Source organism: Streptomyces afghaniensis (assembly GCF_044327915.1).
Lineage (GTDB): Bacteria > Actinomycetota > Actinomycetes > Streptomycetales > Streptomycetaceae > Streptomyces > Streptomyces afghaniensis.
Genome location: NZ_JBIRGJ010000005.1, coordinates 762,466 through 847,404, shown reverse-complemented (window position 1 = coordinate 847,404; position 84,939 = coordinate 762,466). Strand labels below are relative to the sequence as shown.

At 72.2% G+C, this 84,939-nt stretch carries 72 protein-coding genes and 3 pseudogenes (1 of these 75 only partly in view); 37 read left to right on the top strand and 38 right to left on the bottom strand.

Translation table 11 applies throughout. The features are described from left to right. Positions 1–259: 259 nt before the first annotated feature. The gene (locus tag ACH4G3_RS22390) at positions 260–2,233 is read right to left on the bottom strand and encodes a GTP-binding protein (protein ID WP_397626152.1); all 1,974 of its coding nucleotides are present in this window, start codon (positions 2,231–2,233) and stop codon (positions 260–262) included. Positions 2,234–2,418: 185 nt separating this feature from the next. On the opposite strand from ACH4G3_RS22390, the gene ACH4G3_RS22385 reads away from it, so the two are divergent. Beyond that, entirely contained in the window at positions 2,419–3,519 is a 1,101-nt protein-coding gene (locus ACH4G3_RS22385) for an XdhC family protein (RefSeq protein ID WP_397626151.1), read from the top strand. A gap of 1 nt (position 3,520) precedes the next feature. On the opposite strand, the gene ACH4G3_RS22380 is transcribed toward ACH4G3_RS22385, so the two are convergent. Further along, positions 3,521–4,345: a class I SAM-dependent methyltransferase gene (locus tag ACH4G3_RS22380; RefSeq protein ID WP_397626150.1), complete on the bottom strand. Its 825-nt coding sequence runs from the start codon at positions 4,343–4,345 to the stop codon at positions 3,521–3,523. Positions 4,346–4,393: 48 nt separating this feature from the next. Further along, complete coding sequence (locus ACH4G3_RS22375) at positions 4,394–4,903, bottom strand: metallophosphoesterase family protein (protein ID WP_397626149.1); 510 nt, start codon at positions 4,901–4,903, stop codon at positions 4,394–4,396. 210 nt (positions 4,904–5,113) lie between these two features. Here ACH4G3_RS22375 and ACH4G3_RS22370 point away from each other — a divergent pair, with 210 nt between their 5' ends. Genes ACH4G3_RS22370 through ACH4G3_RS22360 form a run of 3 tightly spaced genes read left to right on the top strand, consistent with a single transcriptional unit; the run spans position 5,114 to position 8,953 of the window. Then, complete coding sequence (locus ACH4G3_RS22370; RefSeq protein WP_397626148.1) at positions 5,114–7,057, top strand: glycosyltransferase family 2 protein; 1,944 nt, start codon at positions 5,114–5,116, stop codon at positions 7,055–7,057. A 4-nt stretch (positions 7,058–7,061) separates the two neighbouring features. Beyond that, the gene (gene rfbC / locus ACH4G3_RS22365; RefSeq protein ID WP_397626147.1) at positions 7,062–7,670 is read left to right on the top strand and encodes a dTDP-4-dehydrorhamnose 3,5-epimerase; all 609 of its coding nucleotides are present in this window, start codon (positions 7,062–7,064) and stop codon (positions 7,668–7,670) included. Between the two features lie 47 nt (positions 7,671–7,717). Next, positions 7,718–8,953, top strand: a complete 1,236-nt coding sequence (locus ACH4G3_RS22360; RefSeq protein WP_397626146.1) for a sensor histidine kinase — start codon at positions 7,718–7,720, stop codon at positions 8,951–8,953. A gap of 65 nt (positions 8,954–9,018) precedes the next feature. On the opposite strand, the gene ACH4G3_RS22355 is transcribed toward ACH4G3_RS22360, so the two are convergent. The 10 genes from ACH4G3_RS22355 to ACH4G3_RS22310 all read right to left on the bottom strand — a co-directional run bounded on the left by ACH4G3_RS22355 (position 9,019) and on the right by ACH4G3_RS22310 (position 21,449). Continuing rightward, on the bottom strand, positions 9,019–9,897 hold the full coding sequence (locus ACH4G3_RS22355; protein ID WP_397626145.1) for a S1 family serine peptidase: 879 nt from the start codon (positions 9,895–9,897) through the stop codon (positions 9,019–9,021). Between the two features lie 181 nt (positions 9,898–10,078). Next, positions 10,079–12,592: an ABC transporter permease gene (locus tag ACH4G3_RS22350; protein ID WP_397626144.1), complete on the bottom strand. Its 2,514-nt coding sequence runs from the start codon at positions 12,590–12,592 to the stop codon at positions 10,079–10,081. 46 nt (positions 12,593–12,638) lie between these two features. Beyond that, entirely contained in the window at positions 12,639–13,418 is a 780-nt protein-coding gene (locus tag ACH4G3_RS22345; protein WP_397626143.1) for an ABC transporter ATP-binding protein, read from the bottom strand. Between the two features lie 876 nt (positions 13,419–14,294). After that, a complete protein-coding gene (locus ACH4G3_RS22340; RefSeq protein ID WP_020272074.1) occupies positions 14,295–15,098 on the bottom strand; it encodes a class I SAM-dependent methyltransferase in 804 nt (267 codons plus the stop codon). Beyond that, positions 15,085–15,972: a dTDP-4-dehydrorhamnose reductase gene (rfbD, locus tag ACH4G3_RS22335; RefSeq protein WP_397626142.1), complete on the bottom strand. Its 888-nt coding sequence runs from the start codon at positions 15,970–15,972 to the stop codon at positions 15,085–15,087. The genes ACH4G3_RS22340 and rfbD overlap by 14 nt, the downstream gene beginning before the upstream one ends. After that, positions 15,969–16,949 carry a dTDP-glucose 4,6-dehydratase gene (gene rfbB, locus ACH4G3_RS22330; protein ID WP_397626141.1) on the bottom strand — a complete coding sequence of 327 codons (981 nt, stop codon included), beginning with the start codon at positions 16,947–16,949 and terminating at the stop codon, positions 15,969–15,971. Before rfbB ends, rfbD begins: the two co-directional genes overlap by 4 nt. Next, positions 16,946–18,013 carry a glucose-1-phosphate thymidylyltransferase gene (locus ACH4G3_RS22325; RefSeq protein ID WP_397626140.1) on the bottom strand — a complete coding sequence of 356 codons (1,068 nt, stop codon included), beginning with the start codon at positions 18,011–18,013 and terminating at the stop codon, positions 16,946–16,948. Before ACH4G3_RS22325 ends, rfbB begins: the two co-directional genes overlap by 4 nt. Positions 18,014–18,117: 104 nt before the next feature. Next, a complete protein-coding gene (locus tag ACH4G3_RS22320) occupies positions 18,118–18,300 on the bottom strand; it encodes a hypothetical protein (protein ID WP_397626194.1) in 183 nt (60 codons plus the stop codon). 182 nt (positions 18,301–18,482) lie between these two features. After that, on the bottom strand, positions 18,483–18,902 hold the full coding sequence (locus ACH4G3_RS22315; protein WP_397626139.1) for a CBS domain-containing protein: 420 nt from the start codon (positions 18,900–18,902) through the stop codon (positions 18,483–18,485). Positions 18,903–18,998: 96 nt separating this feature from the next. Beyond that, positions 18,999–21,449, bottom strand: a complete 2,451-nt coding sequence (locus tag ACH4G3_RS22310; protein WP_397626138.1) for a SpoIIE family protein phosphatase — start codon at positions 21,447–21,449, stop codon at positions 18,999–19,001. A 187-nt stretch (positions 21,450–21,636) separates the two neighbouring features. On the opposite strand from ACH4G3_RS22310, the gene lanKC reads away from it, so the two are divergent. The 4 genes from lanKC (at position 21,637) to ACH4G3_RS22290 (ending at position 28,429) form a co-directional block, all read left to right on the top strand. After that, entirely contained in the window at positions 21,637–24,273 is a 2,637-nt protein-coding gene (lanKC, locus tag ACH4G3_RS22305) for a class III lanthionine synthetase LanKC (protein WP_397626137.1), read from the top strand. Between the two features lie 55 nt (positions 24,274–24,328). Next, the gene (locus tag ACH4G3_RS22300; protein WP_010040504.1) at positions 24,329–24,445 is read left to right on the top strand and encodes a SapB/AmfS family lanthipeptide; all 117 of its coding nucleotides are present in this window, start codon (positions 24,329–24,331) and stop codon (positions 24,443–24,445) included. An 85-nt stretch (positions 24,446–24,530) separates the two neighbouring features. Beyond that, positions 24,531–26,282: an ABC transporter ATP-binding protein gene (locus ACH4G3_RS22295; RefSeq protein ID WP_397626136.1), complete on the top strand. Its 1,752-nt coding sequence runs from the start codon at positions 24,531–24,533 to the stop codon at positions 26,280–26,282. Continuing rightward, positions 26,279–28,429, top strand: a complete 2,151-nt coding sequence (locus ACH4G3_RS22290; protein ID WP_397626135.1) for an ATP-binding cassette domain-containing protein — start codon at positions 26,279–26,281, stop codon at positions 28,427–28,429. Before ACH4G3_RS22295 ends, ACH4G3_RS22290 begins: the two co-directional genes overlap by 4 nt. On the opposite strand, the pseudogene ACH4G3_RS22285 reads toward ACH4G3_RS22290, so the two are convergent. Further along, positions 28,352–29,038: pseudogene (locus tag ACH4G3_RS22285) on the bottom strand (LuxR C-terminal-related transcriptional regulator); the annotation flags it as partial. The gene ACH4G3_RS22290 and the pseudogene ACH4G3_RS22285 sit on opposite strands and share 78 nt — an antisense overlap. Positions 29,039–29,193: 155 nt before the next feature. Here ACH4G3_RS22285 and ACH4G3_RS22280 point away from each other — a divergent pair. Then, positions 29,194–31,350 carry a SpoIIE family protein phosphatase gene (locus ACH4G3_RS22280; RefSeq protein ID WP_397626193.1) on the top strand — a complete coding sequence of 719 codons (2,157 nt, stop codon included), beginning with the start codon at positions 29,194–29,196 and terminating at the stop codon, positions 31,348–31,350. A 205-nt stretch (positions 31,351–31,555) separates the two neighbouring features. Here the strand turns inward: ACH4G3_RS22280 and ACH4G3_RS22275 are convergent, their stop codons facing one another. Beyond that, positions 31,556–32,986 (bottom strand): S1 family peptidase, encoded by a 1,431-nt coding sequence (locus ACH4G3_RS22275; protein ID WP_397626134.1) that lies wholly within the window; start codon positions 32,984–32,986, stop codon positions 31,556–31,558. 743 nt (positions 32,987–33,729) lie between these two features. Here ACH4G3_RS22275 and ACH4G3_RS22270 point away from each other — a divergent pair. The 9 genes from ACH4G3_RS22270 to ACH4G3_RS22230 all read left to right on the top strand — a co-directional run bounded on the left by ACH4G3_RS22270 (position 33,730) and on the right by ACH4G3_RS22230 (position 43,231). Next, positions 33,730–33,945: a hypothetical protein gene (locus tag ACH4G3_RS22270; protein WP_020270762.1), complete on the top strand. Its 216-nt coding sequence runs from the start codon at positions 33,730–33,732 to the stop codon at positions 33,943–33,945. A 116-nt stretch (positions 33,946–34,061) separates the two neighbouring features. Beyond that, positions 34,062–34,868, top strand: coding sequence for a biotin/lipoyl-containing protein (locus ACH4G3_RS22265; protein WP_397626133.1), 807 nt, complete (start codon positions 34,062–34,064; stop codon positions 34,866–34,868). Beyond that, a complete protein-coding gene (locus ACH4G3_RS22260; RefSeq protein WP_397626132.1) occupies positions 34,865–37,090 on the top strand; it encodes an NHLP family bacteriocin export ABC transporter peptidase/permease/ATPase subunit in 2,226 nt (741 codons plus the stop codon). Before ACH4G3_RS22265 ends, ACH4G3_RS22260 begins: the two co-directional genes overlap by 4 nt. Before the next feature lies 1 nt (position 37,091). Beyond that, complete coding sequence (locus ACH4G3_RS22255) at positions 37,092–39,914, top strand: NHLP bacteriocin export ABC transporter permease/ATPase subunit (RefSeq protein WP_397626131.1); 2,823 nt, start codon at positions 37,092–37,094, stop codon at positions 39,912–39,914. Between the two features lie 87 nt (positions 39,915–40,001). After that, entirely contained in the window at positions 40,002–41,009 is a 1,008-nt protein-coding gene (locus ACH4G3_RS22250; RefSeq protein WP_397626130.1) for a Ppx/GppA family phosphatase, read from the top strand. Positions 41,010–41,057: 48 nt separating this feature from the next. Continuing rightward, entirely contained in the window at positions 41,058–41,246 is a 189-nt protein-coding gene (locus ACH4G3_RS22245; RefSeq protein WP_354743093.1) for a hypothetical protein, read from the top strand. A 109-nt stretch (positions 41,247–41,355) separates the two neighbouring features. Then, complete coding sequence (locus ACH4G3_RS22240) at positions 41,356–42,369, top strand: iron-containing redox enzyme family protein (protein WP_397626129.1); 1,014 nt, start codon at positions 41,356–41,358, stop codon at positions 42,367–42,369. After that, positions 42,370–43,044 (top strand): HemK2/MTQ2 family protein methyltransferase, encoded by a 675-nt coding sequence (locus ACH4G3_RS22235; RefSeq protein ID WP_397626128.1) that lies wholly within the window; start codon positions 42,370–42,372, stop codon positions 43,042–43,044. It abuts the gene before it with no gap. After that, positions 43,025–43,231: a CDGSH iron-sulfur domain-containing protein gene (locus tag ACH4G3_RS22230; RefSeq protein WP_003994890.1), complete on the top strand. Its 207-nt coding sequence runs from the start codon at positions 43,025–43,027 to the stop codon at positions 43,229–43,231. The genes ACH4G3_RS22235 and ACH4G3_RS22230 overlap by 20 nt, the downstream gene beginning before the upstream one ends. Positions 43,232–43,385: 154 nt before the next feature. Here the strand turns inward: ACH4G3_RS22230 and ACH4G3_RS22225 are convergent, their stop codons facing one another. Next, positions 43,386–43,820 carry a protease inhibitor gene (locus ACH4G3_RS22225; protein WP_397626127.1) on the bottom strand — a complete coding sequence of 145 codons (435 nt, stop codon included), beginning with the start codon at positions 43,818–43,820 and terminating at the stop codon, positions 43,386–43,388. A gap of 325 nt (positions 43,821–44,145) precedes the next feature. Here ACH4G3_RS22225 and ACH4G3_RS22220 point away from each other — a divergent pair, with 325 nt between their 5' ends. The 4 genes from ACH4G3_RS22220 to ACH4G3_RS22205 all read left to right on the top strand — a co-directional run bounded on the left by ACH4G3_RS22220 (position 44,146) and on the right by ACH4G3_RS22205 (position 48,467). Beyond that, the gene (locus ACH4G3_RS22220) at positions 44,146–44,712 is read left to right on the top strand and encodes a hypothetical protein (protein WP_397626126.1); all 567 of its coding nucleotides are present in this window, start codon (positions 44,146–44,148) and stop codon (positions 44,710–44,712) included. Positions 44,713–44,918: 206 nt separating this feature from the next. Then, positions 44,919–46,529: a purine-cytosine permease family protein gene (locus tag ACH4G3_RS22215; RefSeq protein WP_397626125.1), complete on the top strand. Its 1,611-nt coding sequence runs from the start codon at positions 44,919–44,921 to the stop codon at positions 46,527–46,529. Next, the gene (locus ACH4G3_RS22210; protein WP_397626124.1) at positions 46,526–47,215 is read left to right on the top strand and encodes an alpha/beta fold hydrolase; all 690 of its coding nucleotides are present in this window, start codon (positions 46,526–46,528) and stop codon (positions 47,213–47,215) included. Before ACH4G3_RS22215 ends, ACH4G3_RS22210 begins: the two co-directional genes overlap by 4 nt. 82 nt (positions 47,216–47,297) lie before the next feature. After that, entirely contained in the window at positions 47,298–48,467 is a 1,170-nt protein-coding gene (locus ACH4G3_RS22205; RefSeq protein ID WP_397626123.1) for a lactate 2-monooxygenase, read from the top strand. 60 nt (positions 48,468–48,527) lie between these two features. Here ACH4G3_RS22205 and ACH4G3_RS22200 read toward each other — a convergent pair whose 3' ends face one another. From ACH4G3_RS22200 to ACH4G3_RS22190, 3 genes are all read right to left on the bottom strand, one after another. Beyond that, positions 48,528–50,177 (bottom strand): RICIN domain-containing protein, encoded by a 1,650-nt coding sequence (locus ACH4G3_RS22200; protein WP_397626122.1) that lies wholly within the window; start codon positions 50,175–50,177, stop codon positions 48,528–48,530. Positions 50,178–50,465: 288 nt separating this feature from the next. Beyond that, positions 50,466–50,843: a hypothetical protein gene (locus tag ACH4G3_RS22195; RefSeq protein WP_029181218.1), complete on the bottom strand. Its 378-nt coding sequence runs from the start codon at positions 50,841–50,843 to the stop codon at positions 50,466–50,468. Positions 50,844–50,846: 3 nt separating this feature from the next. Further along, positions 50,847–51,092 carry a hypothetical protein gene (locus ACH4G3_RS22190; protein WP_030845137.1) on the bottom strand — a complete coding sequence of 82 codons (246 nt, stop codon included), beginning with the start codon at positions 51,090–51,092 and terminating at the stop codon, positions 50,847–50,849. A gap of 186 nt (positions 51,093–51,278) precedes the next feature. Between ACH4G3_RS22190 and ACH4G3_RS22185 the strand changes: the two genes are divergently transcribed. Next, positions 51,279–52,211 carry a sigma-70 family RNA polymerase sigma factor gene (locus ACH4G3_RS22185; RefSeq protein WP_397626121.1) on the top strand — a complete coding sequence of 311 codons (933 nt, stop codon included), beginning with the start codon at positions 51,279–51,281 and terminating at the stop codon, positions 52,209–52,211. After that, a complete protein-coding gene (gene qcrB, locus ACH4G3_RS22180; RefSeq protein WP_397626120.1) occupies positions 52,208–53,689 on the top strand; it encodes a cytochrome bc1 complex cytochrome b subunit in 1,482 nt (493 codons plus the stop codon). Before ACH4G3_RS22185 ends, qcrB begins: the two co-directional genes overlap by 4 nt. Here qcrB and ACH4G3_RS22175 read toward each other — a convergent pair. From ACH4G3_RS22175 to ACH4G3_RS22165, 3 genes are all read right to left on the bottom strand, one after another. Then, the gene (locus ACH4G3_RS22175; protein ID WP_397626119.1) at positions 53,649–54,440 is read right to left on the bottom strand and encodes an alpha/beta fold hydrolase; all 792 of its coding nucleotides are present in this window, start codon (positions 54,438–54,440) and stop codon (positions 53,649–53,651) included. The genes qcrB and ACH4G3_RS22175 overlap by 41 nt on opposite strands. 76 nt (positions 54,441–54,516) lie before the next feature. Continuing rightward, positions 54,517–56,760 carry a glycoside hydrolase family 9 protein gene (locus tag ACH4G3_RS22170; RefSeq protein ID WP_397626118.1) on the bottom strand — a complete coding sequence of 748 codons (2,244 nt, stop codon included), beginning with the start codon at positions 56,758–56,760 and terminating at the stop codon, positions 54,517–54,519. 156 nt (positions 56,761–56,916) lie between these two features. Further along, positions 56,917–60,012: a glycoside hydrolase family 2 TIM barrel-domain containing protein gene (locus ACH4G3_RS22165; protein ID WP_397626117.1), complete on the bottom strand. Its 3,096-nt coding sequence runs from the start codon at positions 60,010–60,012 to the stop codon at positions 56,917–56,919. Positions 60,013–60,269: 257 nt separating this feature from the next. Between ACH4G3_RS22165 and ACH4G3_RS22160 the strand changes: the two genes are divergently transcribed. The 3 genes from ACH4G3_RS22160 to ACH4G3_RS22150 all read left to right on the top strand — a co-directional run bounded on the left by ACH4G3_RS22160 (position 60,270) and on the right by ACH4G3_RS22150 (position 64,593). After that, positions 60,270–62,660, top strand: a complete 2,391-nt coding sequence (locus ACH4G3_RS22160) for a SpoIIE family protein phosphatase (protein ID WP_397626116.1) — start codon at positions 60,270–60,272, stop codon at positions 62,658–62,660. Between the two features lie 43 nt (positions 62,661–62,703). Beyond that, complete coding sequence (locus ACH4G3_RS22155) at positions 62,704–63,252, top strand: DUF4232 domain-containing protein (RefSeq protein WP_397626115.1); 549 nt, start codon at positions 62,704–62,706, stop codon at positions 63,250–63,252. Positions 63,253–63,366: 114 nt separating this feature from the next. After that, a complete protein-coding gene (locus ACH4G3_RS22150; protein ID WP_397626114.1) occupies positions 63,367–64,593 on the top strand; it encodes an arsenic transporter in 1,227 nt (408 codons plus the stop codon). A gap of 12 nt (positions 64,594–64,605) precedes the next feature. Here the strand turns inward: ACH4G3_RS22150 and ACH4G3_RS22145 are convergent, their stop codons facing one another. The 3 genes and pseudogenes from ACH4G3_RS22145 to ACH4G3_RS42395 form a co-directional block, all read right to left on the bottom strand. Continuing rightward, on the bottom strand, positions 64,606–66,696 hold the full coding sequence (locus ACH4G3_RS22145; RefSeq protein ID WP_397626113.1) for a ricin-type beta-trefoil lectin domain protein: 2,091 nt from the start codon (positions 66,694–66,696) through the stop codon (positions 64,606–64,608). A gap of 380 nt (positions 66,697–67,076) precedes the next feature. Further along, positions 67,077–67,547, bottom strand: a pseudogene (locus ACH4G3_RS42400) (helix-turn-helix domain-containing protein); the annotation flags it as partial. Positions 67,548–67,919: 372 nt separating this feature from the next. Further along, positions 67,920–68,333: pseudogene (locus ACH4G3_RS42395) on the bottom strand (AraC family ligand binding domain-containing protein); the annotation flags it as partial. A gap of 63 nt (positions 68,334–68,396) precedes the next feature. Here ACH4G3_RS42395 and ACH4G3_RS22135 point away from each other — a divergent pair. Continuing rightward, positions 68,397–69,236: a phytanoyl-CoA dioxygenase family protein gene (locus ACH4G3_RS22135; RefSeq protein ID WP_397626111.1), complete on the top strand. Its 840-nt coding sequence runs from the start codon at positions 68,397–68,399 to the stop codon at positions 69,234–69,236. Positions 69,237–69,343: 107 nt separating this feature from the next. Here ACH4G3_RS22135 and ACH4G3_RS22130 read toward each other — a convergent pair whose 3' ends face one another. From ACH4G3_RS22130 to ACH4G3_RS22120, 3 genes are all read right to left on the bottom strand, one after another. Next, positions 69,344–70,312: an aldo/keto reductase gene (locus ACH4G3_RS22130; RefSeq protein ID WP_397626110.1), complete on the bottom strand. Its 969-nt coding sequence runs from the start codon at positions 70,310–70,312 to the stop codon at positions 69,344–69,346. A gap of 67 nt (positions 70,313–70,379) precedes the next feature. After that, positions 70,380–70,916 carry a flavoprotein gene (locus tag ACH4G3_RS22125; RefSeq protein ID WP_397626109.1) on the bottom strand — a complete coding sequence of 179 codons (537 nt, stop codon included), beginning with the start codon at positions 70,914–70,916 and terminating at the stop codon, positions 70,380–70,382. Positions 70,917–70,944: 28 nt separating this feature from the next. After that, positions 70,945–71,403, bottom strand: a complete 459-nt coding sequence (locus tag ACH4G3_RS22120) for a nuclear transport factor 2 family protein (RefSeq protein ID WP_397626108.1) — start codon at positions 71,401–71,403, stop codon at positions 70,945–70,947. Positions 71,404–71,497: 94 nt separating this feature from the next. Here ACH4G3_RS22120 and ACH4G3_RS22115 point away from each other — a divergent pair, with 94 nt between their 5' ends. Continuing rightward, positions 71,498–72,049, top strand: coding sequence for a TetR/AcrR family transcriptional regulator (locus tag ACH4G3_RS22115; RefSeq protein ID WP_397626107.1), 552 nt, complete (start codon positions 71,498–71,500; stop codon positions 72,047–72,049). A gap of 9 nt (positions 72,050–72,058) precedes the next feature. On the opposite strand, the gene ACH4G3_RS22110 is transcribed toward ACH4G3_RS22115, so the two are convergent. Next, positions 72,059–72,259 (bottom strand): ferredoxin, encoded by a 201-nt coding sequence (locus ACH4G3_RS22110; RefSeq protein WP_397626106.1) that lies wholly within the window; start codon positions 72,257–72,259, stop codon positions 72,059–72,061. Positions 72,260–72,272: 13 nt separating this feature from the next. Beyond that, a complete protein-coding gene (locus ACH4G3_RS22105; RefSeq protein ID WP_397626105.1) occupies positions 72,273–73,469 on the bottom strand; it encodes a cytochrome P450 in 1,197 nt (398 codons plus the stop codon). 349 nt (positions 73,470–73,818) lie between these two features. On the opposite strand from ACH4G3_RS22105, the gene ACH4G3_RS22100 reads away from it, so the two are divergent. Both ACH4G3_RS22100 and ACH4G3_RS22095 read left to right on the top strand, forming a co-directional pair. Next, positions 73,819–74,451, top strand: a complete 633-nt coding sequence (locus tag ACH4G3_RS22100) for a LysE family transporter (protein ID WP_397626104.1) — start codon at positions 73,819–73,821, stop codon at positions 74,449–74,451. Between the two features lie 101 nt (positions 74,452–74,552). Next, positions 74,553–75,002 carry a nitroreductase family deazaflavin-dependent oxidoreductase gene (locus ACH4G3_RS22095; RefSeq protein WP_397626103.1) on the top strand — a complete coding sequence of 150 codons (450 nt, stop codon included), beginning with the start codon at positions 74,553–74,555 and terminating at the stop codon, positions 75,000–75,002. Positions 75,003–75,099: 97 nt separating this feature from the next. On the opposite strand, the gene ACH4G3_RS22090 is transcribed toward ACH4G3_RS22095, so the two are convergent. After that, the gene (locus tag ACH4G3_RS22090) at positions 75,100–76,020 is read right to left on the bottom strand and encodes a cation diffusion facilitator family transporter (protein WP_397626102.1); all 921 of its coding nucleotides are present in this window, start codon (positions 76,018–76,020) and stop codon (positions 75,100–75,102) included. Between the two features lie 160 nt (positions 76,021–76,180). Here ACH4G3_RS22090 and ACH4G3_RS22085 point away from each other — a divergent pair, with 160 nt between their 5' ends. The 5 genes from ACH4G3_RS22085 (at position 76,181) to ACH4G3_RS22065 (ending at position 78,634) form a co-directional block, all read left to right on the top strand. Continuing rightward, positions 76,181–77,206: a glutathione S-transferase family protein gene (locus tag ACH4G3_RS22085; RefSeq protein ID WP_397626101.1), complete on the top strand. Its 1,026-nt coding sequence runs from the start codon at positions 76,181–76,183 to the stop codon at positions 77,204–77,206. Between the two features lie 38 nt (positions 77,207–77,244). Next, entirely contained in the window at positions 77,245–77,541 is a 297-nt protein-coding gene (locus ACH4G3_RS22080) for a DUF4235 domain-containing protein (RefSeq protein ID WP_397626100.1), read from the top strand. Between the two features lie 244 nt (positions 77,542–77,785). Beyond that, positions 77,786–78,112, top strand: coding sequence for an AzlC family ABC transporter permease (locus tag ACH4G3_RS22075; RefSeq protein ID WP_397626192.1), 327 nt, complete (start codon positions 77,786–77,788; stop codon positions 78,110–78,112). Then, complete coding sequence (locus ACH4G3_RS22070) at positions 78,022–78,312, top strand: hypothetical protein (RefSeq protein WP_397626099.1); 291 nt, start codon at positions 78,022–78,024, stop codon at positions 78,310–78,312. The genes ACH4G3_RS22075 and ACH4G3_RS22070 overlap by 91 nt, the downstream gene beginning before the upstream one ends. Then, positions 78,305–78,634 (top strand): branched-chain amino acid transporter permease, encoded by a 330-nt coding sequence (locus tag ACH4G3_RS22065; RefSeq protein ID WP_397626098.1) that lies wholly within the window; start codon positions 78,305–78,307, stop codon positions 78,632–78,634. Before ACH4G3_RS22070 ends, ACH4G3_RS22065 begins: the two co-directional genes overlap by 8 nt. A 54-nt stretch (positions 78,635–78,688) precedes the next feature. Here ACH4G3_RS22065 and ACH4G3_RS22060 read toward each other — a convergent pair whose 3' ends face one another. Further along, positions 78,689–79,081: a VOC family protein gene (locus ACH4G3_RS22060; RefSeq protein ID WP_397626097.1), complete on the bottom strand. Its 393-nt coding sequence runs from the start codon at positions 79,079–79,081 to the stop codon at positions 78,689–78,691. Positions 79,082–79,160: 79 nt separating this feature from the next. Beyond that, positions 79,161–79,625, bottom strand: coding sequence for a pyridoxamine 5'-phosphate oxidase family protein (locus tag ACH4G3_RS22055; RefSeq protein ID WP_397626096.1), 465 nt, complete (start codon positions 79,623–79,625; stop codon positions 79,161–79,163). 505 nt (positions 79,626–80,130) lie between these two features. On the opposite strand from ACH4G3_RS22055, the gene ACH4G3_RS22050 reads away from it, so the two are divergent. Next, the gene (locus tag ACH4G3_RS22050; RefSeq protein WP_397626095.1) at positions 80,131–81,861 is read left to right on the top strand and encodes a hypothetical protein; all 1,731 of its coding nucleotides are present in this window, start codon (positions 80,131–80,133) and stop codon (positions 81,859–81,861) included. Between the two features lie 55 nt (positions 81,862–81,916). Here ACH4G3_RS22050 and ACH4G3_RS22045 read toward each other — a convergent pair whose 3' ends face one another. The 5 genes in view from ACH4G3_RS22045 to ACH4G3_RS22025 are tightly spaced (at most 5 nt apart) and all read right to left on the bottom strand, a layout consistent with a single transcriptional unit that may run on beyond the window. Further along, positions 81,917–83,167: a cytochrome P450 gene (locus tag ACH4G3_RS22045; protein WP_397626094.1), complete on the bottom strand. Its 1,251-nt coding sequence runs from the start codon at positions 83,165–83,167 to the stop codon at positions 81,917–81,919. Next, on the bottom strand, positions 83,164–83,769 hold the full coding sequence (locus ACH4G3_RS22040) for a GTP-binding protein (RefSeq protein ID WP_397626093.1): 606 nt from the start codon (positions 83,767–83,769) through the stop codon (positions 83,164–83,166). The genes ACH4G3_RS22045 and ACH4G3_RS22040 overlap by 4 nt, the downstream gene beginning before the upstream one ends. Beyond that, a complete protein-coding gene (locus ACH4G3_RS22035; RefSeq protein ID WP_033308582.1) occupies positions 83,750–84,121 on the bottom strand; it encodes a DUF742 domain-containing protein in 372 nt (123 codons plus the stop codon). The genes ACH4G3_RS22040 and ACH4G3_RS22035 overlap by 20 nt, the downstream gene beginning before the upstream one ends. Next, positions 84,118–84,528 carry a roadblock/LC7 domain-containing protein gene (locus ACH4G3_RS22030; protein WP_003994857.1) on the bottom strand — a complete coding sequence of 137 codons (411 nt, stop codon included), beginning with the start codon at positions 84,526–84,528 and terminating at the stop codon, positions 84,118–84,120. Before ACH4G3_RS22030 ends, ACH4G3_RS22035 begins: the two co-directional genes overlap by 4 nt. Before the next feature lie 5 nt (positions 84,529–84,533). Next, a protein-coding gene (locus ACH4G3_RS22025) for a sensor histidine kinase (RefSeq protein WP_397626092.1) crosses the window boundary here: on the bottom strand, positions 84,534–84,939 show its 3' portion. The gene runs 1,316 nt beyond the window's last position; 406 of the gene's 1,722 nt are visible here — the last part of the coding sequence; the start codon falls outside the window, past its right edge; the stop codon is at positions 84,534–84,536.

Below are 84,939 nucleotides of genomic sequence, written 5' to 3'. Positions count from 1 at the left end.
CCCCGGGGGGGCGGGGGGGGGGGGGCGGGGGGGGGTGGGGTGGGGGGGGGGGGGGGGGGCGCCCCCGGGGGGGGGGGGGGGGGGGGGGGGGGGGGGGGGGGGGGGCCCGCCCCCCCCCGACAGGGAGCCGAAGAGGACAGCCAGGACAACCAGCAGACGTACTCGGATAGTCGGCATGTCCACTACAGTCCGGTGATTTCAGGACACCGTCAACACCCCTGACTCTGGAGTAAGTTCCCTCTCGGCCAGCGCGCACACCTCAACTGCCCACTCGTCGTGTCACGTTCAACAAGTACTCCTTCCTGTTCAGCGGGTTGTGGTCGGTGCGCGGACGCTCGGGAATCGTGCCGTGCATGACTGGCGCATAGTGGTCGAAGGCGCTCTCCAGTTCTCCCTCACCGCGGGTGAGCCCCGGCAGCATGTGTCCCAGGGCATGCACCCGGGCCGCCGGCACGGTGCCTTCGAGGACGCAGAGGTGGCCACGGTTGCGCGTCGCCTCCGGCACGGCAGCGAGCCCGGCGAGGGCCGGCAGCAGGGCGCCGAGGGTGTCGGCCGGGGCCTCGACGCGGAAGCGGTGCATCGGCTCGTGGACCCGTGTGCCGGCCCGCCGCAGCGCCTCGATCAGCACCAGCGGGGTGACGCCCCGGAAGTCGGCTCCGGTGCTCGACATGCTCTTGTCGAAGCCCTGGTGGGCGTGGCTCTGGCGGGGTGAGTAGCCGCTGTGGGTCATGGTGACCGTGCAGTCCGGGACCTGCCAGCCGTGCAGCCCCTGGCCGAGGGTCTCGCGCACGGTGTCCTCGACGGCCTTGAAGAAGGCGTACGGCATGGAGCCGAGCTCCACCTCCAGCCGGAAGGCGACGCCCGAGCCGGCCGGTGCGGGATCGACGCGCAGGCCGACCGTCGCGAGGAACGGGTTCTGGCCCTTCTTGTTGAACTCCACGGCATGCCCGGTGCCGATGAGCCGTTCGACGCACAGCGGGGTGGTTTCGCGGAAGGTGACGTGGAGACCGTACTCGTCGGCGAGGGTGGCCTGGACGACTTCCTTCTGCACCTCGCCGTAGAGGGAGACGGAGGTCTCCTGCCGGCGTTCGTCGTGACGCAGGCCGATGAGCGGGTCCTGTTCGGCGAGCTGGGTGAGCGCGAGGTGGAGCGCGCCTCGGTTCACGCCGGGCCCCGGGACGACGACCGTCTCCAGGGTGGGCGGGGCGAAGACGTGCTCGTACGCCTTGCGGGGTTCGCCGATCGCGTCGCCGGTCCTGATGTCGGCGAGACCCCACAGCCGGGCGATCTGTCCGGCGTGGACGGTGTCCGCGCGGGTGTCCGTGCCGTGTCCGAAGACGCTGATTCCGGTGACCCGCCCTTCGGCGCCGTCCGCTCCGCAGGGGATCCGGTCGCGGGTGCGCAGGGTGCCGGAGAACATCCGGGCGTAGGCGACCTTCTCCCCCGCCGGGCCCCGCTCGACCTTGAACACGGTTCCGGAGACCGGCCCGTCCGCGTCCCCGTCGGCCGCCGGCAGCAGTTCCTCGATGCCGGACAGGAGCGCGTCCACGCCGGCGCCCGTGGCGGCGGAGCCGAAATAGACCGGGTGGACCAGGGCCTCCCGGGTCTGCGCGACGAGCGACCCACGCAGGAGGGCGTCCGTGACGGTGTCCTCGACGTAGGCGGACAGCAGGGTGTCGTCGTTCTCGGTCAGGACGTCGAGGGCGGCGGCCGGGCCGGGCCCCTGGGTGAAGCGGGCCGTGCGCGTGCCGAGGCCGGTGACCGTTCCCATCGGCACGATCGAGGGTGTCAGGCGGGCCGCGACCGACCGCAGCACCTCCTCGTCCCGCGCCCCGCGCCGGTCGATCTTGTTGACGAAGAGCAGGGTCGGGATGCGCAGCCGCTGGAGGGTCCGCATCAGCACCCGCGTCTGCGCCTGCACCCCTTCGCAGGCGGAGATCACGAGGACGGCGCCGTCCAGCACGCCGAGCACGCGCTCCACCTCGGCGATGAAGTCCGGGTGACCGGGTGTGTCGATGAGGTTGACCGTCACACCGTCGAGCGGGAACGAGACGACGGCGGACTTGATGGTGATGCCACGCTGCCGCTCCAGCGCGAGGGTGTCGGTGCGGGTGTTCCCGTCGTCGACACGGCCGACCTCGTCGATCACCCCGGCCGAATGGAGGAGCCGCTCGGTCAGGCTGGTCTTACCTGCGTCGACGTGGGCGAGGATGCCAAGGTTGAGCAACTGCACGAAGCGTCATGTCCTTCGGAGAGAGAGCCGTTCCTGTCTGGGGGGACATGGACGCAGTGCGCATCTGGGGCTCCTCGGGACTCGGTGACGTCGTCGACCCGTGCAGTGCAGCAGACCGGGCCGGAGGGCCACAACGGAATTAACCGCCGACGGGGTACCCGGTGGCTTTGTGGAAGGAGCTGCTCGTGCGTGACATCCTCCCGGTGCTCGGCCGCTGGTACGCCGCCGGGCTCCCCTTCGGCCTGGCGACGGTCGTCGAGGTCAGCCGCAGTGCGCCGCGCGACCCGGGCGCGGCGATGGCGGTGGGTCCGGACGAGGAGGTCGTGGGCAGTGTGTCCGGGGGCTGTGTCGAGGGTGCCGTGTTCGAGCTGGCCCAGGAGGTCGTGGCGAGCGGTGAGGCCCGGCTGGAGACCTTCGGCTACAGCGACGAGGACGCCTTCGCCGTCGGCCTGACCTGCGGGGGCGAGATCACACTGCTCGTGCGGCCCGTGACGCCCGAGCTGGATCCCGCCTTCGGCTCGGTCGTGGACTGCGTCGCGGCCGGGGAGCCGGTGACCGTGGCGACGGTGACCGACGGTCCGGCCCCGCGCGGGGCGACGCTCGCCGTCCGGCCGGACCGGGTGTCGGGCACGCTGGGCGCGGGCGGCCTGGACGCGGCCGTCACCGCCGACGCGCGCGGCGAGCTCGCTCTCGGTGCCACCGGACCGCGGCACTACGGGCCCCAGGGGCAGCGCCGCGAGGACTCCGTCAGCGTGTTCCTGCAGTCCTTCGCACCGCCGCCGCGGATGCTGGTCTTCGGCGCCATCGACTACGCGGCGGCCGTCGCCCGCATCGGCGACTTCCTCGGCTACCGGGTCACCGTTTGTGACGCCCGTCCCGTCTTCGCCACGCCCCGGCGCTTCCCCGAGGGCGTCGAGGTGGTCGCCGAGTGGCCGCACCGCTATCTGCGGGACACGGACACCGACGAGCGCACGGTCGTCTGCGTCCTCACGCACGACCCCAAGTTCGACGTGCCGCTGCTCCAGGAGGCACTGCGCCGGCCCGCCGCCTACATCGGGGCGATGGGCAGCCGCCGTACCCACGCCGACCGGGCGAAGCGGCTGGCCGAGGCCGGCCTCACCGAGCGGGAGCTGTCCCGGCTGCGCTCACCGGTCGGGCTCGACCTCGGGGCCCGTACGCCCGAGGAGGTGGCGGTGTCCGTCGCCGCGGAGATCGTCGCGCTGCGCTGGGGCGGCAGCGGGGCCCCGCTCACCGCCACGGAGGGAGCGGTGCATCCGCCCAAGTGAGTCAGGACCGCGGGCCGTCGTCGGCGGGCCGCCGGCCCCAGGCCGAGATCATCGGTGAGGTGGCGAGGTCGAGGCGCCCGGCCTCGACGTCGGCGAGGTGCCGTTCGATCTCCTCGTCCGTGGCGAGGCCCTCGGCGACGAGCCGGTCCCGCACCTGCCGGACGGTGGCCGCCTCCAGGACGTCGCAGGCGGGCGAGGTGATCGGGAAGTAGGCGTCGGCCTCGACCTCGTCGAGGCCGGCCTCGCGCAGCAGCCGCGGCAGCCTGCGTCCGTAGGAGAGGTCGGCACCCCGCTGCCGCAGCAGCTCACGGAAGCCGGTGCGGAGCCGGTTGGCCAGCTCCTGCCCGGGTCCGTACTCGTCGGGGCAGATCAGGGGCTGGAGTGCGGGGTCGGCGTCCTCGACCAGCAGCCAACCGCCGGGGCGCAAGGCCTGGACCATCGCGCGCAGCGCGGCGTCGCGCTCGGCCACGTGGACCAGGACGAGGCGGGCGTGGATCAGGTCGAAGGGCCCGGCCGGGGGTTCGTCGCGGCCGACGTCGTGGCGGAGCACCTCGACCCCCTCGGTGGCGGCCGCCTCGGTCCAGGACACGTCGATGTCGGTGGCGAGCACCCGCCCGCGCGGCCCGACGCGCTCGCGGAGCCACGCGGCGACGCTCGGCCCGCCTGCGCCGACCTCCCAGCAGCGCCACCCCTCGGCGACGCCGATCTGCTCGAAGTGCCGGAACGTCGAGGCGTCGAAGAGAGCTGCCAGCGCGTCGAAGCGTGTACCGGCCTCGGACTGCCGGTTGTCCAGGAGGTATCCCTTGTCCCGCTTGTCCCGCACCATGCGCCGATCATGTCACGGGGCTGCCTGCGGCGGCCGGGCCGGTTCGGGTCAGCGGGGTGTGCGGGGCGGCAGCCGGTGCAGTTCCACGTCGGTGAGCCGGCCGTCGGCGACGGTGGCGGTCAGGTACGTGCAGTGCGGCTGGCGGCGGCGGTCGGTCGGGGAACCCGGGTTGAGCAGGCGCAGACCGGTCGGGGCCGTGGTGTCCCAGGGGATGTGGCTGTGGCCGAAGACCAGCACGTCGAGGTCGGGGAAGCGGGCCGCGCAGCGCTTCTCCCGGCCCTGGGCGGGGCCCGTCTCGTGGATCACGCCGAAGCGCAGCCCGCCCAGCTCCGCGTACGCCACCTCCGGCAGCCGGGCGCGCAGGTCCGGCCCGTCGTTGTTGCCGTACACGCCGACGAGCCTGCGGCAGCTGTTCTCCAGCAGGTCGAGGGTGGCCGTGTCGACCCAGTCGCCGGCGTGGAACACGACGTCGGCGTGCGGGAGTTCGGCCAGCAGCGGGGCGGGCAGGACCTTGGCCCGCTTGGGCAGGTGAGTATCGGACATGAAAAGCAGGCGCACATCCTCACCCTAGATGCTTCCCGCCGCCCCGCCCGGGAACCCCGTCGATCTTCAAACGGACAGCCTGCGCAGCTCAGTTGCCCCGTGACCGGAGATGATCACGGGCAGGTCTCGAAAGGTGAGGCGGCGTCGCCGACCGGGTTAGCATCGGGCATCGCGCAAGACAACAGGACGTCTACGGCAAGCGACCCGAAGGGGCCCGGAAACCCGATGCCGGTCAAGGTCAGCGTCATCGTCCCCGTGTACAACCCGGGGATCTACATCGAGGACTGCATCTCCTCGCTGCAGCGGCAGTCGCTGCCTCCCGACGAGTACGAGGTGATCTTCGTCGACGACGGCTCGACCGACCAGACCCCGGCCCGGCTCGACGCGCTCGCCGCCGAGGACCCCCGGATGAAGGTCATCCACCAGGAGAACTCGGGCTGGTCGGGCAAGCCCCGCAACGTCGGCATCGAGGCCTCCCGCGGCGAGTTCGTCATGTTCGTCGACAACGACGACTACCTGGGCGACGAGGCCCTGGAGCGGATGTACGACTACGGCGTGGCCAACGGCGCCGACGTCGTCGTGGGCAAGATGGCCGGCAAGGGCCGCGGCGTGCCGGTGGAACTGTTCCGCCGCAACCACCCGCGCGCCACCGTCGAGAACGCCCCGCTCATCGACAGCCTCACCCCCCACAAGATGTTCCGCCGGGCCTTCCTGGACCGCATCGGCCTGCGCTTCCCCGAGGGCAGGCGGCGCCTGGAGGACCACGTCTTCATCGCCGAGGCGTATCTGCGCGCGGAGAACGTCTCCGTGCTCAGCGACTACGTCTGCTACTACCACCTCCGGCGGGACGACGGCTCCAACGCCGGCTTCGAACGCTTCGATCCGGTCGGCTACTTCAAGAACCTCCGTGAGGCCCTCGACGTCGTCGAGCGGTACACCGAGCCCGGACCGGTGCGCGACAAGCTCTTCCGGCGCTGGCTGCGCGTGGAGATGGTCGAGCGGCTGCGGGCCCGGCGCCTTCTGAAGCTGCCGGACGACTACCGCAGGGAGCTGTTCGCCGAGATCCACGAGGTCGTCGTCGAGCGGTTCGGTCCCGGCGTCGCGGCCGGGCTCCAGCCGACGCAGCAGGTCGTCGCCGCGCTGACCGCGGCCGACCGGTACGACGACGTCGTGTCCTTCGCCCAGTGGGAGGCCGGTGTCGCTCCCAAGGCGGCCCCCGGGCAGGTGGAGTGGCGGGACGGCACCCTCAGCATCGGCTTCACGGCCGAGTACACCTCCGGCGGCGAGCCGATGACCTTCCCCGCCGACGCCGAGGCGACACCGCTGGACGACGCGCCCAAGGACCTCACGGAGGCGGTGGAGTGGGTGGCCTCGCAGACCGCCGCGCGCTTCGGCCAGGCCACCGCCGACCTGCTGCTGCGCGAGCGGTCCAGTGCCGCGCAGTACTTCCAGCCCGTGCGGTTCACCCGCGAGACCGTGCCCGTCGGGGACGGCGAGGAGGTCCGGCTGGTGCTGCGGGCGACCGCCACCGTCGATCCGGCCGACCTGCCGAGGGACGGCGTCTGGGACGCGCTCGTCCGGGTCAAGCTGGGCGGCTGGACCAAGGAATGCCGGCTGGGCCCGGCGCCGACGGCGAGCCGGCCCACGCCGGACGCCGGGGTCGTCGGGGGCCGCGCGGCGCTGCCGTACTGGACGGAGCCGCACGGCAACCTCTCCCTGGAGCTCGGCGTGCGGGGCAAGCGGCTCGGGCTGGGCCGCGTGCAGCAGTCCGCCGTCACCGTCACCGGGGACCAGGTGCGGGCGCGGCTTCCGCTGTACGTCCCCGGCGACACGGAGGTGCGACTGCGGTTCGTCTCCGCCCAGCAGATCGTCGAGGCGCCCGGCACGCTCTCCCCCGCCGCGGACGGGACGGGGGCGGTGCTGGCGGCGGCCCTGCCCGCGGAGAACCTCTCGCGCGGGGTCTGGCGGGTGGCCCTGTGCCCTGCTGCCCCGGACGCCGCGCGGCCGCTGTACACCGGGCTGCCGTTCGCGCTGCGCGCCGCGGGTGGGAGTGTGCAGGTGGCGCCCGTACCGCAGCCGGGTGTCGCACTGCGGTTGGCGCGGCGTGCGCGGCGCGTGCTCGGTGCCGCGCGCCGGAAGGTTTCCCGTCTCAGGATCGGAGGGCAGTGACAGCATGCGACCACTGGGGATAGAGGGCGCCTGGGTTCTGGAGCCCAAGATCTTCCCGGACGACCGGGGCAGCTTCCACGAGTGGTACCGGGGCGCGGAGTTCCGTGAGGCCACGGGCTACGACCTGTCCCTGGCCCAGGCCAACTGCTCGGTCTCCCGGCGGGGCGTGCTGCGGGGTGTGCACTTCGCGGACGTGCCGCCCAGCCAGGCCAAGTACGTCACGTGTGTGCGCGGGGCCGTCCTGGACGTGGTGATCGACATCCGCTTGGGCTCCCCCACCTACCGGCAGTGGGAGGCCGTACGGCTCGACGAGGACACCCGGCACGCGGTGTTCCTCGCGGAGGGGCTGGGCCACGCGTTCATGGCCCTGACCGACGACGCGACGGTCGTGTACCTGTGCTCGGCGGGCTACGCCCCGGAACGCGAACACGGCATCCACCCGCTCGACCCGGCCCTGGGCATCGAGTGGCCCGACGGAATCGAGCCGCTCCTCTCCCCCAAGGACGACCAGGCCCCGACCCTGGCCGAGGCGGAACGCCAGGGCTTGTTGCCGTCGTACGAGACCTGCCTGGCGTATTACGAGGAGCTGCGGGGCGGCCGGGCGAGGGGCTGACGCCTCGGCCGACCGGCCGAGGCGCGGAGCCGACCGGTCCTTCTACAGTGACCGGCGTGAGCCTCCCGCACGCGACAGCCGACCTGACCATGACGCAGACCCGGCGGCAGGGCTGCCTGCGTGCGGTGGGTATCACCACGCTGGTCCTGTCGGCCGCCGCGGACGTGCTCATCGCCGTCACCAACGGCAAGACACTGTGGCCGGTGCTCCTGCTCCTGTCGCTCGGCCTCGCGGCCGTCCTCCGGCCCGTGGCCCGCCGGCCCGCGTGGCTCACCCCCCACGTGCGCGCCGCCGTACCAGCGGGTGCCTCCCTGGCCTTGACCGCCGTCGCCACGATGACCGAGCGCGTACGCATGTTCGGCCCCGGTGAGGTGGCGGTCCTGCTCTGCCTGTTGCTGATCGCCGTCCGCACCTGCCCACCACGGTGGGCGGGCCTGTGCGCGGTACTCACCGGTGGGGCGGCCATCGCGGCGCCGCTGCGCTTCTACGCGACCGGAACGCAGGACGACGTCCTGATCCTGTTGCTCGCGCTGACGGTAGCGCTGCTGGCCGGCGTCACGGCCGGCGTCGGCGGCTACCTGCGCACCCTGGACCACAGGCGACGAGTGGCGGTCGCCGAGACCCGCCGTTCGGAGCGCCTCGCCATGGCAGCCGACCTGCACGACTTCGTCGCCCACCATGTCACCGGCATCCTGGTCCAGACACAGATGGCCCGCATGATGGCCGCCACCGAACCCGGTCGGCTGGACCCGGTACTGGCGGGAATCGAGCACGCCGCGACCCAAGCGCTCGACTCCATGCGCGTGACCGTCGGCATCCTGCGCGGCGGCCCCGAGGGAACGGCCCGGCTCGAGCCGGGCGAGAGCCGCCCGGTGGGCGACCTGACAGCCCTCGCGGAACTGGTCGACGGATTCGGCGGCCCGGCCGGCCCGAAGGCCGAACTGCGCCGCGACGCCTCAGTGCCCCGGGACCTGCCCCACGCAGTGCAGGCCGCCGCCTACCGCGTCGTCCAGGAAGCCCTCACGAACGTACGCCGTCACGCCGCCGACGCCACCGAGGTCACCGTCGCCCTCGCGCACTCCGACGACATCCTGCGCGTGACAGTGCGCGACAACGGCCGTGGAGGGGCCCCGATGCCGTACGCCGCCCGCGGCGGAGGCTTCGGCATCGTCGGCCTCACCGAACGCGTCACCGCCCTCGGCGGCGAACTTCGCACCGGCCCACGCGAGGACCACGGCTGGGAGGTCATGGCCCTCCTCCCCACCGCGCGGCAAGGAAGTTGATGCCTTGCCGGGGGCTACAGCCCCCAGGGCCCGCGCGGAACAGGGTGTCCCGCGCGGGCAGCGGATCAGCGGCCGAGCAGGCGCTTCAGCCGCTTGCCGTCGGCGGACTTCCACAGGGTGTCCCACAGCTTGGCGGAGCCCGTGTAGGTGTACACGCCGGGGGCTCCTTGCGCGGCGCAGCCGTCGCCGTACGCCACGATGCCTATCTGGTACACGCCCTTGCGGCCCTTGAGCGTGCGGAAGAGTGGCCCGCCGCTGTCACCCTGGCAGGAGTCCTTCCCCTCCACTCCCGCGCACACGTTGACCGTCTTGTCGTAGTCCGGGTACGACGCCTTGCACTCGATGTGCGACACGATGGGGACATCCACCGCACGCAGCCGGTCCGGATGGGTCGGCACCTCGGTGTCGGTGTTGCCCCAGCCGGCGACCGTGGCCTTGGCGCCCGGACGGATGAGCGCGTCCGTGCCCTGGGTCGGCAGGTTGACCGGGGCGATGCCGTAGACGGGTTTGTCCAGTTCCAGGAGCGCGAAATCGTAGTCTTCGTGGAGGGTGATCGTGCGGACGTTGCGCAGATGGCCCTGCTTCTTGTCCGACAGCACGGTCCGGCCCACGACGGTCTCCATCTGCTTGGGCTTCTCGTCAACGACGCAGTGCGCGGCCGTCATCACGAGGTACGGACTGAGCAGGCTGCCGCCGCAGAAGTGCCGGTCGCGCGGGTTGCCCTTGCCCTTGCTCAGCAGCGCCGCCATGAACGGGTACGAGCCGTTCGGCTTCTCGACGCCGCCGATGATCTGCACGCCCGGGCGCCCGCGATCCGTCGCCGTCGCGGCGTGGGCCGTGCCGACGGACACGGCGACGAGCCCGAGTACCGTGCCGGCCGCGACTGCGACCGAGGCGCTCCGCCGAGCCGCCGCTCTGTGGGCGGGGGCGTTGAAAGGATGCATGGGATCTCCAGTCGTGTCTTCGAACAGGGGGGTGGGGCTGCCCGCGAACTCGCCCGCGGACAAGGCCCTTCCGGGGCCCACCGCACAGGCGGTGGGACCGGAATCCTCGGTGGGTGACGGTCGTCTCCGGAGCTGACGGTCGTCTCCGGGGCTACGGCGTGACCGTCGTCGGCGATCCGCTCTACTCGGTCTTGATGGCGGTGAGCATGTCCAGCCGGGCCGCGCTGCGTGCGGGCCACTGGGCGGCCAGCAGGCCGACCAGCGCCGCCAGCAGCAGGAAGAGCGCGAACCGGCCCCACGGCAGCTCCAGCGCGTATCCGGGGACGTCCGCCTTCGTGATCTCGCAGAGGGCCCAGCCGAGGAAGGAACCGAGCCCGATACCGATCACGGCGCCGAAGAGGGAGATGACCACGGACTCCAGCTGGATCATCCGCGTCACGCCCGGCCGGTCGAGCCCGACGGCGCGCAGCATGCCGACCTCCCGCCGCCGTTCGAAGACCGACATCGCGAGGGTGTTCACCACCCCCAGCACCGCGATGACCAGGGACATCGCGAGCAGGCCGTACACGACGTTCAGCGTGGTGCCGACCTCGCCGTTGAAGTGGTCGCGGATGTCCTGCCGGTCGCCGACTTTGCTCCCCGGGTGTCCGGCGAGGGCATCGGCCAGTGCTTTCTCGTCGGTGCCGCCATCCGTCTTGACGTAGATCCACAAGATGTTGGTCTCGTCCTGGTGCGCCTCGACCACGTCCGCGGAGACGACGACCGGCGAGACGACCTCGTTGCTCTCGAAAACAGCCCCGACGGTCACCCTGCCGGTCTTCGAGTCGTCGTACTCCACCGGCAGGGTGTCCCCCACCTTCCAGCCGTGGGACCGCGCGACATCATCGGCGACGGCGATCTGCCCCTTCGTGAGCGTGTCCAGCGAGCCGGAGACCACCGCGAGGTGGATCACTTCGGGGAAGTCCGCCGGGGTGACACCGGAAAACTGCTGCCAGCTGCCGTCGATCGTCATCGACCCGGTCTGCTCCCGCGACACCGCCCTGACACCCTCGACCTCGCGCAGGGCGGCGACCGTCGAGGCGTCCATGCCCGTGCCGTCGTCCGTGACCATGTAGTCGGCCTTGACGATGTCGGTGGTGATCTTGTCCGCGGAATGACCGAGGGTGGCGGCGACCACGGTCAGAGCGCTGACCAGCGTGAGTCCGATGGCCAGCGCGGAGGCGGTGGCTCCGGTACGGCGCGGGCTGCGTACGGCGTTCTGGCCCGCGAGTTTCCCGGAGACCCCGAAGCCGCGCCGCAGCAGCGGCTGTACGACCGCGATCACGGGCCGGGACAGCAACGGGATCAGCACGATGGCCCCGATCACCACCAGGAAGGCACCCAACCCGACGATCTTGCCGGCCTTGGAGCCGCCCGTCCCGGCGCCCGCGACGACGACCGCCGCGCCGAGCAGTGTGGCGATCGCGCCGAGAGAGTTGCGCAGCACCAGGGACTTGGTGGTGGCCGGCAGGTGTGCGCTGCCGATCGCCGCGACCGGCGGGATCTTCGCGGCGCGGCGGGCCGGCAGCCAGGCGGCCACCATGGTGACCAGGACCCCGACGACAGCCGCGACCAGGACGGTCGTCGACGTGACGGCCAGCGGCCCGTCCGGAATCTTCGCCCCGGCGAAACCGACCGTGGAACGCGCTACGGCGGCCATGGCGGCGCCCAGCCCGAGTCCGGCGGCCGCGCCGGCCGCGCCGACCACCACCGCCTCGGTCAGCACGGACCGGGTGACCTGCCTGCGCGAGGCGCCGACCGCGCGCAGCAGGGCGAGTTCCCGGGTGCGCTGGGCGGCCAGCATGGTGAAGGTGTTGGCGATCAGGAAGACGCTGACGAAGAGCGCGACGCCGGCGAAGGCGAGCAGCAGGGTATTGAGCGTCGACGCGTCTCCCGCGACCGCCTTGGCCTTCTCGTCGGTGAGTTGCTGCCCCGTCCGGGCCTCCGCGTAGTGAGGAAGCAGCTTCCTGACGGCGGCGGCGAGTTCGGTGCTCGAAGTACCGGGGGCGGCGGTGACGGTGACGGACTGATAGACGCCCTGCCGGAGGAAGAGCCGCTGTGCGACCGGCGTGTCGAACAGCACCAGGCTGCCGCCCTCGGCCACCGAGGTGGCCTCGGTGGTGAAGATGCCGGAGAGCTTGTACGTCTTCGCCGGACCCTCCAGGGCGACGGGCACGGTGTCGCCGACGTCGTAGCCACCCTTGTCGGCGGTGTCCTTGTCGAGCGCGACCTGCCCGGGCCCGGTGGGCCCGCTGCCGTCGGTGAACTCGTAGAGCCCGTCCTTGCGGTCCTTCCCGGGCGCGAAGTTGGCGGCCGAGTTGTACAAGCCGTCGCCGATGAGCCCGCCGTTCTTGTCGGCGACGGAGGCCATCCCTTCGACCCGCCCGGCGGCATCGGCGACCCCGTCGAGTCGGGCGATCTCGTCGAACGTCTTCCGGCTGATGCCGGGGAACTCGCCGGAGTCGTCGGCGTTCGCGCGGACCTCGACGTCCACGTGGGCGTAGCTCTTGGCCGCCTGGCTGCGGTGGGCGTGGTTGAGGGTGTCGGTGAAGATCAGAGTGCCGGAGACGAACGCGACGCCGAGCATGACGGCGAGCACGGTCATCAGCAGTCTGGCCTTGTGCGCGAGGACGTTGCGCAGGGCTGTGCGGAACATGGTGGCGGGTCCTGGTGAGGTGAGAGGAGGGGAGGACGGGGTCGGCTCAGCTCGTACGGAACTTGGTGTCGAAGGACTTCATGAGGTCGAGGACCGCGTCAGCGGTCGGCTCGTACATCTCGTCGACGATCCGCCCGTCGGCGAGGAAGACGACCCGGTCCGCGTAGGAGGCGGCGACCGGATCGTGGGTGACCATGACGACGGTCTGGCCCAACTCCCGTACGGAGTCACGCAGGAAGCCGAGGACCTCCGCACCCGCGCGCGAGTCCAGGTTCCCCGTCGGCTCGTCGCCGAAGACGATGTCCGGCTTTGATGCGAGGGCACGGGCGACGGCCACACGCTGCTGCTGGCCGCCGGAGAGCTGGGCGGGACGGTGGCTGAGCCGGCCGGACAGCCCGACCATCCGGATGACGGTCTCCAGCCACTGCTTGTCCGGGGCGCGGCCCGCGATGTCCATCGGGAGCGTGATGTTCTCGAGCGCGGTGAGGGTCGGCAGCAGGTTGAACGCCTGGAAGATGAAGCCGACCTTGTCCCGGCGGAGCCGGGTGAGCTGCCGGTCGGTCAGGGAGCCCAGCTCTACGTCGCCGACACGGACCGAACCGGAGGAGAAGCTGTCCAGCCCGGCGACGCAGTGCATCAGCGTGGACTTGCCGGATCCGGAAGGCCCCATGATCGCCGTGAACTGGGACTGCCCGAAGCCGACACTGACCCGGTCGAGGGCGACCACCCGGGTGTCGCCCTGTCCGTAGACCTTGGAGAGCTCGGTGGCGCGGGCGGCCACGGTGGGCGTGGCGGTGCCAGGGCCGGTGGGCGAGGCGGTGGTCACGAGTAGTACTCCGTTCGACGGCAGAGGCAGCGGGGGGCGCGGGCCGTCCGGACAGCCACGGACAGCACAGGGACACGGGCGTCCGGGCCCCACCCCGCTCGGTGCTTCTCCATCGTCCGGTTCCTGCGGATCCTGCGGATCAGCCGAAGTGCCGACGCCCCGAGGCTGAGGCGAGAGGCGGTCTCATGAGCCTCAGGTATGCCGTCGTGTCAGCTCCGAGGATGAGGCCCGGTGGAAACCGCCTGGGAGACGGCGACCTTGGTGGGGGGGCATCCCTCCCCACCGGCCTGGACGCGTCTCTGTACCGACAAGACGCGCCCACCGCCGTCTCAGCCGTACGGCCGATGCACCGCCAGGCCGAGCGATGCGACTCTCGTGCACCAGGCGGGCGAAGCGTGACCCGCAACTTCTACGCCATGCGCGTCGCGCAGATCGCGCGCAAGGAGAAGGGGCCGTCTTCCTGCCGCAACGCGTCCTGTCGTTGATGGGCGGGTCGGTTTCGAGGTCGACGTGGAAGGTGTGGAACCCGTGGCCGTGTTCGGTGGTGGCCGTCTCCGGTCCGCCGCGTCGGTAGGCGCGGCGTCCGAGCCGGGTGACCGCTGTGCTGCCGGCGGGCGTGACGCCCGGGGCGTTGGCATTGACGACTGCGCCGCCCGCGCCCGGCGCCCGCGGGCCTCGCGGGGCCGGCTGGCCGTGCTCGGCGGGCGAGGCCGGTAGCCGGTCGGCAGTGGGCTGATGCGGGAGGGAACGCGCCGCCATCCGCAGCGCGCCGCATCCCGGACCACCGCCCGCCGCACCGGCACGCCGAAGGCCCGGGCGCGCAGCGCCCGGGCCCGGATCCGCAAGACGTCGGGAAGGCCGACGACGCCGGAGGAGTCAGCGGCTGACGCCCACCTGTTCCAGGGCCTTGCGCAGGGGCTCCCAGCCGATGGAGCGGGGCAGGCCGCGGTTGCGGGCCTGGACGAGGGGACGCCAGAAGCCCGCTTCCACGAGGGCCTCGGGACGTACCGCGCCGGCCCGTTCCAGGATCGCCTCGGGGACCTTCTGGGGGTCGGGGATCTTGTACTCGGCCATGATCTCGTCGTACTTGTCGTGCAGGACCCGGTTGTTCGGGTCGGCGCCGAAGACGACGAGCTGGCCGGTGGGCGCGGTGTCCACCTGGACCGTGACCAGGTCGGGGCGGTAGCGCGCCAGCACCTCGGTGATCTTGAAGACGTCGCCGGTCCAGGCGTTGGTGTGCCGGTCCCGGGCCGCCTCGTCGACGCTGCGCGGCAGCATGTCGTCGAGGACGATCACGCTGGACCAGTCCGAGTACTTCTCGACGTTCATGAAGTCGCGCAGCGCGAACTCGAACAAGTGCATGCCGTCGATGAACGACAGGTCCAGCGTCGTTTTGCGCCAGTAGCCGATCGGACTGCGGCCGCGGCGCAGGTTGCGCAGCGGGTGACGGCCGCCCTTGAGGTGCTGGAGCGGGTTGTCGCGCGCGAAGAAGTCGTCACTGGTGGCCTTCACCAGGTGGACGTCGCACCTCAGCTCCGAGACCACCTTGAAGGCGGGGTCGATCGCGATGCTGGGGACGCGGGACAACGTCAGGCTGCGGCCGTCGTTGACGCCGATCTCCAGGTAGTTGCGATTGGCGCTGACCTTGTGCAGTTCCCGGAGGAACTCATGGCGTTTCACGAAGGGGACCTTCCTTGCGGATACGGGGCAGTGCTTCGTGCAGGGCGGAGCGCCAGTCGCGCGGCAGGGGCAGGCCGATCTCCTGCCACCGGCGGTGTGCGAGGGCGCTGTACGCCGGGCGCGGCGCGGGCCGGGGGAAGGCCGCGCTGCTGGTGGGGCGCACCCGGTCGGGGTCGGCGCCGATGAGGGAGAACACCTCGCGGGCCAGTTCGTACCAGGTGGCCTCGCCGGAGTTGGTGGCGTGGAAGACGCCGTGCGCGTCGGGGCCGAGCCGTCCGCCGAGGTCGGCGATCCGTTCGGCGACGTCCGCGCTCCAGGTGGGCTGCCCGCGCTGGTCGTCGACGACATCGAGGGTGTCGCGGCGGGCTTCGAGTCCGATCATGGTCCGCACGAAGTTAGCGCCGTGGACCCCGTAGAGCCAAGCCGTGCGCACGATCGCGCTCGCTCCGGGCAGCTCCTCCAGTACGGCCCGCTCCCCGGCCAGCTTGGTGCGACCGTAGGCGGTGCGCGGACCCGTCGGATGATCCTCCGGGTAGGGCGTCGTGCGGGCCTCGCCGGAGAAGACGTAATCCGTGGAGACGTGGATCATGCGGGCGCCGTGCGCGGCACAGGCCCGGGCCAGCAGTCGCGGTCCGTCGCCGTTGATCTCCAGGGCGCGGGCCTCGTCGCTCTCGGCGTCGTCGACGGCCGTGTACGCGGCGCAGTTCACGACCAGGTCGGGACGGTGGTCACGGACAGCCGTGTCGACGGCCGCGGGCCGGGTGATGTCCAGGGCCGCCCGGTCCAGGCCCGCCACCTCCTCGCCGCGCCGGGTGAGTTCCTCGACCACGTCACGGCCGAGCATGCCGCCCGCCCCGGTGATCAGCCACCTCATGCCCGCTCCTGGGCGACGCGCTGCTTGAGGGGTTCCCACCAGGCGCGGTTGTCGCGGTACCAGGCGACGGTCTTGGCGAGGCCGGTGGTGAAGTCGTGGCGGGGGCTGTAACCGAGTTCGTCGCGGGCCTTGGACCAGTCGACGGAGTAGCGCAGGTCGTGGCCCTTGCGGTCCTCGACGTACTCCACCCGGTCCCACCCCGCGCCACAGGCCTCGAGGAGCAGCCCGGTGAGCTCCTTGTTGGTGAGCTCGGTGCCGCCGCCGATGTTGTAGACCTCGCCGGGCCGGCCCTTGGTGCGGACGAGGTCGATGCCCCGGCCGTGGTCGTCCACGTGCAGCCAGTCGCGGACGTTGAGGCCTTCGCCGTACAGCGGCACCTTGTGGCCGTCGAGGAGGTTGGTGACGAACAGCGGGATGACCTTCTCGGGGAACTGGTGCGGGCCGTAGTTGTTGGAGCACCGGGTGACGCGCACGTCCAGGCCGTGGGTGCGGTGGTAGGCCAGGGCGAGCAGGTCGGAGGAGGCCTTGGAGGCCGAGTACGGGGAGTTGGGTTGCAGCGGGTGTTCCTCCGGCCAGGAACCGCTCTCGATGGAGCCGTAGACCTCGTCGGTGGAGACGTGCACGAAGGGGCCCACGCCGTGGCGCAGGGCGGCGTCCAGCAGGGTCTGGGTGCCCAGCACGTTGGTGCGGACGAAGTCGGCCGCGCCGGTGATCGAGCGGTCCACATGGGATTCGGCGGCGAGGTGCACGACCTGGTCCGCGTCGGCCATGAGCTTGTCGACCAGTTCGGCGTCGCAGATGTCGCCCTGCACGAACTCCAGCCGGGGATGGCCGAGTTCGAGGTTGTCGAGGGTGCCGGCGTAGGTGAGCTTGTCCAGCACGGTGATGCGCGGCGCGTCGGGCGCGTCCGAGGTGAGCAATGCGCGGACGTAGCGGGAGCCGATGAACCCGGCTGCGCCGGTGACGAGGAGGTTCATGAAGTGATCTGCACCTTGCTGTGGTCTCCGAGGACGAAGCGGTGGGCGCTGGGGACACTGGGGGCCGGCGTCACCTCGACGTGCCGGCCTATCAGCGAGGCCTCGATCCGGCCGACGCCCTGGATCGAGGAGTCCCGCAGCACGATGGAGAACTCCAGTTCACTGTCGGTGATCCGGCAGTTCTCCGCGATGGAGGTGAAGGGACCCACGTAGGAGTTGCTGATGACGGTTCCGGAACCGATGACGGCGGGGCCGACGATGCGGGAGTTGACGATCCGCGCGCCCTCCTCCACCACCACGCGCCCGATGGTCTCCGACGCGGTGTCCGCGTCACCGTCGATCCGGCGTTCCATGCCCTCGAGAACCATGCGGTTCACCTCGAGCATGTCGCCGACGTTGCCGGTGTCCTTCCAGTAGCCCGTGATGACCGTGGAGCGCACGTCGGCGCGGGAGTCGATCAAGTGCTGGATGGCGTGGGTGATCTCCAGTTCGCCGCGCCAGGACGGTTCGATGGCGCGGACCGCTTCGTGGATCAGGGGGGTGAACAGGTAGACGCCGACCAAGGCGAGATCGCTCTTGGGCCGGTCGGGTTTCTCCTCCAGGCCGACGACCTGGCCGGAGGGGTCGAGTTCGGCGACACCGAAGGCGCGTGGGTCGGCCACGCGCGTGAGCAGGATCTGGGCGTCGGGCCGGTTGCCGCGGAACTCCTCGACGAGGTCGGTGATGCCGCCGACGATGAAGTTGTCGCCGAGATACATCACGAAGTCGTCGTCGCCCAGGTAGTCCCGGGCGATCAGTACCGCGTGGGCCAGCCCCAGGGGCCGCTCCTGTGGGATGTAGGTGACCTTGAGGCCGAACTGCGACCCGTCACCCACCGCTTCCTCGATCTCCGCGGCCGTGTCCCCGACGATCATGCCCACGTCGGTGATGCCGGCCTCGGCGATCGACTCCAACCCATAGAAAAGCACGGCCTTGTTGGCCACTGGCACCAGTTGCTTGGCCGACGTGTGTGTGATCGGCCTCAGTCTTGTTCCTGCGCCGCCGGACAGCACGAGAGCCTTCATTCGGTTCACCATAGTCGTGATCCGGCGGATGTGAACATCACTTCTTTTGGTTGTCGATGCGCGAAGTTACGCTCCTCGTCACCGCGCGGCCCCCCGGGGAGCGGTCAGTCCTCGCCCCTGACGATGTTCCAGTCCGGCTCGGAGCGCGCGTTCCGGGTGGTGGCCCGGTCCTCCACGGCGGGGAGGCAGGTCCGCAGCGCGGCCTTTCCGCGCAGGCGGCGTGCCTTCGACCAGCCGGTCTCGGGCCGACGGGCGAGGGGCTTGTCACTGGTCTCCATGGTCGTCACGGCTCATCATCTTCCTTCTGCGTTCCGCTGCTGTTCGAGTCCCCATGAACAAACCGGACAAACACCAGTCGTGACGCCTCGGCGGCGCTCTGAAGTCCCGCGCGTCTCAAGGCCGTTGAACCCCGGCATACGACGGTCCCGCGCACCGTGCGTGCGCGGGACCGGCCGGCCGGGTGCTGTCGTCACGTGTTGGGACGCGCGGCGCTGATGTCGCCCAACGCCGAGTCCGGGTCGCGCTCCATGGCCATGTCGCCCAGGGAGACGATGCCCACGGGGTGGCCGTGGTCGACGACCGGAATACGGCGCACTGAGTGCTCGCGCATCAGCTCCACCGCCTGGTCCAGGTCGTCGTCGGGGCTGACGGTGACCAGGTCGTCACTGCACGCGCCGGCCACCGTGGTCCGCTCCGGGTCCCCGCCCTTGCTGATCGCCCGGACCACCAGATCACGGTCGGTGACCACACCGCGCAGATCGTCGCCGTCCGTCACCAGGACGACGCCGAGGTCCTCGTCGCGCATGATGCGGGCCACCTCGGCGACGGAGGTCTGCGGCTCGACCGTGGCCGGATCGCTGGTCATGATGTCGCGGACATGCTGAGCCATGACGTTCCTCTTCCTTCGGCTCGTTGCGGGTTCTCCGTCCTGCGCCGCCCGGGTACCCGCGAACCGGCCAGGTCACCAGGTGATCGTGGACGGTCTTCACCGCCCCAGCACGATCTCCGCCCACACCTGCTTGCCGCCGCTGACCGGCAGAGTCCCCCACGTCGCCGACAGGGCCTCGACGAGGAGGATGCCCCGGCCGCCCGTGGCCTCCCAGCCGATGCTGGTCGGCCGGACCGGGCTGCGCGGGGAGGCGTCGGCGATGGCGACGCGCAGGCGGTTGTTGATGAGCGTGAGGTCCATGCGGACCCGGCCGTCGGTGTGGACGAGGGCGTTGGTGACGAGTTCGGAGACGACGAGCAGGACGGCGTCGACGTTCTCGGTGACGCCCCAGGAGCGCAGGGTGCGCCGGGCGAAGCGGCGGGCGTGCCCGACCGCCTGCGGTACGCGCCACACCGTCCAGCTCTCCCGCAGCGGGCGCAGGTCCATGCCGTCGTAGCGCATGAGGAGCAGGGCGACGTCGTCGCTGCGCGGGGCGTCGCCGAGGAGGGCGTCGGCGACGAGCCCCAGGTCGGCGGGGGCGGCTTCGGCCAGCCGGTCGGCGAGGCGGTCCATGTTCTCGTCGATGTCGGTGCCGGGCGTCTCGACGAGCCCGTCCGTGGCCAGGGCGATCACCGTGCCGGGCGGGAGGCGCAGCGGGCTCATGGGGAAGTCGGCCTGGGTGATCACCCCGAGGGGCGGCCCGCCCTCGGCCTCCGCGATCTCGGTCCGGCCGTCGGGGTAGCGCAGCACCGGCGGCAGGTGCCCGGCACGAACGCACCAGGCGGAGCCCTCCTCCAGGTCGACGTCGACGTAGGCGCAGGTGGCGAAGAGGTCGCTCTCCATGTCCATGAGGAGCCGGTTGGCGTGCGCGACCACCACGTCGGGCGGGTGCCCTTCGACGGCGTAGGCGCGCAGGGCGGTGCGCATCTGGCCCATGAGGGTGGCCGCGCCGGCACTGTGGCCCTGGACGTCGCCGATGATCAGGGCGACGTGGTGGTCGGGCAGCGGGATGACGTCGTACCAGTCGCCGCCGAGCTCCAGTCCCGCCGTGCTGGGCAGGTAGCGGGCGACGGCCACCGCGCCGGGCAGCCGGGGCAGGCGGCGCGGCAGCAGCTGCCGCTGGAGCATGCCGACGAGTTCGTGTTCGGCGTCGAAGGCCCGGGCCCGCACCAGGGCCTGTCCGGCGAGACCGGCGCAGGCGGTGAGCAGGGCGCGCTCGTCGGGGCCGAACTCGTGCGGGGTGTCCCAGCCGATCAGGCAGGCGCCGGCCATGCGGTTCCCGGCGGGCAGCGGCAGGACGGCGAGGCCGCCGGGGCCGACCTCGGCCAGGGCGCGCTCCAGGGGGCTGCCGGCGGGCCAGATCCGGGCGCGGCCCTCGCGCAGCGCGGCGGCCAGGGTGGGCATGGCGCGCACGGGCGCGTCGGGCCACTCGCTGCGCCACTCCCTGCGCCACAGCTCGGGCCAGACGTCGGGTTCGGGCGGGTCGAGGACGGTGACGACGAGCCGGTCGCTCTCCAGCTCGGCGAGGGCGATCCGGTCGGCCCTGAGCGGCCGGCGGAGTGCGGCGACCACGGCGTTGCCGACGTCGCGGACGGTGACGGCGGTGGCCAGCGCGGTGGCCAGGCGCTGGACGCGGGCCACGTCGGTGACGTCGGAGCGCAGCGTGGAGGCGTCGGCGACGGTGCCCACGAGCCGCGCCGGGTGGCCCTCGCCGCCGGGCAGGAGACGCCCGGTCAGCCGGAGCCACTTCGGCGGGCCGGTGGGCTGGAGCACGCGGAACTCCAGCTCCCGGTCGCCGATGGACATGTGGTCCGCCTCCACGACGGACATCAGCGAGGGCAGGTCCTCCGGCACGGTCAGGCCGAGCAGGGTCTCGACGCGGCCGTCGAACTCCACGGGGTCCAGGCCGAACAGGTCCAGCAGGTCGTCGCCGGCCCGGACGCGGCCGGTGTCCATGGCGAGGCTGAAGGCGCCCGGCGGCAGTTCACCGCCCTCGGCGGCCGCGGCGGGGGCGGTGAAGGCGATCGCCTCGGAGATGAGTTCCAGGCACTCGCGGTCGTCGGTGTCGAACCCGGCGGGGCGCTCGCTCACGGCGAGCAGGCAGCCGCCGCCGTTCCCCTGCACGGGCAGGGCGACCAGGTGGAAGTACCGGGACGGCACGCGCCGCGCCTGGGCGTACCCGGCGAGTTCCGCCGGGCCCATCGAGACCGGACGTCCATCGCGGTGGGCCTCGGCGACCGGGGAGCGCCCGGCGCGCGGGTAGCTGTCGCGCAGCCCGTACAGCGTCCTGGGCACGCCGGCCGACTCGACGAGGCACAGCAGTTCGCCGTCCTGACCGGGCGCGTACACGGCGACGAACGCCGCCCCGGCGAAGACGAGTGCCTGTTCGAGAGCGCGGTGCACCCGTTCGGGCGACTGCTGATCGACCGCGATCGCTTTGAGGGCACCTTCGGCACGCAGCGTTCGCGTTCCGCGCTCTTCGGCGCCCTCACTGACCACGTTGGCCATTACAGCGCTTATGAGACACCTGCGCAGCCCCTGTGAGCGTTCCGTGGAGGCCAGGCGGCACGGGCGCTCGAAAGCCACCGAACATGTCTTGACCCATGCGTTCCGCACGGTGTTCTCGTGACAGGCGTGACTGTCCGGGCCCGTCGCGTGGCTGGAAGGCTCGGTGCCCGTCACGACAGGGGGACGCATGGACAAGCGGTACGAGGTGTACGCGCTCGCCGACCGGCATTTCTACGAGACGCCGGACCGGCTGGCGCCGGGCGGGCAGGAGGCCGCGCAGTCAGCGGCCGCGCACCTCTACGAGACGGCCCGCCGGCCGGTGCCCGAGGGCTGGGAGGCGGCACGGATCGGCGACTGGCTGACGATGACTCCGCTCGGCCCGGACGGCGATCCGGTGCAGGGCCCGGCGCAGGGCTGGAAGATCCACGCCTCGGCGACCCGGGCGAACGCGGAGCAGATCGCCGGGACCGTGTGGGACTACTGCGTCGAGCGGCGGATCCCCTTCAAGTTCGTGCCGGGACCACACCTGCTGCACCTGCGCAACACCAAATACGCGCCGCGCGACGGCAGCGGCAAGTTCGTCACCGTCTATCCGGACGGCGAGGAGCAGCTGCACCGGGTGCTGCGCGAGCTGGGCGCGCTGCTGGCGGGGTTGGAGGGGCCGTACATCCTGACCGACCTGCGGTGGGGCGAGGGTCCGCTGTACGTCCGGTACGGCGCCTTCGCGCGCTCGTTCGTCGTGGACGAGCGGGGCTCGCTGGTGCCGGCGGTGCGGGACGGCGAGGGACGGCTGGTGCCGGACCGGCGGGCGCCGTCCTTCCAGGTGCCGGAGTGGGTGACGCTGCCGGAGTTCCTCAAGCCCCACCTGGACGCGCGCAACAACACGACGACGGGCGACCTGCCGTACCGCATCGAGAAGGCACTGCACTTCTCCAACGGCGGCGGTGTGTACACCGGCACCGACACGCGCGACGGGCGCAAGGTCGTGCTGAAGGAGGGCCGGCCGCACGCGGGGCTCGCCTCGGACGGCGCCGACGCGATCGCCCGGCTGGAGCGGGAGAAGCGGGCGCTGGAGCAGGTCGCGGGCACGGGCGTGGTCCCGGAGGTGCGCGACTGGTTCGAGCTCGGCGGCCACCGTTTCCTGGTGATGGACTTCCTTCAGGGCCGTCCGCTCAACTCGTTCTTCGCCGAGCGGCATCCGCTGCTCGCCCAGGATCCCGAGCCGGAGGCCGTCGCCGCCTACACGGCGTGGGCGCTGCGCATCCACCGCAGGGTGGAGGAGGCCGTGGCGGCGGTGCACGCGCGCGGCATCGTCTTCAACGACCTGCACGTCTTCAACATCATGGTCGCGCCGGACGAGGAGACGGTCTTCCTTCTCGACTTCGAGGCCGCGGCCCCGGTCGGGGAGAACGGCCGCCAGGTCGTCGCCCATCCGGGCTTCTTCGCGCCGCCGGACCGCCGGGGCGCCGACGTCGACCGCTACGCCCTGGCCTGTCTGCGGCTGGCCCTGTTCCTGCCCGTGACCACGCTGTTCGTGGTCGACCGCGGCAAGGCGGCGCATCTGGCCGAGGTGATCGCGGAGCAGTTCCCGGACGTGCCGCCGGAGTTCCTCGACGAGGCGGTCGCGGAGATCACGCGGGAGGTGTCCGGCCGTACGGTGGCCGCTCCGTCCTCTCCGGTGGATCCCGGCGACTGGCCGTACAGCCGTGACTCGATGGTCAAGGCGATCCTCGCCTCGGCCACCCCGGAGCGCGACGACCGGCTCTTCCCGGGCGACGTCGCCCAGTTCTCCGACGGCGGCGGGCTCGGGATCGCCCACGGCGCGGCCGGGGTGCTGTACGCGCTGGACGCGATCGGCGCCGAGCGGTACGAGGAGGGCGAGCGCTGGCTGCTGGCCCGGACGGCACCGGCCCCGGTCGGCACGCCGCTCGGCCTGTACGACGGTCTGGCGGGCGTCGCCTTGGTCCTGGACCGGCTCGGCCATCGGCAGCGGGCGCTGGACCTGGTCGAGGGCATCCTCGCGGAGCGCTGGCAGAACCTCTCCTCCGACCTGCACGGCGGACTGGCCGGACTCGGCCTCGTCCTCGGCCACCTGGCGCGCACCACCGGGGAAGCGGTGCTGCGCGAGCGGGCCGACGAGGCCGCCCGGATCCTCGTGCGACGGCTCGCCGAGCCGCTCCCGGCCACGCCCCGGCGGCGCGCCGGGCTGCTGCGGGGCGCGAGCGGTCCGGCGCTCCTGATGCTGCGGCAGTACGAGTGGACCGGCCGGGCCGAATGGCTGGAGGCGGCGGCCGTGGCACTGCGCCGGGACCTGGAGTCGTGTGTGACCCGCGAGGGCGGTGCGCTGGAGGTCGACGAGGGCTGGCGCACCCTGCCCTACCTCGGCGACGGCAGCGCCGGGATCGGCATGGTCCTCGACGACCTCGTGGCCCACGCCCCGCACCTGGCCGGGGAGTTCGAGCCGGCTCGCTCCGGTGTGCTCACCGCGGCCACCTCACGCTTCTACGCGCAGCCGGGGCTGTTCCAGGGCCGCGCCGGAATGATCCTGCACCTCGGCCGCACCACCGAACCGGGCGCGACAGCCGACCGGCTGGCCGCCCAGATCGCCGGACTCGGCTGGTTCGCGATGGCCTACGAGGGCCAACTCGCCTTCCCCGGCCACCAGATGATGCGGCTGTCCATGGACCTCGCCACCGGAACGGCAGGGTGCCTGCTGGCGCTCGGCGCGGCCCTCGACCCGGCGACCGACGCCCACCTGCCGTTCCTCCCGCCGCCGCACCGGCGGCTCACCGATACGCGGCTCCGCGATCCGGCGGAGTCGTGACACCACCCCGTCCCCACGGATGACCACGGACGGACACCCAACGGAAGGACACACCATGGCACTTCTCGACCTGCAGACCATCGAGTCCGAGGAGCGGACGGACGGTGGCGGCGCCAGCACGGTGAGCCTGCTCTCCTGCATCAGCGCGGCGAGCGTCCTGCTCTGTCTCTGACCGACGGTCCGCGGCATGGCTCCGGGCGGCTCTCTCCCTTCGGGGAGGGGCCGCCCGGGGTCCTCCCGTTTCACGAAAGGCCCGTATGACCACGCGTGCCGACGGCGATCCGGCGACCGGACACGCCCGCGTGCTGCTGCGTACGGCCACCCGGTACAGCGGGGCCCAGTGTGCGGCGCTGTGCCTGGTCAGCACCGCCGCGGCCGGTGCGGGACTGCTGCTGCCGACGGCGCTGGGCCGGGCGCTCGATCTTCTGCTGGCGCAGGCACCGGCGACCCGCTGGGTGCTGTACTGCGCCGGCCTCGTGCTGCTGCTCGCCCTGCTGGACGCGGCCCAGACCGTCCTGACCGGGACCGTCGACGCCCGCAGCACCGCGTGGCTGCGCCGCCGTCTGACCGGGCACGTCCTGGGCGTCGGCCCGCGGGCCGCCGACCGCTTCGGCTCCGGTGACCTCGTCGCGCGCCTGGTCGGTAACGCCGCCGAGGCGGGGACCACTCCGGCGGCCCGTGCGGCGCTGCTCGCCGCCCTCGCCGGTCCCGTCGGGGGTGTGGTCGCGCTCGGCCTGATCGACTGGCGGCTCGCGGCGGTCTTCCTCGCCGGGGCGCCCGTACTGACGTTCCTGCTGCGTGCCGTGGCGCGGGACACCACTCGGAGCGCGACGCGGTACCAGCGGGCCCAGGGCCGGATCGCCGCCGCGCTGGCCGAGGCCGTCGAGGGCTTCCGCACCGTCCGGGCGGCGGGTACGGAGGACAGGGAGACGGCCCGGGTGCTGCGGCCGCTGCCCGAGCTGTCCGAGGCCGGGCACCGCATGTGGCGGGTGCAGGGGCGCGCCGCCGCACAGGCGGTCGCCGTGGCGCCGCTGCTCCAGCTCGGGGTCGTCGCCGTGGCCGGTGTGCTGCTGACCCGGGACGGGCTGTCGGTGGGCGAGGTGCTCGCGGCCTCGCGGTACGCCGTGCTCGCGACGGGCGTCGGCGTCCTGGTCGGCCGGCTCGCGGGCCTGGCCCGGGCCCGTGCGGCGGCCCGGCGCCTCGGCGAGATCCGGGCCGAGCCCGCCACCGGGTTCGGCGAACGGCGGCTGCCCGACGGGCCCGGGCGGCTGGAGCTGCGCGGTGTGACGGCCCGGCGCGGCGGACGCACCGTCCTCGACGGGGTGGATCTCGTCGTACCGGGCGGCACGACCCTGGCCGTGGTGGGCCGCTCGGGCGCGGGCAAGTCGCTGCTGGCCGCCCTCGCCGGGCGGCTGGCCGATCCGGACGCGGGCGAGGTGCTCCTCGACGGTGTGCCGCTGCGCGAGCTGCCGCACGACGACCTGCGGCGCGCCGTCGGCTATGCCTTCGCCCGCCCGGCTCTTCTCGGCGGCACGGTCGGGCAGGCGATCGGCCTCGGCCTGGCGTCCCCTTCCCCCGACCGCATCCGCGAGGCGGCCCGCACCGCCCTCGCCGACGACTTCGTGCGCCGCCTCCCCGACGGATACGACACGGCCGTCGCCGACGCCCCGCGCTCCGGCGGCGAGTCCCAACGGCTGGGCCTCGCCCGGGCGTTCGCACACGGCGGCCGGCTGCTGATCCTCGACGACGCCCTCTCCAGCCTGGACACGGTGACGGAACGCCGCATCACCGACGCCCTCCTCGGCGACGGTCCTGGCACCACGCGGCTCCTGGTCGCCCACCGCAGTGCCACGGCCGCGTGCGCCGACGCGGTGGCCTGGCTCGACGGAGGGCGGGTGCGGGCGGTGGGTCGGCACGAGGAGCTGTGGCGGCTCGCGGAGTACCGGGCGGTGTTCGGGGAGGGGGCGGAACCGGCGCCCGCCGGGGCCGGGAGCGAGGCGGAGGCATGACGGACAGCCCTGTGCACGCCGAGAGCGGCACGCCCCCGCCCGCGCGGGGCGGACTGCCCGGGCGGGGCCTGCGGTTCCTGCTCGCCCGGTGGCGGGTCCTGCTGCGGCTCACCGCCTGGTCGGTGCTGGAGACCGGGCAGACCTTCCTCATCGGGTACGGGCCCGCCCGCGCCCTGGACGAGGGGTTCCTGCGGGGTCGGCCGGGTGTCGGGCTGGCCTGGCTGGCGGTGGCCGGGCTCGGTGTCCTGGCCGGGGCGTACGGGACCGCGCGGGTGTACGCCGCCGTCGCCGCGCTGGTCGAACCGTTCCGGGACCGGCTCGTGGAGCGGGTGGTGGCCCGGGGGGTGCGGACGGGTGGCGCGGGCTCCCTGTCGGGGCTCACCCAGCAGGTGGAGATCGCGCGGGACACCTTCGCCGGGCTGGTCATGGTCTCCCGCTCGTTCGTGTTCACCGCGGCAGGCGCCCTGGCCGGGCTCTTCACGCTCGCCCCGCCGCTCCTGCTCGTCGTCGGGCCGCCCCTGGCCGCGGGCGTGGCGCTGTTCGCGGCGACACTGCGGCCCCTCGCCCGGCGGCAGGAGGCGTTCCTCGTCGCCGACGAGGCCCTCGCCGGACACCTGGGCGCCGTCTGCCCGGGCCTGCGGGACATCACGGCGACCGGCGCCGAGGCGCACATCGCCGCCGGCACCGGCGAACGGGTCGAGGCGGAATTCCGGGCGGCACGCTCCCTGGCCCACTGGGGCGTCCTGCGCGTGGCGTCCCTGGCTCTCGGCGGCCAGCTCCCGATCGTGCTGCTGCTCGCCACCGCACCGTGGCTCCTGGCCCACGGCGTCACCACGGGCGCCCTGGTCGGTGCCCTCGCCTACGTCACCCAGTCCCTGCTGCCCGCCCTGCGCAACCTGGTCCACGGCCTGGGCACCAGCGGCTCCCGCCTGACGGTGGTGCTGCGCAGGCTGACCTCGACGGATTCCGTCGAGACCGAGGGCACCGGCGAGGACGGAAGGAGGACGGGGGCGGGCCGGCGCGTGGACCCCCGCCGCCCTGCGGAGACGGCAGAGCGCCACGAGAGGCCAGCCCCAGCTCCCGGCACCCTGCCCGACGGGCCCCGCGGCGCGCTCCCGGGAGCGGTACGGGCCGCCGACTGCACACTCCACACGCCCGCCGCCAGCGACGACACACCCCGCACGCCCACCGCCACCGAGGACGCACGCCGCCGGTCCTCCGCCACAGGCGGGACCGACCCCGCCGCCCCCTCACCCATCCCCTCTCCCCCGGCCCTGTCCCTCTCCTCCGTCACCTTCGCCTACGGCCCCGCCGGCACCCCCGTCGTCGACGGGCTCGACCTCACCCTCCCGGGCGGCTCGCACCTGGCCGTCGTCGGGCCCAGCGGCACCGGCAAGTCCACGCTCACCGCCCTCGTGGCCGGGCTTCTCACCCCGCAGCGGGGCACCATCACGGTGGGCGGACATCCCGTGCCCGGGCCGGAGGCGGCCGCCGCGCGCGTGCTCATCCCGCAGGAGGCCTACGTCTTCGGCGGCACCCTGGCCGAGAACCTCGCGTACCTGCGTCCGGACCCGGTGCCCGAGGAGGAGCTGCGGGCCGCCGCCGAGGCGGTCGGACTCACCCCGCTGGCCGACCGGCTCGGCGGCCTCGGCGCCCGGGTCGATCCGGCCGCCCTGTCGGCCGGCGAACGGCAACTGGTCGCGCTGGCCCGGGCCTATCTGTCGTACGCCCCGCTCGCCCTGCTCGACGAGGCGACCTGCCATCTGGACGCCGAGACGGAGGAGCGTGCGGAGCGGGCCTTCGCCGCGCGGCCGGGCGGGACCCTGGTGGTCGTCGCCCACCGCATCAGCTCGGCCCGCCGCGCCGGACGTGTGCTGGTCATGGACGGCCGGGGCACGGCCTGCGGCGGCCACGACGAGCTGATGCGGTCCTCCCCGCTGTACCGGGACCTCGTCGGGAGCTGGACCCCGGTGCCGGCCCGGCGGTCAGAGCCAGCCCTGTCCCTGCGAGATGCGGATCGCGTCGATGCGGTTGCGGGCCCCGGTCTTGCGGGTGATGGCAGCCATGTAGTTCCGCACGGTCCCGTGGGACAGGTGCAGGCTCCCGGCGATCTCCGCGATGGAGGCTCCCTCGGCCGCGAGGGATAACACGCTCAGCTCCCTGCGGGTCAGCGGCATCTCGGCCGCCTTGAGGAAACCGAAGCCCAGCGAGTCGTTGACGAAACGTTCCCCCTGGGCGACCCGGCGGATCCCGCGCAGCAGGTTCTCCGGCGAGCCCTCCTTGTCGACGTAGCCGAGCGCCCCCGCCTCGGCCGCCCGTTTCAGCAGGCCGGGTCTGTTCGCAGTGGCGAGCACCAGCAGGCGCGGGCGCGTCCGGTCCGGGCCCGGGCGGCACAGCTCGCCCAGCGGAGGGATGCCGTAGGAGTCCGCGCACTCCAGGTCCGCCGCGCACACGTCCGGCCGCACGGACGGCAGCAGTCCGGGCGCGCCTCGCCACGACGTGTCGTGCACCACGAGGTCGGGCTCTCCCCGCAGCCACTCCGCCAGCACCGATCGCACCAGACACTCGTCGTGCACCAGAAGCACCCGGATCACTGCCACCCCCTCGGCTCGCCGTACGCCCCGTCGTCGTGTTGAGCGCGTGCCCCATTGTTCGCGACCGTGACCCTCCGTGGGCGCGAAGATCCGGCCATCAGGGTGCGTGGGGGCGCACGCGCGGCGCCCATACCCCCGGCCGCGCTTCGACTTCGGCGGCATGGGTCGCGGCAGTCGGGGTACGCGGGCGGCCCCCAGCGGGCCCGTGTGTCTGTGACCGACGGTAACCAGAGCTGTCCCCGTGCCGCTCGTCGTGCGCGACGGCCCGCCAGGGAGGAGATTTGTTCCTGAGTCCGGTCGCGCGGCCGTGCGAGGAGGTGGTCGGCGTGTCCGAGGGGCAGTCGTCCGCGCAGGCGCCGGCAACCGCCAGAACGCCGGTCGGCCGTCCCCTGCTGTCCCTGGCGCTGGCCTCGATGATGGACGAGGTGCACGCCCACTCCGGCGCGGTGTACCTGCTGGCGCGGGACCACCCGGTGCTGGAGATGGCGGTGATGGCGGGGCTGCCGCGGGCGTTCGCGGCGCCCTGGGAGCGGGTGGGGCTGAGCGCGCCGATCCCGGTCGCCGACGCGGCGCGCGAGCGGCGGCTGGTGTGGGTCGGCGGCGAGGAGGAGATGGCCCGCCGCTATCCGCGGATCGCCATGGTGCTGCCGTATCCGTTCGCCCTGGCCGCCGTGCCGGTGGCCACCGAGTCCACCGTGTACGGCGCGGTGTTCGTGACCTGGCCGGGCGGGCATCCGCAGGAGCTGTCCGACCGGGAGCGCGAGCATCTGACCGCGGCCTGCGGGCGGCTCGCGGTCCGGCTGGAGCGGGCCGCCGAGCACAGCATCCCGCCGCACCCCGAGACGGATCTGGTCGCCGCGCCCCTGGTCGGTGGGATGGCCGGCACGCTCGGCACGGTCGAGGCGGCCCGGATGGTGAGCCGGCTGCCGTACGGGCTGGTCTCGCTGGATCTGCACGGGCGGATCGGTTTCGTCAACGCGGCGGCGGCCGAACTGCTGAACGTCCCGGTCAGCCGGCTGCTCGGCACGCAGCTGTGGGCGTCGGTGCCGTGGCTCAACGACCCGGTGTACGAGGACCGTTACCGGGCCGCGCTGATGAGCCAGCACACCGCCTCGTTCGTGGCGCTGCGCCCGCCCGGCGAGTGGCTGTCGTTCCGGCTGTATCCGAGCACGACGGGCCTCAGCGTCCGGATCACCAGGGCCCGGGCCGTGGCGGAGATGAACCGGACCGCACCGCCGCCCGACGGGACGCCGACCCGGCTGGTCACCATCACGCAGGTGCTGAACCTGGCCAGTGCGCTCACCGAGGCGGTGGGGGTGCAGGACGTGGTGCAGCTGGTCGCGGACGAGATCGCCCCGGCCGTGGGCAGCCAGGCCCTGGTCGTGCTGGGCTCGCGGGCCAACCGGCTGCGGGTGCTCGGGCACCGCGGGTACCGGGATGCGACCGTGGTGGAGCGGTTCGACGGGATGCCGCTGACCGAGCCGACCCCCGGCACACAGGTGCTGCGGACGGGCGTGCCGGCCTTCTTCGAGTCGCAGGAAGAGCTGGAGCGCCTCTACCCGGCGCGGGGCGCGACGCCCGACGGGTTCGCGGCCTGGGCGTATCTGCCGCTGATCGCCCAGGGCCGGCCGGTGGGGACGTGCGTGCTCTCCTACGCCGAGCCGCACCCCTTCCCGACGGAGGAACGGGCGGTGATGACCAGCCTGGCCGGCCTGATCGCCCAGGCGCTGGAGCGGGCGTTGCTCTACGACGCCAAGCACCGGCTCGCGCACGGCCTCCAGGAGGCGCTGCTGCCGCACTCCCTGCCGTCGCTGCCCGGCATCGAGGCGGCCGCCCGCTATGTGCCGGCCACGCAGGGCATGGACATCGGCGGCGACTTCTACGACCTGGTGCGCACCCAGGGGATGGCGGCGGCGGTGATCGGGGACGTGCAGGGCCACAACGTCACGGCGGCCGGGCTGATGGGGCAGGTCCGCACCGCGGTGCGCGCGTACACGGCCGTGGGCCAGGCGCCCGAGGAAGTCATGCGCAGCACCAACGGGCTGCTGCTCGACCTGGGGTCCGACCTGTTCGCCAGCTGCCTGTACCTGCGCCTCGACCCGGCGCACGGCCGGGCCGTGATGTCCCGGGCGGGTCATCCGCCGCCGCTGCTGAGGCGCCCGGACGGGCGGGTGCGCGTTCTCGACCTGGCCGGCGGCCCGCTGCTGGGCATCGACGCCTCCGCGGTGTACCCGACGACGGAGGTCTCCCTCGCCCCCGGCTCCCTGCTCGCCCTCTACACCGACGGGCTGGTCGAATCCCCCGGCACCGACTTCGAGGAGGCCCTCGCGGGCCTGGGCCGTCGCCTGGCCGACGCGGGGGACCAGCCGCTGGACGAACTGGCCGACAGCCTCGTCCGTCCGGAGCGCCACCGCACGGACGGGGAGGAACGGCTCGACGACATCGCCCTGTTGCTGCTCAGGGCCGTCGGTTAGGGCCCCACGGTCCGTTCTCCTGCGGAGCTCCGCCGACGCGCGGACGGGCCGGTCCTCCCGCCGGAGGGCCGGCCCGGTCCACCGGCCGGCCGGCATCACTGCTGAGGGCGGTCGGTGGCTGGGAACGCCGGTGGGCCGGCCCGGTCCGCCAGGAAGGGGGCGGAATCGGGCCGGCATCGTCGGACCGGCTGCCGACGTCTTCGGGTCAGCGGGACTCGGTCAGACCGGAGTTGTCCTCGACACCCTGGCCCGTGTCCTGACCGGCGCCTTCACCGGCTCCGGCACCCGCTTCCTCGCCTCCGGCCTGCTCACCGGCACCAGCGCCGGCTCCGGCTCCGGCTTCTTCACCGGCACCGGCTTCCTCGCCCGCACCGGCACCAGCGCCGGCTCCGGCCTCGCCGCCGGCGCCGGCCTCCTCACCGGCGCCCGCTTCCTCACCGGCACCGGCGCCGGCGTCCTCGCCCGCACCGGCTTCCTGGCCGGCGCCGGCCTCTTCACCCGCGCCGCCGGCCGCGCCGCCCGCGCCGAGGGTCGCGCCGACCGCCTCCAGGGCGGTGGTGACCGGCTGGAAGAACGTCTCGCCGCCGACCGTGCAGTCGCCGCTGCCGCCCGAGGTCAGGCCGATCGCGAGACCGTCCTGGGTGAACAGCGAGCCGCCGCTGTCGCCGGGCTCGGCGCAGACGTTGGTCTGGATGAGGCCGGTGACCGTGCCCTCGGGGTAGTTCACCGTGGCGTCGAGGCCGAGGACCTGGCCGTCGTTGAGCCCGGTGGTGCTGCCCATCCGGAAGACCTCCTGGCCGACGGTCGCCTCCGCGGCCTCGGTGATCTGGACGGTCTGGTCGCCGGTGTTGACCTCGCTGGGCGCCTCGGTCGCCGGGTCGTCGTACTTCACGAGCGCGAAGTCGCCGTCGCCCGGGAAGGTCGACTGGTCGACGGTGGCGATCGGCTGGCCGCCCTGCGTGTCCGACCACTCGTTGCCGCCGAGGGTGCAGTGACCGGCCGTCAGGAAGGCCGGGGAGCCGTCGCCCGCGGTGACGTTGAAGCCGAGGGAGCAGCGCGAGCCGCCCGCGAAGATGGCGTCACCGCCCGAGACGAACGGCTTGAAGGTGCCCGCGGACTTCTTGATGGTCGCCATGCCGGAGCCGAGGCTCTGCACGGTGGACTCCAGTCTGTCCCACTTGGCACCGGTCACGGTGCTGTCGGCCGTCACCAGGAGCTTGTTGGTGACCGGGTCGATCGACCACGAGGTGCCCGCGATGGTCGCGTCCGACTTCAGGGTCTGCGCCCCGCTCTGGAGCTCCGACCAGCTGTTGTCGACCTCGCGGACCTTCGCGCCCGCCGCCTTCGCCTGCACGATCACGTTGTTGTTGTCGCCCGGTACGACGTTGACGACGAGCTGCTGGCTGTCGCTGTCGTAGTAGGAGCCGCCGAACGCCTCACCGAGGAGCCCGGAGAGCTGCGAGGCGAGATCCGAGGCGTCGCCCGCCTTCAGGGTCTTCGGCACGGCCGCCGCGTCGTCGGACGAACCGTCCTGCGAGGCGTTGGCGTTGGGGAGCAGGATCGCGGCCGCGCCGAGCGCCACCACGCTGCCCGCCGCTATCGCGGCCTTGCGCTTCGGAATTCGCTTGTGACTCAAACTTCTCTCCTCCTGGGGAACGGAGTAGGTGCCGCCGTCCGGCAGCTTTGGGGGGCGCCTGGATGGCTGTTGGTACGCACGGGCTTCCTGGGGCGTTCAATTCCGTTTGCAAGTGATCCGTTCGCATCGCGGAATCAGCCAACTCCCGCCGTCCGCGCACCGACCGCACGGTCTGCGACCGTCCTGGTCACAGCGGCCCGCCGGGGAAGGTGAGGTGCGACGGCCGGCGACCGCCCATGGCCGGATGACGGCGTTTCAGCCGCAGCTCCAGTGACGACCCGCCGAACCGACACGATCCGTGTCCGACTGGAAACGATCTGTTGTGATCACGGAGTCGAATCCCACCTTCAGCGAATCTGCACACCGAATGCTCAACCCGGTCACCGAGTCGAGGGTTGGCTTCGCGCCGGCCGCGTCGGTCATGCCTTTGGTGCGGGAGTGCCGGATTCGCCGGCCCCAGGGACAAGGGGTCGCATGAGCCGATGCCGTGACGCATGTGAAGAACTGGCCACGAAGGCGTGCGCAGACCTGCACGCTTCGGTGCGGCTGGGGCGCAAGTTGCCTGGTGAGACGGCTGGTTGATTGGAAGCCCGCGCCCGCAGCGTGCTTTGATCCATCGCACCGCGGGGGCCGCACAGGGCACTCGGAAACGGGAGTCCGGCATCCGCGGTCGCGGCCGTCATCTGTCCCCAGAGGGGGCCGCTCCCCCCTTGTGAGATATCCATACGAAGGGAAGTTCCATCATGAACTCCACCCCCCAGGTTGAGACCGTCGAGATCGCTGACGCCCAGCTCGACGCCATCTCCGGCGGCCTGTCCGTGAACGCTGTCAACACCGTCACCGACACCGTCGACGGCATCGCTCCGGTTTCCGGCCTGGTCGACACCGCCGTCGGCACGGTCGAGGGCGTCACCGGCCTGAACACGGCCCCGGTCACCAACCTGGTCTCCGGTCTCTGATCGAGCCCCAGTGCCGTTGACTCCCGGAGCCGCAGCCGGCGGTTCCGGGATCTTCGGGTGCCGTAACAGCTTCTGCTACGGCCGTAAGAACCTCTTCTACGGGTGAGGGAAGTTCCTTGCAGTTCCGCCAACAGGCCCTCGCCAAGCTCCAGTCACCGGAGGAACTCGACCTTCCGGTGCGTTTCGCCCGCCCGCAGGGCTGGCTGGTGCTCTCGGTGACGGTCGTCGCGATGGCGGCCGCCTCGGTGTGGGCGGTGACCGGCTCGGTGACCTCCACGGTCAGCGCACCCGCCATCCTCACGCACGGGCAGGGCAGTTACCTCCTGCAGAGCCCCGTCGCGGGCCAGGTCACCGCGGTGCTCGCGAAGCAGGGCGAGACGCTGCCGGCCGGCTCCCCCGTGCTCAAGGTCCGTACGCCCAAGGGCGAAACCGTCGTCCGCACGATCGACGCGGGCCGTGTCTCCGCGCTCGCCGCGACCGTCGGGCAGATCATCCAGACCGGCGCGAACGTCGCCTCCGTCGAGAGGGTCGCCCACACCAAGGACCCGCTGTACGCGACGGTCTACGTCCCCGCCGAGAACGCCGCCTCGATCCCCGACGACGCCGCCGTCGACCTGACCGTGCAGTCGGTGCCGACCCAGGAGTACGGCGTCCTGCGCGGCCATGTGAAGTCAGTGGACCGCTCGGCCCAGTCCCCGCAGCAGATCGCCGCTTTCCTCGGGGACAGCCAGCTGGGCGAGCAGTTCACGAAGAAGGGCAGGCCGGTGGCCGTGACGGTCCGGCTGGACAAGTCGTCCGCCACGAAGAGCGGGTACGAGTGGTCGTCCGCGGACGGGCCGCCGTTCAAGCTGACCTCCATGACGCTGGCCTCGGGGTCGATCCGGCTGGACGACCAGCGTCCCGTCGACTGGCTGCTGCCGTGACCGCGACCGCACCGGACACCCGGGGCCGGCGCCGCGCCGCCCCGCCCAAGCGCAAGGTGCCCAAGTCCGCGGCGAAGACCGTCCGCACGCCCACCGTGCTCCAGATGGAGGCCGTGGAGTGCGGCGCCGCCTCCCTGGCGATGGTGCTCGGCCACTACGGCAAGCACGTCCCGCTGGAGGAGCTGCGCATCGCCTGCGGCGTCTCCCGCGACGGCTCGCGCGCCAGCAACCTGCTCAAGGCGGCCCGCAGTTACGGCCTGACGGCCAAGGGCATGCAGATGGACCTGGCCGCCCTCGCCGAGGTGAAGTCGCCGGCCATCCTGTTCTGGGAGTTCAACCACTACGTCGTCTACGACGGCATGGGCCGCCGCTTCGGCCGCCGTGGCGTCTACATCAACGACCCCGGCAAGGGCCGCCGCTTCGTCCCCATGGAGGACTTCGACGGCAGCTTCACCGGTGTGGTGCTGGTCATGGAACCCGGCGAGGACTTCACCCGGGGCGGCCGCAAGCCCGGCATCCTGGGCGCCATGCCCGCCCGGCTGCGCGGGACCGCGGGCACGATGCCCGCCGCCGTCCTGGCGAGCCTGCTGCTGGTGGCGGTCGGCGCGGCGGTGCCCGCGCTCAGCCGCACCTACATCGACGAGTTCCTGATCGGGAACCAGACCTCGCTGCTTCCGACGCTGTTCACGGCGATGGCGGCGTGCGTCCTGCTCACCGTCCTCCTCACCTGGCTCCAGCAGGCCAACCTGCTGCACGGCCGCATCATCTCCTCGACCCTCTCCAGCGCCCGCTTCCTGCGCCATCTGCTGCGGCTGCCGGTGACGTTCTTCTCCCAGCGCAGTCCGGCCGACCTGGTGCAGCGGCTCCAGTCCAACGACGCGGTCGCCGAGACGCTGTCCCGCGACCTCGCGGCGGCGGGCGTGGACGCGGTCGTCGTCGTCCTGTACGCGGTACTGCTGTACACGTACGACCCACAGCTGACGTTCGTCGGCATCGGCGTGGCGCTGCTGAACGTCGTGGCCATGCGGGTCGTCATCCGGCTGCGGGCCACGCGCACGGCGAAGCTGCGCGCCGACACGGCCCGGCTCACCAACACCGCCTACACCGGCCTCCAGCTGATCGAGACGATGAAGGCGACGGGCGGCGAGGACGGCTACTTCCGCAAGTGGGCCGGGCAGCACGCCACCACGCTGGAGGAGCAGCAGCGGCTCGGCGTGCCGAGCGCCTGGCTGGGCGTGGTCGCGCCGACGCTGGCCACCCTCAACAGCGCTCTGATCCTCTGGATCGGCGGCATGAGGGCGGTCGAGGGCCACATCTCGGTCGGTCTGCTGGTCGCCTTCCAGGCCCTGGTCACCCGGTTCACCGCCCCGCTGACCCGGCTCAACGGCGTCGCGGGCCGCATCCAGGACTTCGCGGCCGACGTGGCGCGGCTGAAGGACGTGGAGAACTTCAAGGCCGATCCGCTCTACGGCCGCCCCGAGTCCGGCGAGTCGACGCGCCGTCTCCAGGGCCATGTCGAGCTGGAGAACATCACCTTCGGCTACAGCCCGCTCGACAAGCCCCTGCTCACCGGCTTCGACCTCACCGTCGGTCCCGGGCAGCAGGTCGCGCTGGTCGGCGGGTCCGGCAGCGGCAAGTCCACGGTGTCCAGGCTGATCTCCGGCCTGTACGCGCCGTGGGAGGGCGTGATCCGCATCGACGGACAGCGCATCGAGGACATCCCGCGCGGGGCGCTGGCCGCCTCCGTCTCCTTCGTCGACCAGGACGTGTTCCTCTTCGAGGGCACGGTCCGCGACAACGTGGCGCTGTGGGACCCGTCGATCCCGGACGAGGCGGTGGAGGACGCGCTGCGCGACGCCGCCCTGCTCGACGTGATCACGCGCCGCCCCGGCGGCATCCACAGCAAGGTCGAGCAGGACGGGCGCAACTTCTCCGGCGGGCAGCGCCAGCGCCTGGAGATCGCGCGGGCGCTGGTGCGCCGGCCGAGCATCCTGGTGCTCGACGAGGTGACGAGCGCGCTGGACGCGGAGACCGAGCTGGTCGTCATGGACAACCTGCGCAGGCGCGGCTGTGCCTGTGTGGTGATCGCCCACCGGCTCAGCACCGTCCGCGACAGCGACGAGATCGTCGTCCTGCAGCACGGCACGGTCGTGGAGCGGGGACGGCACGAGGACCTGGTGGCGCACGGTGGAGCGTACGCGGCACTGGTCAGGGAGCGGTGAGATGACGGCCGTTCAGGGACACGAGGGCGACCTCGTCCTCAACGCGTTCGGGCAGATGGGCTCGCGCATCGACTGCGCCGGGTTCAACCGCCTCGATCTGGAGGGCCCGCAGGTGCTGTGGCTGGTCGCGGCGGGCGCCGTCGACCTGTTCGCGGTGGACGCCGGCCAGCAGGGCCACTGGCACCACCTGGGCCGCCTGGAGGCGGGCTCGCTGGTGCTGGGACCGGTGCCGGGCCCCCAGCACACCCTGGTGGCCCGCCCGCTGCGGGACTGCGTGGTGCACCGCATCGGCCTGCGTGAGCTGTACCAGCCCGCCAACACCGCGACCTGGTCGTACGACGAGTACGGCAATCCGCAGTACGTGCCGCCGACGACGAGCCCGCTGGAGTACGCCCTCGCCCTGGGCGTCGGCCGCAGCCTGTCGATCCTCTTCCAGGCGCCGATGGCCACCGAGCGGGCCGCCGCTCCCACGGACGACGACGTGTTCTGGATGCAGGTGCCGCCGGGCAGTGTGCAGTACGGCTCGCTCTACGGCGCCGAGGCCGCGGCCGACCTGCTGATGGACCCCGGGCTGTGGCAGTCCATGGTCGACCAGCAGTACCGGCTGCTGACCACGCTGGACCGCTGGATCGAGCAACTGGAGCGCACCCACGAGTCGCGCACGGCCGAGGGCATCAAGGCCGGTGAGGCGGTACGCGCCCAGGCCGACCAGACGCTGCTGGCCTCCATCGGGAAGCGGTCGTCGAAGCGGACCACCGCGGCCGACGCCGACGCCACGTACGCGGCGTGCAAGCTCGTCGCGCAGGCCGCCGGGATCAGCCTCACCGAGCCCACCCAGAAGGGCACGGGCGGCGACCGCCTGGACCCGGTCGAGCAGGTCGCCCTGGCCTCCCGCGTCCGCACCCGGGCCGTGCGCCTCGACGGCCGCTGGTGGCGGGACAACGTCGGGCCGCTGGTCGGTCACCGGGCCCTGTCCGGTGCGCCGGTGGCGCTGCTGTGGCGGCGCGGCGGATACGTCGCCGTCCACCCGTCCACCGGCCGTGAGACACCGATCGAGAAGGCCAACGCCGACGAGTTCGAGCCGCGCGCGGTCATGTTCTACCGCCCGCTGCCCGAGCGCGGTCTCAGCCCGCTGAGGCTGTTGCGGTTCTGCATGCAGGGCACGCGCGGCGACCTGACGGGGCTGCTGCTCAGCGGACTGGTCACGGTGGCGATCGGCGCCCTGGTGCCCATCGCGACCGGCAAGGTGCTCGGCGAGTTCGTGCCGAAGGCGCAGACGGACCTCATCGTGCAGGTCTGTATGGCGGTGATGCTCAGCAGTGTGGTGTCGGCGGCGTTCATGCTGTTGCAGAACCTCACCATCCTGCGGCTGGAGGGCCGGGTCGAGGCCACGCTCCAGCCGGCCGTGTGGGATCGGCTGCTCAGGCTGCCGACGAGGTTCTTCACCGAGCGCTCCACCGGCGAACTGGCCAGCGCGGCCATGGGCATCAGCTCGATCCGCAGACTGCTCGCGGGAGTCGGGCCGACGGTCGCCCAGTCGGTGACGGTCGGGGCGATGAACCTGGGGCTGCTGCTGTGGTTCAGCGTGCCGATGGCGATGGCCGCGATCGGCATGCTCGTGGTCATCGCGGCCGTGTTCCTGGGGCTCGGGCTGTGGCAGGTGCGGTGGCAGCGGCGGCTGGTCGTGCTCAGCAACAAGCTGAACAACCAGGCCTTCCAGACGCTGCGCGGTCTGCCCAAGCTGCGGGTGGCCGCCGCCGAGAACTACGCGTACGCCGCGTGGGCGTCGCAGTTCGCGCGCAGCCGTGAGCTCCAGCAGAAGGTCGGCCGGATCAAGAACCTCACGTCGGTGCTGGGCGCGGTGTACCTGCCGCTGTGCACGCTGCTGATGTTCATGCTGCTGGCGGGTCCGGCACGGGGCTCGATGTCGGCGGCCGCGTTCCTCACCTTCAACACCTCGGTGACGATGGTGCTGACCTCGGTGACCCAGCTGACGGGCGCGTTCGTCTCGGCCGTGGCGGCGCTGCCGCTGTTCGAAGAGATCAAGCCGGTGTTGGACGCGACGCCGGAGGTGCGCACGGCGAGCACGCGTCCGGGCCCGCTGTCCGGGGCGCTCGAGGCGCGGCGGCTGTCCTTCCGTTACTCGGACGACGGTCCGCTGGTGCTGGACGACGTGTCGTTCGAGGTGCGGCCGGGCGAGTTCGTCGCGGTCGTCGGCCCGAGCGGCTGCGGCAAGTCGACGCTGCTGCGCCTGCTGATCGGCTTCGACCGCCCGGTGTCGGGCAGCGTCCTGTACGACGGTCAGGACCTGGCCGCGCTCGACCAGTCGGCGGTGCGCCGCCAGTGCGGTGTGGTGCTCCAGCACGCCCAGCCGTTCACCGGCTCGATCCTGGACGTCATCTGCGGCACCGAGCCGTACACGCCGGAGGAGGCGATGGCGGCGGCCGAGCTGGCCGGGCTCGCCGAGGACATCAAGCGGATGCCGATGGGCCTGCACACCATCGTCTCGGGCAGCGGCGCCGTCTCCGGTGGCCAGCGCCAGCGGCTGATGATCGCCCAGGCGCTGATCCGCCGGCCGCGCATCCTCTTCTTCGACGAGGCGACCAGCGCCCTCGACAACGAGACCCAGCGCACGGTCATCGAGAGCACCAAGGCCCTCAACGCCACCCGGATCGTCATCGCCCACCGGCTGTCGACCGTGATGGACGCCGACCGGGTCGTGGTGATGGAGGACGGCAAGGTCGTCCAGCAGGGCCCGCCCGCCCAGTTGCTCGCCGACACCAGTGGCCGGCTGCACGAGCTGGTGCGGCGCCAGATGGCGTGACGGTGTCCGGTCCGCCCGGTGGCGTGACTTCGCCGTACTCCGGGGCCCTGACCGTTGGGCTCTGCCGGAAGTGGGTACCCACGGCCCATGCGAATCAGCGTGGTGGACGTGGGATCGAACACGGTCAGACTGGTGGTCGCGGACGCGGACGGCGGCGTACCGCTTCCGGTGCACACCGCCAAGTGGCGGCTCAGGCTGTCCGAGCAGGTCACACCGGGGGGACCCATCCCTGAGCAGGCCGTCGAACAACTGGTGCACGCGGTCGCCGAGGCGAGCCGGACCGCCGCCCGGTGGGGCGCGGCGGCCCCACTGGCGTTCGCGACCGCCGTGGTGCGCGGCGCGTCGAACCGGCACGAGGTGCTGCACACCGTCCGGGCCCGTACCGGCGTGGACCTGTGCACCCTGCCGGGCGAGGTCGAGGCGGAACTGACGTTCCTGGGGGCCCGGCGCTGGATGGGCTGGCGGTCGGGGCCGCTCGCCCTGCTCGACATCGGCGGCGGCTCGCTCGAAGTCGCCTTCGGGCGCGGCCGGTTGCCCGACTTCGTGGCCTCGCTGCCGCTGGGTGCCGGGCGGCTCACGCACGAGTTCTTCCAGGACGAGGACCCGCCGTCGCCGGAGCGGGTGCGGGCACTGCGCCGCAAGGTCCGCCACCAGCTGCGGGACGTCGCGGCGCGGATCCGCTGGGAGGGCCCGCGCACCGCGGTCGCCACCTCACGCACCTTCCAGCAGCTGGGACGGCTGTGCGGTACGGCGCCCGGACGCCACGGCCCGTTCGTGGACCGGCAGTTGCACCGCTCGGCGCTGCGCGAGGCGATCCCGCGGCTGGCCGCCCTGCCCGCCGCCGAACGCGCGCTGCTGCCCGGCATCTCCGCCCCGCGGGCCGCGCAGAGCCTGGCCGGGGCGGTGGTCGCGCACACCGCGATGAAACTGACCGGCCTCAGGTCCGTCACGGTCTGCCCCTGGGCGATCCGCGAGGGCGTGCTGCTGCGGCACATCGAGGACGGCCCTGCCTGGTGGGCGGAGGTCACCCGCCGCACCGAGGAGGCGGCCCCTCCCGACCCGGTGCCGCTGCGCATCGCCACCGCCTCCACCTGATCGCCGGCAGACGACAACGGACGCACCGAACGCAGAAAGGAGACCCCCGTGTCCCAGGACAACAACCACGACGGCTCCGACAAGAAGCCCGAGACGGCGCTGGAGGAGGTGCTGCGTGAGATCGAGGAGGCCGAGAACCGCACGCAGGACTCCGCCGAGCAGCGACGACACCGGGGCGAGGCCGGAGAGGCCATCACCCCCAACACGCGCGCCCAGGACGAGTCCCACGGGGACTGAGCGCAGTGGCCGGGCCCGGTCCGGCCCCTTCATGGCGTGCCGGAGTCCCTTTCCGCGCGGGAACTACGCGGGTAGGTGACTCCGGACGCCGGCCGGGTACCCGGCGCGCATGGAGCACGACCGTGGAGAACCAGGACTGCCCGCCCCGCGCGGACCGCTGAGCGGGGGCGTGGAGGCGTACCTGCGGGGCGCGGGCCGGCTGCCCCGCCTGGAGGACGTCGCCCGGGCCGCGGTGTACGGCGGTGATCTCCAGCTGGCCCTGTACCTGTGCTACGAGCTGCACTACCGCGGGTTCGCGGGGGTGTCCCCCGACCACGAGTGGGACCCCGAGCTGCTGCGCACCCGGGCGGCCCTGGAGCACCGCTTCCTGTCCGCCCTGCGCTCCGACGCCCGGGTCCACGACAGCGTGGACGAGGCGCTGGCGGACCTCCTGGTCGAGCCCGTCGACGGCACGGGCGTCAGCCACTTCCTGCGGGACGAGGGCGAGCTGTGGCACCTGCGCGAGTACGCGGCCCAGCGCTCCCTGTACCACCTCAAGGAGGCGGACCCGCACGCCTGGGTGCTGCCGCGGCTGTGGGGCCGGGCCAAGGCGGGGATGGCGGCGGTGGAGTTCGACGAGTGGGGCGGTGGCCGGGCCGACCGCGTGCACGCCCGGCTGTTCGCCGACCTGATGACGGACCTGGGCCTGGACACCACGTACGGCCGCTATCTGGCCGCGGCGTCCGCGGAAGCCCTGGTCACGGTGAACCTCATGTCCCTCTTCGGCCTGCACCGGGCCCTCAGAGGCGCCCTGGTCGGCCACTTCGCGACGGTCGAGATCACCTCGTCGCCGGGTTCGCGGCGGCTCGCCGAGGCGATGCGCCGCACCGGCGCCGGGCGGGCGGCTGAGCACTTCTACGACGAGCACGTCGAGGCCGACGCGGTGCACGAGCAGGTGGTGCGCCACGAGGTCATCGGCGGTCTGCTGGAGGCCGAGCCGCACCTCGCCCCGGATGTCGCGTTCGGGATCGATGCCACCGGGTTCGCCGAGGACCGCTTCGGGGCCCGGCTGCTCGCCGATTGGCGTGCGTCACGTTCATCACTGTGTGCACCGCTTGAGCGTGAAACTACCTATATCTCCTGAATGCCCGGGTACCCGAGCGCCGTGAACCCACTGGTACCCCCGGGCGTGTACGCCCCGCAGGAGGACACCGAGCTGCTGGCCGGAGCTCTGTTCGACGAGCCGTTGCCGCCCGGCGCGGAGGTCCTGGACGTCGGCACCGGCACCGGCGCCCTGGCCCTGGAGGCCGCGCGCCGGGGCTTCCGCGTGACCGCGGTGGACGTGTCCCGCAAGGCGGTGTGGGCCGCACGGCTGAACGCTGTGCGGGCGGGGCTCCCGGTCCGCATCCGGCACGGGAACCTCTTCGATCCGGTGCGCGGCGAGTCGTTCGACCTGATCCTGGCCAATCCGCCGTACGTGCCGGCGCCGGACGGCACCCGACGGCCGCGTGGCGCGGCCCGCGCCTGGGACGCGGGCGACGACGGGCGGCTGGTCGTGGACCGGATCTGCCGGAAGGCACCTGACCTGCTGCGTCCGGGCGGGGTGCTGCTGCTGGTGCAGTCCGCGCTCAGCGGCCCGGACCTGACCGTCGGCCGGCTGCGCTCGTCGGGCCTGAAGGCCGCGGTGACGCGCCGGCGGCGGATCGCGTTCGGCCCGGTGCTGCGCGGCCGGGAACGCTGGCTGCGGGAGCGGGGGCTGCTGTCCGCCGCCGAGGACAAGGAAGAGCTGGTGGTCGTCCGTGCCGAACTCCCCGTCTGACCGGTCCGCGGCGCCGCGCCGCGTCACAGTTCAGCGCAAGGGCCCGCTGCTGGTGGAGGGCCCGGTGGAGGTGGAACTGGAGGACGGTTCCGTCGTCACCTCGGACCGCTTCCGCGTGGCCCTGTGCACCTGCCGCCGCAGCCGCCGCTATCCGTGGTGCGACACGAGCCACCGCGACCGGGCCTGAGCCCGGTCGCGGTGGCCGGTGAGTCCAGGGGCCGGCGGATGGCCCCACTCCGCCCGCCGGCCCCCTTGTACGAGATCGCAAATCCCCGCGACAGCGGCCCGGCTCCCCAGCCTCGAACCGCTGTACCTCACGGGAACAGCGCGATCCCGGTCCCTCAGAACGCGAAGACGCCGGAACCGTAGGCGTTCTTCACGCACTCGTTGGAGAACGTGCGTTCGTACGAGACCCGCTGGCCCTGCCAGACACCGTCGACGGTGACGACCACCGGGTCGTACTGCTTGGTGCACATCACGCCGCCCCTCGCGGTCAGGGCGTGGATGTCACCGCCGACGCCGCGCAGTTCCGCGCAGGCGGAGCCGGCGACCGGGTGCGTGCCGGAGGGCGTCGGGGCACAGGTCAGGGTGACCGCGCGTTCCGGAGTCGCGGCGGCCGCGCTCTCACCGTGGCCCACCGTGAGGACGAGGGCCGACGGGGCGTAGAGCGCGGTGGGGGCCTGACCCGGAGTGGCGAGGGCGGCCCCGGTGAGGGGTCCGCAGACGGCTGTGGCCGTCAGTCCGAGGGTCATGGCCCAGCGCGCGGTGTTCCGCATTGTGTGCATCCTTCCGCTCGATTACAGGGTGTGCCGGCCCGTGCTCGGTCGGTGCCCGGGACGGCGAACGCGAGTCTGCCGAGTCCGCCGCGGAAGCACACATCGACCCCACGGGTTTCAGTAACCTTGCGTATTGAATCAGTGGCGCGAAGTTACGGAATCCGCCCGCGCGAAGCCCGTAACCGCACGGGCCCCGGGGACACGAAGCGGCCAGATGGCCGATTCCCGCATGCTCGTTAATAGGCCTGAAACATTCCGATTCCGCTCTGGGCCGACTGCTTTCTTACCCCTTGTGTTCATGCTCGGGTCGAGTAATCGTCATTACATGATTACGACAGAGCAGCGAGAGAAACTGCGCGGCTGGTTCGCCGGCCGCCTTCCCGACGACCTCTTCGAGGAACTGACCGAGGTCACGGTCGACCGCGAGGAGATCACCGTCATCGGCCGCATCCCCGAACCCCGGCTGGCCGAGGACGCCCCGGCCGCCGAGCGGGAGGCGGCCCTGGAGAGCCGGGTGCAGGAGTTCCGGGAACGCACGCGCGAGGACCGGATGGCCGTGGCCCGGGAGGCCGAGCACCGGTTCCGCCGGAAGGTGTCCTGGGGTGTGGAGTGCGGCGGGCGGCGGACGCTCTTCACGCACGTGGCCGCACCCGTCATGACGCGGCTGCGCCAGCCGGAGCGCCAGGTCCTCGACACCCTGATCGCCGGCGGCGTCGCCCGCAGCCGCAGCGACGCGCTGGCCTGGTGCGTGCGCCTGGTCCAGCGCCACACCGACGACTGGCTCGCGGAGTTGCGCGACTCCCTCGAACACGTGCAGCGGGTCCGGGCCCAGGGGCCGGACGCCGAGCCGGATCAAGCGGATCACGCTGAGCACACGGATGACGAGGAGTGACCACAGAGTGGAGGATTGGTCCACTCACAGCACCGAGAATGGATGAACCGTCCTCTGGTGTCGTTCGCCCGCGGCGCCCTACCGTCGGCAGCACCCCAGAGGACCGGATCCGCACGCCGTCGCACACCCTCGCGCCGGCGAGCGGCCGTCCGCCCTGCCGCCGCGCCATCCCGCGCTCCACCGCCCCCGTCCCCGCTGGAGCCCTCTTGTCCTCGCCGGCCGACTGTCCCCCGGGCGCCGACCGCCCCTCCCCCGCCGCGTCTGCCCCGTCCCTGACGGAGGTCGAGACCCACGGTGTCGACCGCATCCCCGACGCCGAGCGCACCGCCACCCCGCTGGACCTGTTCCGGCTCGCCTTCGGCGGCGCCAACACCTTCTCCACCTGCGTCCTCGGCGCCTTCCCGATCCTGTTCGGCCTCTCCTTCTGGCAGGGCCTCGCGGCCACGCTGCTCGGGGTCGTCGCGGGCGCGCTCATCCTGTGCCCGATGGCGGTGTTCGGCCCGGTCAACGGCACCAACAACGCCGTGTCGTCGTCGGCGCACCTGGGCGTGCACGGCCGCGTGGTCGGCTCGTTCCTGTCCCTGCTGACGGCCGTCGCGTTCTTCTCCATCTCGGTGTGGAGCTCCGGCGACGCCCTGGTCGGCGGCGCCCACCGGCTGTTCGGCCTCCACCGGAGCGACCTGTCCTACGCCGTCGCGTACGCCGCGTTCGTGGTACTGGTCCTCGCAGTGTGCGTCTACGGCTTCCGCTTCATGCTGTTCGTCAACAAGATCGCGGTGACTTCGGCGAGCGCGCTGTTCCTGCTCGGCGCCGTGGCGTTCGCGGGGGACTTCGACCCCTCGTACGCGGGCGTCTTCACCGACTCGGCGGACGCGGCGACGACGGCCCTGTTCTGGCCCTCGTTCATCGGGGCGGCGCTGATCGTGCTGTCGAACCCGGTGTCGTTCGGGGCGTTCCTCGGCGACTGGTCGCGCTACATCCCGGCGAGCACCCCGCGCCGGAAGGTGCTGGGGGCCGCGTTCCTGTCGCAGCTCGCGACGCTGCTGCCGTTCCTGTTCGGCCTGACGACGGCGAGCATCATCGCGGACAAGGCGCCGCGGTACGTCGATCCGGCGGCCCCCGACTTCGTGGGCGGCCTGCTCGCGATCTCGCCGGGCTGGTTCTTCCTGCCGGTCTGCCTGCTCGCGCTGATCGGCGGCATGGCGACGGGCACCACGGCGCTGTACGGGACCGGGCTCGACTTCTCGTCCGTGTTCCCGAGGCTGTCCCGGGTCCAGGCGACACTGCTGGTCGGCGCGGTGTCGACCGGGTTCATCTTCGCCGGCCGGTTCGGGCTCGACCTCGTGCGGTCCATCTCCACCTTCGCCACGGTGATCATCACCTGCACCACGCCGTGGATGGTCGTGATGATGCTGGGCTACTGGACCCGGCGCGGCTGGTACGACCCGGAGGCGCTCCAGGTCTTCAACCGCCGTCAGCGCGGCGGCCGTTACTGGTTCGCGCACGGCTGGAACTGGCGGGGCATGACCGCCTGGTGGATCTCGGCGCTGACCGGCGTGCTGTTCACCAACATGCCCGGGCAGTTCGTCGGGCCGCTCGGCGACCTCGCGAACGGCGTCGACATCGGACTGCCCGTGTCGCTGGTCGTGGCGGCGGTGCTGTTCCTGACGTTGCTGTGGCTGTTCCCCGAACCCCGGGCGGTGTACGGACCCGAGGGCGCGCGGCTGGCCCGGACCGTCGAGGTGCCGGTGCCGCCGATCACCGGGCCCGGCGCCGAGGGAGCGTTGTCAGACCCTTCGGCTAAGTTGCCGGCATGACCAACTTCGTACTGGTGGCGGGGACATGGCTCGGGGCGTGGGCGTGGGACGAGGTGGCCGCGGAGCTGCGCGGCGCCGGGCATGACGTCCATCCGCTGACGCTGTCGGGCCTCGCCGAGAAGCAGGGTGTGGCGGCCGGGCAGCAGACGCACGTGCGGGACATCGTCGACGAGGTGGAGCGCCTCGGCCTGCGAGACGTCGTCCTCGTGGGGCACAGCTACGCGGGCATACCGGTGGGGCAGGCCGCCGCGCGGATCGGGGACCGGCTGCGGCGCGTGGTGTTCGTCGACGCGAACGTGCCCGTGGACGGGGAGTCGTTCCTGTCGGGCTGGCCGAGCGGCCACGTACGGCAGTCGATCGCCGAGCACGACGGGTTCTGGCCGCCGCCCGGCGCGCCGGAGTACGCGGGGCAGGGACTGACGGACGAGCAGATCGCCCGGATCGTCGCCGGTTCCCCGCATCCGGGTGCCACACTCACGGAACCGGCCGTGCTCACCCGTCCGTTGGCCGAGCTCCCGGCGACGTATGTGAAGTGCCTCCTCGACGGGGACGAGCCGATGCCGGCGGTGGCCGAGCTCCTCAAGAGCGACAGCTGGGAGCTGGTGGAGCTGGACACCGGCCACTGGCCGATGTTCTCGCAGCCACGCGGACTCGCCGGCCTCCTGGACGCGGCGGTCCGCCCCTGATCCGCCGTCGCCGATACCGCTCGGTATCGTCGGCCGCGGAGCACGGTCTCGACGAGGAGACGACGAGAGGCGGCTGCGTACGGTGGGCAAGCACTGGGCGGACTTCCAGTACGAGATCTATCTGAACGGGATGACGGGTGCCGTACCGCGGCTGCCCACCGATCTGACCCGGCTGGAGGAGCTGACCGAGCAGCGGCTCGGGCCCGGCCCGGTCGGCTATGTGGCGGGCAGCGCGGGCAACGGCAGCACGGCCCGCGCCAACCGGGCGGCCCTGGAGCGTCGTCGGATCGTGCCGCGCATGCTGCGGGACGTCCACGAACGGGACCTGTCGGCCGAGGTGCTGGGCCGTGCCCTGCCGGCCCCGCTGGCGCTGGCCCCGGTCGGCGTACTGTCGATCATGCACCCGGACGCCGAGTCCGCCGCGGCCCGGGCCGCCGCCGCGCAGGGCGTGCCGTTCGTCCTGTCGTCCGCGTCGAGCACGCCCATGGAGCAGGTCGCCGAGGCGATGGGCGACGCCGAGCGGTGGTTCCAGCTGTACTGGCCCAGGGACCCGGAGGTGGCCCGCAGTTTCCTGAACCGGGCGAAGGCGGCCGGATTCAGCGTCCTCGTGGTCACCCTGGACACGCCGCTGCTGGCGTGGCGGCCGCGCGATCTCGACCAGGCGTATCTGCCGTTCCTGCACGGCGTCGGCACGGCCAACTACTTCTCGGACCCGGCCTTCCAGGCGGGTCTGGCCAAGCCGGTGCACGAGGATCCGAACGCGGCCGTGATGCACTTCGTCGGGATGTTCGCCGACCCGGCGAAGACCTGGCCGGACCTGGCGTTCCTGCGGGAGAACTGGGACGGTCCGATCGTCCTCAAGGGCGTGCTGCACCCGGACGACGCCCGGCAGGCCGCGGAGGCGGGCATGGACGGCGTCGTCGTCTCCAACCACGGCGGGCGCCAGGTGTCCGGGTCCGTCGCGGCGGCCGACGCACTGCCCCGCGTCGCGGAGGCCGTCGGCGACCGGCTCACCGTCCTCTTCGACAGCGGCATCCGCACCGGCGACGACATCTTCAAGGCACTCGCCCTCGGCGCCCGCGCCGTCCTCGTGGGCCGCCCGTACGTCTACGGTCTGGGCCTCGACGGCCGGCCGGGCGTCGAACACGTCATCCGCTGCCTGCTGGCCGAACTCGACCTCACCCTCGCCCTGTCGGGCCACGCCACACCGGACACGATCGGTCCGGCCGACCTCGTCGAGGACCCGGCCTGACAAGCGGGCTGCGCGACGCGTACGCCGCGCAGCCCCGCTCGGAGCCCTGGGGGCCCGTGGTCACGCCGTGCGGCCGTGGGGCAGAGTCACCTGCCGGGCCGTCGGCCGCTCCTGCTCCTCGATCGACAGGGAACCCGCCGTCGTGGGCACGGGCTCGGCCTGCCAGCGCTGTGCGTCGGAGCGGTCGCGGACCTTGACGACGACGTCGGCTCCGGGATCGTCGGTGGTGGAGGCGAGGGCGAGCTGCTCGTCCCAGCGGGGCAGCAACTGCCCTTGCACGGTGAGGTCGTAGCGCACGTCGTCGGCCCGCTCGGCGTCCTCCTCGGCGCAGGTGCCGAGGACGACGACGCCGGCGTCCTTGTGCGAGTCCAGGCACAGGCCGGGATCGGCGACGCTGCGCAGCAGCCCGTCGTTCTCGTACGTCCACTGCTGGGTCCAGGCCGTCGAGCACTCCGCCAGCTTCGTCCCCGAGCCCTCCTTCGGCAGGTCCCGGACGTCGAGGCACAGGCCGGCGCCGGCGTTGCGCAGCCGTGTCACGCCCGGTGCCGTGGGAAGACCGGCAGTGTCGGGCGGGGTCGCGGACCCGGCGCCGTTGCCGCCGGCGGCGCTGTTGGAGCCGGCCGGGTCGGCCTGGCCGCCGTCGTAGGACGACGCGCTGATGATGAGCACGGTCGCCAGTACCCCGGCCGACACCGCGCCGACACCCGAGAGCAGCGCCCGTGAGGAGCGCAGGGCGTCGGGGATGCGTACGCCCTGAACCCGGCGGACCTGCGCGGGGATCCGGGACAGCAGGCGGTGGCGTCCGGCTCCGGGCCGCCCGTCACCGCGCCCTCCGCCGCGCCGGCCCACGCGTCCGCCCCGCGTGCCGTGCGAGGACCGGCCCGGACGCGAGTCGAGGTAGCGGCGGACGCCCCAGCCGAGCACCGCTTCGGCGATCAACGGGCCCAGCCCGCCCTCGAAATGGCTGAGCTGTTCGGCCGCGTTCCGGCAGTAGCGGCACTCCGCCAGATGCTCCTGGACGTCGGGCAGCAGAGCGCCACCCCGACGGATCGGCACGTCGAGGAGGCGGTTGTAGAAACGGCAATCATGGGTCGGCGCTAGTTCACGATGGGCATGTACACAACCCTCGCGGAATGTGTCACGCGCTTGGTCGAGTGCGGCCGACGCGATGTCGGTATCCATGCCCAGCAGACCGGCCGGGACGCCTAAAGGATCGGCCTCGACCTCGACGTGCCAGAGCAAACAGCGCGCGGCTGCGGGAAGTGCCTGAAATGCCCGCTCCGCGAGGACGCGATTTTCGGGCGTCATGGACGTCGCCGCGCGCAGCCCGCGCCCTCCGGCCGGTTTCTGCAACGCCGGCAGTACGGCGGATATTCGATCGTCGCCGGACCACTCCCGGACCGTGTCGCGCACGGTCACCAGAAGCGCCGGGCGCAGCGCGACGGCCGACTCGCCGAAGGCGAGGCGGTTCAGGGTCCGATGGAAGGCGGTCCCCGTGACCATCTCGGCGACCTGCGCCGACGAGGCGAGACAGATGACCGCGTACTCGTACACCGGCTGCCAGTGCCGCGCCATCAGCAGCGCGACGGAATGGGCGGCGACCCCGCCTTCCGGGCTGCCTCTCAGCGGGGCGGCGAGAGATTCATCGGATTCCCCGGGATCCCCGCCGGGCGGGGGATACGGGGGACGAGGGGGGTGGGGGGTGGGCACTGAGATGGTTCCTTCCCACGCGCATGTGGCACACAGAAGTCCTGACGCCGAAAAGGAGCCCGGTTGGTGCCTACCTTTTTGGCGCGGCGCGGGAGGTGCGAATTCACCGACGGCGAATCGGACCCGGTCTGCAAAGCGCGTGCGACACCCGGCCATTCCCCCCGCACGTGTGTTTCACTCTTGCACAACCCCCACACGACCAACAAGGCGCCGGTGCAACATCAAGCCCATTGACAGAAAGTCAGAAATAGGAACGCACGCGCGCTGGTCGCACCCATTTTCGACATTTCAGATCTGCCATGACCGCAGCCGGTCCGCCGCGCCGTAGACGTCGGTCGTGCCGGACATCAGATCGCGGGCGAGGTCGACGAGGGCCCCGTAGGGCGGGTCGATGCCGACGCCGCTGACGAACATGTACGCCACGGCCGTCGCACATGCGAAGCGGGCATTGGCCGAGGGCAGCGGCCGCAGCAGCGTGATGGTGTGCAGCAGCGCGGCGGCTCGCCAGGCCGGGTCGGAGTTCACGCCGAGGCGGGGCGGGTCGACACGGTGCCGGGCGACCGCGGCCACCAACGCGGAGAAGTCATTGATGGTGGGCTGGTCCGGCAGGACCTCTTCGTGGCGCTGGAGCAGCCAGGGCACGTCGATATGGAGGACGGGTGCCATCGGTCAGGCAGCCCGCCCCTCGCCCTTGGCGGGCGGTTCGTCGTCCGGGAAGGCGGCGGCGAACTCGTCGGCGTGGGTCGCGAAGAACCTGCGGAAGGCCTCCGCGCCCTCCTGGAGCGCCCGGTGGCGGGCTATGTCGGCGGCGGCCGCCTCCCGCACGAGCGCCTTCATGGACGTACCGCGCTCCTTGGCGATCTGCCGCAGGTCCTCAAGTTCGCGGTCGCTGAACTCCACGTTGAGAGCTGGCATGCCTTCACGGTAGCGCTCGGGTACTGACTCGTAAATACCACCAGGTCAGAGGGGCGGGCCGACGGTACCGAAGGGGGTGCTCCCCTGGCCGTCCGCTGAGATCTGCATCACACCGCACCGTGCGATGTCACATTCCGGGGCCCTGCCCGGCTCGCAGTGGTGAGCGCGTCTCTGGGAGGACCACGCATGACCGAGATACCCGTACCCGGCACCGCAGCCCCGCTCGACGAGGCGACCGGGGTGTTCGTCGACCACCGCGAGCTGCTGTTCGGCGTCGTCTACAACATGCTGGGCAGTGTCGCCGACACCGAGGACGTCCTGCAGGAGACGTGGCTGTCGTGGACGGCCCGCGGCGGGGGCGCTCCCCTGGCCGGCGTCGACAACCCCCGGGCCTATCTCGTCCGGGTGGCGGTCAACCACGCGTTGCGGCGCCGCGCCGTGATCAGCCGCAGGCAGGAGACGTACGTGGGCTCGTGGCTGCCCGAGCCCCTGGTCGCCGACGAGGGCGCCGACACCGCCGACGGCCCGGCCCTGCGCTCCGAGTCGGTGTCGCTGGCGATGCTGGTGGTCCTGGAGTCGCTGACCCCGCTGGAGCGGGCCGTGTTCGTCCTGGGCGAGGTGTTCGGCTATCCGCACGCCGAGATCGCCGAGATCATCGACCGCTCCCCCGCCGCCGTACGGCAGTTGGCGCACCGGGCCCGGGAGCATGTGAACGCGCGGCGGCCCCGGTACGAGGCGCATCCGCGGGTGCGGCGGGAGGCGACCGAGCGGTTCGTGCGGGCGGCGCTCGGCGGGGACATCGCCGAGCTGATGGAGGTCCTCGCGCCGGACGTCACGGCCTGGACGGACGCCGGTGGCAAGCGCAGGCCGGCGAGTCTGCGCCCGGTGCACGGCCGGGACAAGGTGGCCCGCCTGCTCACCTCCGGGCGGGGCGGCCCGAGCAACCCCGTGTTCCGCTACCGGCGCGTCAACGGCGACGACGCGGCGGTGCTGTTCGACGGCGACGCTCCGTTCGCCGTCCTGGTGCTGGACCTCACCCCGGAGGGCGACCGGGTGCGGGGCATCTACGTCGTGGCCAACCCGGACAAGCTCGCCCACCTGCCCAGGGAGACGGCGTGAGCGCCGGACGCGGCGAGCGCCTCGCCGACTGGTTCGACGGCAGGCTCGGCACCCACACGCTCGGCAGGAAGTACCTGCGCAAGGTCTTCCCCGACCACTGGTCCTTCCTGCTGGGCGAGATCTGCCTGTACAGCTTCGTCGTGCTGGTCCTCACCGGCGTGTACCTGACGCTGTTCTTCCATCCGTCGATGAACGAGGTGACCTACCAGGGGAGTTACACCCCGCTGAACGGCGTGCGCATGTCCGAGGCGTACGCGTCCACGCTGGACATCAGCTTTGACGTGCGCGGCGGTCTGCTGATCCGGCAGCTGCACCACTGGGCGGCGCTGGTCTTCGTCGCCGGGATGCTGACGCACATGATGCGGCACTTCTTCACCGGCTCGTTCCGCAAGCCGCGGGAGGTCAACTGGCTGTTCGGCTGGCTGCTGCTCTTCCTCGGCCTGTTCGAGGGCCTGTTCGGCTACTCGCTGCCGGACGACCTGCTGTCGGGCACGGGCCTCAGGTTCGTGCACGGCGCGCTGCTGTCGGTGCCGATCGTGGGGACGTACCTGGCGATGTTCCTGTTCGGCGGCGAGTTCCCCGGCGACGACATCGTGGCCCGCTTCTACTCACTGCACGTCCTGCTGATCCCCGGGGTGATGGCGGCGCTGATCGTCGTCCATGTGCTGCTGGTCGTGTACCACAAGCACACGCAGTTCGCCGGCCCCGGGCGCACCGAACGCAATGTCGTGGGCGCGCCCTTCATGCCGGTGTACCTCGCGAAGGCGGGCGGCTTCTTCTTCCTGGTGTTCGGGGTGCTCGCGCTGATGGCGGCGGTGGCGACGATCAACCCGGTGTGGTCGTACGGCCCCTACCGCGCCGACCAGGTGTCGACGGGCGCCCAGCCCGACTGGTACCTCGGCTTCGCCGAGGGGCTGGTGCGGATCATGCCCGGCTGGGAGATCACGCTGTGGGGCCACACGCTGGTGCTGGGCGTGTTCATCCCGATCGTGGTGTTCCCGCTGCTGCTGCTCTTCATCGGCGTGTACCCGTTCCTGGAGGCCAGGTTCACGGGCGACCGGCACGAGCACCATCTGCTGGACCGGCCGCGCAACCGGCCGGTCCGCACGGGGATCGGGGCGGCCTGGATCAGCCTCTATCTGGTGCTGCTGGCGGGCGGCGGCAACGACATCGTGGCGACCCGCCTCCACCTGTCGATCAACACGGTGACCTGGGCGGTGCGGATCGCGGTGTTCGCCGTCCCGGCGGCCGTCTTCGTCGTCACCCGCCGGATCTGTCTGGGGCTGCAGCTCCGCGACCGGGAGCTGGTGCTGCACGGCCGGGAGACCGGCGTGATCAAGCGGCTGCCGCACGGCGAGTACGTCGAGGTGCACGAGCCGCTCGACCGGGCCCGGCTGCACACTCTGACCGCTCACGAGCGGCCCCCGGAACTCATGCTCAGGAATGAGCCCGACAGAACTCCCGAACAGTCCGGTTGAACGGCTCAGGGGCCTCGATGTTGCTGAGGTGCCCGGTGCCGGGCAGCACGACCAGGGTGGCGTCCGGGATCGCCTCCAGGAGGGGACGGGCGACGAGGTCCACCGGCGAGCGTGAGTCGAGTTCGCCCCACAGCAGCAGGGTCGGCACCGTGATCTCGGGCAGCAGGTCGCGCTGGTCGGCCTCGGCCATGACGGTGAGCTCCGTCCGCATGCTCCGGGGCCGGGTCTCGGCGGACATCACGGACAGCAGGCGGACGGCTTCGGCCGGTGGACGCCCGGCGAACAGGCCGGGCACGGTCGGCGCGAACTCCTCGGCCGGCACCGCGAGCATCCGCTCCGCCCCCTCGACCCGGGACCGCACCTCCGCCGGGGGCAGCGAGCCCTTCCAGCCCGCGTAGGTGTCCACGAGGAGCAGCGTCCGGACGAGCTCGGCGTGGTGCCGGTAGAGCTCCAGCACCACGGTCCCGCCCCACGACAGGCCGAGCACGTGCGCCGGCCCGAGGTCCACGTCCTCGATGACGGCCGCCAGACAGCGGGCGTAGTCGGCCAGCGTGAAGGACGGGGTTACGTCGGAGGAGCGGCCGGCACCCGGTTCGTCCCAGGCGACGACGGTGAACTCGTCGGCCAGGTCCTCGGTCTGCGGGCGGAACAAACGGGCGTCCGTCGTGGCGCCGTGCGCGAGCACGAGGGGCGGGCCCTGGCCCACCCGGTCGTACGCGACCTCGATGCCGTCGACCCGCACCGCTGGCATGACACCAGGCTACGCGCACGTGCCGGGGGCGTCCTGTCGGTGGACTCCCCCGGCACGCGGCAGGGTCACCCCCTCGTCATCCCTGGTCCGCCACGAAGGCGGCCATGCGGGTCAGGGCGGCGTTCCAGTTGATCGTGTGCTCGTTGGTCGACCAGGACTGGATGTCGTCGATGTAGCAGAACTGGCCGACGCAGCCCTGGAGTTTGCTCTGTGCGTAGGGGTCCTGGATGCTCGAGTTCGGTCCGCCCGCGAGGGTGCCCTTCGGCGGGTTCGGCTGGCTCGGGTCGAGCTGGCGGGCGTACCAGCGGCTGTGCTGGTTCTGGGCGCTCACCTCGCCGTAGCCGGTGACGTAGGAGATGTTCAGCGCGTTGCGGCCCAGGATGTAGTCCATGCTCTGGAGCGCGCCGTCGCGGTACTTCGAGGCGCCGGTGATGTCGTACGCGGTGGCGAGGACGACGGCGTTGTTGAGGACCTGGTGGCTGGAGCCCCAGTCGTATTTGTTGCCCTCCGGGGCGTACGGCATGCCGTAGGGCTGTGCCTTCAGCGTGGCCAGGTAGCGGTCGGCGGCCCTGACGACGGACTGGCGGACCTTGTCCCGGCCGGGCAGCTTGTTCGGCACCGTGGCGAGGTCGAGCCGTCCCGCCGCGCCCGTGCGGGCCCAGTCGAAGCCGATGGGCCCGAAGATGTCGGCCGTGTGGACCGGCGACTTCAGGACGTACTCCTGGAAGGGCTGCTCGCCCGTGGTGAGGCACAGCTCGGCCGCCGCCCAGTAGAAGTCGTCGGTGACGTCGCTGTCGGCGTAGGCGCCGCCGCCGACGCCGTCGCTCTCGGAGGCGTAGCGGTCGGGGTGGGCGAGCGCCGCCGACCAGGCCTTGCGGGCGGCGGCCAGTGCCTTGTCGGCGAACGCCTTGTCGTAGGGCCGGTACAGGCGGGCCGCCTGCGCGGCCGTGGCCGCGAGGTTCAGGGTGGCCGCGGTGGACGGCGGATGCAGCTCGCGCTTCTGCGGGTCGTCGCTCGGCAGCAGCGGCAGTCCGGTCCACTGCTCGTCGTGCATCTTGTGGTGGGCCATGCCGGCCAGCGGCTTGCCGTCGGGCACCTGCATCCTGAGCAGGAACTCCAGCTCCCAGCGGGCCTCGTCGAGGATGTCGGGGACCTTGTTGCCGCTCTCGGGGATGTCGAGCGTGCCGTCGCCGAGCTTGGCGGGGTCGCCGGTGCGGGCGTGCAGCGCGCGTTCGTGGGTGCTCAGCACCTCCCAGGTGGAGATGCCGCCGTTGACGACGTACTTGCCGTGGTCACCGGCGTCGTACCAGCCGCCGCTGACGTCCAGGGTGTAGTCGCAGACGCCGGGCTGGCAGGGCACAGCGGTGTCGCCCTTGTTGGGCGCCACCCCCACGTGCCCGGCCGGGCGGCCATAGCCGGGCCGCAGGTCGTCGCGTATCGCGATGCCGCTGCGCTGGGGGTAGTAGTACTTCGCCGAGTCCAGCCGGAGCCGCTCGTAGGCGCTCGCGTCGATGTCGAAGGGGCGGCTGGTCTCGCCGTCGGCCACGAGCGTGAGGCCCGTGCCCTTCTTGCGGTACGCGCCGAAGTCGATCGAGTGGACGTTCTGCCCGGAGGAGGCGTCGACGCCGCGCGGCACGGTCGTGCCCCGGGCAGCCACCTTCCCGCCGGAGGTCCTCAGCTCCCAGGGCAGTTTCGCCGTGGCGTCGGTGACCAGCGTGGCGTTCTTCGGCCCGGCAGGCAGATAGGCGACCTGGTTGACGCGGACCCGGGGCCCGGTGTCGGGCTCGTACGGCTCCGGCGTCACCCCGCCGAGCAGGGAGACGTCGTCCATGCAGAAGCGCCAGGGATCCGCGCTGCCGCCGAGCTGGAAGCCGACCTGGCCCTGAGTGGTGTCGACGGGCGAGGTGAAGGTGTAGGAGTAGGTGTCGCCGGAGACGCTGAGCTGCGGTGTCACCTCGTGGTAAGTGTCGTAGGGCGACACCGAAAGGCCCACGATCGCCCGCACGACGTGCCCGGCGGGCGTGCCGGTCGCGCTGAAGGAGAAGCGGTACGACTCCCCCTTCACGAGGGTGATGTCGTTCTGCCCGACGGCGGCGTCCCAGCGGTTGGTGGTGCCGCCGGGGACGTCGGCGCAGAGCCGGCCGTCGGACAGCCCCGCGGTGACGTTGCTGGTCGCCCACCAGGGGTCCGTGGTGGTGTCGAAGGTGCCGTTCCTGACCTGCTCGGCCTCTTCGGCCCCGGCCGGTGCGGAGGGCAGCGCGGTGAGCGCGGTCGCCAGCAGGGCCGTCAGGGACAACAGGGCGGTTCTGCGTCGTTTCACGTCCGGGCTCCTCTGGAGAGGTGCGGGTGGCGCTCGATACGTGGGAGCGCTCCCAGATGTGGATGCACGCCATGGTTGTGGCTGATGTGACGCCCCGTCAACGGTCCGGACGGGACTGGCTGTTCACCACCCGTCCGGACCGTCGTGCCCGAGGTCTCAGGCGGCCGGGGTCTCCAGTCGGCTGATGCGCAGGGCGCCCCGGGCCTCGTCGGGGTGGCGGCTCGTCATCGTGAGCCGGATCCGGGAGCCCCGGACGGCCTTGAAGGTGATCACGGTCGGGGCGTCGGAGGCGGTGGCCCAGTCGATCGCCGTGTCCGTCACGGCCCGCCACGCCCGGCCGTCCCACACCGCCACCTCGATCGCCGCGGGCAGGCTGTGTGTGGCGTCCACGGTGAAGGAGACGTCCACCCGGTCGAAGCCGCGGGTGCGTCCGTGGTCGACCGTGACCCAGTCTTCGGTTCGGGCGCCGTCGAAGGCGGGCAGCAGGGCCGTGGCCTGCTTGAAGAAGCCGTTGGACCAGCCGGTGGCCGGGTCGCCGTCGAGCATGGCGGCGGGCAGGGTGTCCGGGCGGCCGGAGTAACTGGCGTCCGCGTGCGGGTGGTCGACGGGCGCCGGGTGCTCCGGCGCGAAAGCGGGCGGGGCGGTCTGCGCCCTGTCCGCTGCCCTGGTGGCGCGTACGGTCGCCGTGCCGGTGCGCAGGCCGTCGGCGCGGGCGGTCACCTTCACCGTGCCCGTCTTCGTGCCGGAGCGGACGATGGCGAGGGCCTTGCCGTGGAAGGCGGTACGGGTGCTCGCCTGGTAGCGCTCGGCGCTCTCCTGGCGGCCGTTGTCGAGCCCGGCGAGCGAGCCGTTCGCCACCTCGAAGGAGAGCAGGTGCTCCGCGTCGGGCACCACCACCCCGCGGCGGTCGACCACCTCGGCGGTCACGAAGACCAGTGAACGCCCGTCCGCCACCACGGAGTTGCGGTCCGTCGTCAGGCGTATCGCGTGCGGGGCGCCGGCGGTGCGCAGCACGTCGGTGGCGACCGCCTTGCCGTCCTGCCGCGCGACCGCCTTCAGCTCACCCGGCGCATAGGGCACCTTCCAGGTCAGGTGGAGCTTTCCGGCGCTGCCGTTCGGGCTGGTGTAGCTGCCGGGGTAGGGGCCGTCGGTGAAGGTCTTGTCGTCACCGGTCGCCTCGGTCGTCTCCAGGTACGTGCGGCCGTCGACGGTCTTCTTGGTGTCGAACCGCCGTACGCCCAGGGACTTTCCGTTGAGGAACAGCTCGACGGTGTCGACGTTGGCGTACGCCCAGACCTCGACCGTGTCGCCCTCGGCGTGGTTCCAGGTCATCGGCAGCAGATGGACCATCGGCTTGTCGGTCCACTGGCTCCGGAACAGGTAGTACATGTCCTTGGGGAAGCCCGCGGTGTCGACCGCGCCGAAGAAGGACGCCTTGACCGGGAAGACGTCGTACGGCGTGGGCTCGCCGATGTAGTCGATGCCCGACCACAGGAACTGCCCGGCGAACCACTTGCGGTCCCGGTCCTTCTTGTGGCCGTACTCGCCGCTCATGGTCCAGGAAGCGAGGTTGTTGTCGTAGGAGGAGGTCCCGCGCCTTCCGGGCGTGTAGTTCTCGCCGGTGTTGAGGTGTTCGGGCTCCTGGTACTCGCCCCGGGTCGAGGTCTCCGAGGAGGACTCGGACTCGAAGAGGAAGAGGTGCGGGTAGGTCGCGTGCAGCTGGTCCACCGACTTGGCGGTGTTGTAGTTGAGGCCGAGGCCGTCCAGCTTGGCCAGCATCAGGTCGGCCGCGGAGCCCTTGGCGGGGAGGCGGCGGTACTTGTCGGAGCCGATGACCAGCGGGCGGGTGTCGTCCGCGGCCCTGATCGCGGCGATGATCCGGTCGGCCATGGCGAGGCCGGCGGTGGAGGTGGAGTCGGGGACCTCGTTGCCGATGGACCACATCAGCACGGCGGGCGAGTTGCGGGCCGCGAGCACCATCTCGGTGGCGTCCTTCTCGCACCACTCGTCGAAGAACCGGCCGTAGTCGTACCGGTTCTTCCCGGTGCGCCAGCAGTCGAACGCCTCCACCAGCATGACGACGCCCAGTTCCTCGCAGACCTGGATCACCTCGGGCGCGGGCGGGTTGTGGGAGGTGCGCAGGGCGTTGACGCCCATGGACCGCATGATCTCCAGCTGGCGGCGGACGGCGTCGATGCTGACCGCGGCGCCGAGCGCGCCCAGGTCGTGGTGGAGGTCGACGCCCTTGAGCTTGTGGTGGGTGCCGTTGAGGAAGAAGCCCTCGTCCGGGTCGAAGCGGAAGGTGCGGAAGCCGAAGGGCGTGCGGTAGGTGTCGGTGGTCCTGCCGCCGACGCGCAGTTCGGTGTGCAGGGTGTAGCGGTGCGGGGCCGCGATGTCCCAGAGCAGGGGGCGCCGGACGGTGAGCTCGTGGGTCTCGGTCTTCTCGTCGGTGACGGCGGCCGTGGAGGAGGTACGGGCGACCGTCCGGCCCTTCGGGTCGACGATCCGGGAGACGACCTCGACGTCGGCGCCCGCGCCCGACGCGTCGACGACCGACGTGTCGACCCGTACGACGGCCTGTTCGGCGGAGATCTCGGGGGTGGTGACTCGGGTGCCCCAGCGGGCCACGTGCACCGGCTCGGTGATCACCAGGCGGGCCTCGCGGTAGATGCCGCTGCCCGAGTACCAACGGCTGCTGGGGAGCCGGTTCTGGACCTTGACCGCGAGCACGTTCTCGGTGGTGCCGTCGGTGTGGACCAGGTCGGTGAGGTCGAGGGCGAAGCCGGTGTAGCCGTAGGGGTGGCGCCCGGCCTCCTTGCCGTTGCAGTGGACGGTGGAGTCCATGTAGACGCCGTCGAACTCGACCGAGATCCGCTTGCCGGCGAGGGCGGGCGGCAGGGTGAAGGCGAGGCGGTACCAGCCGAGGCCGCCGGGCAGGAAGCCGGTGCCGCTGGTGGTGCCGTGCTCTGTGGTGGGGCTCTGCTCGATGCTCCAGTCGTGCGGGACGGCGACCTCGCGCCACCGGGAGTCGTCGTAGCCGGGCTGGGCGGCGTCGGCATAGGCGCCGGTCGGGTCGGTGATCCCGCCCGGGTTCACCAGCGCGAAGCGCCAGCCGTCGCGCAGTGCGACCGTGCGGCGGCCGGACCCTCCGCGCGCCGCGTCGGCGGCCCATGCCTCGGAGGCGCCCACCAGCGTTCCGGCCGCGGGCGCGGCGGCGGAGGCGAGCAGGACCGATCTGCGCGTGACCGACATGGCGGCTCTCCCTCATGAAGTCCCAGAAGTACTCACAACTAATCGTGAACGAACAGATTCTGTCGAGGTGTCACACAGGGCCGTCAAGGGTGCGGCAGCATCGTTCTGCGCCAGGCGTCACATCGGCCGGAATTGCGCCTTGACCCTGCGCGGCCGGGCGGCGCAGGGGTTACCGGGCCACGTCGGGCGCCCACGCACTAGTCTGGAACTCAAGCGACCTCCCTGATCACTGTGAGTGTCCGTATGGAGTGGCGACGATGAGCCCGGACGAGCTGTTCGACGATGGCGTGGCCGCCCGTGCCGTCATCGCCGCAGACGGCACGCTCACCGAGTGGAGCGAGGGCGCACACCGTCTGCTGGGCCACACGGCCGCCGAGGTCCTGGGCCGCCCGGCCGTCGAGCTGCTGGCCGACGGGGCGGCCCCGCCGCTCGTGCCCGCCGACGAACCCCGCTGGAACGGGACGCTCACGCTGCGTCACCGTGACGGGCACACGGTCTCGGCGTGGGTGCTCGCCCACCGCAGACCGCCGGACGGCCCCGAGACCGCCGAGTGGCTCGCCGTGTCCCCGCCTGAGGCCCCCGGCCCGGAGCTGCCGGACGACCCGCTGGTGCGGGCGGCCCTGACGCAGTCGCCCTGCGCCACGATGATCTTCGATGAGCGGCTGCGGCTGCGCGGCGTCAACGACGCCATGGCGGACCTCCTCGGGCTGCCCGCCGACCGGCTGCGGGGCCTGCGGCCCACCGATGTCGGCAGCCGGCCGCAGAACACGGAGCTGGAGGAATATCTGCGCCGCGTGCTGAGCACCGGCCGGCGGCAGGACATGCAGACGCACATGAAGGCCAGCGGCGAGAGCCGGGGTGCGCACGCCTGGCTGGCCCGGCTCGCACCGCTCACCGACGACGGGGGCCGGGTGCGGGGCGTGTGCGTGACGGCCCACGACTTCAGCGACCAGTACCGGGCACGGGAGCGGCTCCAGCTGGTCAACGAGGCGAGCGTGCGCATCGGCACCACCCTCGACGTCACCCGTACCGCCCAGGAGCTGGCGGACGTGTGCGTCCCGGCGCTCGCCGACTTCGTCAGCGTCGACCTGCTCGACGTACAGGAGCACGGCGGCGAGTCCGCCGGCCCGCCGACCCCACCGGTGAGCCTGCGCAGGGCCGCGCACCAGTCGGTCAACTCGGGCAGCCCCGAGGCCGTCGCCAAACCGGGGCAGGTGGACGTCTATCCGGAGAACTCCCCGCAGGCCGCCTCGCTCATCGCGGGGCGCGCGGTCGTGGCGTCCGGAGCGGACAACGGCGACCTCGGGAAGTGGCTGGCCTGGGACCCGGTCCGGTTCGGGCGGATACGCGAGTACGGCATCCACTCCACGATGTCCGTGCCCCTCCAGGCCAGGGGCTCGACCCTCGGGGTCGCGGTCTTCACCCGTTTCCGGCGCCCCGAGCCCTTCACCGACGACGACGTGCTGCTGGCCGAAGAGGTCACGGCACGCGCCGCCGTCTGCATCGACAACGCCCGCCGCTACTCCCGCGAGCGTGAGACGACGCTCACGCTGCAACGCAGCCTGCTGCCCCGCACGCTGCCGCGCACGGCCGCCGTGGAGGCGGCCTCCCGTTATCTGCCCGCCGCCCGCTCGGGCGTGGGCGGCGACTGGTTCGATGTGATCCCGCTGTCCGGGATGCGCATCGCGATGGTCGTCGGCGACGTCGTCGGGCACGGCATTCAGGCCTCGGCCACCATGGGCCGGCTGCGCACGGCCGTCCGCACCCTCGCCGACATCGACCTGGCCCCCGACGAGCTGCTCACCCACCTCGACGACCTGGTCGTCCGGCTGTCCCAGGAGTCCGGTGTCGACGCCGGCACCGGGGAGGTGGGCGCGACCTGCCTCTACGCGGTGTACGACCCCGTGTCGCGGCGCTGCACGCTGGCCCGGGCCGGGCACCCGCTGCCCCTCGTCGTCCCGCCGGACGGCCCGGCCCACCAGCTCGACCTGCCCTCGGGACCCCCGCTCGGGGTCGGGGGGCTGCCGTTCGAGTCCGCCGAGGTGGAGCTACGGGAGGGCAGTGTCCTGGCGTTCCACACGGACGGGCTGCTCGGGAGCCGCGAGCGGGACCTCGACGCGAGCCAAGGGATGCTGCGCGAGGCCCTGTCGGCTCCCTCCGACTCCCTGGACGAGATCTGCGACCGCGTGCTGCAAGCGCTGCTCCCGCCGAGCGGCTCCACCGACGACGTGGCCCTGCTGCTGGCCCGGACCCGCGGCCTGCCGTCTTCCCAAGTGGCGACCTGGGACATCCCCGCCGACCCGGCACTGGTGGCCCCCATCCGCAAGCAGGTCGTCGGCCAGCTCGACCGCTGGCAGCTGACCGATGCCACGTTCACCGCGGAACTGGTGGTGAGCGAGCTCGTCACCAACGCCATCCGCTACGGCGCCCAGCCCATCCGGCTGCGGCTGATCCATGACGCGTCCACGCTGATCTGCGAAGTGTCCGACACCAACCACACGGCGCCCCACCTGCGCCGTGCCAAGACCTGGGACGAGGGGGGCCGCGGTCTGCTCCTGGTCGCGCAGCTCACCCAGCGCTGGGGCAGCAGGCACACCACCGAGGGCAAGACGATCTGGGCGGAGCTGGCCCTGCTCGACGAGCTGTGAACGAACGCGGTTTCCCCGTTGCCGCGGCGGACACCCGCGAGGCATGGCCACAACGTCTCAGTCCGTACGCCGGGCGGCCTTACTCGGGAGCGCGCTCGCGGCTCTCGGCTCACTGACCGCCTGTGCCGAGCACCGCGCGGATACCGCCGCACAGCAGCTGCCCGCCGCCACCGGTACCCGCTGCCACACCTCCGAGCTGCGCGCGTCCGTCGGCCGGATGGATCCGGGGGCCGGGCAGCGCAACTTCCCGGTCGTGCTGACCAACGTCTCCTCGCGGACCTGCACCCTGCACGGCTATCCGGGTGCCGCGTTCGTGGACGCGTCCGGCCGGCAGCTGGGCCCCGACCCGAAGCGCACCCCCGACGAGCCGGCGACCGTGACCCTGGCGCCCGGCAGGAGCGCCTGGGCGGGGCTGCGGTATGCCGACCCCGAGGTCAGCGGCGCCCGCGCCGCCACTCCGGCGGCGCTGCTGGTGACTCCCCCGGACGAACGCAAGCCGCTGAAGGTGCGGTGGACGGCGGGTGAGGTGCCGGTCGGCGGGAACGCGTCCTCGGTGTTCCTGACGGCGTTCGAGGCGGGCAGCGGGCCGTGAGGCCGACGGGGTTCTCGTAGCTTTCTTACCAGCCCCTGGTTTCATGGGCGGGCACGCTGTGATCACGCCCCGGAGGACTCCGCCCTGAACACCCCGCTCGCCGAAGTTCTGTCCGTGGCGCTGCTGGCCGCCGTGCTCGTCTGGGCCGTGCTCCGTCCGCGGGGGCTGCCCGAGGCCGTGCTGGCGGTTCCGGCCGCCGGGCTCGCGGTCGCCGTCGGAGTGATCTCGCCCGACCACGCGTGGGAGGAGATCCAGCGGCTGGGGCCCGTGGTGGGCTTCCTCGCGGCCGTGCTGGTGCTCGCGCACTTCTGCGACGTCGAGGGGCTGTTCACGGCGTGCGGGGCGTGGATGGCCCGCTGGGCGGCGGGGCGTCCCGCGCGGCTGCTGACCGCGGTGTTCGCGCTGGCCTCCGTCATCACGGCCGTGCTCAGTCTGGACGCCACCGTCGTCCTGCTGACCCCGGTGGTGCTCGCCACCGCCACCCGGATGGGCGTCCAGGCCCGGCCGCACCTCTACACGTGCGCCCATCTGTCCAACACCGCCTCGCTGCTGCTGCCGGTCTCCAACCTGACCAACCTGCTGGCCTTCACGGCGAGCGGGCTGAGCTTCACCCGGTTCGCGGCGCTGATGGCGTTGCCCTGGCTGGTGGCGATCGGCGCGGAGTACCTGGTGTTCCGGCGCTTCTTCGACGAGGAACTGACCGCCCCGCTCCCCTCACCCGACCCGGCGCGCCCTCCCGAGCTGCCCCTGTTCGCCCTGATCACCGTGGGCTGCACGCTGGCCGGGTTCGTCGTGGCCTCCGCTCTCGGGATCGCACCGGCGTGGGCCGCCCTGACCGGCGCGCTCGTGCTGGCCGTACGGGCGCTGCTGCGGCGGCGGGCCACCCCGCTCACCGTGGTGCGGTCCGCGGCCCCGGCGTTCCTGGCGTTCGTGCTCGCCCTCGGCGTCGTGGTGCGGGCGGTCGTCGACCACGGGCTCGCCGACGCGCTCCACCGGGTGCTGCCCGACGGCTCGGGCCTGCTCACGCTGCTCGGCTTGGCCGCGCTGGCCGCCGTACTGGCGAACATCGTCAACAACCTGCCCGCGGTCCTGGTGCTGCTGCCGCTGACCGCGGGGGCCGGTCCCGGTGCCGTACTGGCGGTGCTGCTCGGCGTGAACATCGGCCCCAACCTGACCTACGCCGGATCGCTGGCGACCCTGCTGTGGCGGCGGATCGTGCAGCAGCACGGACACCGGGTCGGGGTCGGGGAGTTCACCCGGCTCGGGCTGATCGCGGTACCGGCCGCGCTGGTGCCGGCCGTGGTGGCGCTGTGGCTGTCGCTGCGTGTCGTCGGGGGCTGAGCAAGCGTCCGGTCAGCGGCGACCGTCTCCGTAGCCGCCATAGCCGTAGCCGCCGTACCCGTAACCGGGGTAGCCGTATCCGGGATACCCGTAGCCGGGATAGCCGTTCTGGCCGTCCCCGTCGCAGGGGTAGCCGTAGCGGTAGCAGGCCGACTCGGTGGGGGCCGCGCCGGTCGGTGCCGGGCGCGCTGCCGACGGGGTGGCGGACGGGGTCGGTGACGGTGACGCCGTGGGGGTCTTCGAGGGCGTGGGCGTGGGTGTCGGGGTGGGGCGCGGCGCCGGGGCGGCGGCCTTCCAGTTGACGGCCTCCATCTGGAGGTCCGCCTTGGAGGTGTCGATCGCCCACCGCTGGTCCTCGTCGTCCGCCCGGGTCTTGAGGACCAGGGCTCCCGAGCCGTCGGTCGCGGCCGGAGCCAGGGCGAGGTCCTGGTTCCAGCGGGGCACCAGAGCGCCCTGGAGGGTGAAGTCGTAGCGGATGTACTTGGAGTCCGGCCGGGACGCGCCCGTGCAGGGAGCCAGCCGCACCGAGTAACCGAGCTGCGAGTCCAGGCACAGGCCGGGAGCGGCACCATTGCGCAGCAGGCCGTCGGTCTCGTACGTCCACTGCTGGGCTGCGGCCGAGGAGCAGGCGGTGAGTTCGGCCTCCGCGTCCTCGACGGCCTTGTCGTCCTCGACACCGACGCACAGTCCCGAGTCCACGTTGTGCAGCCGGCCGCTCAGGGCACCCTTCTCGGCGTCGCCCGACCCGATCCAGGACGGGTCTCCCGTCGACTCGCCCGCGCCCGAGCCGGGCGTCTCGGAGGGCCGCCCCGCACCGGCCTGGGGGCCCTCGCCGGAGTTGACCACGGACCACAGGACCAGCGGGATCACGACCAGGCCGCTGACGGTCAGGATGCTCGCGGTGAGGTTGCGGCGGCGGGCGGCACGGCGGGCCGCCTTGTGGGCGGATCTGCCGGCCGCGGTGCGGGGGCCCGCGGCACGCCGGCCGGGACGGGAGTCCGCGGCACGCCGGCCGGGAGTGGTTCCACCGGCCGGCGGGGCATCGGGCGGCGGCGGGAAGCCGGCGTGAGCGTGCGCTGGTTCCGCTGTCACGGGGGCGGGCGGCGCGGGCGGCGCGCCGACCGGGTCGGTGAACGACTCCCCTGCCATGCCCGCGAGGACGACGGGATCGGGGAAGGCTTCCTCGACGGCCACACGTGCGGGGAGTCCGGCCCCCGTCGCGGCCGCCTCCGTACCGGGCCGCGGGGCGTCCGTCACGTCGCTCTCCGCGGCACCGCTCGATCTGCTCTCCGCGTACTCACGCCCGCCCCAGCCGAGCACCGCCTCCGCCAGTGCGACGCCGAGCCCGTAGTCGAACCGGCCGAGCTGGTCCGCGGCAGCGGCGCAGTGCCCGCAGCCCTGGATATGCGCGCGTAGATCGGGGTCGATGTCGAGGGCGCCACGCCGGTACGTCACGTCGAGCAGGCGGAGATAGCGCCGGCACTCCTCGTCGGGCGCGAGTTCACGGTGCAGTTGGAGGCTTTCCTCGCGCAGCCGGTCACGGGCCCGGTCCAGTTCGACGCCGGCGCCCTCCTCGTCCAGGCCGAGCAGCCCGGCGGGGGCGGTGAGCGGTTCGGCCTCGACCTCGACGTGCCACAGCAGGCAGCGCGCCGACTGGGGCAGCCGCTGGAAGGCGCCGGACAGCAGGCGCCGGTGCTGCTGCGGCAGCAGCCGGGCGGCCACCCGCTCCCCCTCGTCGGCCCCGGACAGCAGTTCCGGGTGGAGCATGTCGCGTCGGTGGTCGGTGGCCCACTCGGCGGCGATACGCCGCACGGTGACGAGCAGATGGGGGCGCCACGCCGAGGTGGGGCCGTTCTGGCGCAGGGTCTCGCCGAAGATCCGGGTGAATGCGGCAGTCGTGAGTATTCCGGCGGATCGCGGCCCGTCGGTGCACAGCCGGGCGTAGGCGGAGGCCGCCTCCCAGTGCCGGTCCAGCAGTTCGCCGACGGGGTGAAGTGCGGGGGTCGCCCCCGTCCACTTCCTGAGCTCGGCGCTCAGTTGCTCGTCCGTCGCGCCGATCCTGCGGGCCGGACCCGGAGAATTCGACGGGCCTGCGTCGTTCACGGCTGCATTCCTCTCAAGGACATGCGGAATAAAGTCCATACCAAGGGGTATGTCGGCCCGGTGGCCTCGCGCATGCGAAGAAAGGCGTGTTGTCCGGACGCCGACTAGGCACACCTTTGCACAGGTCAGCGACAGGGAACAAGGGATCTCACGGTTTCGTGCATTGCGTGCGCGGCCAGGGCCTTTTGACAAAACGTCAACGTGCGGTGCGAAAGGGATTTCCGCACTGTCCGTTCTGTTTTTTGCGGCGCGTTTTCGCCCGGCTCCGGGCGTCGACCCAAAACCATTGAACTGCCGCCTGAACAGCAGCTCACACCCTCGGGCCTTCCCGGTGCGGCCCTTTCGGGGACTCCTCCCGAAACCAATGACCACACCGCCGCTCAGCCCCACGGACCGCCGTGAACCGCGTTCCGGTACGCCCCCGGAGGTGTCCCGTAGCGCTCGCGGAAGACGCGGTTGAAGTGGAACGGGCTGGCGAAACCCGAGGCCGCGGCGACGCGTTCCACGGGCAGGTCGGTGCCCTCCAGCAGCCGGGCGGCGTGGCGCAGCCGCGCCTCGCGCAGGGCGCGCATCGGCGACCGGCCGCGCTGCCGGCTGAACAGATGGGCGAAGCGGGACGGCGACAGGGAGACCTGCTCGGCCAGCGAGCGGACGGTGTGCGGAGCGCCCGGGTCGGCGTCGATCAGCTCCTGGGCCCGCTGGATCCGTGCGTCGAGGCCGGGACGGGGTGCCGCCGGCCGGGCACCGGCGGTGGTGAGCAGGACGATCTCCTCCAGTGCGCACAGGGCCAGTTCGCGGGCGGCACTGCCGTGCGCGACGGCGATCTGCCCGTTCGGGGGTGCGGCGTAGGGCGGGGCGGACGCGTAGGGCGGGGCCGCGTCACGGGGAGGAGCCGCGTCGTCCGAGGCCACCTCGTCGGACGGGACCACCGCATCGTCCGGAGCCGCCCCGCCGGACGGCACCACCGCGACGTCCGAAGCCGCCCCGCCGGACGGCACCACCGCGACGTCCGAAGCCACCCCGCCGGACGGCACCACCGCGACGTCCGAAGCCACCGCGCCGGACCGCACCACCGCGCCGGACCGCACCACCCCGCCGGACCGCACCACCCCGCCGGACCGCACCACCGCGCCGGACCGCACCACCGCATCGTCCGAAGCCACCGCCTCGGGCGGTGGTGCCCCGGCCCCGGTCCAGCGGGCATCGGCGTGCATCCGACGGAACGCCGCCTCGACACGGTCGTACACCTCGGCCGGGGCGGACGTGACCACGTACACCCCGTGACCGGCGTCGTACGGCCGCAGCCACGCGGCCCACGACGGGCGGGCCTGGCAGTGCGCCCACCAGAACCGCCAGCGCCGGGCGCCGGGCTCGACGGCGTAACGGTGCGGGGCACCCGGGGCGAGTACCACCAGGTGGCCCGCGCCTGCCGGGGTCTCCACCCCGCCCTGCCAGAGCCGCCCCCGGCCTCCCGTGGTCCAGGTGAAGAGCCAACTCGCGGAACCGCGCGGCCGGTTGACGCCGTAGCCGGGCGGCTGGTCGAAGTGGCCGAGCACGACCAGACCGGGCGGCGGTGCGGGGTCCCCGTCGGACTCACGCTCAGCAGTACCGGGCAATCCCTCAGCACGCACGGGCATCCCCCTCGTCGGCTCGGTGGCCTAGCGTGTCGTGCCGGGGACCACTGACCGAGGAGTGCGCTCATGACAGTCACGGGCAACGGCGCCGCCGGCGCTCCCATCCTGGACCCTGCCGCGCTCAGGCGACACCGGGAAGGTTTCGAGGAGGACGGTTTCACGGTCGTGCGCGGGCTCTTCGGGGCCGACGAGACCGCGCGGCTGTGCGACGAGTTCGCGGCGCTGCGTGCGGCCGGCCCGGTTCCCGGACACTTCGAGCCGCGCGCGTCCGAGCCGGGCGCCGATCCGCTGCACGTCTGGCCGCGGGTGATGCACCCGCACGAGATCAACGACCTCGCTCGCGACGTCCTGCTGGACGCCCGGCTGCGGACGGTGCTGGAGGAGCTCCTCGGGGAGGAGGTCCTGGCCGCGCAGAGCATGTTCTACTTCAAGCCGCCGGGTGCCCGGGGGCAGGCGCTGCACCAGGACAACTTCTATCTGCGGGTGGAGCCGGGCACGTGTGTGGCGGCCTGGCTGGCCTGCGAGGTGATCGACCGGGAGAACGGCGGGCTGGAGGTCGTACCGGGCACGCACCGGATGGACCTGTTCTGCCCGGAGGAGGCGGACGCGGGCGTGTCCTTCGCCCGGGAGTACGTGCCGCCGCCGCCCGGTCTGGCCGCCGTGCCCGTGGACATGGAGCCGGGGGATGTTCTGTTCTTCAACGGCAGTCTGGTGCACGGGTCGCAGCCGAACCGGGCGGCGGATCGGTTCCGGCGGTCGTTCATCGGGCATTACGTGGGGCGGTCGGCGGAGCGGATCGGAAGGTTCTACCGGACGTTGACGATGAGCGGGGCGCGGGTGGCGCTGCCGGAGAGCGAGGGGGCGGGGCCCTGCGGGACGGAGTTCGCGCCGCAGGGGCCGCACTGAGCGCTCCGCGGGAGAGGCGGTAGTCCGTCTGCGGCGCCATGGGGGCTGGTCGCGCTCACGCGGCGGAGCCGCACATCGAGTCAGCCCCGCGCCCCTGTGGGCCGGTGTCAGTGACCGGCGATCGGATGCGGTGTGTAGGGCCGCTCCAGTTCCTCGAGTTCCTTGTCGCTGAGCTCCAGCTCCACCGCTGCCACCGCGTCCTCCAGGTGCTGCGCCTTGGACGCTCCCACGATCGGTGCCGTCACCGTGTCCTGGTGGAGCAGCCAGGCGAGCGCGACCTGGGCGCGGGGCACGCCGCGCTCCCCGGCGATGCGGGTGACGGCCTCGACAATGGTGCGGTCGCCCTCCTGGTACAGGCTGCTGCCGAAGGTGTCGGTGGCGCTGCGCCCGGTCGTGGTGTCCCAGTCGCGGGTGAGGCGGCCGCGGGCGAGCGGGCTCCAGGGCAGCACCCCGACGCCCTGGTCCGCGCACAGGGGCAGCATCTCGCGCTCCTCCTCGCGGTAGAGGAGGTTGTAGTGGTTCTGCATGGAGACGAAGCGGGTCCAGCCGTTCAGCCGGGCGGTGTACTGGGCCTTGGAGAACTGCCAGGCGTACATCGAACTCGCCCCGATGTAGCGGACCTTGCCGGCCTTGACGACGTCGTGCAGCGCCTCCATCGTCTCCTCGACCGGGGTGTGCGGGTCGAAGCGGTGGATCTGGTAGAGGTCGACGTAGTCGGTGCCGAGACGGGTGAGGCTCTGGTCGAGCTCGGTGATGATCGCCTTGCGGGACAGTCCGCTGCCGTTGGGTCCGGGCCGCATCCGGCCGTGCACCTTCGTCGCGAGCACGATGTCGTCGCGGCGGGCGAAGTCGCGCAGGGCCCGGCCGACGATCTCCTCGCTGGTGCCGTCGGAGTAGACGTTCGCCGTGTCGAAGAAGTTGATCCCCGCCTCGACCGCCTGCCGGATCAGCGGACGCGAGGCCTCCTCGTCGAGGGTCCACTCGTGCCGGCCCCGGTCCGGCAGGCCGTAGGTCATGCACCCCAGACAGATCCGCGAGACGTCCAGGCCCGTCGAACCGAGCTTCACGTACTGCATTGTTGCTGCTCCTGCCTTCGGGAGGTGTTCCACGGGGAGCGTACGTGCTCGTGTGCACTCGAAGGCGTCAGCCGTGTTCGACCAGGTCCAGCGCCCGTTCCCAGCCGAACTCCGGCCGCCCGCCGTCCTCGTCCGGTTCTCCGGTGTAGGGCTGCCCGAACCGCACGCCCATCCCCCGCAGCCGTTCGAGACTGTCCCGGTAGGCGGGGTGGGAGGCCAGCGCGCCGGCCACGCAGGGCAGGACGGCGACCGGTACACCCAGCCCCGCGACTTCGCACAGGGTGCCCAGGGCGAGGGTGTCGGCGATGCCGGCCGCCCACTTGTTGACGGTGTTGAAGGTGGCGGGCGCGACGACCACGGCGTCCGGCGCCGGGAACGGGCGCGGCTCGCCCGGGGTGCGCCAGGCGGACCGGATCGGGCGGCCCGTCTGGGCCTCGACGGCCGCGGTGTCGAAGAAGCCGTTCATGGCGACGGGCGTCGCGATGACACCGACCTCCCAGTCGCGTTCCTGCGCGGCGGTGATCAGTTTGCTGACGTCCGCGGCGATTCCGGCGGCGCAGACGACGACGTAGAGGAAGGGCTTCCGGGCGGCCTGTTCGGTCATCCCGGAAACCCTAGCCACTCCGCCGGGCTCACCGGACGGGAAACGTGGCTCCGCGCTCCCGCTCCGGCCGTGGGCCGAAGATGCGGCGCTCCCGCTCCTCGATCGGTACGTCGTTGATGCTCGCCTCGCGGCGGGTCATCAGGCCGTGTTCGTCGAACTCCCACAGTTCGTTGCCGTAGGAGCGCCACCACCGGCCTTCCGCGTCCCGGCACTCGTACTGGAAGCGGACCGCGATGCGGTTGCCGTCGAAGGCCCACAGGTCCTTGCGCAGCGCGTACTCCCGCTCGCGCTCCCACTTGCGGGCCAGGAACTCGGCGATCTCGGCGCGGCCGGTGAGGAAGGTGTCGCGGTTGCGCCAGACGGAGTCCTCCGAGTAGGCGAGGGCGACCTTGTGCGGGTCGCGGGTGTTCCAGGCGTCCTCGGCGGCCTGGACCTTCTGCGCGGCGGTGTCCCGGGTGAAGGGCGGCAGCGGCGGGCGGTCGGTCATGGATCCTCCCTGATCCGCGAGGGAGAACGGGCGTTCTCCGCAGCGGCTGCTACGGTAGGAGAACGCTCGTTCTCGCGTCAAGGAGTGGTCGTACATGGACAGCGCAGAGGTCCGGGAGCGGGCACTGGACGCCGCCGAGGAGCTGTTCTACGGGCGGGGCGTGCAGTCCGTCGGCATGGACGACGTACGCGGCGCGTCGGGAGTCTCGCTCAAGCGGCTCTACCAGCTGTTCCCGTCGAAGGAGCGGCTGGTGGAGGCCTATCTGGAGCGGCGTGACGCACGCTGGCGCGGCCGACTGGCCGAGTACGTCGAGCAGTACGGGGAGCCGCGGGAGCGGATCCTGGCCGTGTTCGACTGGCTGGGCCGATGGTTCGGCGAGCCGGGCTTCCGGGGCTGTGCGTGGATCAACGCGTACGGGGAGCTCGGCGCGACATCCGCGCGCGTGGCCGGCCAAGTGCGCGCGCACAAGCGGGCTTTCCGGGACTACCTGGCCTCACTCGTCGACGCGGCGGGGCTGCCCGGCGCGCTGGCCGGACAGCTGTTCCTGCTCGCCGAGGGTGCCATGGTCACGGCGGGTGTCACCCAGAGCGCGGAGCCCGCGGCCGAGGCGCGGGAGGCCGCCCGGCTGCTCCTGCGGACCGTGTGAGGCCGGGCCTCAGCCGACCGTCTCCGACACGGTGATGGCGCTCACCGGGCAGGCCCGGGCCGCCTCCCGCACCAGGGCGCTGCCGCCGCCGTCCTCGTGGCCGGGCAGCAGGGCGCTCAAGCCGTCGTCGTCCTGGGTGAACACGTCCGGGGCGGTCAGGGCGCACTGGCCCGCGCCGATGCAGACGTCCTTGTCGATGTCGATGTGCATGTCCGGAATCCTCTTACCAGGTCACGGGGAGTTCCAGCATCCCCTGGATCGTGTCGCCCGGTTTGAAGGGAATCTCCTCGGCCGGGGCGGCCAGCCGCAGCGTCGGCAGCCGGTCGAAGAGGGTGTGCAGGGCGATCTCCAGTTCGGCGCGGGCGAGGTTCTGGCCGAGGCACTGGTGGATGCCGAAGCCGAAGGCGACGTGGTGCCTGGCCGGGCGGCTCCAGTCGAGCGTGTCCGGCTCGGGGTAGACCGTCTCGTCGCGGTTGATGACGGAGGTCGCGAAGACCACGCCGTCGCCCTTGCGGATCGTGGTCCCGGCCACCTCGATGTCCTCGACGGCCAGGCGCAGCAGACCGTCGGCGATCGACAGCATCCGCATCAGCTCCTCGACCGCGGCCGGCAGCAGCCGCGGGTCGGCGCGCAGTTCGTTGAGCCGCTCGGGGTGCTGGAGCAGCGTGAAGGTGCCGAGCGAGATCATGTTGGCGGTCGTCTCGTGGCCCGCGACCAGCAGGATGAGCGCCAGGGCGATCAGGCCCTCGCGGTCGAGCGCGCCCTCGCGCAGCTGCCGGTGGACCAGGTCGTCCAGCAGGCCGGTGCCGGGGTCTTGCCGCTTGCGGTCGATCAGCTCGCCGAAGTACGCCTCCAGCCGGTCGCGGGCGTCCTCCACGTCGGCGGTCTCCGGGCCGCGCAGCAGCCGTCGCGACTGGGTCTCGAAGAAGTCGTGGTCGACGTACGGGACGCCGAGCAGGGCGCAGATCACCATGGACGGCACGGGCAGCGCGAAGGCGCTCACCAGGTCCGTGGGCGGGCCCTGGGCGATCATCGCGTCGAGCCGTTCGTCCACGATCTGCTGGATCCGTGGCCGGAGTTCGACGGCCCGTTTGAGGGTGAAGTCGCCGACGACCATCCGCCGCTGGGCGCGGTGTTCGGGGTCGTCGACGCCGAGGAGGGCTGTTCTGCGGTTCGTGATCCCGGCGAATCGCCGGGTCGGGGCGGGGAAGCCCGGGCGGCTGCGGTTGGAGGACAGGCGCGGGTCGGCCAGCAGCGCGCGGGCGGTCGCGTGCCCGCTGACCAGCCACGCCTCACGGCCGTCGAAGAGGGTGATGCGGGTCAGGGGGCGCTCGCTGCGCAGCGGATCGTAGGCGGCGGGCGGCTGGTAGGGGCAGGTCCGGCTCTGGGGGAAGGCGACGGGTGCGGTCGTTTCCGTCATGAAGACCTCGCAGACGAAGTGTGCGTCGTGCCGATCTTCATTAGATGCCCCAGGCACCTATGGAGCGACGTGAAGTTCGGCCAGATCGGTGGCGGCGGCAACATGGCCGAGGAACGCCGTCTTCCCGTTCGAACGCCGGGCGTCGGGGGCCGCGTCGCGGGAGCCGGCCCCTTGCCGGAAGCGGGGGTGCGCCGGTGCCGGTGCGAAAACCGGTTGCCGGTGGACGGGACAGGCCCCAGGATCCAGCCATGTCTGCGTTCGCCGTCCTCCTGCCGCTGTCCGCCGCCGCTCCCGCCGCGCGCCGACAGCAGCGGTCCGGCCGCCGTGGAGGGCCGACGCCGCCGCGGTCATGACGGCCGCGCTGCTCGCGGGGCTGCTCGCCGGGTACGGCATCGCCGTCCCCGTCGGCGCGGTCGGGACGTACCTCGTCTCCCTCACCGCCCGTACGTCCCTGCGCACCGGTGTCTGCGCGGCGCTCGGCGTCGCCACCGCCGACGGGCTGTACGCCCTCGCCGCGACGCTCGGGGGCACGGCCCTGGCCGGTGCGCTGCGGCCGGTGCTCGGGCCGCTGCGGTGGGTCTGTGTCCTGGTGCTGCTCGCGCTGGCGGCGTGGGGCGCGGCCACCGCCGTACGCGAGTACCGCGGCCACCGGCTCGCCACGCGGACGGTCCCCGCTCCCCCGGGCCCCGCCCGGGCCTACCTGGGGCTGCTCGGCATCACCCTCCTCAACCCCACCACCGTGATCTACTTCGCGGCACTCGTGCTCGGCTCCCGGGCCGCGGGCCCGGCCGGCCCCCTGGAGCAGGGCGTCTTCGTGCTCGCCGCCTTCGCTGCCTCGGCGAGCTGGCAGGTGCTGCTCGCCGGGAGCGGAGCCCTGCTGGGGCGCGCGCTGACCGGCCACCGGGGGCGGCTGGGGACGGCGCTGGTGGCGAGCGGGGTGATGACGGTCCTGGCCGTGCGGATGGCGATGGCGCCCGGGTGAGACGCGCGGGCCGGATCTGGTCGTGGTGCGGATGATTCGCGGGAATAGCGGTGTTGAAGGCGGATGCCGGTCAGCCGCGACACGACGATGGGACGGATGCCATGCCTCTCCAGGGCGAGTACGAACCCAGCCCGACACAGTGGGTGCGCAAGCAGGTGGAGCTGTACGAGAGCTCCGGCGGCACACAGGGCACGACCCTCCAGGGCTCGAACATGCCGGTGGTCGTCCTGACCTCACGGGGTGCCCGGAGCGGCAAGCTGCGCAAGACGCCGGTGATGCGGGTGGAACACGAGGGACGCTACGCAGCGGTCGCCTCCCTCGGCGGCTCACCCAAGCACCCGGTCTGGTACTTCAACATCAAGGCCGATCCGCACGTGGAGCTCCAGGACGGTCCCGTGAAGCAGGACATGATCGCCCGCGAGGTCACGGGCCAGGAGAAGGCCGACTGGTGGGAACGCGCCGTCGCGGCGTATCCGGCGTACGCCGACTACCAGAAGAAGACGGACCGGGAGATCCCGGTGTTCGTGCTGGAGCCGGCTGACGGCGGGTGACACCGGGCACGGAAGAGCCGACCGCCCGGCCGAGGGCGGTCGGCAAGAAATATTTCTCCGGGGGTGCATGAACCGCCGGCGACGGGGCACGCGTGGGTCAGGCCCCGCCGCGTTCCCCCGTCGCGGCGGGGCTTTCTGCCGCCTCCTCCGCGAGACGGTCGGTGACATCGAGGAAGATCTGATCGGCCTCGGGGACCGTCCGGGCGATCGAGCGCTTGATGCGCACGGCGACGTCCTCGACGCGCTCGCTGTCCAGACCGGGCACGAGGTCGACGCGGGCGGCCACGAGGGCCGAGTCGAGGCCCGTCTTCATGGTGAACAGGGCCTCCACGCTGTCGATCTCCGGCTGTGCCCGCAGCAACTCCCGGATCTTCCCGCTCGCCTCCCGGTCGGCCGCCTCCCCGATCAGCTGGTCGCGCGCGTCCCGGCCCAGCCGGTAGGCGACGTAGACCAGCAGCGCGCCGATCGCCAGGGACGCGGACGCCTCCCACACCACCTGTCCCGTGACCATGTGCAGCGCCATACCGGCGATGGCCAGCGTGACGCCGAGCACCGCCGTGCCGTCCTCGGCGACGACCGTGCGCAGGGCGGGGTCGCGCATCCCGGCGCGCGCGCCGCCCTGCCGGCGCACCTGGTACAGCGCCCGCAACAGAGAGGCGCCCTCCGCGAGGAGGGCGATACCGAGCACGATCAGACCGGCCACATAGCCGCCGAGTTCCTCCTCCGCTCCGCTCGCCAGGGCCTCGAAGCCCTGGAAGAAGGAGAAGCAGCCGCCCATGACGAAGATCCCGACGGCCGCGAGGAGCGACCAGAAGAACCGCTCCTTGCCGTAGCCGAAGGGGTGACGCCGGTCGGCGGGGCGGCGGCTGCGGCGCAGTGCCGCCAGTAAGAAAACCTCGTTCAGGCTGTCGGCCACCGAGTGGGCCGCCTCCGACAGCAGTGCCGGCGATCCCGCGGCCAGGCCGCCGACCGCCTTGGCTGCCGCGATCACCAGATTGGCAGCGAGCGCCACCAGCACGGTGACGCGTGTCCTCCGATCAGATCCTTCTGCACTCACCCACGCCGATTGCCCCGGTCGGCGGTGCTCACACCGTGCCGTCGGCGGAAAAAGGGGAACGCGTTCACCAGGACACACGCACGACAAGCAGGCCACACGTATGCCGAAGGAGGTCATCCCCATGAGCCGCGACGACGGCGACGACGGCAACAGCGCCTACGGCAGGAGCACGTTCAAGCGGTCCAAGGCGCATTTCACGGACCGGATCACCGCCGACGGCCGGGACGGCTGGCCGGTGGAGGCCGGCCGCTACCGTCTGGTCGTCAGCCGCGCCTGCCCGTGGGCGAGCCGGTCGCTGGTCTCCCGGCGGCTGCTCGGCCTGGAGGACGCGCTGTCCCTGGCCGTCGCCGATCCGATCCAGGACGACCGCAGCTGGCGCTTCACGCTGGACGAGGACGGCCGCGACCCGGTCCTCGGCATCCGCTACCTCAGCGAGGCCTACGACCGGCGGGAGACCGGCTATCCGGGTGGTGTCAGCGTGCCGGCGGTGGTGGACGTGCCCAGCGGCAAGCTGGTCTCCAACGACTACCAGCAGCTGACGCTCGACCTCGCGACCGAATGGACGGACCTGCACCGGCAGGGCGCGCCCGACCTGTACCCGGACAAGCTGCGGGACGAGATCGACGAGGTGATGGCGGACGTCTACAAGGACGTCAACAACGGCGTGTACCGGGCGGGCTTCGCCACCGAGCAGGAGGAGTACGAAACCGCCTGCGCGGACGTGTTCCGGCGGCTGGAGCTGCTCGCGGACCGGCTGGAGCGGCAGCGGTACCTCGTCGGCGACACCATCACCGAGGCGGACATCCGGCTGTTCACCACGCTGGTCCGCTTCGACGCGGTCTACCACGGTCACTTCAAGTGCAACCGCTGGAAGCTGACGGAGAACCGGGCACTGTGGGGATACGTCCGCGACCTCTACCAGACGCCCGGCTTCGGCGACACCGTCGACTTCGACCACATCAAGCGCCACTACTACCAGGTGCACACGGGCATCAACCCGACCCGCGTCGTGCCGCTGGGCCCGGACCTGTCCGGCTGGCTGACCCCGCACCACCGCGAGGAGCTGGGCGGCCGGCCGTTCGGTGACGGTACGCCGCCCGGGCCGGTACGCGCCGAGGAGCGGGTCCCGGCAGCCCACACCCCCTGACCACCTCCATCCACCCCTCACCGACCAAGGAGATTCACGTGGCCAAGAAGAAGAAGCTGCCCCTCGCCTACCAGCCCCTCGGGTTCGTGCTGGGCTGGTCGAGCGGTTGGCTGGCCGGGCTGGCCTTCCGCAAGACCTGGATGGCGATCCGCAACGAGGAGGACGCGCCCGACGCGCTGGACAAGGACCGCGGCTGGGGGGAGATCCTGCTGGCCGCCGCGGTCCAGGGCGCCATCTTCGCCGTGGTGCGCAGCGCCGTGGACCGCGCGGGCGCCAAGGCCATCGAGCGTTCCACCGGCACGTGGCCGGCCGGGGAGAAGGGCGGCCGCGACTGACAGCGCCCCGGCCCCGCCCGGTACGGCCGGGCGGGGCCGGCCCGTGTGCTCAGCCGTCCACCTTGATCATCTTCATGGTGAGGTGCGACTCGAGGCGCAGAACGGCGGGCAGGCCGCTGAGCTTGCCGATGAGGAAGGCGCCGGAACTCGATGACCTCCTCGTAGGAGGCCACGGTGCTCTCGAACAAAATTTCCCGATGCGGCGCGGGCCGCCTTCCGGGACTGTGCCTCCGTGGGCCTGGGGATGCTGCCCCTCGGGCCGGCCTTCGGGGCGCTCGTCGTCCAGTCGGGGCTGGACTGGTGGTGGGCCGGGCTGTCCGCCGCATTGATCTACGGCGGTTCCTTCGAGTTCCTGCTCATCGGCATGGTCACCGCCGCCGCGCCCTTGGCGTCCATCGCCGTGGCCGCCTTCCTGGTGCAGGCGCGGCACGTCTTCTACGCGCCTGGTCGAGCGAGCGCATCCTGTGGCTCCAGTTCTTCATGCACCTGTACTGGGCCGGCAGCGCGACCGCAGGAGCCCTGCTCGGCTCCCTCGTCCCGGACCGTGTCACCGGACTGGACTTCGCCCTGACGGCTCTGTTCGTCGTCCTCGCTCTCGACGCGGTCCGCGACCTGCGCGGCGACCTGCCCACTCCCCTGCTCGCCCTGCTGTGCGCCCTGGCTGCCCGGTTCCTCTTCCCGCACCAGCTGCTCCTGGCCGCGTTCGCGCTGTTCACCGCCGGGCTCCTGGCACGCCACCTCGCCTCCGGGAGGAAGCCCGCTCATGTCTGACACCGGTCACGCCGTCGTCGCGGTCCTCGTCACCCCGGCCGTCACCTGGTCCCTGCGCGCGCTGCCGTTCGCCGCTCTGGCTACCCTGCGGGCCAGTGCCACGGTGACGTATCTCAGCACCCGGATGCCCGCGGGAGTGATGGTGATCCTGGTCGTCTACTGCCTGCGGGACCTCCCCGTGACCCCGTCGCGCGCCGCGGCGCCGCTGACCGCCCTCGCCGTCACCGTCGGCCTGCACCTCTGGCGCCGCAACGCGCTGCTGAGCATCCTCGCCGGGACGGCCGTCCATGTGGCCCTGGCCAGTACCGTCCTCGCCCGCTGAGCCAGGGGCCACCGGCCACGACAGCACCCCGGCCCGCGCACACGAGCTCGCCCGTCAGCCCTGCTTCGGTGCGGTCGGCGGGGTGCGGCGCAGGGTGAAGGAGTGGCCGGCCGGGTCGGCGTAGCCGCGCTCCTCCAGGGGGCCCGAGGCCTCCTTGGCCTCCAGGGGACGGCCGCCGAGGGCGACGACCCGGCGTTCCACCGCGTCGAGGTCGTCCACCACGAACTCCAGGTGGGCCTGGAGGGAGTTCTCGGGGCGGGGCCAGCTGGGCGGGGTCGCGTTGACGTCCCGGCGCAGGGCGATGCGGAAGCCGTCCGCGCCCTTGATCTCCACCCGGTTGGCGGTCGCGTCCGCCTCCTCCCCTTCCAGCAGCTCCTTGTAGAACAGGGCGAGCTTCTCGGGCTCGGCACAGTCGAGCACCAGGACACCCGCTTTCACCAGTGCCATGTCTCCTCCGCAGGATTCCGGCCGCGGGGCGGTCGTGCCCCGCGGATCCGTACCTTGCGGTTATCCCGGCCGGGCCGATTCAGTCGGCCGTCAACCACCGTCCGTCGCGCATGAGTTCACGGCCGTCGAGTTCATCGGCCTCCCGCCAGGCCTGTACGCGCTGCGGCACGACGCGGAAGTAGAGGTACGGCGTGGCGAGCCGGCGGGGGTCGAATCCCGTCTTGGCGGCGAAGAGTTCGGCGTCCTGCTCGGTCAGCTCGGCGGGCTGGACGGTCTCCACCGCGCCTTCCACCATGACGACGTCGCGGGTCGGCCCGATGCCGACCCGGGCCCGGCCGGTCGCGGCGAGGTTCCGTCCGGTGGGGCTCGACGCGGGGGTGGCGAACAGCAGGTACGAGCCGTTCCAGAGGAACGACAGCGGGACGAGGTACGGCGTCCCCGACGTGCCGTCGGCCGTGGCGACCCAGGCGTCCACGTCGTGTTCGAGACGGTGCAGGGTGTCCTTCGTGCGCTGCTCAGCGCTGCGTGCGGGTGCGGACGTCATCGTCGGTGCGCCTCCTGGAGAGTCGTCGGACGTACTCCGACCAGTGTGGCGTTCCGGGTCCCCGGAGGCTCGGCGGACAAGCCGGTACCGGGTGAGGGACGAGGGAGTATACGCAGCTCATGTGCTTCGGGCAGTAACGGAGATCACGGCAGGGTCACGGAATGGCTTATTCCCGCCGTGGGCAGCCTCGTACCGCTTCTCGGTTCAACTTTCGGACTGCGAAGCCCAGTTCGAGTGTGCGGGCGGTCACGGCACCGTCCGCTCGCAGGGGTGGGGGGACTCTGCCGTCCGTCTCCCGAAAGGAAACGCATGCCTCAGGCCGTCCGGTTCGACCTGTCCTTCGACCCCCCTGTCAGCCACCCACACGCCTCGGGCGAAGCAGCGCCTCCCGGATCCAGTGGTCGCGCTACGCCTGACGGGCCCGCGAGTGCTTCCTGATCATGCCGGTCAACGACCACGGTCGATCGATTCCGTTGCCAGGACCACAGTTCATTGGGAGACCGGTGTGAAATCTCGAGTCGCAGGTGCTGTTCCGAAGGCGTCCGCCATCAGCTCGATCCCGGCGCAGCCAAGCGCCCAGCTCCAGCCCACGGAGGCGGGGAACACCCTGGCCGGCCTCCTGGTGAAACACATCAAGGGGAGCACGGAGCAGTACCGAAGGTCCCAGGACGCCGCTCAGCAGCGGCTGAACGCGTTCGGCTCCCCCCACTCCAGCACCACGCTGCATGTGGAGGGAGCCCTCCATCTGGCGCGGCCCGCGTTCCTCCCGCCCGACGAGGAGGGCTACGCCAGGTTGAGGCACCTCGACACCAGCCTGCGCATGATCGAAGCAGCCTTCCCGCAGATCAGCACCGACATCGAGGTCTGCAGACTGACCTGCACGATGCTGGAAGGGGCCTGGAGGAGCCGGGCACTCACCCCGCCGCGCGAGGAGGAGCAGACAACCGTCTGCGCCTGCCCTCTGTGCCGTCGGCTGCCCACGCCCCCCGCACGCACGCTGGACGACTACCGGTGGCGGCAGAGCGCCGGCCGTCCCCTGTCCGTCAAGACCTGGCCACACCGCCGGGAACTCGACAGCGTCCTGACCGGTGGATGGTCCTGGACCCGGCAGATGAACGACCTCGAACGAGACCTCGGCCACCGCCACCGCTTCGAGGACGACATCCTCGTCTTCCACGAATACAAACGCGTGATCGACACCATCGACACAGCGCGCCTCACCCAGCACGTCGAAGGCCGCCTGGCCGAGAATTTCAGCACCAACAGCGCACGGGCCCTGGTCTCCGGACTCTTCGCGGCCCACAAGCGATCCGTCGACGAGTACTGGCTCCGACAGCACGACGCGGGCAGCGTCATGCTCCCCCAGACCAACCCGCTCAACCAGAGCGCCTATTCAGCCCTGCAGATGCTGGACTGCCTGTTCTGGCACGTCGCCCCCGACACCGAACTCTGGCAGGAGGAAAACCTCGCCTCCCTGCTGCTGTGCCGCGTCATAGATGACATGGCCGATGTACGAGCCGATGCCCTCACCGGCGAGATCAGCAACTTCTGGCTCGCCGAGATGCCCACCCACACCAAGGCGCTCTACGCTGCCTGCGCGATAGCCCTCGTCAAGTACGGCTGCATGCCCGAGGCCCACAGCCCGATGTGGAACACCTGGCTGATGACCACCACCATCGTCTGGATGGGGCTCACGGGCCGCCATGCCCTGTGGTTCGACGGCATCACCCAGGGCCTTCCCCCGGCGGAGGACTGCCCGTTGTGCGACCTGCAGCCCAACCCGTGCACCGGCATCCTCACCGACGGCACCACCCTCACCATCGCCCCGCGGCCCACCGTACGGGCCCTGAGCACCCGGGCCGCCGAGCTGTCCGCACGCTGTCGAGCCCAATTCCCCGGGACATGGGCCCTCTTCGACGCCGAGCTCCATGCCTTCGAGGCACTGCACGGCCCGTGGTACGGCAACACGGACAGCACATGGGAGATCTTGCGTCGCACCTACATCGCCGCCGTGGAGGCATCCACCGCCGCACCGTCGCCGGACCGCGCCCGTCAGGTCCAGCAGGACGCCGGCGTAGTCGGGTCCGAGAGGTTCCACGCCCTGCACGACCCTCGGACCGGGAGGGAGGACACCGCGCTGCTCGCCTACATGTTCGGCGGCGCCCACCCGCATTTCCTCTGGAACGCCACGGGATACCGCCCCACGGACGTCGCGGGCGACTGGCTCGACGGCTGACACGCACGGCGTTGCCCGGCCGGAAGCCGGCCGGGCAACGGTCCGCCTGCGTGGTCTAGACGGTGAACTCGACCGGCAGGCTGTCCAGCCGGGACTCCCATGTGGAGGCGGTCGAGCTGAGTTCTTCCGGCGGTACGGCCAGGCGCAGGTCCGGCAGCCGGTGCAGCAGGACGTCCACGCCGATCTCGATGATGGACTGGCCGATGTTCTGCCCCGGGCACTCGTGCGGTCCGGCGCTGAACGCCAGGTGCGACTGGTTGCCCTGCACGGCGACGGCCGAGTCGGGCCGTACCTCCGGGTCGACGTTGCCGGCGGCCAGGCCCAGGATGAGCAGTTCTCCCTCCTGGACGTGATGGCCTCCGAGCTCCAGGTCGGCGGTGGCGAACCGGCCCGGCAGCACGGACAGCGGCGGGGTGTCCCACATGACCTCTTCCACCACCGAGGAGATGTTCAGCTCCCCGCTGACCAGACCGGACAGCCGGGCGGCGTCGGTGAGGACCCGTTGCAGGACCCGGGCCAGCAGATTGCTGGTGGTGGTGTGCGCGGCGATCAGCACCAGACGCAGATGGCTGACGACCTCGTCATGGTCGAGGCCGGCCGGGTGCTCCAGCAGGGCCGTGGCGAAGTCGGAGCCCGGCTCGGCCAGCTTGCGCTCGGCGAGTTCCGCGAGGATCTGCATGATCCGGTCGTTGTGCTCGAGGGCGCCCTCACCGCCCTTGAAGACCTGGGCGCACGACTCGATCAGGCGTTGCGCGTCCGCCGCGGGAAGGCCCAGCATCCGGGTGAGCACGAGCATCGGCAGTTGCTCGGCGTAGTCGGCCACGAGGTCGGCGCGCCCGGCGTCGGCGAACGCGTCGATCTGCTTGTTCGCGAAGTGCGTGACGTGCCGCCGGATGCCCCGGACGGCCGCCGCCTGCAGCCCGTCGGTGACGGCGCCGCGCAGCCTGCGGTGCGGTTCGCCGTCCTGGGACACACAGTCGGGGCGCCAGCCGACCATCGGCATGATCGGCGAGGTCTCCTCGATCCGGCCCTCCCGCCAGTCCCGCCAGATCCGGGCGTCCCGGCTGAACTGGCGGGGGTTGTCGAGCACGCGCCGGTTGTCGCGGTAGCCGAGGACCAGCCAGGCGGGCACGTCGCCTTCGAGCAGGACCGGCGCGACCGAGCCGTGCTCCTTGCGCAGCCGCTCGTAGATGCCCGCCGGGTCGGTCGCGGCGTCCGGGCCGTACAGCCTGGTCAGGTCGGCCCCGTGGTGGGCGACGGGGCAGCCCCGCACGGCCTGGAGTCCGGATTCGGTCGAGTCGTTCATCGGGGCTCCAGGGCCACGGCCGAGCGTTCCTTCAGATGGTGGATCAGTGCGACCAGGACGTCCCTGCTGGAGGCCCGGTCGCGGGCGTCGAAGGCCACGACCGGGGTGTGCTCGGGGATGTCCAGGGCGTCCCGGATCTCCTCCACCGGGTAGTTCCGCGAGTCGGGAAAGACGTTCAGCGCGACCACGAAGGGGACTTCCAGCCGCTCCATCTCCTCGATCGCCCGGAAACTGGACTCCAGGCGGCGTGTGTCCACCAGGACGACGGCTCCGAGGGCCCCCTTGAACAGCCCGTTCCACAGGAACCAGAACCGTTCCTGCCCGGGCGTGCCGAACAGGTACAGCACCAGGCTCTCGTTGATGCCGATCTTGCCGAAGTCCAGGCTGACGGTGGTCTGCGTCTTGTCGGCGACGCCGACGAGGTGGTCGACGTCGGCGCTGGCCTGGGTGAGGGTCTCCTCGGTGGTGAGCGGCTTGATGTCGCTGACCGACCGGACCATGGTGGTCTTCCCGGTGCCGAAGCCGCCGGCGATCATCACCTTCACCGAGCGGGTGTCCCCGGCCGCCCGCCCTCCGGGTTGGTCAAAGCCTTTCAAGTCCACTGAGTACCTCCTCAAGGAGCGCGAGGTCGGGCCCGCGGCCGGCGTCGTGCGCCGGGATGGGGTTACGGGCTTCGACGCGACCTGCGTCCAGCAGGTCCGACAGCAGCACCGCCAGAATGTTGAAGGGGAGCCCGAGGTGAGCGCCGAGCTCGGCGACCGACAGCGGGTCGCGGCAGCGGCGGAGGATCTCCTCGTGCTCGTGCTGCATGCCCGGTAACGGGGCGGCGCGGGAAACGACGAGAGTCGCCACGTCGAGGCTCGATGCCGAACCGCCCGGTCCGCTGCGCCCTCCCGTGAGGACGTAGTAGCGCTCGAGACCGGACGGGTCCGACGGCCTGCGGGGAGCACTCATCCAGAGTGCTCCTCCAGGCGCGGAGTGGTACCGAGGAGCTCACCCATCCTGCGGGCCAGGTCCCTCATCTGGTGTCCGAGCAGGCCCTGGTCGAGGCCCTCCCTGGCGAGGACACCGAGGTACGTCTCCACACCGGCGCGGACGACGAAGAGGTGCCCGCCGTCGACCTCGATCATCGCGAGGCGCAACTGCCCGGCGTACTTGGGGAACTGTTCGGCGACCGGCTGGGCCAGGGCCTGGAGGCCGGCCACCACGGCGGCGAAGCGGTCGACGTCGTCGGGGTCTTCGGCGCCGTAGGAGGTGATGGCCTTGCCGTCGCTGGAGGCCACGAGGGCGAAACGGATCTCCTGGATGCTCTCGACGAGATCGCGGAGCGCCCAGCTCACATCTGTTCCTTGCTGCGTCATGAGGACTAGTCGCTCTCTTCGGTGCGGTGCTCGGTGGACTCGCGTCCGGCGGGGATCTCGCGGTCGTCGGCCGCCTGGGAGGCCTCTGCGGCGTGGCGTCCGGCGGTGGCGAAGGCCGCGAGCCCGGAGAAGGAGGCGTCCGGCGGGACGGCGGAGACGGTGCTGCGGTCGGTCCGCTCGGCCTGCCTGGGCGCGTCCGTCTCGTTCCGCTTGCTGCGGCGCCGGGGCAGTCCGCCGGGTGTGGTCTCCACGCTCTCCGTCTGCGCCGCCGCGGCCGGTGCCGGTGCCGTCTCGCGGGCCGCGGCCGAGGCGGTGCGCACCTCCGGGGCGGGCGCGGCCTGGGCGGCCGGGGCCGCGGGCAGCGGGCTGAAGTACTTGTGGGGGACCACGACCACCACGGAGGTGCCGAGC

Excerpts from the sequence above, each read along its gene's own strand:
- ACH4G3_RS22250 (WP_397626130.1), top strand. The coding sequence starts at position 40,002 with ATGCGAATCAGCGTGGTGGACGTGGGATCGAACACGGTCAGACTGGTG.
- ACH4G3_RS22100 (WP_397626104.1), top strand. The coding sequence starts at position 73,819 with ATGACGGCCGCGCTGCTCGCGGGGCTGCTCGCCGGGTACGGCATCGCC.
- ACH4G3_RS22315 (WP_397626139.1), bottom strand. The coding sequence starts at position 18,902 with ATGGCTCAGCATGTCCGCGACATCATGACCAGCGATCCGGCCACGGTC.
- ACH4G3_RS22110 (WP_397626106.1), bottom strand. The coding sequence starts at position 72,259 with ATGCACATCGACATCGACAAGGACGTCTGCATCGGCGCGGGCCAGTGC.
- ACH4G3_RS22190 (WP_030845137.1), bottom strand. The coding sequence starts at position 51,092 with ATGCCAGCTCTCAACGTGGAGTTCAGCGACCGCGAACTTGAGGACCTG.
- ACH4G3_RS22380 (WP_397626150.1), bottom strand. The coding sequence starts at position 4,345 with ATGGTGCGGGACAAGCGGGACAAGGGATACCTCCTGGACAACCGGCAG.
- lanKC (WP_397626137.1), top strand. The coding sequence starts at position 21,637 with ATGGACAAGCGGTACGAGGTGTACGCGCTCGCCGACCGGCATTTCTAC.
- ACH4G3_RS22165 (WP_397626117.1), bottom strand. The coding sequence starts at position 60,012 with ATGTCGGTCACGCGCAGATCGGTCCTGCTCGCCTCCGCCGCCGCGCCC.
- ACH4G3_RS22370 (WP_397626148.1), top strand. The coding sequence starts at position 5,114 with ATGCCGGTCAAGGTCAGCGTCATCGTCCCCGTGTACAACCCGGGGATC.
- ACH4G3_RS22225 (WP_397626127.1), bottom strand. The coding sequence starts at position 43,820 with ATGCGGAACACCGCGCGCTGGGCCATGACCCTCGGACTGACGGCCACA.
- ACH4G3_RS22055 (WP_397626096.1), bottom strand. The coding sequence starts at position 79,625 with ATGACGTCCGCACCCGCACGCAGCGCTGAGCAGCGCACGAAGGACACC.
- ACH4G3_RS22295 (WP_397626136.1), top strand. The coding sequence starts at position 24,531 with ATGACCACGCGTGCCGACGGCGATCCGGCGACCGGACACGCCCGCGTG.
- ACH4G3_RS22105 (WP_397626105.1), bottom strand. The coding sequence starts at position 73,469 with ATGACGGAAACGACCGCACCCGTCGCCTTCCCCCAGAGCCGGACCTGC.
- ACH4G3_RS22270 (WP_020270762.1), top strand. The coding sequence starts at position 33,730 with ATGAACTCCACCCCCCAGGTTGAGACCGTCGAGATCGCTGACGCCCAG.
- ACH4G3_RS22095 (WP_397626103.1), top strand. The coding sequence starts at position 74,553 with ATGCCTCTCCAGGGCGAGTACGAACCCAGCCCGACACAGTGGGTGCGC.
- ACH4G3_RS22070 (WP_397626099.1), top strand. The coding sequence starts at position 78,022 with ATGCACCTGTACTGGGCCGGCAGCGCGACCGCAGGAGCCCTGCTCGGC.
- ACH4G3_RS22235 (WP_397626128.1), top strand. The coding sequence starts at position 42,370 with ATGCCCGGGTACCCGAGCGCCGTGAACCCACTGGTACCCCCGGGCGTG.
- ACH4G3_RS22030 (WP_003994857.1), bottom strand. The coding sequence starts at position 84,528 with ATGACGCAGCAAGGAACAGATGTGAGCTGGGCGCTCCGCGATCTCGTC.
- ACH4G3_RS22155 (WP_397626115.1), top strand. The coding sequence starts at position 62,704 with ATGGCCACAACGTCTCAGTCCGTACGCCGGGCGGCCTTACTCGGGAGC.
- ACH4G3_RS22240 (WP_397626129.1), top strand. The coding sequence starts at position 41,356 with ATGGAGCACGACCGTGGAGAACCAGGACTGCCCGCCCCGCGCGGACCG.
- ACH4G3_RS22075 (WP_397626192.1), top strand. The coding sequence starts at position 77,786 with ATGCTGCCCCTCGGGCCGGCCTTCGGGGCGCTCGTCGTCCAGTCGGGG.
- rfbD (WP_397626142.1), bottom strand. The coding sequence starts at position 15,972 with ATGAGGTGGCTGATCACCGGGGCGGGCGGCATGCTCGGCCGTGACGTG.
- ACH4G3_RS22255 (WP_397626131.1), top strand. The coding sequence starts at position 37,092 with ATGACGGCCGTTCAGGGACACGAGGGCGACCTCGTCCTCAACGCGTTC.
- ACH4G3_RS22035 (WP_033308582.1), bottom strand. The coding sequence starts at position 84,121 with ATGAGTGCTCCCCGCAGGCCGTCGGACCCGTCCGGTCTCGAGCGCTAC.
- ACH4G3_RS22355 (WP_397626145.1), bottom strand. The coding sequence starts at position 9,897 with ATGCATCCTTTCAACGCCCCCGCCCACAGAGCGGCGGCTCGGCGGAGC.
- ACH4G3_RS22175 (WP_397626119.1), bottom strand. The coding sequence starts at position 54,440 with ATGCCAGCGGTGCGGGTCGACGGCATCGAGGTCGCGTACGACCGGGTG.
- ACH4G3_RS22065 (WP_397626098.1), top strand. The coding sequence starts at position 78,305 with ATGTCTGACACCGGTCACGCCGTCGTCGCGGTCCTCGTCACCCCGGCC.
- rfbB (WP_397626141.1), bottom strand. The coding sequence starts at position 16,949 with ATGAACCTCCTCGTCACCGGCGCAGCCGGGTTCATCGGCTCCCGCTAC.
- ACH4G3_RS22135 (WP_397626111.1), top strand. The coding sequence starts at position 68,397 with ATGACAGTCACGGGCAACGGCGCCGCCGGCGCTCCCATCCTGGACCCT.
- ACH4G3_RS22220 (WP_397626126.1), top strand. The coding sequence starts at position 44,146 with ATGATTACGACAGAGCAGCGAGAGAAACTGCGCGGCTGGTTCGCCGGC.
- ACH4G3_RS22325 (WP_397626140.1), bottom strand. The coding sequence starts at position 18,013 with ATGAAGGCTCTCGTGCTGTCCGGCGGCGCAGGAACAAGACTGAGGCCG.
- ACH4G3_RS22185 (WP_397626121.1), top strand. The coding sequence starts at position 51,279 with ATGACCGAGATACCCGTACCCGGCACCGCAGCCCCGCTCGACGAGGCG.
- ACH4G3_RS22115 (WP_397626107.1), top strand. The coding sequence starts at position 71,498 with ATGGACAGCGCAGAGGTCCGGGAGCGGGCACTGGACGCCGCCGAGGAG.
- ACH4G3_RS22085 (WP_397626101.1), top strand. The coding sequence starts at position 76,181 with ATGAGCCGCGACGACGGCGACGACGGCAACAGCGCCTACGGCAGGAGC.
- ACH4G3_RS22120 (WP_397626108.1), bottom strand. The coding sequence starts at position 71,403 with ATGACCGACCGCCCGCCGCTGCCGCCCTTCACCCGGGACACCGCCGCG.
- ACH4G3_RS22130 (WP_397626110.1), bottom strand. The coding sequence starts at position 70,312 with ATGCAGTACGTGAAGCTCGGTTCGACGGGCCTGGACGTCTCGCGGATC.
- ACH4G3_RS22310 (WP_397626138.1), bottom strand. The coding sequence starts at position 21,449 with ATGGCCAACGTGGTCAGTGAGGGCGCCGAAGAGCGCGGAACGCGAACG.
- rfbC (WP_397626147.1), top strand. The coding sequence starts at position 7,062 with ATGCGACCACTGGGGATAGAGGGCGCCTGGGTTCTGGAGCCCAAGATC.
- ACH4G3_RS22160 (WP_397626116.1), top strand. The coding sequence starts at position 60,270 with ATGAGCCCGGACGAGCTGTTCGACGATGGCGTGGCCGCCCGTGCCGTC.
- ACH4G3_RS22060 (WP_397626097.1), bottom strand. The coding sequence starts at position 79,081 with ATGGCACTGGTGAAAGCGGGTGTCCTGGTGCTCGACTGTGCCGAGCCC.
- ACH4G3_RS22195 (WP_029181218.1), bottom strand. The coding sequence starts at position 50,843 with ATGGCACCCGTCCTCCATATCGACGTGCCCTGGCTGCTCCAGCGCCAC.
- ACH4G3_RS22300 (WP_010040504.1), top strand. The coding sequence starts at position 24,329 with ATGGCACTTCTCGACCTGCAGACCATCGAGTCCGAGGAGCGGACGGAC.
- ACH4G3_RS22350 (WP_397626144.1), bottom strand. The coding sequence starts at position 12,592 with ATGTTCCGCACAGCCCTGCGCAACGTCCTCGCGCACAAGGCCAGACTG.
- ACH4G3_RS22290 (WP_397626135.1), top strand. The coding sequence starts at position 26,279 with ATGACGGACAGCCCTGTGCACGCCGAGAGCGGCACGCCCCCGCCCGCG.
- ACH4G3_RS22210 (WP_397626124.1), top strand. The coding sequence starts at position 46,526 with ATGACCAACTTCGTACTGGTGGCGGGGACATGGCTCGGGGCGTGGGCG.
- ACH4G3_RS22125 (WP_397626109.1), bottom strand. The coding sequence starts at position 70,916 with ATGACCGAACAGGCCGCCCGGAAGCCCTTCCTCTACGTCGTCGTCTGC.
- ACH4G3_RS22045 (WP_397626094.1), bottom strand. The coding sequence starts at position 83,167 with ATGAACGACTCGACCGAATCCGGACTCCAGGCCGTGCGGGGCTGCCCC.